Raw genomic sequence first — 111969 nt, forward strand, 5'->3', positions numbered from 1 at the left:
TGGCTCAACTGCTTCCGCCGCCTAGTGGTCGACTACGAGCACCTGCCCGAAAGCCACGCCGCCTGGATTCTCTGGGCCAACATCACGCTCTGCCTAAATCGAATCACCTAATTCCCCAACACGCTCTTAAACAAAATAGATATTGATATTTCAAAAGTAAAAGGCGAAGACTCAAGCTGGCCTAACAAAGTAAGTCTCCTGCAACTCTTTTACACTTCTAAAGAATACATAGCAACAGGAATTACCAATCAAGTTGGAGTTAGTGAATGGGGAAGATTCCTTTATAACACTATTTGTCCTAGGCTTCAAGTATACGAGCTAGTTCAAGATGAAAAAGTCACAGGGGTTACATGGAGGCGTTATACTCTTACTACTAAAGGAAAGCGTTTTTTAGCAGACCTAGAGAAACGCTTGGTTCTTCAAAAGCAAGAAAATGCCAAAAATAAATCAACAAAAAAAAACCAAAGTAATGAACTATAATTTAGCTCTTCCGTGAAAGCCGCCGCTATACTGCCACTCCAGTAATCCAAAACTCACAACAAAAAACGCCCCGGCACTCACCGGGGCGTTTTGCATATACCAGCAGTCGTCAGGCTCCCCCTCTCCTTTTCGGAGAGGGGGCCGGGGGGTGAGGCCCCGCTACCGCACCACCCACCGACCTTCCCCGTCCACCTGCTCCAGCACCACCAGCAGATACGGCGCATCCTCCGCGCCCAGCTTGCTGTAATCGGCCAATTGCTGGTCCGTCTTGTGCTTCACCACCACGCCCTGCCCCGGCGCGGGCGCGGCCGTGCTGGTCATAGCCGTGTAGTAGCGCAGGGTCAGGCCCTTGCCGCTGCGGTTGCCCAGCGTCGGCTGGGGCAGGCCCGCTTCGCGGCGGTCGTACACCAGCGTAGGCTTCCGGAACTGCGCCACGCCTCGGTACTCGGCCGTGCGGCGGGCGGCCGTTTTCACAATGCGGCGCGCCGCCTCGTACTGCGCCACCAGTTCGGGCCGGGTCAGGCGCTGGGCCGCCACCAGCGGGTCCAGCTGCTCGGTGAGCACCGCCGTAGCCTCGTCAATCAGCCCTTCCAGCGCGTCGGTGGCGCTGCTGGTGCCGGTGGTTACCTGCCGGGCCGCCCCCTGCGTCTCGGCCAGCCGCTGAATGTCGGCCTGCAGCCCCGCGTGCACCTGCGCGTCGTAGCCCGCCTCCACCAGCTCCTCGGGGCCGAGCGTAGCCACCGCCGCCAGCACGCGCCGCAGGTACGCCAGCAGCTCCGCGTCCTTGCCCAGCCCTTTCTTGCTCAGGGGCTGCTTCAGCTCCCCGCGCAAAGCCGCATCGTCGGTGAGGGCCACCACCAGCAGGCGCATCACCTCGCCGCGCTGCGCGGCTGCGGCCTTCAGGGCCTTACGTTCCTCGGTGATGCCCGTGGTGCCGTGATCCTGCGCCTGCGCGGCAGCTCCGATACGGTCCACCACCTCCGCCAGCTGCAACCGCCCGACGTTGATGCGTTTGATAGCTGCCAATGGCGCCCCGGCTTCGGCAAAGAAGCGCAGCACACTCTGAAACATGGTCAGCTGGTTTTGTTGATAAGTTTTCATGCTAAACGAGATGATAATAGAATGATTAAGCTTTCGACTTGAAAAAGCTCAACAATATATCAATCCCGCTTACGCCCAACAACATCCCTGGTCCACTTTTTTCGTCCAGCACCCGCGTAGTGCCACACTACCATGTCGCCGCCCTCAGCTACCGCCTCGCCGCCCTCAACTACCGCCTCGCCGACACCAACTACCGCCTCGCCGACACCAACTACCGCCTCGCCGACACCAACTACCGCCTCGCCGCGTGCAACTACCATGTCGCCGCGCGCAACTACCACCTTTCCGACATCAGCTACCAGCTCACCGCCTTCAACTACCGCTTCGCCGCCGCTATCTACCGCTATTCCCATCTGCCACTGACAACCTAGCTAGCGCGAGTGCCGCCCCGCGGCACCCGTGCCCAGCCCCGACGGCCCCTCCCCACCAAAACGTTTTGCATCTACCAACAATCGTCCGGCTCCCCCTCTCCTTTTCATGTCGCGCATCAAGCGAGGGAAGAGGGCCGGGGGGTGAGGCGAACGTGAGGCCCCCATTGCACCCCAAAGCCGGATTCCCGACTTTCGCCGCGCCTTCCCCCATCACCCCGCCGATGCGCCCCTACCACCTGCTCCTGCCGCTGCTGCTCAACCCCGCCGCCGCCCACGCCAAAGACCTGAAAAGCATCGAGCAGGACCTGCTCCGCGACCTGAAGCGCATCCACTACTGGGCCGACTACGACGGCGACGCGCCCAACCTCAACCCCGAAGACTCCCTCGTCCAGGCCAACGAGCGGTTTGGCCGCAAGCTGCTCTACTACACCGCCACCGAGCCCGCCACCCTCCACGCCGAGTTCCGCCAGCTCCAGGCCGAGCGCCTCACCATCGCCACCGCCCCCAACGGCCAGCTGCGCATCTACTCCTGGGACACCGAAACCGGCGGCACCATGCACTTCTTCGACAACGTCTTCCAGTACCAAACCGGCTCGCGCGTCGCCTCCCAGCGCCTGCCCGCCCCCACCGACGGCCAAGCCGACGCGCAGGCCTCCTACTCCGAGATTTTCACCGTGCAGAAAGGCCCCCAGACCTACTACCTGGGCTATTCCAACGCCATCTATTCCTCCTCCGACTGCTACCAGCAGGTCAAGGTCTTCACCATCGACGCCGGCCAGCTCAACCCCGACGCCTGCCTCATCCGCACCCCCTCCGGCCTGAAAAACACCCTCGGCTTCTCCTTCGACTTCTTCTCCGTCGTCGACCGCCCCGAGCGCCCCGTCCGCCTCATCACCTACGACCCCGCCACCCAAATCCTGCAGATTCCCGTCGTCTGGGACAAAGGCAAAGTCACCAGCAAGCGCATCAGCTACCGCTTCAACGGCCAGGAGTTCGGGAAAGTCAAGTAACACAAGCCTACGGCGAGAGTAAGGCCAGAACTATTAGGAATAAAGCTAAAGCTAGTCCCCCTCCTCAGCTGAGGAGGGGCTAGGGGTGGTTGACCTGACAGCAGAACATCCAACCCAGCCCGTCATGTCGAGCGCAGCCGAGACATCTCGCGTGCCGACGTCAGGTAATACAGCAGCTTCCTAAAGGGTGTAGCGACGCATACCTGCGTCTCGTCGTCCGCGCCGCTGGGCTATTCATGTATGCGCCAACCGTTCGTGAATCCGCTACAACTTCCTAGTTCTAGCCCTTCAACCACCCCCAACCCCTCCTCATCTGAGGAGGGGAGCTAGCCTTAGAATCCAGCCCCAAAGCACTCAGTGCTTCCTGACCGCAACGCCACCAGGCTCACAACCACCGCCCCACGAAGTTTCCCGCCTTCAGTAATCGTCAGGCTCCCCCTCTCCTTTTCATGTCGCGCATCAAGCGAGGGAAGGGGGCCGGGGGGTGAGGCGAACGTGAAGCACCCATTCGCCGAAGAAACCGCCCCGATAGCCGATAATTCTGCGCCCTTCAGCGGCAGTTTCGCCCCCACGCAGCAGCTACGAACGAGGCTGGCACCCAGCTTGCAATTGGGCAGACAAGCGGTTGGATGCTCCACCGCCCCACTTCTTACCTCGTCTCACCCCACCTTCGCTTGCCATGAAAGCCTCCCTGTTTTCCTTCGTTGCCGCCCTGGGCCTGCTCGCTTCCTCCGCTTCGTTTGCCGCCGCCCCCGCCGCCAACCCCTACAAAGACCGCCACGAAATGAGCCGCTACGAGCGGGAACGAGCCGAACGCGCCCGCCGCGAAGCCGCCGAACGCCAGCGCCGCTACGAGCTGGAACGCCAACGCCAGCTCGAAGCCCAGCGCCGCGCCGAGCAGCAGCGCGCCGCCGAGCGGGCCCGCTACTCAGCCCAGCACCGCAACGACCGTCACGACGACCATGACCGGCGCGACGACCACGGCCGCCACGACGGCTACCGTCGCTAAGCCCCTCGCGCCCCAAACGCAAACATGCCCCCGGCCTACCGACCGGGGGCTTGTTTGCGTTTGTACCAGCCGCTTGCTTGGATCAGCTTAGTAGAGCCGGCAAGCCACAAGGCCACCGACTCGCGGAACAGCCCGCTACCGGCGCCCTACCGCTTTACTGGCTTTGGTCTTCGGTGCCACGGCCGGGGCCACCACGGCCGCCAGCTCCTGCTTCAGCAGCTGCTCCAGGTCCGTCACCCGGTCCTGGCTGATGGTCTCGTTCACCATCAGCACGATGCCCACCTGCTCGGCCGGGTAGAGCGCGCAGCGGGCGTTGAAGCCGGTGGAGTGCCCGTTGTGGAAGATGCGCCGCTGCCCTTCCGGGTCTGTGTCGAGCATCCAGCCCAGCCCGATGCGGTTTTCGAAGGCCGGTTGGTGCGCCAGGCGCACAGCCGGCTCCTTTTCGGCCAGGTTGGCCTGCGCGTAGGTCAGCAGGTCGGCCGGCGTCGAGGTCAGGTTCGAGCCGCCCCAGTAACCGGTGTAGTTGGCGTGGTGCTCGGGCTTGCCGTTTTCATAGCCTATGGCGTAGCGCTGCTGCTCGGCCGCCGTCAGCACCCGCTTGGTGTCCTTCAGCCCGAAGCGCGTCTGCACGTAGCGCGTGACGAGTTGCTCGTAGGGCTGCTGGTAGGCGCGCTCCAGCAGCAGTTGCAGCAGCAGGATGCCCTGGTTGTTGTAACGGTAGGTTTTGCCCGGCTCGCTGGCCAGCTTGAAGGTATGCAGGTGATGCAGCAGCGAGTCGGCCGTGAACTGGTTGTAATGGGCGATGCGCTCCGGCAGGCTGAGCGCGTCCAGTTTGGCCTGCGTTTCTTTCGGGGGGTTGTAGGCCCGGCCCGGCAGGCCCGAGGTGTGCGTGGCCAGGTCGACAAGCCGTACCGGCCGCCCCTCGTAAGCCAGGTTGGGGTACTCGCCGGGCAGGTACTTGCGGATGTCATCGTTGAGCTGCACCTTCTTATCGAGCACGGCCTGGGCCAGCAGCGTCGTCACAAAGGTTTTGGCCACCGAGCCGATGTCGTAGAAGGTGCGCGCAGTAGGCAGGCGGCCCGTGCCCTTCTCCACCTCGCCGTAATTGTAGAAGTACTGCTTGCCCTGCCAGTACACCCCGATGGACAGCCCCGCGGCTTCGGGGTGTTGCAGGTAAAGCGTGGCGGCGCGGTCCACGGCCCGGTCCAGGGCGGTCTGGCGGCGGTTGTCGGTGGGCAGCGGCGTGGCCCGGGCGTTGGGCTGCGCGATGAAGTCGGAAATGAAGTAGTCGTCGATGACGCCCGGCGCCGACGACACCAGACTCACGCGCAGGTTTTGCCGCTCGCCGCGCCAGGCGTACTCCTTCCGCGTTTTGCGGGCGGGCAAGGCGCTGCTGCTCACGATGCGGCCGGTTTTGGCCTGCTGCCGGGCCAGAAATGCGGCCATGCTGCCGGCCGCCTCCACCTTCCGGAGCGCCGGGCTGCCGTAGGCTTCGATGGCCTTGAAGTCGCCGCGGTTGAACTGCGCTACCAGCGTGTCGTTGAATTGCGCGTAGGACGCAAAACGGGGCGCCTGCGCCCATGCGCTGGCCATCGGTAGCATAGTGGCGCCCATCAGGGCCAGGCCTGATAATGAATACTTAATCATGAGAACAATGGTTAAAAATGGATAGTGGCGGCAAGAAAGGCAAAAACAGCGGCTATAGGTGCGGTCCGTAACAGAAATGACCGTTTTTAGCCCTATTGCCCACCAGCTCTGGTGCAGCACCGAACCGAAAATCAGCGCCGCCAAGCCCCTATCCCGCTTTGCGGGCCCTGCAGCGCCGAGCCGTCACGGGCAAAAGCACCCAAACGCGGCTCTTGACTCGCCCGTAAGCACTGACAGAAACCGTTGCTGCTCACCCACATACTACCACACCTATGAAAGTCTGGCTTACCGCGGCTGCCTTCTCCCTGCTCCTGCTTGCGCGGCCCGCCGCGGCTCAAGACCTCGGCGGCGCCCTCGACCTACCCATGCTCGGCCGCGACTTGGCCATGAGCGCCGCCATCCGCGCCGACGCCGAGCGCCGCGCCAAGGAAATGGGCGTGACGCTCGACGCCTCGAAGACCAGCAGCAAAACCACGGCGGCCACCAAAGCCGCCAGCAGCAACGTCCGCTTCACCTACACGCCCAACCACAACCTGCGCCAGCAGACCGTCAACAATTTTGCCGGGCGCCTGCAGGGCAACAGCCCCGCCCTGGCGCAGGCCCTGCGCGCCAGCTTCGGCCCCGGCGGCCAGGCCGACTACTCCCGGCTGTACACCGCCGGCCTGAAGGGCTCGGGTTTCCAGGACAACGACGCGGCGTCGGCCCTAGCCTCCTTTATGGAAGTGGCCTACGTGGTCGTCAACAACGTGCAGGACACCAAGAGCATCACCCCGGCCGTCGACCGCGGCCTGCGCCAGCAGATGGCCGGCCTGCTCAGCCAGCACCCGGCCGCCAAGAGCCCCACGCAGCTGGCGCAGCTCGGCGAAGAGCTGAAGCTGCAGACCGTCATCCTGATGTCGGGCTGGCAGGAAAGCCAGCAAACCGGCAAATCCGCCGCCTACCACAGCTCCATCAGCCAGAGCTTCAACAAGCAGTTTGGCCTCGACCTCACCCAGGTCCGCCTCACCGAAAAAGGCTTCGTACCGAAGTAAGCCCGGCGCAGCCCTACCGAACGTCAGCCGATAGCCCGCTCGTCAGGCAGGCGCATTTCCCTTTTCGGGCAAGGAGCCGGGGTTAGGCGCAGGAGGCATAACGCCGGCACGACCGACTGCGCTCCGCCCGGCAACCTCCTCGCCCTTCCGCCGGTATCAGCAGGCAGGACCCGGCACGCCGCCCCGTCGTCCCCGGTACCCACTCCCCTGCCGAACGACATGGAACCCACTCCCGCCGCCCCGGCGCGGCCTACTTACTGGCTTACCCGCTTCGTTATTCTGCGCCTGCTGGGCCTGCTCTACGCCGTGGCCTTTCTGGTCGCCATCAATCAGGTAGTGCCCCTGATCGGCGCCCACGGCCTGCTGCCCCTCGATTTGTATCTGGGGCAAGTGGCCGAGGCGCTGGGCTCCCGCGGAGCGGGCTTTGCGCGGCTGCCGTCCCTGTTCTGGCTGGCCCATTCCGATGGGGCGCTGCTCACGGCTGCCTGGCTGGGCTTCGTGCTGGCCTGCGTGGTGGTGGCGGGCTTCGCCAACATGCCCATCATGGCCGCGCTCTGGCTGCTGTACATGTCTTTCGTGCACGTGGGCCAGGAGTGGTACGGCTACGGCTGGGAAATTCAGCTGCTCGAAACCGGCTTCCTGGCCATCTTCCTCTGCGCCCCGCTCGACGCCCGCCCTTTCCCGCGCTACGCGCCGCCCCTGCCCATTCTGGTGCTGCTGCGCTGGCTGGTAGTTCGCATCATGCTCGGGGCGGGCCTCATCAAGGTGCGCGGCGACGAAATCTGGCGCAACAGCACGGCCCTTTACTACCACTTCGAAACCCAGCCCATTCCGGGGCCGCTGAGCCGCTGGTTTCACTTCCTCCCGCGCGGCGTACTTCAGCTCGGGGTGTGGTTCAACTGGCTGGCCGAGCTGGTGGCGCCGCTGTTTGCCTTTGGCCCGCGGCTGGCCCGGCACCTGGCCGGTACCGTCATGGTGCTCTTCCAGCTCAACATCATCCTGAGCGGCAACCTGTCCTTCCTCAACTGGCTCACCATTGTGCCCGCCCTCGCCTGCTTCGACGACGGCTTCTGGGCCCGGCTGCTGCCCCGCGCCCTGGTGCAGCGCGCCTGCGCGGCCGCCGCGCAGGCCGAGGAACCGCGCCGCCCTCTGCGCGCCGTGGTGTGGGGCGTGACGGCGGTGCTGGCCCTGCTCAGCGTGCAGCCGGCCCTGAACCTGGTGTCGCCCGGCCAGATCATGAATACGTCCTTCGACCCGCTCGACCTGGTGAACACCTACGGCGCCTTCGGCACGGTGGGCCAGCAGCGCTACAACGTGGTATTCGAAGGCACCCAGGATTCCACTCCCTCCGATAATGCCACCTGGCGCGCTTACCCCTACAAGGGTCTGCCCGTGGCCCTGGACCGCCGCCCGCCCCAGGTAGCCCCCTACCAGCTCCGCCTCGACTGGCAAATGTGGTTTGCCGCCATGGCCTCGCCCGCCGACTATCCCTGGACGCTCAACCTCACCTGGAAGCTGCTGCACAACGACCCCGCCACCCTCAGCCTCTTCGCCCAAAACCCCTTCCCCGACCGCCCGCCGCGCTACGTGCGGGCCATACGCTACCGCTACTGGTACGCCGCACCCGGCAACCCGCAGGGCCAGTACTGGCAGCGCGAGAAAGTGGACGAATGGCTGCCACCCATGTCGGCCCACAACCCGCAGCTCATCCAGATCCTGCAAAGCTCCGGATGGCTCGCCCCCACCGATACCCTCAGACACGGTAGTCGCTAAGATTCCAAAATGAAAAACGCCCCGGCATTCACCGAGGCGTTCTGAATATCAATAGTCTAAAAACCAAAGTCATCAGGCTCCCCCTCTCCTTTTTCGGAGAGGGGGCCGGGGGGTGAGGCAAACGTGAGGCGCCACGTCAGGGCGTTCCATTACGGCATGCCGTTACCGCCGGCGGCCCCGTACACCTGGCCCGTGGCGTAGCTGGCCAGCGGGTCGGCCAGCTGCACGTAGATGGAGGCCAGCTCGGCCGGCTGCCCGGGCCGCTTCATGGGGGTGTCGCCGCCGAACTTCACGAGCTTTTCCTGCGTGGCGCCGCCGCTCACCTGCAAAGGCGTCCAGATGGGCCCAGGCGCCACGCCGTTGACGCGGATGCCCTTCGGGGCGAGCTGCTTGGCCAAGGAGCGCACGTAATTGGTGGTAGCGGCTTTGGTCTGGGCGTAGTCGTAGAGGTTTTCCGAGGGGTCGGTGGCCTGCTCCGAGGTGGTGCCGATGATGGCCGAGCCCGGCTTCAGGTGGGGCAGCGCGGCCTTGATAATCCAGAACGGCGCGTAGATGTTGGTCTTCATCGTCGCGTCGAAATCCTCGGTGGTCAGCTCCAGAATGGAGGCCCGCTGCTGCTGCCGGGCCGCGTTGCTGACCAGAATATCCAGCCCGCCGAGCTGTCGCACAGCCTCATCCACCAGCTTTTTGCAGAAGGCTTCGTCGCGGATGTCGCCGGGAATGGCCACGCCCTTGCGGCCTTCCTTCTTGATGAGGGCAATGACCTCCTGGGCGTCGGCCTCTTCGGCCGGCAGGTAGTTGATGGCCACGTCGGCGCCTTCGCGGGCGTAGGCAATGGCGGCGGCGCGGCCCATACCCGAGTCGCCGCCCGTAATCAGGGCCTTGCGCCCCTTCAGCCGGCCCGAGCCCTTGTAGCTCTGCTCGCCGTGGTCGGGCCGCGGCTCCATCTTGCTGGCCAGCCCCGGCCACGGCTGCGACTGGCTCTTAAACGGAGGCTTTGGGTAGGCCGTGGTGGGGTCCTTCAGCGGGTCTGCGGACGATTCGGCGGTGTAACCCGTGCCTTCGGCCCCGAACACGGGGCCGGCGGCGGCTACGGCCAGGCTGGCGCCTAAGCCGCTGATAACCTGGCGGCGGCTGAACTTGGTTTCTTCTTTCATAGTCCGAGGAGCTGATGTGGTAGGAATGAGGTGACCGACGAAATGGCCTAGCCCACAAGTAAAGCCGCCGAGCGCGGCGGCCTATTCAGCTACGAGCCGGCCAGCCAGGTCGTTGTCTGGCGTCCCCTTGCTCACCCCCGGTTCAGCAGCCGGAAGGCCAGCCCGGGGGCTAGCCGCGCCAGCTTCTCCAGCACCGCCGACTGCCCGACGCGAATCACCGGCCGGCCCGCCGCCAGGGCCCGCAGCAGCTTGCGCGCGTACACGTCCGGCGCCATTTTGGGAATGTCTGGCTGGTTTTCGTTGAAGCGGGTGGCTACCGTGGGCGGCAGGGCTTCCACCACCTCGATGCGGCTGCCGCGCAGCTGCTGGCGCAAGCTCATGGCGAAAAAGTGCGCCGCCGCCTTGGACGCGCAGTACCCCCCAAACGCGGCAATTGGCACGTACGCCAGCCCCGACGTGATAAACAACACCCGCGGCCGGGCGCTGGCTTCCAGCAGCGGCAGCGCCAGCTTGGTCAGCCGGATGGGCGCCAGGTAATTGGTGTCGATTTCAGCCTTCAGGGCCGCCATCAGCGCGGCCTCGGGCTGGGCGCGCACGTCTACCGGGCCGCCTACGCCGGCGTTGTGAATCAGCAGATCGATGCGGCCGTAGTCGCGGGCCACGGCCGCCAGGGCGGCGGCAAGTTGGGCGGGGTCGGTCACGTCGGCGCGCAGGCTCACCACGGCCGGCAGCGACGCCCGCAGCGCGGCGCTGCTAGCCGGGTTGCGGTCGAGGGACACGACGGTGTTGGCCGGGCTCAGGGCCGCCGCCAGGGCCCAGCCGATGCCGGTGGCCCCGCCGGTAATCACGACGAGTTGGTCTTGCATGGTCATCCGTGAAACGCAGAAAAGGAATGCGCCAAAGGTGACCGGCCGGGCCCACTAAAAACTTATCATTTGGCAACTTCACGGCCGGTCCGCACCAGCCGCCGCAGCCGGCTCAGGGAGGTAGGTGTGATGCCCAGGTACGAGGCAAGGTACTTCTGCGGAATGCGGCGCAGCAGGGTTGGGTCGTTCAGCAGCGCGGCGTAGCGCTGCTCCGCCGTTTGCGCCTGAAAAGCCACCAGCCGGTCAATCATAAACACGATGGTTTCCTCGCATAGCCGGCGGTACAGTTCGGCCCAGCGCGGCTGCTGCCGGCACAGAGTTTCGAAGGTAGCCTTGCTCACCCACAGGTATTCCGTCGGCTCAATGGCCTCCACGCTGAAGTTGGCCGGGCGCTGGCTGATAAAGCTTTGCGTATCGGAGCCGATGCCGCCGGCCGGGCTAAACCACACGCTCACGTCCACGCCCTGCGGCGCGTAGCAGAAGCGCAGGCAGCCACGCGTCACGAAGACGAAGCGCGCGCACACCTCGCCCTGACGCGACAGCAGCGCGTGCCGCGCCACCGCCCCCGGCCTAAACAGTGCCAGCGCCGCCCGCAGGCCCGCGTCGTCCTCGTCCCAGGCCACGTACCGCCGGACAAAGCCGGCTAAAGCCCGGCACGCTTCTTCGGTGCTCAGGGGTGGGAGTTTTCGGGTCATCAGTCGCCAAGATAGGATAACCGGCCACGCCGACGCCGCGGGCGGAGTAGCCCAGGCCCCCGCGCCCGGCCAAGGTCCGGCGCCGCTGGGTTGTTCTGGCTACGGTCGTACCAGCGGCGCCAAGCGCCGCGTGACTCCATAAGCCTGGCCCCGCGCTTATGGCCCCGCAAGACGCGAAAACGCCCCGGCAGCCGTCTGCTGTCGGGGCGCTAGAAAGAAGGCCAGTCGCTGCGGAAGGTACCACACCTGAAACCTCCCTATGTTGCCGCATCTTGGCGACCAGCCTCGGTTTCTTAAACGCCGCGCCCCGCCCCAAAGTGGCGCCATAACTACGGGTTTGGGGCCGCGGAAAGCGCGGGTTCTGCATTCCGTAGCTTTCCCGCGGCCGGTCCATGTGCCCGGCGCAGTCAGGGTTTGTGCGGAGTAGTCAGTCGGCAAGGCCAAGCCGCAGTGCGGCAATTGCCCAGCCGAAAATCCGGATTTCCTACTACCTTATTGCACTATAGCATTAGTAGATTTGACTTGTAACTTCGAAGTGCCCGTCCGGCCCACCGTGGATGATACACCAGGTCTTTGCTCGCCCTTCACTTCTCAGCTCATGAAAACGACCCACGCCCTTGCTAATCCGACCGCGCAACCCAAGTCCCCGTTGCTGCCCGTCGATCTGGACACCGTCGAGGCCAATCAGCTGGCTCGTATGCTGCTGCCCCAGGCGACTCACCCACGTCTGCTCATCGACTGCGCCCGGCTGAAAAGCCTGCGCACCCTCGGCGTGAGCCACGTGGTGTCGCAGCTGCTGGTGCTGCACCAGGGCGGCGCCGAAATCTGGCTTGCCAACGTCACGCCCCTGCTGGGCCGCTGCCTCGGGCTGCTGCGCCTGGGGCAGCTATTTCACCTGGCCTGAGCAAGCTGCCTGCCGGTCCACCCCATCCGGCACGGGCGGTGCTTACGTATAGCGCAAGGCTGGTCGCGGTGGTGGCCGGCCTTGCTTTTTTGTTTTCGCACCGCATGGAAAAGTCCGCCCGTGAAGGCATCATTGCCGAAGTAACCGCCCTGCTCGAGCAGGGCAACGCCCACGTCACCTTTGAGGACGCCACGACCAACGTGCCGGCCGAGTTGCTGAACAAATCCGTCGGCGACCTGCCCTACACGCTCTGGCAGCTGGTCGAGCACGTGCGTATCGCGCAGTGGGACATCGTGGAGTTCAGCCTCGACGCGCAGCACCAGTCGCCCGAGTGGCCCGCCGGCTACTGGCCCGCCGCCGACGACCAAGGCGACGCCGCGCGCTGGCAGGCAGCCCGGCAGCAAATCAAGGCCGACCGAGCCCGCTTCCTGGCTCACCTGCGCGACCCGGCTCAGGACCTGCTTCGGCCCCTGCCGCACGGCTCCGGCCAGACGCTGCTGCGCGAAGCCCTGCTCATCGGCGACCATACGGCCTACCACACCGGCCAGATCATTCTGGTGCGGCGCCTGCTCGGCAACTGGGACTAAGCCCAACGTTGTCAACGGGACTCAGCCCGCGCAAACGCCTTAGTCCCTGACGCGGCTTTTTGCGTGGAGTCCGTTGCGGGCCGTTGCCTGCGCCCCGACGGCAAACGCACCCGACCCTGTATCTTTCGTCTTCGATACGGATTTTTGCCCCATTCGCGCCGTCGGGCTATTGGTTATGCACCTGCTTTACGAAACTGTGCCCCTGTCCATCTCCTTCGACCACGACCAGCAGTGGTTGTATGTGGAATGGAAGGGCAACCACACCGCCGAATCGGCGCGGCGCGGGGGTGAGCTGGTGCTGCGCTACCTGCGCGACTATGCCTGCGCCAAGATGCTCAACGACAACAGCCAGGTGACCAGCGAATGGGAAGCCGGGGCCCGCTGGGTAGGCCGCGACTACTACCAGCAGCTGGCCGGCCAGGGCATCCGCTACGTGGCCTGGATCTGCCCGCCCAACTGGGGGGCGCGCAAGTCCATGGAAACGGCCATGATGTTTGTCACCGCGCCGGTGGTGGTCCTCTTCGATGACCTCGCCTCGGCCTACGCCTGGCTGGCCCGCCAGCAGTAATCCGCCTACCCGGCGCCGGCCCAGCGGCCCTAACCCGCTAAATAGATGCGGAACGTAGTGCCCTGGCCCACTTCGCTGTCTACTTCTACCCGGCCGCCGGCCTGGTGCACCAGCCGGTTGACGAGGTACAGGCCCATGCCCGAGCCCACTACATCGGGGTGAAAGCGGCGGAACAGCTGAAACAGCTCCCCGCCGTGGCGCTCCAGGTCGATGCCGCGGCCGTTATCCTGCACGCTGAGCAGCACTTCGCCGGCCACGCGGCTGGTGCGCACGTGCACGCGCGGGCTGCGGCCGGGCATAGCGTACTTGATGGCGTTGCTGAGCAGGTTGTAGAGCAGGCTGTGCAGTCCGGGCCGGGCAATGCACAAGGTGGGTACCTCGGTGAAATCCAGCGAAAAAGCCGCGTCGTACTCGCCCAGGCGCTGCTGCAGGCTACGAATGATTTCCTCCGTAAAGGGCTGCAACTCTACCACCTCCAGGGGCACCTGCTCCAGCTTGCGCTGCAGCTGCACCACTTCCGTCAGGCCGGCAATGGTGTCCAGAATCTGCCCCAACGCTTCCTCAAACATGCCCACCATGGCCGGGGCTTCGGGGTCGGGGAAGCTGGCGCCGTGCTTCAGTTCGGCAAAGAGCCCGGCCATGTTGTTGATGGGCTGCTTCAAGTCGTGCGAGGCCGTGTACACGAAGCTGTCCAGGTCGGCATTGATGCGGGTGAGCTGCTCGTTTTTGGCCTGCAGCTGCTCGTTGGCCCGCGCCAGCTGCGCGCCTTGCTCTTCGGCCTGCACCTTGGCCCGCAGCAGTTCCTGCTCGTACTTGCGCCGCTCGGTGATGTCGAACAGCGTGCAGCGCACCACCAGCGGCTGCCCGTCGGTGTCGCGCACCAGCCGGGCGCTCAGCAGCACGGGCAGGGTATCGCCGTTTTTGCGCCGCAGCGAATAGCTCAGCTCGCGCACCTGGTCGCGCAGCAGCAGCAGCGGGGCGCAGTGCGTTTCGTAGTGCAGGCGCCCGCCCATGGTAAAGAGCTGCTGCAGGCAGCGGTGGGCCACCAGCTCCTCGCGGGAGTAGCCTAGCCAATCGAGTAGGGTTTGGTTGAGTTTGACCAGGGTGCCATCGGGCAGGCAAGAGCAGTAGCCGCAGGGCGCGTACTCGTAAAGGTCTTCCAGGTTTTCCTGGGTCAGACGCAGGTCCAGCTCCGGCAGCGACTCCTCGTTCATCATAGTACCGGGACGGGCGCGGGCACGCGCAAAAAGTGGTCGATGGCCGCGATGGTGGCCTGCGGCGCACTCAGGTGCGGGCAGTGGCCGGAAGTATCCAGGATGACCAGCTCGCTGTGGGGCAGGTGCCGATGCATGTACTGGCCCACCGTCACGGGCGCGATGACGTCGTGGGAACACTGCAGGATGAGCGTGGGCGTGGGCACGCCCGGCAGGTCGGCACGGTTGTCGGACAGGAAGGTGACGCGGGCAAAGTGCCGGGCAATGGCCGGATCGGTGCGGCAGAAGCTGTCGTTGAGCTCGGCCGCCAGCTCGGGCCGCTCGCGGTGGCCCATGATGACGGGCGTGATGTGCCCCGACCAGCCGAGGTAGTTGCTGTCGAGGGCTTCAAGCAGCTCGTCGATGTCGGCCCGCTCGAAGCCACCGACGTAGTCTCGGTCGTTGATGTAGCGCGGCGAAGGCCCTACCAGCACCAGCCGGGCAAACCGCGCCGGTTCGCGAATAGCAGCCAACACCCCGATCATGGCACTGACGGAATGCCCCACCAGCACCACGTCGTGCAGGGCGAGGGCGTGGAGCACCTCCAGCAAATCATCGGCGTGGGCGCTGAGCGAGCTGTAGCGCTCCGGGTCGTAGGCCGCCAGCTCGGAGCCGCCGGCCCCCACCAAATCCAGCAGCACCACGCGGTAGCGCGCCTCGAAGGCCGGGGCCACCAGGCGCCACATGCGCTGGTCGCAGCCGAAGCCGTGCACGAACACCATAGCCTGGCGGCCAGCTCCGGACACGGTCACGTTGTTGCGCTTCAGGACGGAGAGGCAAGCGGGGCTGCTCATGGCTCGGGAGCTGGATTGTAGGCAGTGAAAGTGGCTGGTTCTGACGGGCCGCAATGACTAAAGGTAGTGGTTATGGCCCGTTGATGATACTTTACTGCCGCCGGGTTTTCCCGAGGCCCCACGGTGGTCTGCTGGTTTCTCCGGCCCGCCCTACTGCCCCACTCCTTGCAGCAGAGCCGGGGCCGGTTGCCGGTTTGCACAGGAAAAAACCGGGCATTCCCGTTCACCGGCCATGACATGTGCCTGAGCTACCAGGCTTTAGTTCGGCAGCCCTTTCGCCACCAGCTAAATGGGAGTTTAGCGCAGGCGCTCTGGCTCATTTATTGCGCCACTTCGTGTATCGTCAGCAAGTTCAATATCCTCGTATGCCGCATCAGCTTTACGCCTTTTTCCGATTCCTTTCTGTCATCATTGCGCTCTGTGCCAGCTTATCGGCGGTAGCACAGCGCCAGCCACCCACCCGGCAATGGGACGTGGTCCTGAACCCCAGCAACATTAATCCCTTCAACGTCGGCGTCGTATTTGCAGGCTGCGTGGCGCTAAGTGACGGGAGCTACGTATTGGGGGCTTCCATCGACAACCCTAACCTGTTCGCCAACCGCAATTCCGATTTCTGGCTTGTCAAAGTCGACCGCACCGGCGCGGTGGTTTGGGACCACTCCTACGGCGGCAACGGGGCCGATTGGATGGGAAGTTTGGTGGCGACGGCCGATGGGGGCTTTTTGCTCGGCGGAACTTCCCAGTCCGGTGTTTCCGGCGACCGAACGCAGCCCAACTCCGACCCGGCCCTGGCCACCTCCGATTACTGGATTATCAAGGTGGATAGCCACGGCCGTAAGCAGTGGGACCGGGCCTACGGCGGCCCGCGCGACGAAAGCCTCGCCTGCATCCTGCCCACGGCCGAGGGGGGATATTTGCTGGGCGGCAGTTCCCAAACCGGCGTTGCAGGCGACCGAACCCAGCCCAGCCGCGGCGACTACGATGCCTGGCTCGTCAAGATAGACGCTCAGGGCCGCTTTCAGTGGGACCGGGCCTACGGTGGCGCGGGCAAGGACTACTTAAAGAAACTACTGGCTACGCCCGACGGCGGCTTGTTGCTTACCGGCAACTCGACTTCTGACGTATCCGGGGAAAAAAGTGAGCCAGGCCAAGGCCGCAACGATTACTGGGTAGTAAAGCTGGATCGGAACTACAACAAACAGTGGGACCGGACTTTGGGCGGCCGATTGGATGATGTGTCGGTGTCCGCGGTCATCAGTACCGACAGCTGTTACGTGGTTGGGGGCCGTTCCTGGTCTGGCACTTCGTCTGACAAAACCCAAGACGGATTGGGCGATGCTGACCTTTGGCTGGTGAAGCTAAGCCCGACGGGCGTAAAGCTGTGGGACCGGACGTACGGCGGCCCCAACGCGGATAATTTTGGCAGTTTGCACACAACGCTCGACGGCGGTTTTATGGTCAGCGGCGACATCAACCCGCGTTTGCCCGGCACGCCCCAGCCTCCGGACGTTGGTTTTCTTGATTACTGGCTGCTGAAGCTGGATGCGAACGGGCAGCAGCAGTGGGACCGTCGCTATGGCGGCAATGGGGCTGACACTGATGGGTTCAGTTGCGTAGGGCCCGATGGCAGCTATTTGCTCTACGGCACTTCCGCGCTGGGCACTGCTTCCGGCGACCATCAGGCGCCCCCCGGCGGCCGCTTTTCCATTGACGGCTGGTTGCTCAAGCTCATGCCTCCGGATCCGGCCGTCTACATCCAGGCCGATTCGTTGGTGTGCCTGAACGGACAGCTGCGGCTACAGGCGTTGTCCCAGCCTGCGGCAGCTACGTACCGGTGGAGCACGGGCGCCACCACCTCTTCCATCCTCGTCGCGCAGCCAGGCACGTACAGCGTCACGGCCACTTTCGCCGATGGCCGCACCAGCACCGCACGGTGGCAGGTGCAGGCGCTGGCCGCCCAGCCGAGCATTGGAGGCGATACGCTGCTGTGCCCCGGCGCGCGCGGCCGGCTTACGGCCGTTGCGCCCGGCGCCCGCGCCTACCGCTGGAATACCGGTGCCACCACCGCCAGCATCGACGTCAGCCAGCCGGGCCTGTATTCCGTCACCGCGGTGTACAGCAGCGGCTGCCAGGTGACGCGGCAGCAGCGCGTGCGGGTGCGAGCCGTCAGTACGCTCTCGCCCTTCACCCTCGGCCCCGATACCATGCTCTGCCAAGGCACAACCCTGGTATTGCAGGCGCCGGCCGGCCCGGGTTACAGCTACCTGTGGTCGGATGGCTCGACGGGTGCCACCCTGCGGGTGACGCAGCCGGGCACCTACTCGGTCGGCGTGGCCACGGCGTGCGCGGCGGTACAAGCCAGCCGCCAGGTCTTTTTCAGCCCTTGCCTGAACGTGCCCAACGTCATTACCCCCAACCACGACCGACAGAACGACTACTTTGTAGTTCAGGGCCTGAGCGGGGTTTGGCAGCTTGAAGTGTACAGCCGCTGGGGGCAGCTGGTATACCGCAGCAATGCCTACGCCAATGATTGGGGCGATGCGGCGGCTGCGGGCACCTACTACTACGTGCTGCGGCAGCCCGCCACCGGCACTCTGCACAAGGGCTGGGTGGAAGTGATTCGCTAGGGCCTGTGTGCCCGGGCGGCGTTGCTATTGATCGGTTCCTGCTCCAGCCCGGCACTTGCTTGGTGCGTGGGTAGCTGACCTGAACACGGATACCAATTTGGGCTTTTAAGCCGACTCCTGCACTGCGGGGGCCGGCTTTGTTTTGGCCAGCTCGGCCAGCGGGGCGTACGTCAGCACATAGGCCGGGGGCACGTTCAGGAGCACGTGCTCCTGCTGCAGCGGCCGGAAAAACCGCTCGAACAGCTTTTGGTTGCGCAGCAAGTACTGAAACAGCACCAGCTGGCCGGCGGGCAGCAGCACCTCGCGGGTGTGCGCCAAGATGCGCCAGCCCTGCCGCCGCGGCAGCGACGAAAACGGCAGCCCGCAGACGACATAATCCACCTGCTCGATGCCCAGCGGCCGCAGGTACTCGGCGGTTTTGTCGGCCGAGCCGTGGACGATGTGCACGTTGGGCTGCCCGCTGTAACGCTCCTGCAGCAGCTTGCAGAAACGCCGGTTCACCTCGATCAGCACGATGTGGGTATCGGCGCGGCGGTGCTGCAGCAGGGCGTCGGTGAAGACGCCGGTGCCGGGCCCGTACTCCACGATGCAGCGGGCCCGGGCAAAATCAATGGGTGCTATAACCTGCTCCGTCAGCTCGCGCGAGCTGGGAATCATGGACCCCACCACGGCGGGGTTGCGGAAAAACTCACCGAGAAACGACATCGGAAATCAGGGTAAAACGGGTGGAACCAGCCTGCGGCAGCTGCGGGTAATACGGCACTTGGCCCCAACTGGTGCAGCCTTGCCAGCGCGCCGCTACAATGCCCAGGCCCTCAACGCATGGCGTAATCCCTCCTGCCGGTGCTGATCCTTCGCGGTGGTGCGCGGTCTTCTGCCGCGGCATGCCTGCGTACCTTTGCCGGGCTTATGCTTTGCTTTACTGCCCCCTTTTTCAAGCTTGCTCCCCCCTGAGTACTGGCCCGCTTGCCGTGCCTCGCACCTTTCTGCCGGAAGGGTGCGGCTTTTCTTTTGCCTTTACTCAGCTTCCGCATGTTTGCCCTTCAACCCTACCTCGCGCAGTACAAACTCAACGTCAAGAACGAAGTATTGGCCGGCCTGACCACTGCTTTGGCGCTGGTGCCGGAGGTGGTGGCCTTTGCCCTGCTGGCTCACATCAGCCCGCTGGTGGGCATTGGCTCGGCCTTCGTCATCTGCCTTATCACCAGCATCTTCGGCGGGCGCCCGGGCATGATTTCCGGCGCGGCCGGTTCGGTAGCCGTCGTTATCGTGAGTCTGGTGGTGCAGCATGGGCCGGAATACCTGTTTGCCGCCGTGCTGCTGATGGGCCTGATTCAGATAGTCATCGGGCTGCTGCGCTTCGGCAAGTTTATCCGGCTGGTGCCGCAGCCGGTGGTTTACGGCTTCGTCAACGGCCTGGCCCTCATCATCTTCATGGCCCAGCTGGAGCAGTTTAAGGTGCACGACGCGGCCGGCGCGGAGCATTGGCTCACGGGCGCCCCGCTCGGGCTGATGCTGTGCTTGGTGGCCCTGACCATGGCCATCGTGTACCTGCTGCCCAAGCTCACCAAGGCCGTGCCGGCGTCGCTGGTGGCCATCATCGTTACCTCCGCGCTGGTCATTCTGGGCGGGCTCGAAACGAAGGCCGTGGGCGACATTGCCTCCATCAAAGGCGGCCTGCCGCAGTGGCACCTGCCACAGGTGTCCTTGACGTGGGGCACGCTGGCGCTGGTGTTTCCCTACGCCCTCATCATGGCCCTGGTGGGCCTCACCGAAAGCCTGCTCACCCTTACGGTGGTGGATGAAATGACCGGTACCCGCGGCCGCGGCAACCAGGATTGCGTGGCGCAAGGCCTGGCCAACGTGGCCTCGGGCCTGACGGGCGGCATGGGCGGCTGCGCCATGATTGGGCAGACGATGGTCAACCTGGAGTCGCGGGGGCGCGGGCGCTTGTCGGGCGTGGTGGCCGCGGCGGCCCTGGCCCTGTTCGTGGTGGCGGGTTCCTCCCTCATCGAGCGGCTGCCGCTGGCGGCGCTGGTGGGCGTGATGTTTATGGTCGTCATCGGCACCTTTGAGTGGGCCAGCCTGCGCATCCTGCGCCGCATGCCGCTCACCGACGTGCTGGTGATGGTGCTGGTGACTTTGGTCACGGCCGTGTCGCAGAACCTGGCGCTGGCCGTGCTGCTGGGCGTGGTGGTGTCGGCCCTGGCCTTTGCCTGGGAAAACGCCAAGCGCATCCGGGCCCGCAAGTACGTGGACGTGGCCGGCGTCAAGCACTACGAAATCTACGGGCCGCTCTTCTTCGGCTCGGCGCAGGCCTTCGGTGAGAAGTTCGACGTAGCCGCCGACCCGGCCGAGGTCATCGTTGACTTCCGCGAAAGCCGCGTGGCCGATATGTCGGGCCTCGACGCGCTGCACAAGCTCACGGAGCGTTACCAGCGCCTGGGCAAAACCCTGCGCCTGCGCCACCTCAGCCCCGATTGCCGCCAATTGCTGCGCAACGCCGGCGCGCTGGTCGAAGTGAACATCGTGGACGACCCCGAGTACCGCGTAGCCACCGACGACGCGGGTCAGCTTAATTGAAGCACAAGGAAAGCCGCTGAAACCAGCTCCTCTCCTCCGCTGAGGATGTCTGACAGTTCCAGAACGTCCTGCTGAGCCCAAAACGACTTTTCAGACACAGCCTAATTCCAGCTTTTCAACCACCCCTAGCCCCTCCTCAGCTGAGGAGGGGAACTAGCTTCTAGCTCTAGCCTTCCGCTTAATCAACTCTCCGGCCTCCCCCTTTACGCTGCACTTAGCGCGGCTGGGCGGCGCAGCAGCTGACGCATGAGCACCAGATATAGGCCGCCTGACAGCAGAAAGCCCACAAACCAGGCGTAGCTGTATACGCCGGCCAGCCAGGGCCACACCGAGCCGGCCGGGACGGCCCCCACGGCTTGCAGAAAGCCGGGCACGTTGGGCAGAATGCCGATAATCAGCGCCCACATGGCCCGCGGGTTGATGCCGTTGCGGTAAGCGTAGCGACCTTCGTAGCGGTAGAGGTCGGGTAGGTCGAGCTGCTGGCGACGCAGCAGGTAATAGTCGGCTATCATGATGCCGCCGATGGGCCCGAGCAAGGCCGAATAACCTACCAGCCACGTAAAAATGTAGCCCGAAGGATCGGCAATGAGCTTCCAGGGGAAGATCAGCAGGCCAATGACGCCGGTGATGTAGCCGCCGGTAGTGAAGCTGATTTTGCGAGGCGCGAGGTTGGCAAAGTCGTTGGCCGGGCTCACGATGTTGGCCGCAATGTTGGTGGCCAGCGTGCTCAGGGCCACGGCCAGCATGGCCACGCTCACCAGCACCTTGCTTTCGAAGCGCCCGGCCAGCACCACCGGGTCCCAGATGGTTTGGCCGTAGATGACGAAGGTGGCCGAAGTGACGACCACGCCCACAAAGGAGAACATCGTCATGGACGCGGGCAGGCCCAGGGCCTGGCCCAGCACTTGCGCCCGTTGGCTCACGGCGTAGCGGGTAAAGTCGGGGATGTTTAGCGAGAGCGTGGCCCAGAAGCCCACCATGCCCGTCAGGGCCGGGAAGAAGTACGCCCAGAACTCGGCCGACGAAGCAAATTTGGCCGGCTGCGCCAGAATCGGCCCCAGCCCGTGCCCGGCCGAAATGGCCCAGGCCAGCAAGGCCAGCGCCGCCACGGGCAGAAAAAACGCCTTGAACACCAGTAGCTTCTTGATGCTGTCGACGCCGAGGTACACCACGTACATATTCAGCGCCCAGAACAGCAGGAATACCAGCGCCGGCCCCGTAGCCAGCCCCCACGCGGCCGGAAACACCGGCGGCAACGTGCCCAGGGCCGGCACCCAGAGCACCGCCATCTGGTAGAGGGCGTAGCCGCCGATCCACGTCTGAATGCCAAACCAGCCGCAGGCAATGACGGCGCGCAGCAGCGCGGGCACATTGGCCCCGCGCACCCCAAAACTGGCGCGCGCAAACACCGGAAACGGAATGCCATACTTGGCGCCGGCGTGCCCGTTGAGCAGCATCGGCACCAGCACCACCGTGTTGCCGAGGAAGATGGTGAGCAGAGCCTGCCACCAGTTCATACCGCCTTCGATAAGTGAGGAGGCCAGCATGTAAGTGGGAATGCACAGGCTCATGCTCACCCACAGCGCGGCGTAATTCGCCGTGCTCCAGGTGCGGCCCGCGGCCGGAATGGGCGCCAGATCGTCGCTGATCAGCCCGCTGCTCACCGGCTCGGCCGTGGTGGGTTGGGTAATAGTCGGATTCATGCGGGTGCGCTGCCAAGGGGTTTCACCTTAAATAAAGCACTTTCCGCATGTATTTAACAGCCAGCGGGTTCTTTGTTTCAGGGCCGCCTAATCCACTTTGTCTTGTGTTACGTAATTATTCCGTGGCCTGTGTGCTTTGCGCAGCTCCTTGGCTTGATAAGCAGGCACCGGCCACAACGACCTTTTTGCGCCGCGATTTTTTCACCCGCTGCCGTCGAATTACCGACGAGCTATATATTAGGGGTCATGTCTACGTCTTCCACCCGCCGCCAACGCCCGCGGCGCATGTACACCGCCAAGTACCGCGCCCGCCCCAACACCAACCGCCTCTTGTGGGCGGTGGTAGCCCTGCTGGCGGTGGGGTTTGCCGTGCTGATTGGGCGCTGGGGCTGGTAGCGCAGCCGCCCAGGATGTGCATAAACAAACGGCCCGCCTGGTCGTCTACCAAGCGGGCCGTTAAAAGGAGAGCTGCTGCCACATACAGTACCACACCTGACACTGTACGAGTTGCCGCATCTTGGCAGCAGCTTCAGTAGTCTTTAACGGGGCCGGAGCTGGGCAGGTGACGCGAAAACTACGGCTTTTGCCCTGCGCGATGCGCGGATTTTGCCCTCGGTATTTATACTCAACAGCTACGCGGTTCGCGTTTACGCTGCCGAAGCAGACCTGCCGATTAGCGCCGGGCAGCAGTTTACCCTAAATCAGGATATTCACCCGCTTGTCCCTGCACCTGCCTGGGCCCAACACCGCGTGTACCCGGGCAGCTAGAGTGGGCGATACGCCGTACTCCGGCTACGAGCTGTCGTTCCACGTGAATTACCTGCCTGAGCAGTGGGGCCCACTGAATTAGCAGCCGGCTGATCTTAATAAATTTCCTGCTCCAGTTCGGCCTCGGTAAAGGGCTGCGCGGGGAGTTGCCCGTCGAACAGGTCTCTGGCAAACTCATTGGCCCGGCGCAGCGCCTGGTCGTAGTCGGCCTGCCCTGCGCCAACAGTCCGCGCCAGCACATTGGTCCATACGGCGAAGGTGCGCACGGCGTCGCTGCCATTCCCAGCCAGCTCCAGTAAGTAGTGCGGGTCTTGAATAGGCTCAAGGAAAGTATTGTGAATGAAGCACCGGGCCAGGTGTAGGAAATGGCTGTACACATCCGCCGGGGGCGCAGGTGGCAGCAGTGCCAGCAGTTCCGCCTCGCGTTGCGGGTCGTAACGCCGGTACCGCGCCAGCAAGTACTCCGTAGCGAGTGTGTCGGGCTGAGGAAGGTGGCGCCGCAGGCCTTCGGCAAACAAGGCAAAGACGTGGTCCAGGTGCTCCCGTTCACGCAGCAACTGCTCCACGTAGGGCGGCTCGGCGTCGATGAGGTTCCGGTGCACCGTGCCCTTGCAGAGGTAGTACACGAAGAACTGAATCTGCTCAGCCAGCTCAGGTGAGAAGCTCATCCGGCCACGTTCGTAACCTGCCCGGCCTGGGAGCCTTGCCGAAAGCGCGCCAGGTAGGGCGCCGTGCGGCTCCCCTTGGCCTTGGCCACTTCGGCTGGCGGTCCTTGGGCCACTACCTGCCCGCCTTCGTCGCCGGCACCGGGGCCCATGTCGATAACCCAGTCCGAACTGGCTACCACGCGCATGTCGTGCTCCACCAGCACTACCGTGTTGCCGGCCTCCACCAGCGCTGCCAGCTGCGCGAGCAGCTTTTCCACGTCGGCGGGGTGCAGGCCGGTGGTGGGCTCATCGAGCACGTAGAGCGTGTTGCCGCGGCCCAGGCGCTGTAGCTCGGTGGCCAGCTTGATGCGTTGCGCCTCCCCGCCCGACAACTCCGTAGCTGGCTGACCCAGGCGCAGGTAGCCCAGGCCCACTTCGCGCAGCACGGTGAGGGCGCGGTGCACCGTGGGGTCGTCGGCAAAGAATTCCCAGGCGGCATCCACGGTGAGGCCCAGGACCTCGGCAATGTTCTTGTCGCGGTAGCGGATTTCGAGCGTCTTGGCATTGTAGCGGGCGCCGTGGCACACCGGGCAGGGCGCGTACACGCTCGGCAGGAACAGCAGCTCCACCATCACAAAACCCTCACCCTGGCAGTTTTCGCAGCGGCCCTTGGCCACGTTGAAGGAGAAGCGGCCAGCATCGTAGCGGCGCTGCCGGGCCTGGGGCGTGGCCGCGAACAGCTTGCGCACGTGGTCGAACAAACCGGTGTAGGTGGCCATGTTGGAGCGCGGCGTGCGGCCGATGGGCTTCTGATCCACGCGCACCAGGCGCTTGATGCTTTCCAGCCCCGCCACGATGCGGCCGCCCGTGGGCAGCGGAACGCGGCGCGCCAACGGGTCGGCGTCGGTTTCTTCTTCGGGCTCCACTTCCTGGCCCAGGCACTCAGCCACCAGTTCCACCAGCACCTGGCTGACCAGGCTGGATTTGCCCGAGCCCGACACGCCCGTCACGGTGGTCATCACGCCCAGCGGGAAGGCCACGTCGAGGTTGCTGAGGTTGTTACGGGTCACGCCGGCCAGCCGTAGCCAGCCAGCCGGCGTGCGCGGTGCCGCCACAGCAGCCGCCTCCTGCCGAAACAGGTAACGGCGCGTTTGGGAATCCTCAACCTGCTCCAGGCCCGCGGGCGGACCGCTGTAGAGGATTTCGCCGCCCTTTTCGCCGGCGGCCGGACCCACGTCCACCAGCCAGTCGGCCTGGCGCACCACGTCGAGGTTGTGCTCCACCACGAAGAGCGAGTTGCCGGCTTGCCGTAGGCTTTTCAGGGCTTTCAGCAGGGCTTCGGTATCGGAAGGATGCAGGCCGGCCGAGGGCTCATCGAGCACGTACACTACGCCGAACAAATTGGAATACAACTGGGTAGCCAGGCGCAGGCGCTGTAGCTCGCCGGGCGAGAGCGTGGGCGTACTGCGCTCCAGGGCGAGGTAGCCCAGGCCCAGATCGAGGAGCACGGAGAGGCGGGCGCACAGGTCCTCGGCAATGCGCTGCGCTACAATGGCCTGCTCGGGGTGCTCGGCGTCGTGCTTGCGGCGCCCCTTGGCGGTGCCCTCAGCGAAGGGCCGCAGCAGGGCGGCCACGCGCTTGAGCGGCAGGGCGGCCATGTCGGCAATGTCGCGCCCGGCGAAGGTCACCGACAGCGACTCGGGCCGCAGGCGCTTGCCGTGGCAGGTGGGGCACTCGGTGCTGAGCATGTACTGCAGGGCGCGCTTTTTCATCAGCGGGCTCTGGGTGTTGGCGAAGGTGTGGAGCACGTGGCGCCGTACGCTGGTAAAGGTGCCCATGTAGTTGGGCGGCTCCTTGCGCTTGAGGGCACGCTGCGTTTCGGCGGGCGTGTAGCCGGGGTACACGGGCACCACCGGCTGCTCTTCGGTAAACAGAATCCAGTCGCGCTGCGCCTGCGGCAAGTCCTGCCACGGGATGTCCACGTCGTAGCCCAGCGTGACGAGGATGTCGCGCTGATTCTGCCCGCCCCAGGCCTGCGGCCACGCGGCAATGGCCCGCTCGCGGATGGTGAGCGTGGGGTCGGGCACCATGCTCTGCTCCGTCACTTCGTAGATGCGCCCCAGGCCGTGGCACTGCGGGCAGGCGCCCTCAGCGGTGTTGGAGGAAAAAGCTTCGGCGTAGATGATGCCCTGCCCCGCGGGGTAGTCGCCGGCGCGGGAGTAGAGCATGCGCAGCAGGTTCGACAAGGTAGTGACCGAGCCCACCGAGGAGCGCGTGGTGGGCGTGCCGCGCTGCTGCTGGAGGGCTACCGCGGGCGGTAGCCCGTCGATGCTGTCGACTTCGGGCACGGCCATCTGGTGAAACAAGCGCCGCGCGTACGGCGACACCGACTCCAGGTAGCGGCGCTGGGCCTCGGCGTAGAGCGTGCCGAAGGCCAGCGAGGATTTGCCCGAGCCCGACACGCCAGTAAACACCACCAAGGCGTCGCGCGGAATGTCCACGCTGACGTCTTTGAGGTTGTGCTCCCGGGCGCCGCGCACGCGCACGAAGCCATCATTGGAATTGGCAGCGGAAGAAGCAGGAAGAGCGGAGGAGTCGGACATAGCAGCGAGCAAGGAATTGCCCAGTATACGGCACCAAGCGCCCATGCATCCGAAATTCGGCTACCGCCAGCCTGGTTGGAGCACGCAGCACGCTTATTATCCGTCGTTTAGCTGGGTCACTCTAGCTCTGCGGCGGTAGAAGCTACCCGCAGCAGGCATTCCGAGTTGATGCAGTAGCGCAAACCTGCCGGCTCGGGCCCATCGGGAAACACGTGGCCGAGGTGACTGTCGCACACGTTGCAGCGCACCTCGATGCGCTGCATGTGGTGTGAGTCGTCGAAGGCGTATTTGACGATGTTCCTGGCGGCGGGCTGGGTGAAGCTGGGCCAGCCCGATATGGCGTGGTACTTGGTGCCAGCGTCGAACAACACGCTGCCGCAGCCCCGGCACCGGTACTGGCCCGGCTCATACACGCGGCAGTAGGCGTTGCGGTAAGGCGGCTCGGTGCCTTGCTCCCGCATCACGTGGTACTGGGCGGGCGTGAGCAGGGCCCGCCATTCGGCATCGGTTTTCTCCACCCGATGCGGCGGCTCGGGGTTGCTGTACTTGGCGAATTTCAGCACGTCGATCCAGCGAAGCATACGGCTGGTACGCGTAATCAGGCAAGTGGGCTGCGTTTCGCGGTTCGGCGTCACACGTCGTATCCGAAGAGCCGTTAAAGGCACTCTGAACGGTTGTGCTTTATCCGCCTCCTTCGGTTCGACTGCACGGACGACAGATAAAGCAGGATCGATCCAGCGTTTTCAGATACGGCCTGGCGGACCTGATGCCTCCTAAGTGAAGCCGGGGGCCGCTCCATGCGTCAGCAGCGCTAAATTACTAGCGCTTAAGAAGTGGCGGAAGCTACCTGCGCCAGCGCCTGCTCGATGTCGGCAAACAACGGGCGCGCCGCCACCTCGGGCTGCACGCAGCGCCGCTGCAAGGCCCACAGCCCCTCCCCTATGGCCTCGGCGCTGGCGGGAAGCTGGCAATGAGTAAGCAGTTCTTCCAGCAGGCAGCCGAAAGCCCGCACTTCCAACCGCTGCAGCGCGGTGGCCGCGGCCACGTCCGTGGGTTCGTAGAAGCTAGCCGCGCCAAAGTCGCCGAGCAGGCACTCCCCGGCTTCCGTGGTGAGAATATTGTGGGCGTACAGGTCGCCGTGCAGGATGCCCTGCGCGTGCAGGTGCGCTGCCACACCGGCTATGCCCCGAGCAATGCGCAACGCAGCTTCGACGCTGAAGCGCGTATCAGAAGCGTAAACGTCGCGGGTGCAGGTGGCGAAACTGGGCGGCCCGGCCAGGTTACGGAACGCCGGATCGATCAGCGCCAGCACCAGGCCTTCGGCGCCGTTGGGGTGCCCTTCGATTTTGCCCTCCACCCCGATCAGGTTGGGGTGCTGCCCGGCGCTGATGCAGGCGTCCATTTCGCTGCGAGGCAGCCCGTCGCTGGTCACCTGACCCTTGAACAGCTTCACGGCTATGGCGCGGGGCGGGGCATCGGCCGCCTGCCACTGGGCGCGGAAGATGACGCCCGAGGCGCCTTCCCCGAGTTGCTCCTCCAGGGTCAGCTCCGGCCAGTTAATAGCCTGGATGGGATGCCGGGCCACCACGGCCGCTTCGCTGCGGTCGGCGAAGGGGTTGCCGGCGTAGGCCAGCCACGCGAGGCGCGGCAGCTGCAGCAGCCAGGCGGGCAAGGCGGTGAAACGGTTGGCGGCCAGGCGCAGCAGCTCCAGCTGGGTGCAGGCCGCCATCGTTTCGGGTAGCTCCTGGAGCTGGTTGCCGGCCAGCATGAGCTTCTGCAGGTGCTGGCAGCGGCCGATTTCGGGCGGCAGGGCCTGCAGCGCGTTGTCGGTGAGGATGAGCCAGCGCAGCTGCGGCGGCAGCGCGGCCCCGGGCAAGGTATGGATGCGGTTGGCCTTGAAGCCCACCATGCTCAGCGCCGGGCACTGGCCCACGGACTCGGGCACGGCAGTAAACTGATTGTCGGAGCAGAACAGGATGCGCAGCTTGTGCAGGCGGCCCAGATCGGCGGGCAGCGTGCTCAGGGCGTTGCCGGACAGGTTGAGGACTTCGAGCGTATCGGCCAGCTCAAAGATTTCGCGGGGAAATTCGGTCAGACCTTCTGATAAGTTGAGGCGGGTAGCTCCGGCCAGCCGACCGGCGCGCAGTTGTTCGAGCGTGTGCATGGGGGCAAAGGTCGGTACTGCCGCGGCTACGGCCGCGGGCCCGGCGCGGCCGTGCAGTTACCCGGGTTGGGCTTCTGGTCAGTGGTCGAAGAAAATACCTCTGGCCGGGCGGTTTTGGCTATGAGCGGCGGCCTTCGCCAACGGGCCTGCTTGCTTTTTCGGCGGTGCCTCGGCAAAGCCTGTTATCTTGAGCACGCGCGCTCCTTGGCGCCGCTTTCTGCCAATGGCTTTCCGTTCTTCTTTTACTCGTCCGCAGGTGCTGGTCGGCACCCTGCTTTCCCTGGGTCTTTCCTTCGCCGTGCCGTACTCATCCAGCCTTGCCCAAACGGCGCCCGCGGCTTCGGCTGCGGCCGCCACCAATCCGCTGCTGGCGCCCTGGTCGGGCCCCTACGGCGGCATTCCGCCCTTCGACCGCGTGGCCGTCAGCCAGTTCAAGCCGGCGCTGGAAGCAGCCATGGCGCAAAACCTGGCCGAAATTCAGGCCATTGCCACCAACAAAGACGCGCCCACCTTCGACAACACCATTGCGGCCATGGAGCGCGCCGGCCGGCAGCTCGACGAGGTGCAGACGGTGTACGGCATCTGGAGCGGCAACATGAGCACCCCGGAGGTGCAGACGGTGCAGCGCGAAATGGCGCCGCGCCTGGCCGCCTTTGCCGATCAGATTACCCAGAACGAGGCGCTGTTCCGGCGCATCGAGGCGGTGTACAACTCACCCGACAAAAAGAAGCTCACGCCCGAGCAGCAACGCCTGACCTGGCTGTACTACAACAACTTCGTGCGCGCCGGCGCCCGCCTCGACGCCGCGGCCAAGAAGCGCCTGTCGGAAATCAACCAGCAGCTGGCGGGCCTGTTCACGCGCTTCAGCCAGAACGTGCTGGCCGACGAAACCGACTCGGTGCTGGTGCTGAAAGCGCCCGCCGACCTGGGCGGCCTGCCCGCCTCGCTGCGCGCCGATGCCGCCAACGCGGCCACCACGCGCAAGCTGGCGGGGGCCGGGGCCATTCTGAATACCCGCTCTTCCATCGAGCCCTTCCTCACCTACTCCGACCAGCGCAAGCTGCGCGAGAAGGCCTGGCGCATGTTCTACAACCGCGGCGACAACGGCGGCGCCCGCGACAACAACGCCATTATCACCGACATTCTGCAGCTGCGCGCCGAGCGGGCCAAGCTGCTGGGCTACCAGACCCACGCCCACTGGCGCCTCGACAACACCATGGCCAAAACGCCCGAAGCCGCCATGGCCCTGATGGAGGAAGTGTGGAAGCCCGCCGTGGCCCGCGCCAAGGAAGAAGTGGCCGACATGCAGGCCCTGGCCAACAAGGAAGGCGCTAACCTCACCATCGAGCCCTGGGACTACCGCTACTACGCCGAGAAGGTGCGCAAGGCCCGCTACGACCTCGACCAGAACGAGGTGAAGCAGTACCTGCAACTGGAAAAACTGCGCGAAGGCATGTTCTGGGTGGCGGGCGAGTTGTTCAACTTCGCGTTTACGCCCGTCACCAACGTGCCCGTGTACCACCCCGACGTGCGCGTGTGGGAGGTGAAGGACAAGACCTCGGGCAAGCACATCGGCCTGTGGTATTTCGATCCGTACGCGCGTCCCGGCAAGCGCTCCGGCGCCTGGATGAACGCCTACCGCAAGCAGGCCCGCCTCGACGGCGAGGTAACGACCATCGTGTCAAACAACTCCAACTTCGTAAAGGGCAAGGACGGCGAGCCGGTGCTCATTTCCTGGACCGACGCTACTACCCTCTTCCACGAGTTCGGCCACGCCCTGCACGGCTTGTCGTCGAACGTGACTTACCCCTCGCTCTCGGGCACTTCAGTGGTGCGCGACTACGTGGAATTCCCCTCCCAGCTGCTCGAAAACTGGCTGCCCACGCCGCAGGTGCTCCAGCGCTTTGCCCTGCACTACCAGACGGGTAAGCCCATTCCGCAGGCCCTGGTCGACCGCATCGAGAAGGCCTCCACGTTCAACCAGGGCTTCGAAACCACCGAGTTTCTGGGCAGCGCCCTCATCGACATGAAGCTGCACCTGGCCGGCAGCCAGAAGATTGACGCCGATAAATTTGAGCGCGAAACCCTGGCTCAGCTCGGCATGCCGCGCGAAATCGTGATGCGCCACCGCACGCCGCAGTTCTCGCACGTGTTTGCCAGCGACGGGTACTCGGCCGGTTACTACAGCTACCTGTGGTCGGTGGTGCTGGCCTCTGATGCCTACAGCGCCTTCACCGAAGCCGGCGGCGCCTACGACAAAGCCGTGGCCCGGCGCCTGACCCAGAACGTCTTCTCGGTGGGCAACACCATCGACCCGGCCGAGGGCTACCGCCGCTTCCGCGGCCGTGACCCGAAAATCGACGCGCTGATGCGTGAGCGAGGCTTTCCGGTGAAAAGCGCTAGTGCCCCAAAGTCGGCCGACAAGAAAGCGGCGCCCAAAAAAAAGAGCTAAGCCGGCAACGACTCCGGTTACACAAGCACCGCCTCCTCAACACCAGTTGGGGAGGCGGTGCTGCTTATACGGGTGTATTTGGCGAATACAGGGAATAAGTTGTACCTTATTCGTATTCAGCGCCCGTCCACCCCTCGGGGCTCTGCTCACCTTTTGCTGCCAAAAGCTATGCAGAACATCCTCGTTCCCACCGATTTCTCGCCCGAAGCCCACAACGCGTTTGAAGTAGCGCTGCAGGTGGCGCACCGCACGGGCGGGCACATTACGCTGCTGCACGTGGTGAGTGTGCCCGGTTCGTCCGGCGTGGTATCGACGGGCAGCGGCACCGCCGGAGGCGGCGGGCTGGCCGACGTATTCATGCTGAAGCTGCTGCAGGTCACCAAGCAACGCATGCTGGAGTGGATGGTGGAGGCCTACCGCGACATGCCCGACGTGCCGGTGGAGGATCTAGTGCAAACCGGCCCCGTCGACGAGGCCATTCTGGAGGTCATCCGCTCCCGCCACATCGATCTGCTGGTGGTGGGCTCGCACGAGCAGACGCCCGGCACGCACTTCTTCGCCGATTCCGGCGCCGAGCGGCTGGTGCGCCTCTCACCCTGCCCGGTGCTCACCGTGAAGCATCCCGCCCACGACTTCGAAGTGCGCCACCTGGTGTTTGCCTCCGACTTTACGGCCGAAGCCGACCGCGCCGTGCCCAGCCTGCAGCGCCTGCGCGCCGCCTTCCCCGATGCCCTGCTGCACCTGCTCGACGTGGAGCCGAGCGTGGACCGTCACCAAGCCGCCCTGGACCGCATCCACGACTTTGCCCGCCGGCACCAACTCGGCCCCTACGAGCCCGACGTGTTCGACGCGCCCAAGGTCAGTGCGGGCATTCCGCGCTTTGCCGAGCAGGCCCACGCCGATTTGGTGGTAATGCTCACCCACGGCCGCACCGGCTTGCGGCACTTCCTGCAGGGCAGCATCGCCGAAAACGTGGCCGTGCACGCCGCTGCCCCTGTGCTGACGCTGCACCCGCAGGACTACTGATACTTCCTAGAAACCGACGCGGCCCCGCTCACACCTTTGCAAGGTGTGAGCGGGGCCGCGTCGGTTTCTAGCCGCTAATCAGGAGCTGCACGAGAGCGTAGCGCAACCGGGCTTTTCGCGGGCCCACTCGGGGGGCTTGGCCGCCAGCTCATCGTGTTCGGGCTGTTCGGCAAAGGGCGTTTTCAGCACCTGCATCAGCCGGTTCAGGAAGGTCAGGTCACCGGCTTCGGCACCCTCAATGGCCTGCGCGGCGAGGTAGTTGCGCAGCACGTACTTGGGGTTGACGGCGAGCATAGTCTGCCGAATGATGCCGGCCGGCGTCGGCTCCTGGCGCAGGCGCTGGGCGTAGCGCCGCAGCCAGGTCAGCAGCGGCTCGTGCGCGTCCGCCTCGGTGGTGTACGAGACGTCGGCCAGCAGCTCCTGCAGGGTAGCTTCTTCGCGGTCGGCGGCGTCCTTCAGGGACGGCACGGCGTGCGCGAGCTGCCGGAAGAAGCGGGTCATATCGGCCTGGGCAGCGGTCAGGGCCGCGTCGAGGTCGGTGAGCAGGGCTTGGTCGTCTTCCCGCGGGGCGGGGCCGGCGGTCAGGCCCAGTTTCTGCCGCAGGCGCATGTGGTAGGTTTTGGAATACGTGGCGGCGTATAGGTCCAGGCCCGGGCGCAGCTCCTGCACGTCGGCCACCAGCGGAATCAGGGCCTGGGCCAGCATCATGAGGTTCCACATGCCCACGCGCGGCTGCTGCCCAAAGGCGTAGCGGTGGGTGGCAAAGTCGGTGGTGTTGGGCGTCCAGTCCGGCTCGTAGGGCTCCAGCCAGCCGTAGGGGCCGTAGTCGATGGTCAGCCCGAGGATGGACATGTTGTCCGTGTTCAGCACGCCGTGCACGAAGCCCACCGTCATCCAGTGCGCCACCAGCACGGCCGTACGGCGGCACACTTCCTCAAACCAGCGCACATACACCGCCGGCGACGGTTCGCCCAGCTCGGGGTAGTGCCGCCGGATGACGTAGTCGGCCAGGGCGCGCAGGTTGTCGATTTCGCCGTTGGCGGTGAAGATCTGGAAGCTGCCGAAGCGCACGAAGGTGGGCGCCACGCGGGCCACCACGGCGCCGGGCTCGGGCTGCGGATTGCCGTTGTAGAACATGTCGCGCACCACCTGCTCGCCCGTGGCCACCAGGCTCAGGGCGCGGGTAGTGGGCACGCCGAGGTAGTGCATGGCCTCGGAGCACAAAAACTCGCGCAAGGAGGAGCGCAGCACCGCCCGGCCATCGGCGCGGCGCGAGTACGGGGTGAGGCCGGCGCCCTTCAGTTGAATCTCCCAGCGGGTGCCGTCGGTAGCGGCCAGCTCGCCGAGGGAAATAGCGCGGCCGTCGCCGAGCTGCCCGGCCCAGCTGCCGAACTGGTGCCCGCCGTAGCGCGCGGCAAAAGGCTGCATGGTGGGTGCCAGGCGGTTGCCGGCTAGCACGTCCACGGCAGGGCCGCGCTCGGCGGGCCGAGCCAGGCCCAGCAGGGCGGCCAGCTCATCGGACCAGGCCAGCAGATGCGGGTCGTGCACGGGCGTGGGCGTTACGCGGGAATAGGCATAGCCGGGCACCTGGCGCGGACGGTTGTCGCCGGCCGGTTCGCCGCGCAGCTCCTCCACGAAGGAGTTGTGGAAGGTAGCTTGGTCGATGGATGAGGAAGCAAGGGTCATGAAAAAACAGGGCTAGGACGCGGGTGGGCGGCTATACACAACCTTCCAGCTTCGGAGCAAGTTTCCGATTCGCCAAGTACGCAGGGTACGCACCAGTTTGCTGAGTGGCGCGCAGCACGAAAACCCTCAACGGCTTAGGCCAAAAAATGTGCCCACTGCGGCCAACCTATGGTCCAGCTAAATCCGTATTTATTCCTAAAAAATATTGGTTATAATACCGAGCAAAAGCAATCCACCCTTGGGCAACTTGCTTGAACCGGACACCGATGACGCGTACTAGCAACCTTGCCGCGCTGGTCTCCTAGTTTCCACTTTTCGTTTGTCGCTATGGCCAACCCCTCTCCTTCGGCCTCGAACCGGGGCAAACGCGGGCGCCGCCCTACCAAGACCGCCGCTGCCCCTGCGCCCCTTGCGCGGCCTTCGGCCGGCCCCGTGCCCACCGCCCCGGGCAGCCAGTGGTGCACCCTGCGCGTGTACGCCGAGGCCGATGGCCCGGTAGCGGCCCTGGTGCTGGTCACGCATCAGCGCCGCGGCACGGAGGTCTGGGAAATGGATTTGCCCTACGTGCTGTGGCAGTCGATGGGCACGCGGGCGGCGGCCGCGCTGGTGGCCCGGTTTTACCGCATGCGCTACCCGGCCACGGTGCGCCAGCTGGGCCTGCGCCTGGTGCGCAGCACCATTGCGGCCTATCTGCAGCTGCACACGCGGGAGTGCCCTCATTGTTTCTAGCCCTTCTCTTTTCCCGTTGCGGCCCCAGGCCCGAAGCGGTTCATCTCGCCCATGAGCGATACTGTTTCCTACTCCATTCAGGCCAGCGCAGCCCCGGTCACGGCTATGGTGCGCGTGCGCATCATGTGCCGACAGCCCAGCACCACGCACCGCTGGAACCTGGAGCTGCCCCGCGTTCTGTGGACCTCTATGGGCACGCACGAGGCCGCCGTGTTCGTCACGGAACGTTACTTCGACGCGTACCCGGCCGAGCGCGCCTTCAACGTGCAGGACCACATTGCTGAAGCGGTGGCCACTTCGCTGCGCGACGCCAGCGCGTATTTCACCGATTAGCGCGGCGGTTTACCGCACGCGGGCTCCGTATCGGCGCGGGCCAAAATCCCGCGTTTTTCGGCCTGTAAACCCGTAAAAATGCGGGAGCCGGCTGCTTGGTTTCGGCGTTTAGAAGTCATCGGAAATGGCTTTCGATTTCATCCGCACCCGTCTACTTTCCTCGTCCGAAATACCATGGTAACCGCTTCTCCGAGCGCGGCCGTGCAACTGCACCTCGTGCCCGCCGGCCGCCGCCTCGATTTTCCCGTTGCGCCGGGCCAATACGCCTACGTGTTCCGCCGCGCGCCCCACGAGCCATGGCAGTGCGTGGCCCACAACGCCTGCAGCCCTTACCTCGACCGTAGCCCGGCCAACGGCGTAATCGAGTATATGGTGCACTACCGCGACGCGGCGGGCACGCTCGTCACCACTACCGCAGTGGTCCGGGCCAATCCGGCCTTACTACCGGTCCGCATTGACACTACCTCCCTGTAAACCAACGTTTCCATCAGCTTTTGTGACTACTCGAGCAGCTGTCCGACGGCGCTAAACCACGTAACCTCGACAATAACTTTTGCCTTCGGCGGGGGGTAGACTTAGCTCAACCCAAACCCTAATTCCCGCCATGGCTACTTACAATCAGCACCACGACGATGACCGCGAATACCGCGGCAACGGCAACGAGAACTATGGTTTCGAGAACCGCGACCAGAACCGCCGCGGCTACGACCAAAACCGCAACTCCCAGCAGCAATACGGCGGCCGCAACAGCCAGCAGGACGAAAACACCCGCGGCGTGAGTGGCCGCTACGGCTACAGCAGCGACTCGTCGTCATCGGACCGCGACGAGAACCGCAACAGCTACGGCGGCAACTCGGGCCGCTACGGCATGGACTCCGACCGCAACCGCTCCGGCAATATGAACCGGGGCAACAACGACTACGGCCAAGGCAGCAGCTACAGCCAGAACAACTACGGGCAAAACAGCTACGGCCGCAATCGGCAGGACGATTCGTCGTACGGCAGCGACTGGTCGCGCACGTCGTCGGCGTACGGTGGCGAGCGGTCTGGCTACGGGCAGCAACCTTACTCCAGCGGCTCGGACCCGCGCAGCTACGGCCGCGAAAATCAGTCCGCCTCGCAACGCTCTGAGCGCGGCTCCTACGACCGGTACGATTCGGACGCGCGCGGCATGCGCAACAACTACGGCTCGGGCAACTCGGAAATGAACCGGGGCAGCATGAGCAACCGCGACATGGGCTACGGCGGCAATATGAACCGCGGCGGCATGAACCAGCAGGACATGGGCCGCGGCAGCATGGGTCGCTCGGATGACAACGGCCAGAACTATTACGACCAGGACGAAAACAGCCGCTACCGCACCAACCGCGGCCGCTACGACCAGCAAGACCAGGACCACGGCCAGCACCACCGCGGTTTTATTGACCGCATCAGCGACTGGTTCAGCGGCGACGATGACCGCAACGACCGTAATGGCTACCGCTAAGCCCTAACGGCCTTGCGCTTGCACTTACTGCCTAAAAAAGCCCCGGCGTGCCGGGGCTTTTTTGTCTTCCGCTACTTCAGGCCGCTGCTGCTTTACTGTAGTGATGCGCTGCCGAGGCTAGCATTTCTCAAATCTGAAAAGCCAACCAGTCAGGTGCCGGCCGGGGCGAGCAGGGGCAGTACCCGTTCGCGCCAGAGCTGCAGGTGGTGCGCTTCGTGGCCGGACAGCATGTAACTGAGGGCGCGCACGCTCACGGGCATGCCGCTGGCTACGCCGAGGCGCTCAAAAGCTTCCGGCGTAAACGACTCCAGCAACGCCAGCGTGGCGGCTCGTTGGGCATCGTACTCACGCAACAGATCCGCCAGCGGGCGGGCGTCAGCGTCGCTGTTGGCGGTGAAGGCGTCCTGCTCGAAGCCCGGCAGCGGGTGCTTTTCGCCGCGGGCAATACACAGGGCACGGTAGGCAAACACCCGCTCCGTATCAACGATGTGCACCAGGGTTTCCTTGATGCTCCACTTGCCGGGGGCGTAGCGCAGCAGCGCTTGTTCCTCGCTGAGGTGGCCGAGCAGGGCGTGCAGTTCGGCTTGCTGCGCGCGTAGCTGCTGCACCGGGTCGTGGCCGGCGGGAATCTGCTGGATGTACCGGTCGTAGTAGGCGCCGTACTCAGTGGCGGCGGGGCGAGTGGTGCGGAAGTTCATGCAACGAATGTAAAAAAGCGCGCGTGAGAACGAACTAAGCCTGCCACTACCGGGGCGCCATTTTTCCTCAGGACCACCGACTGCCCACCGTTTGTTATCCGTTGCTTATCCTTGCTTTAGCTAGCCGCGGCAGCTTCGCCAACCGCGCCACGGCCTGCGCGTAAACTCCTATCCATCACTGCCGCTATGCGAATCACGCCCTTACTTCTACTTGCTGCTGCCTGGCTGGGAGCCAGCTGCGAAAAAAGCTCGCCGCCTCCGCCCAAAGAACAAGAGCCAGCAGCTGTGCTGGTTTTTTACAAGACGGCGGGCTTTCAGCACACGTCCATTCCTGCGGGCATCCAGGCCATCAAGGAACTGGGCCTGGAGCACGGCGTGCAGGTAGAGGCCACGGCCGATGCGGGCCGGTTTACGCCCGATAAGCTAAGCGGTTACCGGGCTGTCGTGTTCCTCAGCACCACGCTCGACGTGCTCGATGCCAACCAGCAAACAGCCTTCGAGCAGTACATCCGCAGCGGCCGGGGTTTTGTGGGCGTGCACGCGGCCACCGATACCGAATACGACTGGCCCTGGTACAACGGCCTCGTGGGGGCGTACTTCAACGGGCACCCCGCCATTCAGCCGGCTACCGTGCGCGTGGCCGACCGCTCCCACCCCGCCAGCACCACCGTGCCCAGCCCCTGGCAGCGCACCGATGAGTGGTACAATTTCCGCAGCCTCGCCCCCGACCTGCACGTGCTCCTGACCCTGGACGAAACCACCTACACCGGCGGAACGCACGGCGCCAACCACCCTATTGCCTGGTACCACAGCTACGACGGCGGCCGGGCCTTTTACACTGCCCTCGGCCACACCGAGGAAAGCTACGCCGAGCCTGCCTTCCGCCAGCATTTGTGGGGCGGCATTCAGTACGCCATCGGGCAATAAAGGCCGCGGCGCTGATACGCGTGCCAGAACGTGGTTTCCCGGTGGAACAAGTTGCCCACGGAGTAATGGTTGTATGGCGTTAACGTCGTACAGCCACTTTGTTTGGGCGCAACTGGCAGAGAGAAATGAGCCTCGGAGTACGCCAACGTCTCCTTTCGACGCTCCGAGGCTGTTATCTTGCTAAGGCTATGAACCGCTTCGACCGCATTACCGCCCTGCTCATCCAGCTCCAGGCCAAGCGCGTGGTAAAAGGCAGCGAACTGGCCGAACGCTTCGGCGTAAGCCTGCGCACCATTTACCGCGACCTGCGCACCCTGGAAGAAGCCGGCGTCCCGCTCTGCGGCGAGGCCGGCTTCGGCTACTCGCTAGCCGAGGGCTACCGCCTGCCCCCGGTGATGTTTACCCGCGAAGAAGCCACGGCCTTGCTCACCGCCGAAAAGCTGGCCACCCAGCTCACCGACGCGCATACGGCCCAGCTCAGCAAGGCGGCTATGGACAAGCTGCGCGCCGTACTCCGCCGCCCCGACCGCGACTACGTGGAGGCTCTTAGCTCCCGCATCCGCATCCTGAGTCCGCGCCGCCATCAGCCGGCCGCGCCCGAGCCGCCGGCTGCCAATACCCACCAAGTGCTGCTCGACGCCATTGCCCAGCAGCGGGTGGTGCGCCTCGATTACCGCGCCGGCTACCAGGGCACGCCCACGCAGCGCGACGTGGAGCCCATCGGCGTATACTTCGGGCAGTACTGGCACGTGGTGGCTTACTGCCGCCTGCGCCAGGAGTTCCGCGACTTCCGCCTCGACCGCATCGTGGGGCTGCGGCTGCTCGACGAGGCATTTGAGACCCGGCCCGACACGCTGCAATCCTACTGGCAGGCGCAGGCCCAGCGCCGCCAGACGGTGGCCGTGGTGGTGCACTTTGCCCCCGCGGCCCTGCCGCACGTGCACGAAAACAAGCACTATTTCGGCTGGGCCCACGAGGAGCCGCAGCCCGATGGCTGGGTAGAAATGACGCTGCTACCCGGTTGCCTGGAGCGCATGAGCCGCTGGTTGCTGATCTTCGCCGGGCAGGTGCGAATCGTGGCGCCTGCGGAGCTGCGGCAGCGCGTGAGCGAGCTGGCGCGGGAGGCCCAGCACTTTTTTTGCGCCGAAGCGGAAGTCTGCTGACATAGGGCTGTCACTGGGTGGGCCGAAGTTTGGGTATCGTTTCACCCAAACCCTAACTAAGCCCATGGAAGCCACGCTGGTAGCCGCCCCCGCCCAAGTATTTCTGCCCGAGCTCGACTACGAAGTCAGCCTCACCCGCCGCGTGCTGGAGCGCGCCCCGGCCGCCAAGTTTGACTGGCAGCCCCACGCCAAGTCCATGACCCTGGGGCAGCTAGCCCAGCACACGGCCGACCTGGTAGGCTGGATCAAGGACACCTTCGATACCACCGTCATCGACTTCGCCACCTACACCGGCCCCGCACCCACGCCAGTGCGCACCAGCGCCGAGCTGCTGGACTACCTGGCCGTGCGCGGCGAGGCGGCCCGCGCCACGCTGCAGGAAGCCTCCGCCGACGACTTTGAGGAGCTCTGGACCATGCGCAACGGCGACGAAATCATCATTCGCCAGAGCCGCGCCGCCGTCACGCGCCACCTCATCAGCCACATGATTCACCACCGCGGCCAGCTGATGGTGTACCTGCGCCTGCTCGACGTGCCGGTGCCCGCCATTTACGGCCCATCGGCTGATGAACAAGGCAAGTAGCCTCTTGAACGGGAAATAAGAGCCGTGCTTGAAGGCAGATTCCCCGGATTCGTCGAGTAAAACAGCAGAACGTCATTCCGAGCGCAGCCGAGGAATGACGTTCTGCTGTTTTACTCGACGTTCACTCGCTGGCTTGCCCGGCGTCTCTCCGCGGCGCTTGGGCGGTACTCAGAATGGCGTTGCGCGTGTATGCAGCTGTTCTTACTGATGCCAGTCTTCGGGCTCGATATGCACGAGCACGTCGTACACGGCGGGCAGCTGGGCAATGACGGCGTCCTTCACGGCGTGGGCCACGGCGTGGCCTTCTCGCACGCTCAGGTCGCCGTCGACGAGTACGTGCAGGTCGACGAAGTACTCGAAGCCCATTTTGCGCACCATGCACTTTTCGGTGCCCAGCACGCCGGGCACCGCGCGGGCTACCCGGGCCACGTCTTCAGGCCAGGTACCGGCGGGGGCTTCGTCCATGATTTCGCCCAGGGCCGGGCGGAAAATGTGGTAGGCGTTGTAGCAGATGATGAGCGAAGCGCCGATGGCCGCCCAGTCGTCGGCGCTTTCGTAGCCGGGCCCGCCGATAATGGCAATGCTGATGCCCACAAAGGCCGTGAGTGAGGTAATGGCGTCGCTGCGGTGGTGCCACGCATCGGCCTTCACGGCGCCGCTGCCCACTTCCTCGCCTACCTGGTCGATGTGGCGAAACAGCCACTCCTTCACGATGACCACGCCGGCCAGCACCAGCAGGGTGAAGGGGGAAGGTATTTTATGGGGCTTCAGAATGTGGCCCACGCTCTGCCAGACGATGACGCCGGCCGCCACCACCAAGGCCCCGGCCACCAGCAGGGAAGCCAGCGGCTCGGCCTTGCCGTGCCCGTAGGGGTGGTTTTCGTCGGGCTCCCGGGCGGCGGTGCGCAGGCCCAGCCACACAAACAACGAGGTGAAGATGTCGGAGGCCGACTCGATGGCGTCGGCAATGAGGGCGTACGAATGCCCGAGCACGCCCGCCGCCCCTTTCACCATGGCCAGCAGCAGATTGGCGCCCACGCCGACCATGGTGCTGCGCTGCCCGCGCTGGACCCGCTCGGCGGTGGCTCGTACCGAAGCGCCGGAGGAAGTGGTGTTCTGCTGCATAACGGGCGGGTAAGCTGCGGCGGCCGCACCGAACGCGGCACCGAGCCCACAAAATTAGGCGTTGGTTGGGTAAGCGGCTATACGACCTTGGCGCGGAAGCGGCTCAACCGGCTACGGGCCTTGCGCCGATGAGTTCCGGCCCGCCGCTCCGCCCTAAGCTAGTCGCGCACGCGCAGCCGGCCCAACACCCGGGCGGGACCAAAAAATTCCGGTGCTAGCGGGCCAGCGCCCACTTGATGCGGGTGTAGGCCACGCGGAAGCCATTTTTCTCGGCGTTGCGCTGCGACTGGCTGCCCGGCGCAGCCCCCATCATGGCCAGGCGGCAGCCCTGCGCGGCGGCATAGAGCAGGCGCGCCGCCAGCAGCGCCGATTGGGCGCCGCGTCGCCGGCCCTCGGGCACCGTGCTGGCGCTGGCCAGCAGGGCCACGTCGTCGTGGATAAACAGCCCGCCTGCGGCAATGGGCTGCCCATCCAGCTCGGCCAGAAAGGAGTGCGAACCAACGCTATGCGCCATGGCACTGCCGAAACCGACAATAAAATCAAACAACCCAGGCATTTCGGTGCTCCAGCCCGCGGCTCCAATGCGCGCCCACTGCTCGACCTCCCCGGGCCAATGAGGCGGGTGCGCAGCGGCGTCGGCTCGGCGGCTTCCGGCGCTTCCGACGCGGGCACCAAGGCTTGGTAGAGCACCGTTGTAAATTCGATGGGCTTGTAGCCGCGCTCCGTGAGCAGCGGCCACAGCGCCGCGTCGGCCAGTGGGCTGACCTCGTGCATCGTAGGGGCCTGCCGGCTCGTAAAAAACGCTTCGATATGGTCCAAATCGGCGGGCGTAACAGCGGAGAGGCCGAGGCCAAAGGTTTGGGTCAGCGGCGACTCCGGCCCGTCGAACAGAACGTACGCACCCGCTATTTCCTGCCAAACGGCACCGTGGGCCGGTTGCAGGCGGGCCCGCGCCTCCACGCTGGCGGCGTTGCTGCGGCCCTCGGCTCGCTCCAGCTTACAGGCCAAATCATAATCGGCAAAAGGCGTAACTAGCGGCGGCATGAGTGGTTTAGCGAAGAGAAGGCCCGGCACGCGGGCAGCGGCAAAATACGGCCCGAGGCTGCCGCGCAAGCAAGACGCTGCTTTTTTCGGCTTGCGGAAGGTGATACTTGCCCCGCGCGGCGATTAATCCATAGACCGTAAGCTCGTATGAACCTCGTCGCACCCACCCCACCGGCCGCACGGCCCGCCGACGCCGCGGCCCTCCGGCAGGCCCTGCTCACCGACCGCACCGGCACGCTCACCCGCCTCTACCAGCGCACCTTCCCCATGGTGCGGCGCTACGTGCTGGCCCACGGCGGCACTCCTGCCGACGCTCAGGATGTATTTCACGACGCGCTCATCGTGCTCTACGAAAAGGCCGTGGCCGATACGCTCACGCTGACGGCTGCGCCCAGCACTTTCCTGGTGGCCATCAGCCGCAACCTGTGGCGGCGCGAGCTACAACGCCGCGGTCAGGCCCCGCTCACGGAGCTTACCGATGAGCAGGCCGAGCACCTGCCCGCCGAACCCGAGGCGCCGGCCGAAGCAGCGGAATCGGTGTTGGCGTACGTGGCCCGGCTGGGCGAGCGGTGCCAGAGCATTCTGCTGTCGTTTTACTACTTCCGCCAGCCGCTGGAGCAGATTGCGGCCGCGCACCAGTACCGCAGCGTGCGCTCGGCCACGGTGCAGAAGTTTAAGTGCCTGGAGCGCCTGCGCCAAGCCGTGCGCACGGCCTGGGCCGAAACCGCCGACGTCCTAACCCGCTGATGCCATGCGCCCCGAACTGACGCGCCTGGCGCGCATCGAGCAGCACCTGCTCCAGCCAAATCCACCCTCCCCTGCGGAATCGGCCGCTTGGCAAACCGAGTGCCTGCTCGACCCTGAACTGCAAGCTGACGCCGAAGCGCAACAGCAGCTGTACCAAGGGCTGCAACTGGCCGGTCGCCGCCAGCTCCGCCGCGAGCTGCAGGGCATTCACCACCGGCTCTACGGCCCCGGCGCGGCCGGCTGGCTACATGCGGCCACCCATGGCCTGCGCAGTCTGTTGCGGCGCTCGTTCGGCCGCGTCAGAGAATAGGCCTCTAGCCTCTTCTACTTTCCGGATTTCTGCCCTGGCAGCGCGGTTTTTGCCCGCCGCCGGCTACTGCATTGTCTTTCTCCAACCTCTTCTTTCCCATGTCATCCACCACCGAATTCCGCCGCTTCGCCGTCGGACACCAGGGCCTGAGCGGCCTGCGCGTCGAGCAGTACCTGCACCACGTCGAAGGCCTGGCCCGGCCGTACGTGCAGAATATGACGCGCTCCGTTATCGAGGAACGGCCCACGCGCTTCGCCGAAATCGATGTGTTTTCGCGCCTGATCATGGACCGCATCGTGTTCCTGGGGCAGGCCGTCGACGACAACATTGCCAACATCATCGTGGCTCAGCTGCTGTTCCTGGAGTCGGTAGACGCGCAGAAGGACATTCTGCTTTACATCAACTCCCCCGGCGGGTCGGTGTACGCCGGCCTCGGCATCTACGACACGATGCAGTACATCCGGCCCGATGTATCCACCATCTGTACCGGCTTGGCTGCCTCCATGGGGGCTTTTCTGCTGACCGGCGGGGCCATCGGCAAACGCTCGGCCCTGCCCCACGCCCGCGTGATGATTCACCAGCCCTCGGGCGGCGTGCAGGGGCCGTCGGCGGATATTGAGATTACCGCCCGGGAAGTGGTGAAGCTGCGCCAGGAGCTCTACAGCATCTACGCCGAGCGCACGGGCAAAACCTATCAGCAGATCCACGACGACTCGGACCGCGACTACTGGATGCGCGCCGACGAAGCCAAGGAATACGGCATCATTGACGAAGTGCTGCAGCGCACTTAGCGCTGGCCGACAAGTGGCACAGACTGAAACAGGCCGTCATGTCGAATAGGCACTTAGCATTGGCCGAACTACGAGCTGTCTTTTTACCAAATGACGGGCGTCTCCTGGCTGGGGCAACTCCGCTCAGCTCGTGGTCAGGTGCTGACGGTGAGTTTCGCCGAAACGGCGCAGCTCGTGCAGCAGCGGCAGCACGGTGTGGCCGTAGGGCGTGAGGGCGTAGCGCGTGGCTACGGGGCGGGTATCCAGGATTTCGCGCGCCACCAGGCCGTTGAGCTCCAGGGCCCGCAGGTGCTCGGCCAAGGCTTTGGGCGTGATGCAGTCGAGGTGGGCTTCTAGCTCGGAAAAGCGCAGCGGCTGCCCGCACAGGCAGTGAATGATGGGCATGCGCCACCGGCCGCACACGACGGCCAGCGCATCCCAGATGGGGCGCAACTCCTGAGAATTGAGGGTCGACATTGGGCTATACAAAGGGAAAGTAGCTCTCCAAAACACCAGCGCGCGGCGGGGCCGCGGGCGCTAGGTTTGCAAAGCCGGCTGCGGAGGAAAAAGTTTGCCCGCGGCGGGCTATACAAACCTACTTTTTTCCTACCCATGCCTTCCGACTTTCCTTACGACGTGCTCATCATCGGCGGCAGCGCCGCCGGCCTGAGCGCCGCCACCACCCTCGGCCGCGCCCGGCGCCGAGTGCTGGTGCTCGACGCTGGCCAGCCCTGCAACCGCCCCGCGCCCCACTCCCACGGCTTCCTTACCCGCGACGGCATGCCGCCCGCGCAGCTCACGGCCGTGGCGCGCGAGCAGCTCGGCACGTATCCCACCGTCGTGCTGCAGGCCGGCATAGCCGTGCGGGCCGAAGCCCACGCGAGCGGCTACCGGGTTACAACGGCCGAAGGCGCGACTTACGCAGCCCGCAAGCTGCTGCTGGCCACGGGCCTGCACGACGAGTTGCCGCTCATTCCGGGCTTTGCCGAGTGCTGGGGCCGCTCGGTGCTGCACTGCCCGTACTGCCACGGCTACGAGGTGCACAGCCAGCCGCTGGGCGTGCTCGGCAACGGCGACGCGGGCTTTGAATTTGCCCGTCTGATTCACCAGTGGAGCCCCGATGTGCGGCTGTTTACCAACGGGCCCACCACGCTCACTGCGGAGCAAACCGCCCTGCTCACGGTCCACGGCATCGAGGTAATTGAAGCGCGGATAACCGCCATTGCGCACGAAGCGGGGCAGCTGCACCACGTGGAGCTTGCTGCTGGTAGCCGGGTGCCATTGCGGGCCCTGTTTGCGCGGGTGCCGTTTCGCCAGTCCTCCGACCTGGGTGCCCGGCTGGGCTGCGAACTGACTGAAACCGGCCTGCTGCGCTGCGACGAGTTCGGGCGCACCACCGTGCCGGGCGTGTACGCGGCCGGCGACAACAGCTCCCCGTTACGCCAGCTGATGGCGGCCGCGGCCAGCGGCATGAAGGCCGGCGCCTTTATCAACCACGACCTTATTGCAGCGGACTTTTAGCCCCGAAGCAAGCAGGCCCGCGGACGCATTTCCTGGTTATCGGCAGCGGCCTGTGCGGTATTTGGACAAATCGACAGAATGCCTTACCCCTCAAGCAAAAGCGGGCATAAGGGACTTGGGCAACCCCGTAAAATACCAGACAGTGGTTCGGCCAACCACATCCTGCCCCGGCCCGGGCCGTAAGTAGCGGCGCGGGCGCAGTTGTCGGCGCCGCGTCCTCTTAGTATGCCCGAAGCATCTTCCCTTATCATTATCGGCGCCGGCGTGGCGGGCTTGCTCGCTGCCCGCGACCTGGCCCGCGCCGGCCGCCGCGTCGTCGTCCTCGAAGCCCGCGACCGGGTGGGCGGCCGCATCCATACGCTGCAGCCGGCGGGGTTTTCGGCCCCCATAGAAGCCGGCGCCGAGTTTATTCACGGCGAGGCGCCCATCAGTCAGGCTTTGCTCCGGGAGGCCGGTGTGCCTTGGCACGATACCGGCGGGCAGGCCTACGAAGTGCAGCGCGGCCACGTGCAAGAGTCGGAAGAATCTATCGACGACATGCCGCGGCTGATGGAGCAACTGCAGGCCTTGCAGCAGGACCTGTCGCTGGCCGATTTCCTGGCCCTCCACTTCCCTGCCGACACCGACGCGGAGCTGCGCGAACAGGTGACGCGCATGGCCGAAGGCTACGACGCGGCTGATCCGCAGCGCGCCAGCACCCTGGCCCTGCGCGACGAATGGGCCGCCGGCGGCGCCGAAGATTCGCCGCGTCCGCAGGGCGGCTACCGCCACCTGGTGGAGCACCTGCGGCAGCAGGCCGAAGCTGCGGGCGCCACCATCGAGCTGGCGGCCGCCGTGCGGTGCCTGCGGTGGCAGCCCGGGCAGGTAACGGCCGAGTGCGCCGGCGGCCGGCAGTACCAGGCCGCGCAGGCGCTGATTACGGTGCCGTTGGGCGTGCTGCAGGCGGCCGAAACCGAGCCGGGCCACCTGCGCTTCGAGCCGGAGCTGCCCGCGCAACGGGCCGCGGCGGCGCAGCTCGGGTTCGGCGCGGTGGTGAAAGTGCTGCTGGAGTTCGATGCCCCGTTCTGGACCGAGCAGTCGGCGCCAGGCCATTCGCTGCCGGAGCTGGGCTTCCTGTTCTCCGACGCCCCCATCCCGACCTGGTGGAGTCAGCTGCCCGACGAGCGGCCTATACTAACTGGCTGGTTGGGCGGCCCGCCCGCGGCCGCGCACCGTACGGCTTCCGCCGAGGCCTTGGAGCAGTTGGCGCTGGAGTCGCTGGGGTATGTGCTGGGCACCACGCCCGAGTACCTGCGCACCCGCCTGCGCGGCGCGCACGTGGCCAACTGGGCCGCCGACGAGCGGGCCCGTGGCGCCTATGCCTACGTCACCGTCGACACGCACCGGGCCCTGCCGGTGCTCAGCGCCCCCGTGGCCGACACGCTGTACTTCGCCGGCGAAGGCATCTATCAGGGCCCGGCCATGGGCACGGTGGAAGCGGCCCTGCACAGCGCCACCCGCGCCGTGCACTTGCTGCTGCCTTAGAGCTGATTTTTCCCGGTTGGTGCTGCTCAGGGCCGCTCCGACCGTTCCGACACCAGCGCCCTAAGCTCCCGCACGCCCTCCGAAGCCCCCTGGCAGTAGCCGCTTGCAGCGGACCGGGGCTCGTGGGGCGTTGCTTTTGGGAGCCGGCCGCCGCGCGGCGCCCGTGCTTTAGGTTTGGACAAGCCCGGCAAACCTCGCACCTTTGCCGTCTTGGTTTTTCCTTTTTCCGCCTTTATGTTCTCGATTCGCCGTCGTTCCCGCCGTGGGCTTTTGGCTGCTGCTCTGCTCGTTACCGCTCCTTCGCTGCTGATGGCCTGGGGTACCTGGGGCCACCAGCGCGTCAACCGCGCCGCCGTGCTGGCCCTGCCGCCCGCCATGCGTACGTTCTTTTACAACCACATCGATTTCGTGGTGACGGAGGCTGTCATTCCCGACTCGCGCAAGTACGTGCTCAACGACCGGGCCGAAGGGCCGCGCCACTACGTGGATCTGGAAAACTACAGCGAGGACCTGAATTCCATCCCGCGCACCTCGGCCGATGCGTACACCAAGTACGACGCAGCCCAGCTGGACAAGGAAGGCCGCCTGCCCTGGTACGTGCAGGACCTGATGACCAAGCTAACCGCGGCCATGAAAAAGCAGCACAAGGACGAAATCCTCTTCGTAGCGGCCGACCTCGGCCACTACCTCGGCGACGCTACCCAGCCGCTGCACACCTCCGCCAACCACGACGGCCAGAAAACCGGCCAGAAGGGCGTGCACGCCTTCTACGAGTCGCAGCTGGTGGAGCAATTCGGCCACACCTACAACTTCAAGCTCACCGAGCCGAAGCTGATTGAGGACCCGACGGCCGAAATCTGGCGCCTGGTGCTGCAGAGCCACGCCGCCGCCGATACGCTGCTGGCCGCGGAAAAGCAGCTGGCCGCCGCCACCCCCGCCGACCAGGTGCTGGAAGCCAGCAATGGGCAGCCGCGCAAGAACATCTTCAACAGCACCTACCGCACCCAGACCTACACGGCCGCTTACCACCAGAAGCTGAACCGCATGGTGGAGCGCCAGCTGCGCACCGCCGCTCAGGCCACGGCCAACTTCTGGTACACGGCCTGGGTCAACGCCGGCAAGCCCGACCTCTCGAAGCTCGACACGCAGTACACCACCAAGAGCAACGAAAAGAACCTGAAGGCCGAGCTGAAGCTGCTGGAAAAAGGCAAGCTGGTGGACTTCTCCTCGTTCACGGAGTTTCCGCAGGGCAAGTAGTCCGCCGTCCTGCTAAAAACTGAAAAGCCCGGCCGCAGTTGATTGCGACCGGGCTTTTTGCTGGCTGCTCAGCAGCGGGCTACCTGTTAATCAGCAACTGTCTATAACGATTACCCCATTCCTGATAGTGCGCATCGAGGTGCTGGCTGAAGTGCTCGGCCAGCGGCAGCAGCCGTTGATAAATAGGCTCAAAATCCACGCCTTCTATGCGCCGGAAAGGCCGTAGCGGCGTCAGGTCCATTATGATACCCAGGGCCGCAGATTGAACCTGCTCGTTTTCATCATCGAGCAACCGTAGCAAAGCCGCCAGGGCTGGTTCGGTGGCTACGCTCATCTGGTGGTTACGGCCCAGAGCAAATGCGGCCATCAGCCTTTCCCGCCACTCCGGTGCCTCCGTAGCGGCCAGCAGGTGCGGCAGCGCGGTTTCGCCTACGATGTTCAGCCCCCAAATGGCGCGGTCGGCGACAGGGCTGTTTGCATCCAGCAACCGCTCCATCAGCAAGGGCGCCAGCTGCGCCGCATGGGCCTGCATCAGCGTGGAGTAGTGCTTCACCAGCGCGGTCAGGGCAAAAAAGCGGATATGGTCGTTGACATCCGGAATGCGAGCAACCAGCTCTGGAAAAAAAGCGGGCCGCGCGTCGTGTTCGGCCAGGTAGCGCACTGCCCGCAACTGTTCTTCTTTGCTCTCACTAGCCAAGTGGGCCTGGATTTCTTCGTCTTGCATAAGTCACCGTATTGGCTGCAAGTAAGCGCTTTACCCATGAAAACGAACGGGTCGGCTCCGCTCAGGAGCCGGCCCGTTCCGGGGTCAAACCAAACTTGCTTCGCGGGCCGCTTACAGTAGCTCCACGCCCGTGCCCATCAGTTCCGCGCGCACGGCTTCGGGCCAGATGCTCACTTGCACTTCGCCGATGTGCGTCTTGCGCAGCATGAACATGGTCACGCGCGACTGACCAATGCCGCCGCCGATGCTCTCCGTGAGCTGTCCTTCGAGCAGCATTTTGTGGAAGGCCAGCTCGGCGCGCTCAGGGCAGCCGCGCAGGGCCAGCTGCTTGTCCAGGGCCGTCTTGTCGACCCGAATGCCCATCGAGGACACCTCAAAGGCCGATTGCAGGCCCGGGTGCCAAAGCACGATGTCGCCGTTGAGGCCGCGGCGGCCAGCTTCGGTTTCGGTGCTCCAGTCATCATAGTCGGGGGCGCGGCCGTCGTGGATTTCGCCGTGACTCAGCTCGCCACCGATGCCGATGATGAATACGGCGCCGTATTCCTTGGCTGCTTCGGTTTCGCGCTGCTTCACCGTGAGCGTGGGGTAGCGCTGCAGCAGCTCCTCGGCGTGGATGAAGGTGATTTGCTCGGGCAGCACCGGCGTGATTTCCGGGTACTCCTCGGCCACGCGCAGCTCGGTGGTGCGCAGCGCGTCGTAGATTTTGCCGACGGTTTCTGTCAGGAACGGAATGGTGCGCTGCTCGGGCAGGATGTGCTTTTCCCAGTCCCACTGATCCACGTAGATCGAGTGAATGGGCGAATAATCCTCATCGGGGCGCAGGGCGCGCATGTCGGTGAGGATGCCGCGGCCCGCGGGAATACCCAGCTCACGGAGGCGCAGGCGTTTCCACTTGGCCAGCGAGTGCACCACCACGGCGCGCTGCTCCTGCAGGGCCTTGATGGGAAACGACACGGGGCGCTCCACGCCGTTCAGGTCGTCGTTGATGCCGGTGCCATCGAGCACGGCGATGGGCGACGACACTTTGGTGAGCTGCAGCTGACGCGCAAGCTCCTTGGCGAAGGTGTCCTTCACGAAGCTGATGGCTTCCTCGGTTTTGAGCAGCTCCGTGGAGCTCAGGGTGTGGGCGGAGGCGGTGGCCGTTTCCATAGTTATTTGGGTTTTTATGTGTGTGAAAGTGTGTTTTCGGTTTGGATTTCCTGAAGTATTGGCAAGGCTCCGCCCGGCCGAAAAAACGGGCTGTTTTTTCGGAATCAGGAAACCTTGAAATGCTCGTGGAAGGGCGAAAAAAAAGCCTTCCGTTTTCGGAAGGCTTACAAAATCAATTACTGATTCAGTGTCTGTCAATCAGACCAATAGCCTTCCATGTCGGAATAGATTATTATTCCGATTCTGGTTATTGAGGCTGTTGGCGAACTGACGCATGAGGCTGCTTTAGGGGCGTTTCGAGGGCTAAAATAAGAGCCTGAGTTTAAGCTGCAAAAATATTTATCAAATAATTTTTCCAAGTTCGGCAGTTCTCGCACGCGTGGGATATATCGTCACGTTGCAGGCCTGCCCTGCCCGAGCCAACATACCCGGGTTTGGTGCTTGGCGGCCTGGGGCCTTCCTTTGCAGCGCGAAAAAGCCGTAGCTCGACCGGAACAGCCCGCCTGCTCCCTCGTACACCTACCGCTCCCTTCTGTGCCCCCGTTGCCCGTGCGCCAAGCCATTGCCATTCTGCTTCTCTGTTCGCTGTCGGTGCACTGCGCCGGGCGCTTGGGCATTGTGGCCAGCTGGTGGCTCAACCGCGACTACGTGGCCCGCGTGCTCTGCATCAACCGCGACAAGCCGCAGATGCACTGCAACGGCAAGTGCCACCTGCGCAAACAGCTGCGCGCGGCCGACGCCCGCGAAGCCAAGCAGCAGCCCGGCCCCAGCAAGCAGGCGTTTCAGGAAATCGTGCTGGCCTGCCCGGTCCTGGAGCCCGTAGCGCTGCCAGCGCCAGCGTGGTACGCGGGGGCGGCGCCGCGCTACGCAGCTCTGTGCGTGCCCCAGTACGCCTGGGACCGGCCCGGGCCGGAGTACCCGCCCGCGGAGGGCTGATTGATTCCCGTTTTTCGGAATTCGGCGAACTGCCTGGTTCGGCGCGCGGCTTTCGTTAGGGCCCTGCGCGGCGGCAGCTTGCCTTCAATCAGCCTGTAAATCAGTGAAGAAAGCTTTACCGCTGTTGCTGGCCCTTGTGGGGGCGGGGCAGGCAGCCTGGGCGCAGCGTAGCCTCTCGGGGCGCGTGTTCGACGCCACGACCAAAGAACCCCTCATTGGCGCTACCGTGCGCACGGCCGACGGCCAGCTGGGCACCGCCACCAACGGCACCGGGCAGTTTACCCTTGCCACCACTGCTTCGCAGCTGGTAGTGACGGCCGTGGGCTACCAGCCGCAAACCTTAGCGGTACCCACCGACGGCACCGCCCTGCGCGTGGCGCTGGCCCCGGCCGTGCAGGATTTGCAGACGGTGGTGGTGACGGCCTCGCGCGAGGCGCAGCTGCGCACCGAGGCCCCGGTGGCCATCAGCAAACTCTCCCCAACCGTCATTCAGGACACCAAGCCGACCTTGCTGGTGGAGCTCATCAACAAGGTGCCGGGCGTGGTGATGCTCAACTACGGCAACGAGCAGCACGCCATGGGCATTCGGCAGCCCTTCGGCACCAATGCCTACTTTCTGTACCTGGAAGACGGCGTACCGCTGCGGCCCATGGGCGTGTTCAACCACAACGCCCTGCTGGAGACAAACCCGCTGGCCATCAACTCCATCGAAGTAGTGAAAGGCCCGGCTTCGTCGCTGTACGGGCCGGAGGCCGTGGGCGGGGCCGTGAACGTGCTGACCAAGCGCCCGACCAGCGTGCCCACGGCCAGCCTGGGCGTGCAGGGCGACCAGTACGGCTACCGCCGGGTGCAGTTCGGCGGCGGGGGCATGGTTACGCCGAAGCTCGGGGCTTACGTGAGCGGCTACGTGGCGCGGCAGCGCGACTCCTGGCTAGCCTCGTCGGATTACAATAAGCAGTCGGTGAACGGGCGGGTGGGATATGCCCTGACCGAGCGCACCCGGCTGACGGCCGCCGCCTCGTACAACAACTACGACTCGCAGACCAGCAGCAGCATCGACAGCGTGGCCTACTACCGGCGTGAGTACTCGTCGACCTCGGACTTCACTTACCGCAAAACCTACGCGCTGCGGGCCCGCCTCACGGCCGAGCAGCAGTGGAACGCGCAGAATGTCAGCACGCTTACAGCTTACTTCCGCGACAACAGCGTGGGCCAGAACCCGAGCTACGGCATCCGCTGGAACCCGACGCCCTCGGCCACGAACGACCCCAGCAAGGCCAAGGGCGAGGTCAACGTCAATGCCTTCCGCAGCTACGGCCTGCTGGCCCAGCACAGCGTGCGGTTCGCTTGGCTGAACTCGCACTTACTCGGCGGGGCCAGCTTCGACTACTCCCCTACCCGCTACGACGCCCACCAGATAGACCTGGCGGCCCAGCTGCGGCCGGGCGGAAAATCGGTGGCGCAGTATACCGTGCTGGCCGACCGGCCCGACTTGCCCATTGCCGATTACGACACGGATCTGCGCAACGCGGCCGTGTACGCGCAGTTCGACCTGCATCCCATCGGCGCCCTGCCGCAGCTGCAGCTCACGCTGGGCGGCCGCTTCGACCGGCTGGCCTTCGATTACCACAACTACCTGGACGAGTCGGTGGGCGCGAAGGTGTACCAGCAGGCCACCCCGAAAGCGGGCCTGACCTATGACCTGGGCAAGGGCCGCGGCGTGTATGCCAACTACTCGCAGGGCTTTTCGCCGCCCGGCCTCACGTCCATCTTCCGCAAGCGGCCCGGCACCGGTGTCACTACGGGCGGCGTGAGCGTGCCGGCCGATTTCTACTACAACCTGCGGCCGGCGCGCTTCTACAACAAGGAAGTGGGCGGCTGGGTGTCGTTGCTCGCGGGCAAGGTGTACCTCGACGTGGCCCTGTACCAGCTGGACGGCCGCAACGAGCTGCTGAGCATCCGCCAGCCCGACAACTCTACCGACTACCAGAGCGCCGGCAAAACCCTGCACCGCGGCGTGGAATACGGCCTCACGTACCGCCCGACGCCGGAGCTGCTGTTTCGCTTCGGGGGCACCAACGCTGTGCACCGTTTCGAGGAGTTCGTGCTGAGTACCAAGGCCTCCGACGCCGTGCAAAACGCCAACGGCAAGCAGATGCCGCAGGCTCCGTACTGGGTGGCCAATACCGAACTGACCTACAAGCCGCAGTGGCTCCCCGGCCTGCGCGTGGCGGCTGAGTACCAACGCATCAGTGCCTGGTATCAGGACCAGATCAACCAGGTGCGCTACGACGACCGGGGCCTGTTCGGGGCCCGCGGAGTCAGCGTGCTGAATATGCGCACCGGCTACAGCTGGCGCGAAACCGTGGAGGTCTTCGTGAACGTGCTCAACGTGACCAACGAGCTGTACGCCACCGCCGCCACCCGCGGCAACAACGCCACCGACCGCAGCACTTACACGCCCGGCGCGCCCCGCACCGTGAGCGTGGGCCTGCAGTACAACTTCATTGGTAAAAAGTAGCTCCAAATGCTAGAACTAGCTCCCCTCCTCAGCTGAGGAAGGGTTGGGGGTGGTTGAAAAACAGAGCTAAAAGGCTAGAAAATTTAGTTCTGGAAGTTGTACAACGATTCATCAACCACCCCTGGCCCCTCCTCAGCTGAGGAGGGGGACTACCTCTAGCCTTAGCTCTACTTCCTCTGCTCCCGCCCTCTTTTCGCTTCCATGCCAACCATCGAACAAACCATACCCCACCGCCCCATTCGCCAGGCCGTGCAGCGCCGCATGTACCGCTGGCACCGGCTGCTGGGCCTTGTCACCGTCATCCCCGTCATCATCTGGACGCTCAGCGGCCTTTCGCACCCGCTGATGAGCAACTGGCTGCGGCCCAAAATTGCCAAGGAGACCTTGCCGCCTACGCCGGCCTTCCGTCCTGCCGTTCCTTTGCAACAGGTGCTGCAAAACCACCAAATCAGTCACCTGCGCAACGTGCGGCTGGTGCGCTTCGAGGGCCAGCCGGCTTACCAGCTGCTCCTGGAAGCGCCCACAGCCGTGCCGCGCTACTTCAGCGCCCGCACCGGCACTGAGCTGGGCCCGGACGCCGACCGCCGATTTGCCGAACGGCTGGCGCGTTACTTCACCCAGGACTCCACGAGCCGCGTAACGTCGGCGGAGCGGCTAACGGGCTTCACCCAAGACTACCCGTTCGTCAACCGCCTGCTGCCGGTCTGGAAAATCACCTTCGCGGCCCCCAACGGCCTGACGGTGTACGTGGAGACGATGCCGGCCCGGCTGGCCACCTTCAACAACCCGACGCGTGCCGCCTTCCTGCGCATGTTCAGCCTGCTGCACACCTGGTCGTGGCTGGAGCTGATCGGCAACAACACGGTGCGCGTGCTGGTGATGGTAACGCTGCTAACCGTCATCATGGTGTCCACGCTCAGCGGGCTGATCATCTACGGCTTTATGTGGCGCCGCTTCCGCCAGCCGCGCAAGGCCAGCGACCAAATAGGGTGGCTGCGCAAAAACCACCGAGTGGTCGGTCTAGCCGTGTCGCTGGTGACGCTGACTTTCGCCTTCAGCGGCGCCTGGCACGCCCTGCGCAAGCTGGAGCCCGACGAGCGGCTGCGCTACCAGCACGCACCGGCCGTGGCCGCCCGGCAGCTCGGCGTCGATGTGACGCAGCTGCCGCTGAACTGGGAACAGGTGCAAAACGTGGCGCTAGCCGAACTCAACGGGCAGGCCTACTACCAGGTATTTCAGCTGCCCGCCGACGAAAAAAGCCCCGCCAGCGGGCCAAAGGGCAAGGCCGGCAACAGCACCGGGCAGCCCGTGGAAGCCGTACGGGCGGCGACCGTCACGTATTACAGCGCGGCCACCGGCGAGCCACTCGCGGAAGGCAGCACGCAGTACGCGCAGTTCCTGGCCAACAGCTTCCTCGGCGAAACTGCCGACCAACTACCCGCCATCGAGCAGACCGCGCTAATTGACCATTTCGAGGGTGAGTACGGCTTCATCAACAAGCGCCTGCCAGTGATGAAAGTGGCCTACGCCACGCCCAGCCAGACCACGCTGTACGTGGAACCTGCCACCGGCCGCTTGGCCGCCCGCGTCGACAACGCGGACCGCTACGAAGGGCTGAGTTTTGCTTTTCTGCACAAGTACCACGGCGTGGGCACGCTGGGCAAGAACATCCGCGACGCGGTGACCATGCTCTCGGCGGCCGGTGTGCTGGCTGTGTCGCTGCTGGGCCTGTGGCTGTTTGCGAAAGTAAAATAGCTTGGTTGCTGTCCTCAGCTAAGGCTAGCTCCCCTCCTCAGCTGAGGAGGGGTTGGGGGTGGTTGAAAGACTAGGGCTAAAAGGCTAATGCTAAACGATGTTCAACGATTGGTCAACCACCCCTAGCCCCTCCTCAGCTGAGGAGGGGAACTAGCTCTAGTCTTAGATTTTAGTCCAGAGGACTTAGCAGCGGGATTTTGTCCGGGAGTATATATGCAAAAAAGCCGCTTCCCGAGGCCAGAAAGCGGCTTTTGCTATTTAGCAACGGGGTGACGCTAGCCTTTCTTGGCAGCTTCGTAGCGCTTACCGGCTTCCGACCAGTTCACCACGTTCCAGAAGGCGGCCACGTAATCGGGGCGCTTGTTCTGGTACTTGAGGTAGTAGGCGTGCTCCCATACATCGAGGCCGATGATGGGCGTGCCGCGCTGTACACCGGGCAAATCCATCAGCGGGTTGTCCTGGTTGGGGGTGCTGGTAATGGCCAGCTTGCCGGCTTTCGGGTCGTGAATCAGCCAGGCCCAGCCGGAACCGAAGCGGCCGGTGGCGGCTTTGGTGAATTCCTCCTTGAATTTGTCGAAGGAGCCGAAGTCTTTGGTGATGGCCGCGGCCAGCTCGCCGGTGGGCGGCCCGCCGCCCCTCTGGGCCAGCAGCTGCCAGAAAAACGAGTGATTCCAGTGGCCGCCAGCGTTATTGCGGATGGCATCGGGCTGCTTGCTGGCGGAGGCCAGGAGCTGCGCCAGGCTCAGCTTTTCCTCCGGCTTGCCGCTCACCGCCTCGTTCAGTTTCGAGACGTAGGTTTTGTGGTGCGCATCGTGGTGAATCTCCATCGTCTTGGCGTCGATGTGGGGCTCCAGCGCATTGAAGGCGTAAGGCAGCGGCGGCAGGGTGAAGGGGCCGTCCGCGATGGGCGTGGCGCGGGCTTCGCGCAGCAGGCGTTCTTCGTGGGCGGCCGCCAGCACGGCGGGGCTTACCAGGGCGCCGACCACGGCCAGCACGCCGTTTTTCAGAAAATCTCGCTTCAGCATGGGTGAAATGTGAACTAGGGAGATGGAAAGAGCCGAGCGGGCAAATACGGGATAAAACCCGATATCCGCGCCTACTGCGCCGCGGGCGGCGTGGCCTCGTCTTCCTGCTCGGGCGGGGTATGGCCCAGCTCCGTCACCACGTCGCGCACGGCGGGGCTGAGGTAGTCGGGCACTTTCTCGGGGTCGAGCAGGCGCAACAGGCGCAGGTACTTGGCCCGGCCTTCCTCCAGCATGTAGGGCGGCACTTCGTACACGAACAGCTGGTGCGGGGGCAGTTTCTGCACGCCCACGAGGATAAAGCGGTCGGCATGCAGCGCATCGGTGTAGAAAGCGGCCTGCCGGTCGTAGTCGTAGCCGGAGCATTGGGCCACAAAGTGCTGGAAGTCGCGGGCCAGCGTGGTCTTGAAGTCGACGACGGTGTAGGGCTGGCCGGGCACGTCGACGACAAGGTCGGCGCGCAGCTTGCACATGGTGTTGGTCAGAGGCTCGGTGAAGATACAGCTGGGCTCGGCCACGCCCTGATCGAGCATCTGGCGCAGGTCGTCGCGCATGCGCACGCCTTCCACCAGCCACCACACCAGCGTGTCGTTGACGGCGGGGTAACTGGGCACGTACTGCTCGGGCTCGAGCAGGGCGGTGTGGAAGGCGGTGCCGAAGCTCAGCGCCCCCGACGAGCTACCCGATTCACGGCGCGGCCGGCCGTTGAGCGCGTCGCGCAGCTTCGAGAGGTCGGAGTTGGCAATGGCCGGCAGGGCGCGGTAATCGTCGTAGGTGAGGCGCAGCAGATCGGGCCGGCGCCACGGGGCAGGCGGTGTTGTTTCGGACATAGCGTTGTGCAATGTACTACGGCGGCGCCAGCCGGGTTGTGCGGGCGGGGTATTTGCGTGAGCGGCGACCGAGAAAATCTGTTGCCTAGCAGCTCCTTACCAGCCTGCTAGTACTCGGTGAATGCGGCGGTAAAATCTCCCTGCTCATCGGCGCAACGGATGAGAGTGAGTTTCCAGGGCTTCCGGATTGCTAGCCACAAACATCCGGCTGGCCTTCTCGAACTCCGGGCGGCGGCAGCTCTTCGATTGACCGCAGGAAGCTTTTGATGAGCGCCGCAAAGCGTGCGGGCTGGTCTAGGTGCAGCGTGTGGCCGGCGTCCTGAATCTGCTCGGTCCGCAACATTGCATTGAGGTGCTGTAGCTCTTCGGCCACCGCCGCCGAAACCACGCCTTTATCCCCAAATACGAGCAGGCCTGGAATGGCAATTTCACGCACGAGCTGCTTGTACTCGGGATTCGGGGGCGTGAGCACGTCGAAGGCACTCATGCTGGTTTGCAGGCGGGCCCGCGCGAATAGCACCAGCGTTTCCTCTGACCGGTTGGGATGTCGGCGCCGCGCTTCCGCCACCACTTCTTCCAACGATTTGGCAAGCATCTTCCGGTGCTGATCCGCCACGTCACTATCGCGCACCTCGCGCTGAACTTTGGGGCTTAGAAAGGTAGGATCAGCCAAGATCAGGCCCCGAAGCAGGCAGGATTTGCGACTTGCCACCACGGCCGCCGTCATGCCGCCCATGGAGTGCCCAAGCAAAAAGGGCGGCGGAAGCTCCAGGGCATGAATCAAGCCGGCAATGTCGCTTGCATGGTCTTCGTACCGGTAGCCATAGTCGGGCACACTCGATTGGCCGTGCCCCCGCGCATCCGGCATGACGACGTCGTACTCCGGCTCCAGCGCCTGGGCCAGCCCGCTCCAGCATAGCCCATTGGTCATCAGCCCGTGCAGCAAAATCACGGGCGGTTTGTCTGCGCCGGTTCTGGTATAGTGAATCCTGATTCCGTTGGCCTCACAGACGGCGCTGGTCCAGTTCGTCATTTCCGCTGAGCGTGCAGTTTCTGGGTCTGCCTTCAAGTTGCTGCTTTTTATCTGCACTCACGGCCCTCGAATACGGCCGTCCGCGGCGCGCCGGAGTTCGGCCGAATCGCGCAACTTTGTGGCTTTGTTTCCCGAAAACTCCCTTTCCCACGGGTCGGGCTCGGTTCTTTGGTACGGCCCGACGTTCCCCACTTCTTCTTGATATGATTCAGCTTATTGGTTTGGCGGGAAAACGAGGCAGCGGCAAAGACACTGTTGCCCGCCTCGTGCAGCAGTTGCAGCCCGGCCGCAGCTGGGAAGTCCGCTCCTTTGGCGACGCCATCAAGGGCGTGTGCGCCGTGCTCAGCGGCGAATCCCCTGCGCCTTACTACACGCAGCCCGGCAAAGCCAAACTGATTCCCACCTATGGCCTTACGCGTGGCGAGCTGCTGCAGCAAGTCGGCGCCGCCCTGCGCGCTTGGCGCGGCCCCATCTGGATTGAGGCGCTGATGGCAGGCTTGCCCACCGACCATCCCGTCATCGTGGCCGACCTGCGCTTTCCCGACGAAGCCGATGCCATCCGGGCGCGCGGCGGCGTGGTGTGGCGCGTGGAGGGCGACCCGCTCCGCCAGCGCGGCGACGGCACCCGCGACGACGCGCACCCCAGCGAAACCGCGCTGGACGATTACGCCAATTACGATGCGGTACTGCACAACACCGGCTCTTTGGCCGAGCTAAAGGCGCAGGTGCAGCAACTGCTGTCTGATAAATAACCTCAGCGCAAAAAGCAACAGCGGCCCGGCGAGTAAATTCGCCGGGCCGCTGTTGCTTTCAGATTCCCAGGGCCAACCATTTGCAAGCGCAGCTACTCGAAGTACTGCGCCGATTCGTCCTCTGGGTTAGTTGAGATGTCGAGGATGGCGTAGATGGGGCAGTACCCCAAGGCACCGGTCAGCAGGAGCGCGCCGCCCAGCAGGTACAGCAGCACGTCAACGGCAAAGCTCACCTCAAAGGGCAACGCAGCTAGGACTATCATTACCAGCCCCAGTACTCCCCGCACGATGCGGTCCGACTTTCCTAGATTCTTGTGCATGACGGTATCAGGCTTTGAGGTGAAACACTTACAGTAATTTACTGATTTATTTCGCATTATATATCAATCATTTACAATAAACCCACGAAGCTTACCTCAGACCCGCGAAACGCAGAAACGGCAGCTGCGCTCCGTACCGCGTGGTGACTTCGGTACCGGGCGCGGCTGCCGTTTATTAGTAGTGCCGCTGGAGTGGTGCTCCTACCCTTCCGGGTCAATCTTCCTGTCCTCGCTGTTGGCCGCGGGGCCATCGTTGGCGCTGGTGGAGTCGCGGCTGACGGCGGTGCCGCCAGCCGAACCTTCCGAGCCACTTTGGCTTTGCTGGTTGTTCTGGCCGTTGCCGCAGGCGCTCAGCAGCGCCAAGACCACTACGGCGGGCAATAAGATCAAGCGTTTCATAACGTGAGGGGTAAAGGTAAAACCTGGAGAAATGCGCCAGGCGCAGCTTTATTTACGCCGGCAGCGGGGGCTTGTTTATCGTTCAGCTGCTGCCAAGCTCAAGCCCCATTAACATATAAAAAACACAAAATCAATTATTTATCCCGCATATAATTATTTTCCAAACTGCCGCACGTTGTAAGTAAAGCTCAGCAGAAAGTAGCGCGCGAGTACCTTGCTGCGCACGTCTTCCAGGTAGGTATCGGTGACGTTGCGCACCACGCTGCGGTTTTGCTTGAGCAGGTCATAGGCCTGCAGCTTTAGCTCGCCCTGCTTGTTCTTGAATAGCTGCCGGGCCAGGGCTACGTTCCACAGGGCCACGCCCTGGTTGTAGCCCGCCGCGCGGCCGGCGTAGCGCGTCAGCCACAGGTCGCTGCTGACCACCCAACGGCCCGGTAGCTGGTAGTACAGGTCGGCTTCCAGCGTGTGCGTCCAGTACGCGGTGTTTTGCTGGGGCAGCAGGGCGTAGTGCGCGTCCTGGTAGGTGGTATTGGCGGAGAGGCCGAATTCCAGCTGGTCGTTGAAAGCGGTGTTCACGCCCAGGCCCTGGCCCAGGCTCCAGTTGCGGGCCTCGTTCCACTGCTCGTTCACCAGGCTGCGGCTGCGGGTGAGGTTGGCGTTGGTGGTCAGGTTCAGGTTCAGCTTGTGCCAGCCCAAGCGCTGGCCCAGCGAGAGGAAGCCGTTGAGCGTGCGGTAACCGTCGGCGTTGACGGGGCGGGTGGTTTGCACGCCGCGGGCGTCAAAGGTGGTCGAGGACACGATGCGGTTCTGCACCTCGTTGGCGCTGAGCATGCCGAACACGCTGCGGTTATTCACGGCGCTGAACTGCTGGTAGGTGGCCGAGAGCGTGTGATAGTACTCGGGGCGCAGCGCGGGGTTGCCCAGGCGCACGCTCAGCGGGTTGGTGTTGTCGGCTACGGGTTGCAGCTGGGTGGCGGTGGGCGCCTGCAGGCGGGTGCGGTAGTTCAGGCGCAGGGTGCGGCTGCGCGAGCCGTTCCAGGTAAACATGCCGTTGGGCAGCAGTGTGCGGTAGCGGCGCGCGAGGCTGGTGTCAGCGCTTTGGTTGTCCACGCCGAGGGTGGACTGCTGGGCGTCGAGGCCGAGGGCGTAGCCGTAGCGTAGGCGGCGCGTTTGCCAGGTCAGGCCGGCGCGCTGGGTCTGGAAGCGGCTGCTGAAGCGGTTGCTCAAGGCGGCGTTGGCCAAGTCGTAGCCAGCAGTGCCCTCGTCGAAATCGGCTACCTCGCGGGCGGCGCGGCTGCGGCTGTCGGCGGCGTTGTAGTGGAATTCCAGCTTCTGCTGCAGGCTCAACGGCTCCACGTAGGCCAGGTTCAGTGCCTGGGTGCGGGCCGGGTAGTCCTGGCCGATACGCTGGTTGAGGCCGGTGGTACGCACGGTGCCGTCGGCGGCGAAGAAGGTGTTATCGGCCTGGTTGAAGGCGGTGCCGTCCTGGTTGTTGAGCACCGCGCTCAGGTTGGCCGAGAGCGTGCGGCCGGGCTTGGCAAACTTGCGCATCAGCAGCAGGCTACCGTTGCCCCAGAGGTTATCGGCCGAGGCCTCGTAGCGGCTCAGGCTCTGGTTGAGCAGGCGCCCATTCACGGCCGACTGCTGGGCGCTGGTGCGCAGCTGGTCGGTGCTCTGCCACCACAGCGCGGGCGTAAAGCGCAGTGAGGTGAGCGAGTCGAGCTTGTAGTCGAGGCGGAAGTTGAGGCGCTGGCTGAGCGTGCGGGTGCGGGCCGCGGCTTGCTGGTCGGTGACGAGCGGTGGGGTGGCCTCGCCGGTGCCGGAGGCAGCGCCCACCACGTTTTCGCGGCGGCTGAGCTGCTCGGTCCGCTGGGTGCTGCGCGAGGCCAGGTAGCTGGTGGCCACCTCGGCGCGCTTGCCCCAGGCGTCGCGGTAGTTCAGCCCGCCGGCCAAGGATTCGGTGATGCCGTTGGGCTGGTTGTTGCCGCCGCTGCCCAGGCTGCTCCCGCCGCCCCGGCCGCCCTGCATCACCATCACGGGGCCACCGCCGCCCGGCCCGCCCACGCCGCCGAAACCGCCGGGCAGGCTGCCGGTATTGGCGCTGGGGCCGTTGCTCAGGTCACTGGCCGCAGGGCCACCATTGTCGCTGAAGCCTTGCTGGTTCAGGTTATTAGCTTGGCCCAGGGCTGAAATCTGCCGGCCGTTGTTGAAGCGGTTCAGGCCCAGCTGCGCGCGGTAGCGCCCGTCGGTACCGGCGCCGAGGGATTCAGTGCCGAAGTAGCCCTTGCGCTTGTCGCGCTTGGTGACGAGGTTGATGGTTTTCTGCTGCTGGCCGTCGTCGATGCCCGAAAAGGCGGCCTGGTCGCTCTGTTGGTTGTAGAGCTGCACCTGGTCGATGATGTTGGCCGGCAGGTTGCGGGTGGCCATCTTGGGGTCGTCGCCAAAGAAGGGCTTGCCGTCGACGAGCACGCGCTGCACCGTCTGGCCCTGGGCGCGGATGGTGCCGTCGCGGTCGACCTGCACGCCGGGCAGCTTCTTGAGCAGGGATTCTACGGCGGCGTTGGGCTGGGTTTTGAAGGCGCGGGCGTTGAAGGCCAGCGTATCGCCCTGCACCGACACCGGGGCGCGCTCCTGCTGCACCACCACTTCGCCCAGCGTCTGGGCCACGGGCCGCAGGCGCAGCGTGCCGAGCTCGGCCGTGGGCGCCGCGGCCGTCAGGCTGACGGGCAGCAGCTTGCTTTTGTAGCCCAGAAAGGTCAGCAGCAGAAAGTAGCGGCCCGGCGCCACGTTGCGCAGCGTGAAGCGGCCGTCGCCGTCGGTGATAGTGAAGGTCAGGTACGAGGAGTCGCGGGCCGCCAGCAGCGACACCGAGGCCTCGCGCAGCTCTTTGCCGCTCAGCGAATCGGCCACGGCGCCCAGGATCTGGCCGTTGCCGCCGCTGCGCGTGGGGGCCGCGGGTTGCTGGGCCTGGGCGGTCAGCACCCCGACGCCGAGCAAAACGAGAATGAGTAACAGGTAGCGCATAAGTTGGGCAAACCTCACCCCTGGCCCCTCCCCGCGGGAGCGGCCCAAAACCAGCCTTTCACTTCACTCCGGGCGTCGCGGCCCGCGCTGATTTTTGGGGCCCTTCCATGCCAGGAAAGGGCCAGGTGGTAAGGCCGTTTTAGTTGGTGGCGCCGCGGCCTTCGAAGTTTTCCATCATGCGCTGGCGGAAGTCGGCCCGGGCTTTTTCGCGCAGGTCCTGCAGCTGGGCGGCCGTCACTACCTGAGCCTGGGCCGTGGGGCGCACGTCGGCCTCCTGCACGGGAGCTTTCAGGTCGACTTTCGAGGCCCGAAACTGCTCCTGCGAGCCTTCCACGGCCAGCACCACGCCCTTATCGGGCATCAACTCCTTGATGGGCGAGTAGGTGAAGGGCAACTCAGTGGTCACCCACACGGTGTAGGTTTCCTTGCGGTAGGGCACGGTGGCTTTGCGGCAGGTGTAGCCGGCAATTTTCTTGGTCTGATCCGTCCACTGCCAGCCTTCGGCCTTGGCGAAGGGCACGTCGCTGCGGTACTCGGTGGTTTGGTTGTCCTTTTTCAGGGCTACCACGGTGGCGTAGGTGCGCTCCTTCTGGTTGAGGTAGACGGCTTCCTCGAAAGGCCGGCCGAGGTTGGTGGTCTGCGGAGCGCGCATACCGGCCCCGCCTTCACCGCCAGCTACGGTCACGCGCATCATCGCGCCGCTGTTGCTTTCCTGGGCTTCCTTGCCGTAGTCGCCGGCGAAGGTGAGCGTCTGCCCGAAGGTGCGTACGTCGGGCACGTCGGCCGGCCATTCGGGGGAGCCGGGGCGCACCTGCTGACCGTTGACGATGATGCGCAGCTGGTTGGGGTCGATGCGGCGCGAGCCTTCGTAGCTGATGCGGCCGGCAGTCTGCGCGTGCAGGTGCTGCACCACGCTCAGGCCGGTGATGAGCAACAGAACCAGGAATAAGGTGGTCAGGAGGGCTTTCATGGCGGGCTTGGAAAGTTGGGCGTTAATTGATGGTCACAAAGCACCGCCAATGGCATGTAAAGCACTGTTATCTTGTGTTAAACAGTGTTAACGGCCGCATCAGGCCGCAATCGGGGTCGTATTTTCGTCGGCACAACGTCTCCCTTTCCGCCGCCTATGAAACGCCGCATCCGCATCATCTTCTGGCTTATGGCGGCCTGTATTCTGGGCATCAACGGCTTTCAGGCGTACTGGCTCTACAACACCTATGAGCTGACCAACGCCCAATTCAGCCGCACCACCAACGAGGCCCTGCAGGCCGTGGTGCTGCGGCAGCAGGCAGTGGCCCTGCGCCGGCAGTTTGCCCAGGCCGGCTACCCTAAGTTTCGGATTCAAATCAACGGCGACACGCTGGTCCGCACCGGGCCAGCCACCGAAGAAGATTCGGCGGACCGCGTGGTGATTGTGCCCAAAACCAACTCGCCTGATGCTCTGGACGCGTCCAAATCCGGCATTGAGCGCATCATCATCCGCAACCACCGGCCCGACACCGCTCGGAGGAGCCGCCTGAGTCTGGGGCTGCGCCGGCACAACGGCGGCAAGCCACCCGAAGTAGACCTGCGGCAGCTGGCGGCCGATTACCGCGCCGAGTTGCGCCGCCGCGACACCGAAGGCGACTTTGTGCTGGATACCGTGAATATGCTGCGCCCCACCGCCGGCCACGGCCCCGAGCTGGATGCGCCGGCCTCGTATAGCCTTCGAACCCAACCCGTACGCCTGCTCGCCCTGGATTTCGACGGCGAGTGGCAGGTGCAGGCGGCGTTTCGGCCGCCCACGTTCTACATTTTGCGGCGCATGGGCGGGCTGCTGACCGGTTCGGTGCTGCTGCTGGGCCTCACCACCGGCTGCTTCGTGCTGATGCTGAACACCATCCTGCGCCAAAAGAAGCTGGCCGACGTCAAGAACGACTTCATCAACAACATGACCCACGAGCTGAAGACCCCGCTGGCCACGGTGTCGGCGGCGGTGGAAGCCATGCAGCACTTCGGCGCCCTCAACGACCCGCAAAAGGCGCAGACCTACCTGAGCATCTCGCGCAACGAGCTGCAGCGCCTCTCCGACCTGGTGGAGAAGGTGCTCAACATCGCCGTGGAGGAGCGGCAGGCCCTGCAAATCAACCCCGAGCCGGTGCGCCCCGCCGAGCTGGTGCAGGAGCTGGTGCAGCGTCACCAGCTCAAGGCCGCCAAGCCGGTGCATTTTGAGGTGGATGTGGCTGAGGATGGCGCCGTGCCGCTGGACCGCCTGCACGTGGGCAACGTCATCAACAACCTCATCGACAATGCCATCAAGTACTCACGCGAGCAGGTGACCATTGCCATTCGCGGCCGCCGCGACGAAACCGGCTGGCGTCTCACCGTGCAGGACGACGGCATCGGTATTCCCAGGAGCTACCAGGAGGCCATCTTCGACCGGTTTTTCCGCGTGCCCACCGGCGACCTGCACCCCGTCAAGGGCTTTGGCCTGGGCCTGTACTACGTGCGGCAGGTGGTGGAGCGCCACGGCGGACACATCGCTGTGCGCAGCGAGCCAAACCGCGGCAGCGAATTCAGTTTGTGGCTGCCGGCTTAAATTAAAATTGGGTTTAGTAGAACGTCATGTCGAGCGCAGCCGAGACATCTCGCGTGCTGAGGTTGGCAGCGGAAAAGGACGTCATGCTTCGGCAAGCTCAGCATGACAATACTATCCGGCGAGATACCTCGGCTGCGCTCGACATGACGACCTTAAAGTTTCCTCTACCACTTCCAGATCCGAATTCCTTCCCCATGCCTTCCATCCTCCTCGTCGAAGACGAACCGGCCCTGGCCATGATTGTGAAAGACAGCCTGGAAGTGCGCGGCTTCGAGGTGCGCTACGCCGCCGACGGGCAGGAGGGCCTGGCGCTGTTTCGCCAGCAGTGCCCCGACATCGTGGTGGCCGACGTGATGATGCCCAAGCTGGACGGTTTTTCGCTGGCCGAGCAGATCCGGCGCGACAACCCCGCGGTGCCCATCATCTTCCTCACGGCCCGCGGGCAGCCCGCCGACGTGGTGCGCGGCTTTGAGCTGGGCGGCAATGACTACCTGAAGAAGCCCTTCAGCATGGACGAGCTGATTGTGCGCATTCGGGCCCGGCTGGGCCAGGCGGCGCCGGCGGCCGCCCCTGCCGGCGTCCTCAGCATCGGCCAGTACCGCTTCGACCACCCCAAGCAGCGCCTGCACCGGCAGGGCCGCGAGGAGCAACTCACCCACCGCGAAGCCGAGCTGCTCAAGTGCCTCTACGACCAGCGCAACCAGGTACTGGAACGCGCCACGGTGCTGCGGGAGCTGTGGGGCGACGACAACTTTTTCAACGGCCGCAGCCTCGACGTGTTTATCACGCGCCTGCGCCGCTACCTCAAGGACGACCCCCAGGTGCAGATTGTGAACGTGCGCGGCATCGGCTACAAGCTGATGCTGTAGGGTTGAGGCATTGGTCTGCTCCGAAGCCTCTAGCCGCAGGCCGTACCCTTCCAAAGTGGCAACGACGACTTGCCGTTTTGAAAGCCCAGGATGACAGGCAAACGGCACGCCATAATTTTATCCACTCATTATCAACGCAGTAAAGCACTAACACTACTCTGATACTGATTCGGCCCGCAGGTTGACTTGCGGAACCGCACGCGCCGGGCTCAACCGGGTTGGTTGGCAGCGGCGCGGCTGATTAGCGCCGATGAAAACCTTGCTGCTTCTGGGACTAGCCGCCCTGTCCCCAACCCTGCTGGCCGCCCAAACCACCGCCGACTCTGCCGCCACAACGGCGACAAAGCCGCTGACGGGGTACGGCTTCGTGGATGGCTACTACGGCTACGACTTCACCGGCCAGAGCCAGACGCGGCCGGGCTTTTTGTACTCGCACAGCCGCGCCAACGAGTTTGCCCTCAACAACGTCGTGCTGGGCCTGCGCTACCAGGACGAGCGGGTGCGCGGGGCCGTGGCGCTGCACACGGGGACCTACGTGGAAGCCAACTACGCCGCCGAGCCCGCGGTGCTCCGGCACGTGTACGAAGCTTACGCCGGCTTCCGGCCCTTCCACAAGGCCTGGCTGGATGTGGGCATCTTCTCTTCCCACATCGGCTTCGAGTCGGCCCTGAGCAAGGACAACTGGACGCTCACGCGCTCCATCATGGCCGAAAACTCGCCCTACTACGAAAGCGGCGCCCGCCTCAGCTACGAGGTCGGACCTAAGCTGACGCTGACCGGGCTGGTGCTCAACGGCTGGCAGAACCTGCGCGAGACCAACCGCGCCAAAGCCCTGGGCTGGCAACTGCAGTGGAAGCCCACCGACAAGCTCCTGCTCAACTCCAGCAGCTTCTACGGCAACGAGCAGCCCCGCGACTCCGCCCGGCGCCGCCGCTACTTCCACGACTTGTACCTCAGCTACGCCGCCACCGACCGGCTCAGCCTCGCCGCCGTCTTCGACGTGGGCGCGCAGCAACGTTCGGCGGGCCAGCGCGGCACCGATACCTGGTACGCGGGCACCGCCTTGGCCCGCTACCAGTTCAGCCCGAAGTGGGCGGCTGCGGCCCGCTATGAGTTCTACCGGGCCGAGCGGGGCGTCGTCATCCGCAGTCTTTCGCCCTTACCTACCGACGCCGATTTTCGCGTCGGCGGTGGCTCGGTGAACGTAGATTACGCCCCCGCCGCCAACGTGCTGGTGCGCGTGGAAGGGCGGGTGCTGCGCAGCCCCAACCGGCCGTTTGCCAACGACGCCGAGCAGCCCACCACCCGATACGCCAACGTTACCAGCAGCGTCGCGCTGAGTTTTTAAGCCAGCGGCATTGCCCCGTTGCCGCGCTGTAGGCGGCTTGGGCGTCTGCCCCGAGCTGCGTAGTTTTGAAGAAGTAGCCGCTACTGCCCGGCGCCTTTTACCGGGTCCGGGCCCGTCTTTTTATCCGATGCACTCTTATACCCCCGGCCTGCACGTGCTGGCCACGTTCACCGCGTCCCCGGCCCCGCTGACGGATGCGGCGGCCTGCCAGGCGTTTTTCGATGAGCAAATCAGCCAGCACGGCCTCAGCAAAGTAGGCGAAGCCTACCACAGCTTCCCCGGCAGCGGCGGCTTCACGGCGGTGGTGGCCCTCACCGAGTCGCACCTGAGCATCCACACCTGGCCGGAGTACGGCCTGGCCACCTTCGACGTGTTTCTCTCCAATTACCGTCGCGACAACTCGGCCACCGTCCGGCAGCTGTACGCGGCCACTCTGGCCTTCTTCGGAGGCCGCGAGCAGAGCCTAACGGAAGTGCGCCGATGAGCGAAACCGCTACGCTACCCACCGCCAATTCGGCCGAGCTGGAATGCCCACAGTGCCAGCACCGCATCACGTACTACGACGTCGAGAACAGCACGCACTACGCCTGTCCGCAGTGCCACTCGTACTTCGAGTACGAAGACCCCAAGCCGCCGCGCCTCCTCGGCAAGTTCCAGGCCGGGCCCGAATTCCAGCCTCAGCTCATTCCGCTGGGCGCCACCGGCCTGATGCCCGACGGCCAGACCTACCGGGTGGTAGGCTACTCGGCGCGCGCCGAAGCCGCCTCCCGCGCCTACCACTGGGGCGAGTACGTGCTGTTTTGCCCGCCGGCCACCTACGCGCAGCTGGCCGTGTACGACTTCCATTGGTCGTTTATCCGCCCTACCAAGCAGCTCTACAAGGTTCAATTCCCGACCTCCCGCAGTGCTTACGTGGCCGTGGGCGACCAGGACTACCGCATTTACAACAAGTACTCGCCCGTGGTCTGGTACGCCGTGGGCGAGTTCGACTACGACATCCGGGAGGATGAAAAGCTGGAGGTAACCGAGCACATCGACCCTCCCTACATGCTGGTCGAGGAAAAGGCCAAGGGGGACGCACACGCCTCCTGGTACCTGGCCGAGTACATGACGCGCAAGCAGGTGGCCACGGCGTTCAATCTGCCCGCGGGCACGCTGCCGCCGCCCAACGGCACCGGGGCCATCGAGCCCGCGCCCGGCGAGGATACGTGGCAGCCCCTGCTCTACATCAGCTTCGGGCTGGCGCTGGTAGCCATCGTGCTGCAGATACTGCTTAGTTCGGTGTATTCGCCGAACACGTTGCTGCAATACAACTTCGCCACGGAGCAGAACCTGGCGGCCAAGGATGTACTGGGCCAAAGCCAGGTACTCGTCACGCCTTCATTTACGGTGAATGGCCCCACGGCCCTGTACTTCGACATGCACGTGGGACTGGACAACCAGTGGCTGGAGCTGCCGGTGAGCATGGTGAACGAGCAAACCGGCCAGGGCTACGAATTCACCAAGACCTTCGAGTACTACCACGGCTACGAGGGCGGGGAAAGCTGGAGCGAGGGCAGCATGAACGCCGACGCGACCCTGGCGCAAGTGCCGGCCGGGCGCTACCACCTGAATCTTTATCCGCAGTCCGAAAACACCACGAGCCTATCCGGCCAGCTCAGCGTGACCGAGCACCCGGTGTTGCAGTCCAACCTGCTGCTGCTGATAGCCCTGCTGCTGGTCTTCCCCGTCTTGCAGTTCATCCGCCGCGGCTACCACGAAAGCAGCCGCTGGACCAACAGCGACTACGGCCCCCAGGAAAACGACAACGAATAAGCCCGCCTTATGGAAACCTTACTCGCCTTTGCCCGTCGCCACTGGTTTTACTCGCTGCTCGTGCTGCTGGGCTTCGGTACCTTCATCTGGGCCAACCTGACGGGCCGCCGCCTGCTCGGTGACGACAACGAATCGACGGAAAACATCAACGGCACCCGCAGCCACTCCGGCGGCCGCTCCGGCCACGGCGTCTACTACCACAAATAAGGCTGTGAGTTGAGGAGGGTAAGAGTTTAGGAGTTGTCGGCCCAAAACCGCTCCCTGTTACCCTTTAATCACTCATACCCTCCTACCCTCTTAACCTTCCCTTATGGAATACCTCAACTTCAAGCTCATCATCGCCTCGGTCTTGTATTCGGTGCTGGGCATCCTGATTCTGGTGGTCAGCTTCATCATCTTCGACAAGCTGACGCCCAAGACCCTGTGGAAGGAAATCATCGACGAGCACAACACAGCCCTGGCCATCGTGGCAGCCGCGTTTATGCTCGCGGTGGCGTTGATTATCAGTTCGGCAATTCATGGCTAACCAACCGGTGCTCCCGTCGGCCCGGCGCCGGACCGGCGAGGACCACCTGCCGGCCCTGCTGCTGGGCTCGGTGTTCGTCATTGCCACCTGCGGGCTGATTTACGAGCTGATTGCGGGCACGCTGGCCAGCTACCTGCTCGGCGACTCAGTCACGCAGTTTTCCACCATCATCGGGGCCTACCTGTTTTCCATGGGCATCGGCTCGTGGCTGTCGCGCTTTCTCGACGCGCCCCTGCTGAAGTGGTTTATCCGGCTGGAAATTCTGGTGGGGCTGGTGGGCGGCTTGTCGGCTCCGCTGCTGTTCGTGCTCTTCGAGTACGTCACTTCCTTCCGCCTGATTCTCTACACGCTCGTCGGGCTGACGGGCATCCTGGTGGGGCTGGAAATTCCGCTGCTGATGCGCATTCTGGAAAACCGCTTCGAGTTCAAGGAGCTGGTTTCGCGCGTGTTCACCTTTGACTACATCGGGGCGCTGCTGGCCTCGCTGATTTTTCCGCTGGTGCTGGTGCCCCAGCTCGGGCTGATTCGCACTTCGCTGTTTTTCGGGGCCTTGAACGTAGCCGTGGCCGGGCTGCTGCTCTACCGCTTCGGCGAGACGCGCCCCTACCGCCGCGGCTTCACGGCCGTGGTGGGCGTGGCCCTGCTCGTGCTGGCGGTGGGCTTCGCCTACGCCGAGCGCATTCAGGTGTACACCGAAACCATGGCCTTCCAGGACCAGGTGATATACAGCAAGAGCACGCCCTACCAGCGCATCGTGCTGACGAAGAACCAGCGCGAACTGCGCCTGTTTCTCAACGGCAACCTGCAGTTCAGCTCGGCCGACGAATACCGCTACCACGAGGCGCTGGTGCACCCGGCCATGCAGGCCCTGCCCCACGCCCGGCGCGTGCTGGTGCTCGGCGGCGGTGATGGGCTGGCCGTGCGCGAGCTGCTGAAGTACCCGCAGCTGCAGCAGATCCGGCTGGTGGACCTGGACGCGGGCATGACCCAGCTGTTTCAGCACAACGAGCAGCTGCTGGCCCTGAACCAACGCTCCCTGCTCAACCCCAAAGTGCAGGTCATCAACGGCGACGCCTACCGCTGGGTGCGCGCGGACACCACCCGCTACGACCTGCTGGTGGTGGACTTCCCCGACCCTTCCAACTACAGCATCGGTAAGCTCTACAGCGCCGCTTTTTACCAGGAGCTGGACCACTTGCTCGCGCCCGGCGGGCTGATGGTGGTGCAGAGCACCTCGCCCTACGTGGCGCGCAAGTCGTTCTGGTGCATTAGCCACACGCTGCAGGCGGCGGGTTTCCACACCATTCCGTACCACCTCTACGTGCCTTCTTTCGGCGAATGGGGCTACGTGCTGGCCGGCCGCAACGGCCACTGGCGCGGCGACGCAGGCCCGCTGCCACAGGGGCTGCGCTACATCACGCCGCAGTCCATCCGGCAGATGCTGGTATTTCCGCCCGATATGGCCGAGCTGCCCACCGACATCAACCAGCTCAACAACCAAGCGCTGGTGCGCTACTTCGAGGAGGACTGGGGGCCCTACACGCACTGAGCCGCATGATTAAGCAAGATGCCCCCGGAGCCGCGGCTTTCTCGCCCGGCCGACGCGACTTTGTGGCCCGCACGGCCCTGGGCGCGGCGGGTTTGCTGCTGAGCCCGGCGCTGCTGGATAGCTGCGCGCCGGCGGCCTCGCACGCCCACATTCAGGGCGGTATGCGCGGGGCTAATTTTTCGGTGGGCCACCTGCTGCGCGACCCCACGAAGCTACCCGCCCCCAGCCGCACGGTGCAGACCGATGTGCTCATCATCGGTGGGGGCGTAAGCGGACTAGCGGCCAAGCGCTGGCTGGCGCGCCACGGCCGCCGCGAGGTGCTGCTGGTGGAGCTGGAAGCCGCGGTGGGCGGCAACGCAGCCGGCGGGCGCAACGGCGTGTCGGCCTACCCGTGGGGCGCGCACTACCTGCCCGTGCCCGACGTGCGCAACCGCGAGCTGCTGGAGTTTCTGCAGGAGGCCGGCACCATCACCGGCTTCGCCCCCGACGGGCTGCCCATCTACAGCGAATACCACCTCTGCCACGACCCGGAGGAGCGCCTGCTCATCCACGGCCACTGGCAGAGCGGGCTGGTGCCCGAGCTAGGCGTGCCGGCCGCCGACCGGGAGCAGATCAGCCGCTTTTTCGGGCTGATCGATGAGCTGCGCCAGGCTCAGGGCGCAGACGGCCGCGACGCCTTTGCCATTCCGCTGGATAAGTCCTCCGCTGACCCGCGGTTTCGGCAGCTCGACGCGTTGTCCTTTGCCGACTACCTCGACCGGGAAGGCTATACCTCGCCCTACCTGCGCTGGTACCTCGATTACGGCTGCAAGGACGACTACGGCGCCACCGCGGCGCGCGTGTCGGCCTGGGCCGGGCTGCACTACTTTGCCAGCCGCAAGGGCCGCGCCCACAACGCCACCCACGCCGACGTGCTGACCTGGCCGGAAGGCAACGGATTTCTGGTGGAACACCTGCGCCGCCAGGCCCCCGACAACATCCACTCCGGTCAGCTGGCCTACGACCTGCGCGAGACGCCCGCCGGTGTATCGGTGCTGACTTACGACGTGGCCACGCGCCAGACTACCCGCATCGAGGCGCGGCAGGTGCTGCTGGCCACGCCCTACTTCGTGACGCGCCGCCTGCTGGCCCAGGTGCCCGACGCACCCACGCTCAGACCGGCGCCCTACCACGCGCCCTGGGTTATTGCCAACCTCACCGTGGACGGGCTGCCGCAGGGCCCGGGCCAGCCCCTAAGCTGGGACAACGTGCAGTACGGTAGCGCCGCGGTGGGCTACATCGACGCCAACCACCAGGACCTCGGCCTCCAGCCCGGGCCGCGCGTGATGACCTACTACTGCCCGCTCGCTCACACCGACCCCGACGCGGCCCGGCGCGAAGCTTACCAAACCAGCTACGAGCAGTGGCTGCAGCGCATTCTGGCCGAGCTGGAAACTGCGCACCCCGGCATCACGCCCCGCGTGCAGCAGGCCGAAGTGTGGGTGTGGGGCCACGGCATGGTGGCGCCCACGCCGGGCTACGTGTGGGGCGGCTCCCGCGCAACGGCCCGCCAGCCGCTGCGCCACAAGCTCTTCTTCGCCCACACCGACCTGAGCGGCATTTCTCTGTTCGAGGAAGCCTTTTACCAGGGCATCCGGGCAGCCACCGAAATGCTCCTGCCCGCGTGAAACAGCCCTGGATCCGCTCCGCCTGGTTCGACGGCCTGCTGGTGCTGGCCCCGCCGTTCGTGTCGCTGCTGGTGGTAATGCTGCTGCCGGCGGCCTTCCGTAGCACCCCGCAGATGCCCCTGCTCGGCTGGGTGGCGCTGGTGCTCTTCATCGACGTGGCGCACGTGTACAGCACCTTGTTTCGTACCTACCTCGACCCGGTGCGGCGGCGGCGGCAGGCCCGGCTGTACTGGCTGGTGCCGCTAGGCTGCTACGCGGCCGGCGTGGCCTTGCACCACGTCAGCGGGCTGCTGTTCTGGCGGGTGCTGGCCTACCTGGCCGTGTTTCATTTCGTGCGCCAGCAGTACGGCTTCCTACGCCTGTACGCCCGCCACGAAAGCGCTCAGCCCCACCGCTGGCTGGATACGGCCGTGATTTACGGCGCTACGCTCTACCCGCTGCTCTACTGGCACTTATCCGCGCCGCGCAACTTCAACTGGTTTGTCGACGGCGACTTCGTGCAGACGGACTGGCCGCTGGGCCGCCTGCTGGCCACCGCGGCGTTTGCCGCGCTGCTGCTGGCTTATGCGGCCAAGGAATTGCGGCAGTGGCTCGGGGCGCACCGCTTCAATCTGCCGCGCAACCTGCTGGTGCTCGGTACGGCCGTGTCGTGGTACTTCGGCATCGTGTACTTCAACGGCGACCTGGCTTTCACGCTGCTCAACGTGGTGTCGCACGGCATTCCGTACCTGGCGCTGGTGTGGGCCAGCGGGCACGAGCCGCAGCCGGGCCAAACCAGCACGCGCCGCGGCGTGTGGGCCGGGCGCTACGGGCTGGTGCTGTTTCTGGGGCTGATTCTGACGTTGGCTTACCTGGAAGAAGGCGTGTGGGACGGGCTGGTATGGCGGGAGCACGGCGGCGTGTTCGGCTGGTTTCAGCACCTGCCGCGCGTAGCCGATGCCGCCCTGCTGGCCTGGCTGGTGCCGCTGCTGGCCCTGCCGCAGGCCACGCACTACGTGCTCGACGGCTTTATCTGGCGCCGCCCGCAGGCGGCACCGCGGGCGGCCGCTGCTCCTGCCGGGACGCGGGCTTTCGAAGCCGCCTGAGAGCAGGAAACTACAGGTCAGCCGGGCGGCGGGCGGTGCTTATGTTAGGTGCACCAACGCATTCTTTTCCCGCTCCCGCCATGTCCATCCTGCCCACCCGCTGGCTGTGCGGCCTGCTCCTGCTCTGGAGCAGCGTCGCGGCGGCCCAGGCCGTGCCTACCAAGCAGACACAGTACCTTTCGGGCCGCGACAATGCGCGCACCGCCACCTGGGATTTTTACTGCACCGGCGGCCGGCAAAGCGGGTACTGGACCACCATTCAGGTGCCTTCGTGCTGGGAGCAGCAGGGCTTCGGGAGCTACAACTACGGCCGCGACTACAAAACCTACGGCAAGAACTTCCGCTTCGCCGACGAGCAGGGCCGCTACAAGCACCCGTTCACCGTGCCCGCTGATTGGCAGGACAAGCAGGTGTTTATCGTCTTCGAAGGCTCGATGACCGATACCGAGGTGAAGATAAACGGCCAAGCGGCCGGGCCCATTCACCAGGGCGCTTTCTACGAGTTCCGCTACGACATCACCGACAAGCTACGGCCCGCGGGCCAGCCCAACCTGCTGGAAGTCACCGTGAGCAAGATGTCGGCCGACGCCTCCGTGAATAACGCCGAGCGGCTGGCCGATTACTGGGTGTTCGGCGGCATTTTCCGGCCGGTGAAGCTGGAGGCGTTTCCGCGGCAGCACATTGCCCGCACCGCCATCGATGCCCGGGCCGACGGCCGCTTCGCCATGCACGTGTTTACGCGCGGCCTGCGGCAGCCCAGCGAGGTGCAGGCCGATATACTAGACGCCGCGGGCAAGGTGGTGGGCACTGCGCGCGGCGCGGCTCAGCCCGGCGACACGCTCGTTCGGCTCAGCACCACTGTAGCCCGGCCGCGGCAGTGGACTTCGGAAACGCCGACCCTGTACCAGGCCCGCGTGCGGCTGCTGGCCGGCGGGCAGCCGCTCTACGAAACAACGGAGAATTTCGGCTTCCGCACCATCGAAATCCGGCGCGGCCGGGGCATTTTCGTCAACGGCACGCAGGTGAAGCTCAAGGGCATCAACCGCCACAGCTGGTGGCCCGAAACCGGCCGCACCCTCAACGACGCCATCCAGCTGCAGGACGTGCGCCTGATCAAGGAGATGAACATGAACGCGGTGCGCATGTCGCACTACCCGCCCGACGCGCGCTTCCTGAAACTCTGCGACTCCTTGGGCCTGTACGTGCTCGACGAGCTGGCCGGCTGGCAGAAGGCGTACTCCACCAAAGCCGGTGCGCCGCTGGTGCGCGAAATGGTGCAGCGCGACTGTAACCACCCCAGCATCCTGTTCTGGAGCAACGGCAACGAGGGCGGCACCAACAAGGAGCTAGACGATGATTATGCCCTCTACGACCTGTCGAGGCGGCCCGTCATCCATGCCCACCACCGCCCCGGCAACCAGCACAACGGCATCGACACGAACCACTACGAGAACTACTACAGCACCCGGAAAATCCTCGCCGACTCGCTGATCTATATGCCCACCGAATTCCTGCACGCCCAGGACGACGGCGGGGCGGCCGTGGGCATGGCCGATTTCTGGGAGCTGCACTGGAAGTCGGCCCGCTCGGGCGGCGGCTTCATCTGGGCGTTGGTGGATGAAGGCGTCGTACGCACCGATCAGCGCGGCATCATCGACGTGAACGGGGTGAATGCGCCCGACGGCGTGGTGGGCCCGCACCGCGAAAAGGAAGGCAGCTTCTACGCCCTGCGCGAAATCTTCTCCCCCGTACACATCCGCCAGACGGCGCTGCCCGCCAAGTTTAAGGGCGTCATCGAGGTGGAAAACCGCTACCACTTCCTCAACCTCTCGCAGTGCTTTTTCCAGTGGGAGCTGGTGAACTACCGCAAGCCCGGCGAGGCCTTCGGCGGCTACGTCACGCAGCAGCGCGGCCGTGCCAGCAGTCCGAACGTGGCGCCGCTGGCCACCGGCCGGCTGAAGCTGGCGCTGCCCAAGGACTGGCAACGCTACGACGCGCTGCTGCTCTCGGCCTTCGACCCGCAAAAGAACCTGGTGTACAAATGGAGCTGGCCGACGGGCGCCCCGAGCAAGCTCCTCGACGGCATCGTGGCGCTGCAGGACAAACAAGCCGCCGTGGAAGCCACCGAAACCGACTCCACGCTGACGCTGAAAGCCGGGGGCATCAGCGTTAGCTGGAACAAGCAAAATGGCCGCCTCACCGGGCTGAAGGGCAACAACGGCGACAGGCTGAGCTTCGGGGGCGGGCCGGTACTGGTAAGCGGCTCCGCGGCCTTTACCGGCCTGAAGCGCCACACCGAACCGGACGGCGAAGTCATCGAAGCTGCGTACAGCGGCGACCTGAAAGCGGTGCGCTGGAAGATGTACGGCTCGGGCTGGCTGCAGCTCGATTACGAATACACTGCCACTGGCGACTTGCCCTTCGCCGGGCTGAGCTTCAGCTACCCCGAAAACTACGTGCTCGGCGCCAAGTGGCTGGGTAAGGGCCCCTACCGCGTCTGGAAAAACCGCCTGCAGGGCGTGACGCTGAACGTGTGGGAAAACGCTTACAACAACACCCAGACCGGCGCCGCGCCGTGGATTTACCCCGAATTCAAAGGCTACTTCGCCGACCTCAGCTGGCTGGAGATGAACACGGTAGAGGGTAAGTTCCTCGTCGCCTCGCCCGACCCCGGCCTGTACGTGCGCCTGTTCGATTTCTACGGCCTCTCCGGCGTGAAGCCCTTTCCAGCGTTGCCCGTCGGCAACCTTTCCTTTCTGGATGCCATTCCGCCCCTGGGCACCAAGCTGGCCCTGAACATCGACGCGGACACCAAAAACCTGGGCCCGCAAAGCGAGCTAAACTACCTGAGCGGCACCAGGAAGCGCACGCTTTACTTCTTCTTCGGCCTGCCCAAGATGAGCGGTGCACCCCAGCCCTACACCGCCCCGGCCAAGGACGACTTGTTCTAAGCAGTCAGGTGGGGTGGCTCCCCGGCTGTCATTGCAAGCGAAGCGAAGCAACCGCAGGAAGGCGTAGCCAATCGGTCCTCTAGTAGCACCGACGACGCAATACCTACTCACCGAAAACAGCATCGCCCGAAACTGCAGACGCTAGTTTCGGGCGGTGCTCATTTTTATGGTTGGCACACTGTACAGGACCGATTGGCTACGCCTTCCTGCGGTTGCTTCGCTTCGCTCGCAATGACAAGCGGTGCTGCCGTTGCTACTTCAGCTTCTCGGCCGGCTTGGGGTTCTGCATGTAGCCGGCGGGCACTTTCGGCGCCACGGCAATGCTGTTGAGCTGGCGGCCGTCCTTGCCGTCGGAGCGGTTGGCGGCGAGCAGGATGCTGCCGTAGCGGCGGTAGTCGCTCCACTGACGGCGGAAAGCCGGCGCGGGGTCGGCGGCGTTCTTGAAGTAGGCCCACTCCTCGATGAGGTAGGTACGGGGATTGACGAGCAGCTCGTAGCGGTTGTTGGGCGTCACGCCTACGTTTTCGAAGGTCATCTGCAGCAGCCGGGCCGGGGCGCCCTGCATGGTCTTGGCCTCGCCCTTGTAGGTGAGCGTCACGCCCGAGTCCTTGAGCTTGTAGGGCATGATGAGCCACCACGAGTTGTTGGCCCACATGGCGTACATGTTGGTGAGCAGCTTCTTGCCGTCCTCGGTTTCGCTGATGTCCTGCCCGGCTTTGTAGGCTTTGCCGGTGCGCGTGTTCAAGTTGCCGGTCAGCACCAGGTCGCCCTTCTGCCAGCGGAAGTCGTTGGTTTGCTTGTCCCACACCTGGTACTGCTCGCCGAAAAACTCCCAGCCGATAAAGCGGGCTTTCTGCCAGGCGTCGTAGCCGCCCATAGCCTGCATTACGCTGTCGGCCAGAGCCACGGCGCGGGCATCGGAGCCGGAGGTATTGAAGCCCGACCCGGCAGGGTACGCAACGACTTTACCGAGCTTGGCCTGGGCATGCGCCACGCCCGGCAGCAGCAAGGCTGCGGCGGCACTGGCCAGACCTAAGTGGATAAGCGAGGAAAACGGGCGATGGGTACTCGGGTGCGGCATAACAGAGGCAGTGAGGACGGGAAACTAACGCGGGTACGCAAAAGCTACAATAAAGTCGGGCATAGGTTAGCACGACCCAGCATTTATACCCTTAGCGCCCTCCGCTTGCACGTCACTCCGAGCCGGCGGAGACGTACTCCTCCGGCTCGGAGTGCCGGATTGACGCTTTAATGCGGTTCCCCGCAAGGTTCAGTGCCGCTACCGAAGCGCTGGGGCACACCCGAATCAACCCTGTATGCTCTGGCGCCTACTGCTCGTCTTACTTTTTGCCCGCTGCCATTTCCATTTCGATGCTGGCCATGATGAACGGCCCCACGCCCTTAAAGTCGTTCTGCTTGATGGGCTCCGAGAGGTAGTACTCGTAGCTGCCGTCGCGGTAGGGGTTGCCGCCCAGGCCGCCCACGCTCACCGTGCCGTTCAGGGCCACTGCCCCGTCGGGCTGCGTTTCCACGAACTTCTGCAGCACGCCCTGGTAGCCTTTCCGGGCTACGGCGGCGTACTGTTTGTCGAGGTACCCGAGGCGCACGCCTTTCTGCAGGGCGTACACGAACATGCAGGTGCCCGAGGTTTCGATGTAGTTGCCCTGGCGGTTAGCCTGGTCCGTTACCTGCCACCAGCCGCCGGTGGCGGGGTCCTGGTACTTGGCCAGCACCGGCGCCAGGCGCTGCAAATTCCTGATGAGCTGCGGGCGCTGCGGGTGGTCTTTGGGGAAGTAATCGAGCACGTCCACGAGGGCCATGGCGTACCAGCCCATGCCGCGGCTCCAGAAGTTAGGCGACAAGCCGGTTTCCTTGTTGGCCCACTTCTCGGTTTTGGCCTCGTCCCAGCCGTGGTAGAGCAGCCCGGTTTTGGGGTCGACCATGTGCTTTTCCACCAGCGCAAACTGCAACGCAATGTGGTCGAAATCCTTGGGCTGGTTGAATAGCCTGGCGTACTCGGCCGAGAACGGCTCGGCCATGTACAGGCCGTCGAGCCACATCTGGTTCGGGTAGCGCTTCTTGTGCCAGTAGCCGCCTTCCGAAGTGTGCGGCTGGTTTTGCAGCTGCTGGTGCAGCGTTTCGGCGGCTTTGCGGTACAGCTCGCGGCGCGGCAGCTGGGGCTGCTGGTACAGCGTGAGCAGCACCCGCCCGGCGTTGATGTTGTCGAGGTTGTAGTCCTCCATTTTGAAGTAGCGGATGCTCGCCTCGGCGCCGATGGAGAGGTCCATGGTTTTGACCACGTAGTCGAGGTATTTCCGCTCGCCGGTGCGCTGCCAGGTGCGCTCCAGGGCCTTTAGCATCAGCCCGTGCTCGTAGCCCCAGCGGGCGGCGCGGTTGCGCTCCGGCGGCACCGAATCGGGGTACAGGCGCATAAACGAATCGGCCATGCGCTGCGACCAGGGCCGAGCCACGGCCGCCACCGGTTTGGCCGATGCGGCGGCGGTTTTGGCCGGCGTGCCACCCTTCGTTTTGATTTTTACTTTGCTTTGGGCCGAGGCCAGCGGGCCGGTGAGCAGCAAGGCTAGCAACACCGGAAGTGGGTAAGTACGCATAGGAAAAACTGCGGGGGCTCAAAGGAGAAAAACTCGGTCAGCAAGTTTACTGACTACGAGCAACAGTGCCGTCATGTGCTGTCATGCCCGGCTAAGTGAGCAAGTACTAAGCTCTATTACTTGATTTAGCTCGTCAGGGCACCCGTCGTAGGTTAGTAAAGCTGTTGACCAGTCGCCTACTACACATCGGGTCGGCAGGCTACTTTTTGGTTACCGCCACGGCTTTTTTCTTCACGCCGGCGCCGTATTCCACTGCCAGCTTGGCCTTGCTCACATCGGTGTTGCGCAGGTGCACGTTTTTGGCCTTGTCGGCGCCCGACACGCGTAGCAGCGCGGTGGCACCGGGGGCATACTTGATGCCGTCGAGGGTGATATTCTGGCTGTTGTGCACTTCCATCACCGGATCGGTATTGGTGGTGAGCAGGGTCACGTTGCGAAGGCTGATGCGGTCGGCTTCGATGCACACGAGGCCTTTATCCGCTTGCAGCACGGCGTTTTCGAGGCTGATGTCCTCAATGGCGCGCTCGGGCAGGCCACGTACCATCAGGGCGGTGCGGGCCCCGTTGCAGGTCACGTTGCGCATCGAAATCTTACGAAAAGCCGGCGTGCCCTCCCCTACCGGCTGGGCCGGCGACTCGGGCCGCTCCTTCGAGCCGGCCAACTGCGGCGTGGGGTCTTTGATCATGTAGTACATGTCGAACAGGATGGCCTCGGCCGGAATGTCCTTCATGTCCACGTTCTCGATGAAGATGTTCTCTACCACCCCGCCACGGCCGCGCGTGGTCTTGAAGCGCAGGCCGATGTCGGTGCCGATGAAGGTGAGGTTCTGGGCCCAGATGTTGCGCGCCCCGCCAGACATTTCGCTCCCGATGACAAAGCCGCCGTGGGCGCGGTACACGGTGCAGTTGCGCACCAGAATGTTTTCGGTGGGCATAGCGCGCTGCCGCCCCTGCTCATTCCGCCCCGACTTGATGCAGATGGCGTCGTCGCCCACGCTGAACGTGCAGTTTTCCACCAGGCCGCGGTTGATGGATTCCAGGTCGAGCGCGTCGGTGTTGGGCGTGTAGGGTCCGTTGAGCACCGTCACGCCGCGCACCACCACATCCTGGCTCATCATTGGGTGCAGCGTCCAGGCCGGGGAGTTCTGAAAGGTCACGCCCTCCAGCAGGATACGCTGGCAGTGGTCGAGCACCAGAAAATCGGGCCGCAGGTAGTCTTTAACGTCCTCAAAGTCCTGGATTTCGTGCTTTTCCTCGGTAATCACGCCGGCTTCCTTCACCGTGGTGCCCTTCAGCGACTGCGCCGAGGGGTACCACCGGTCCTGCTTCTCGTTCAGCACGCCGCCGGAGGCCACCAGCTCCTTCCACTCGCTGCTGATAGTGCGGCCTTTCTGCACCATCCACCAGGCTTCGCCGGCTCCGTCGAGGATGCCCTGGCCGGTAATGGCCACGTTCTGCAGGTTCTGCCCGTAGATCAGGGCCTGATTGCGCACGGCCGCCAGCCCTTCCCAGTTGGTTTTGACGAGCCGGTAATCGGCGCGGTTATTCGAGAATTGCAGCAAAGCGCCGCGGGCCACGCTCAGGTTCACGTTGGAGCGCATCTGTAGCCCGGCCGTGCGCCAGTGCCCGCGCGGCACCAGCACCACGCCCCCACCGGCCTGGCTGCACGCGTCGATGGCCTGCTGAATGGCCTGGGTGCTGGGGGTTAGGCCATCGGGCACGGCGCCGTACTTGGTAATGGCGAAGGTATCCTTGCGGAATTCGGTGATATTGATCCGGGGCAGGTTCGGGGTGAACGACTGGGCCGCGGCGGCAAGGCTATTCAGGGTCAGCAGACCGAGTATGGGCAGGTATTTCATGAGGCAGAGTAGGTGCTACGGGTAAAGCTAGCTCCGCTTCTCCGATGAGGAGGGCAGTTCACCGTTTGGCTAAGGCATGGGCTGGAGGCCCTCCCACTTCACGTTCCAGCCCTGCGGGATGCCGGGGTTCTTCGCGGGGCTGCCGTCGTAGCCGGCGCACATCAGCGCCACGGCGGCCAGCACGCCGCCGTTGCCGGGCAGGTAAATGCGCAACCGCTCGTCCTGAAAGTTGTGGCCGTTGGGCAGGTAAGTATTGGTTTTGATGGGCATTAGCAGCGCGTCCACGGCTTTATCGGGAAGGCCCAGGCGGGTGGCCGTCATCGAGGTCATGGGGAAGTCCCAGCCCCAGGTAGCTTTCCAGGTCCAGTCGCGCCAGACGAGGTCGAAGGTGCGACGCATGGTGGCCGCGTCCTGCTGGCCGGTGGCCGGCATCATGCCCAGCGCGCCGAGCACCGAGGGGTGGTCGGTCTTGAATTCGGGGTTGGTGTAGGAGTCGGGGGCGCTTTCGGTGGCCAGGTACACGCCGCCGGCCTCGGGCAGCCTGGAAAGCTTCTGCAGCACCTGCGCGTACTTCGGATTGGGTGCTACACCGGCGCGCTGGCGCCATTGCTGGGCCGTGGTCAGGGCCCAGTGCCAGTACACCAGCTCGTAGGTGGGATTGAAGGTTTCTTCGGCCTTGAACCGTTCCTGAGCCGGGATGAGGCCCTTGCCGAGAATGTAGCGGCCCTTTTCCTGCTCGTAGAAAGGGTACGAGGCCATGAAATCGGCCGTGGCGAAGACCAGCTCCTGGTACTTCTGCTGGGCTTCGGGGTGATTGTCGCGGCGCACCAGCTCGGCCAGGTAAATGAAGTGCGGCTGCTGCCAGATCAGAAACGCACCCACCGACGAGGGCGCCTCGCGACCCTGGTTGTCGGTCATCTTCTGCCAGCGCAGGCCCTCGAAGCCCTGGCGCTGGGCAATGGCGCGGGCCCCGGCCACGATTTCCGGGCGTAGGTACCAGTCGAGGCTCTTTTGCAGCAGCTCGGAGCGGCCCCACAGCGCGTAGTGCATGGCGTGCCAGTAGTGCATTTCCAGGTGGGGCTTGCCAAACCAGCTGTTGTACACCAGCCCGGTTTCCTGGGGCGGGTACTGCCCTGTCTCCTGGCTGCGGATCAGGTACTGCGACAGCACAACGCGGCGCTCCAGCTCCCGGGCACGCGGGTCGGCGGTGGCCCCGAAGTCGACAGCGCCGCCGCTGAGCCAGAAGCTTTTCCAGCCTGCGACGCTGCTTTCCTGGGTGTCGGCGAAGGATGGCACCCCGGCGAGTGTCGGCTCTTTCGTCCCGGTTCGGGTAGCCGGCTGGGCAAACCTGGCGCTGACTTCCAGCACGTCCCGCTTGCCGGCGGGCGTCAGCACGAACTCGTGCGGCCGCGCACCGGCGGCCAGCCGAGCCTTTCCGTTCCAGCCGAAATCCACCCAGTACTGATCAGCATCCAGTTGATGCCGCACGGAAGCGGAATTGCCGCTTTGCGCCTCGATTGTCGACTGGTGCTTGTCCGCGTGCTGGTAGTTCACGCCCACGTCGGCCCACTCGGCCGTTGGGTACGGGAAGCGCAAAAATACTTGGAGGCGCTGCTGCTTCACCAGAGCCGAGCGCACCTGCACGGCCACCGCATCCTGCTCGTGGTGGCCTACTGTCACCACATCCACCGGCGTGCCTTCCAGCGCGAAGTGGCTGCGGATTTCGCCGGTCCACGGGTTCAGTTCCTGGCGCAGGTCCTTCAGGTCTTTGATGCCGGCGCGGGAGCCGTCTTTTTTGAGCAGGACGAAGCCCAGGTTGCCCAGTTGCAGCCGGTGCGGATTGGCCCGCAGAAAGTCAACGGCCTGCTTGTTGCGCTCGGGCGTTTTCACCTGCACGGTGTAGGAAATCTTGCGCCCGTTCAGCTCGTACTGGCGCTGGGCCTCCTCCACCCGGTAGCCCTCTTTGTTCGGGAAGCTGTGCCAGCCCCACTCCGACTGCGTGCCCAGCGGCACACCCTTCTGGTAGTACTCCGGAAACGACTGCAGCCCCGTCACGTCGACAGTTATGGCAAAAGCCCCGTTGCCCACGTTCAGCGAAGCCAGTGAATCGGTACGGGTGTTCAGCACCTTGTGGCGCTCCACCACAGCCCGGCGGTTGATGGCCTGGGCCCGGGCATCGGTGGCTGGCAGGGCGGCCAGGCCGACTACCGTCAGTAAAAGGAATCGGGTGTTGGGCATGTTGGGGTGGTGGAGTGGCAGGTTTCACGGCTGCGTCAAGCCACGGCGGCGCTCGGCATAGCGGGCTAAGGGGCGGGTTACGGCCGCCTCAGCGTCACGCTCATCAGACCGATAACCACGTCGTTGGCGAGGGCGCGCACGGTGAGGCTGTGGAGTTTTTTCTGCGGGTCGAGGGGCAGATCCAGCACCGTGACCGCGCCGCCGTCGATGGCGCGGGTGCTGAAGCCCTTGATGCTGCTGTACTGGTCGAACTGGCCGCCGCGCACCACTTGACCGGTTTTCAGGTGCACCCGCGGCGGGTGCGGCGCACCGGTGCGGAAGGCCAGGCCGTCGTCGAGGTAGTCCTGCTCGATGGGCCACCACGAGTCGGGGTTGCGCAGCGCGAGGCGGGCCGTGCTGCCGTCGGTATAGCGCACCACGACTTCGCCGTTGTCGAGCTGGCTCTGCATGGGGTTGGTGGAGCCGGCCATGAGCAGGTAGGCGTGCGAGGCGCGGCCCTTGAGCGGCACGGTGGCCTGCTCCGGGTAGTTGTTCCACTGCGAGACGAAGAGCACGTTTTTGGCGCCCGCCGCCCCGGGCGTGCGCAGCGGCACGCCCATTGGCAGCACGATTTCACCCGCCGCGCCGGCCTGCCGGCGCAGGCCGGAGTCGTCGATGGCCGCTGCCGTGAGCGGGTAGCACCAGTTGCCGATGCCCTGGGTGGGCAGCTGCAGCGTAGGGCCCACCGGCCGCGGCGAGACGTACTTGCCCGTCTGAAAGATGTTGGTGACCTGATCGTTGAAGTAGCGCGTCAGGTTGATTGGACTCCACTGCGCATCGGCCGCCGCAGGGCTGCTCCAGGTAATCAGCTGCTGGGTGGCGGCGTCGGTAGGGGTGCGGCGCAGGGTTACGGCATTGTGGCCCGGCACCAGGGCGCTGGCCGGCACCACCAGCTCCGCCGACAAGCCGCGCGGCGGGATGGCCGGCACCGACCACGTTTGCCCCGCCCGCTCCACTCCCACTGCCGCCGTGGGCAAGGACGAGTTGTTGCGCACGCGCAGGCGCAGGCTGCCGTCGGGCTGCTCCAGGCAGGAGGCTATTTCCAGGGCGGGCTTTCGCTCCAGGGGCAGCGGCGCCCACCACGTCAGGCTTCCCTGCCGCAGCTGCACAAAGGCCGTGCGGCTGCCGGGCGTCTCCTTCAGGCCCGCGTCGAGGATGTTGCCTTTGATAGTCGGGTTTTCAAGCGCCTGCTGCGGGTCGAACACCTTGGTCATGACGGCCCGGGAGGCCACCACTTTTATGGCGCCCCCGGCGCCCGGCACCACCTGCGCCCCGCCCGGCACCGGCCCCAGCCAGTTGATTTCCACGCGGTAGTGCGCCGCCGGCTCGGCCTGCACTTCAATGCCCGGCTGCCCCACGGCGTCGTCCCGGTTGGTCCAGCGGGCCGGCCGGCCGTTTACCGTCAGGCTTTGCACGTGCTCGGCCAGGGCGGGCAGCTGCAGCCGCAGCGCCAGGCGTTTCGGCAACCGCGGCGTCAGCTGGTACACCTCGCGCTGACCCTGGCGGCGGAAACGAAACGTTATGTCGGGCACTATCAGGGCCGCCGAATCCCAGGCGGCGGGCAGGCCGGGGCGCACCAGCAGGGTGTCGTGCAGAGCATCGGGCTGGATGCCGAACAAGCCTTCGACCAGAGAGCGGGCGGCCACGCCGATGGGGTCGGCGAAGTCGCGGTACAGCTCGCCGCGATGGGCGTCGTAGAAGCTGATTTGCTGAAAGTTGCCGGGGCTGCTGCCCAGGTACATGCTTTCGAGCAGCGCGCTTTTCCAGAGCCCAAAGGCATCGGCAGCACGGCCGGCCCGCCAGTAAGCCAGCGAGGCGTGCAGATTTTCGGCCAGCACCACGTTGTTCAGCGACCAGTCGTAGGGCTGCCAGTTGGTGGTCGAGAGCAAATAATAGCCGCCCTCCAGCAGGCCCGCGGCGCGCACCGGAATATGGGGCAGCTGGGTATCCACGTAGCGCAGGGCCTGGTAGGCCTGAAAGGCATCGGGCACTTCCGAGTCGATGGCGTGGTAAATGGTCCACAAGCCGGCGGCAGGATGCAGTTTTTTTCGGCCCAGCGCGTCCTGAAATTCGGCATACCAGCCCTGCTCGGGCAGCCACAGCCGCGTGTTCAGCGCCTGCCGGATCTTGGTGGCTTCCTGCCGGTAGGGCGCCGGGTTCTGCCCAATGAGCGCGGCCAGCTCGGCGGCCATCTTGTGGGCCAGGTAGTTGTAGGCCGAAGAATGCGTGACACCGCCACCGCTGTACTGCAGCGCGTCGGAGGCCCAAATGGCGGCGTAGGCGTCGTAGAGCCCGTCGCCGTCGGGGTCGAAGTTGCGCTTTTCCCAGGCCAAGTGCCGCTGCAGCAGCGGCCACATTTCGCGGGCAAAAGCCAGGTCGCCGGTCCAGCGCAGGTGGCGCAGCAGCTCGTCGATGAACACCAGGTTCATGTCGTAGTGGTGGGCGCGGAAGTCGCCGTCGGGGTTGCGGCTGATGTAGCCTGCCGAGTACACGCTGGTGCCCAGCTTTTCCTGCGAGCGGGCCAGGTTCAGGGCCGTGTCCATCACCACCGGCCCGGTTTGCGGCTGCGTCAGCTGCGACTGGGCGTAGGCCCGAAAGTGCATCTGCGCCCGCTCGTGCCAGCCCAGCGGGTCGGCGGCGTAGGGCCCGCGCCAGCCGTTGAGGCGCATGCGCCAGGCTACCGCGCCGTGCAGGTACGAGGGCGCCTCCCAGATGGCATCGGCCGCCACGCTCAAGGCCCCGCCCAGGGTATTCAGGTACGCATCCGGCGTGCTCACCTGCACGCGGCTGGCTAGCTGCTGCCGGGCGGCTTCGGCCTGCGCAAAGGCCTTCGGCAGGTCGGGGTAGCGCAGTGCCGAAACTTTGGCGCCGGCCTCGGCTGGCTTCTGCACGGCGAAGTACAGCACCTCGCCCGGCTTAGCCCCTACCCGGCCCGCCAGCACCGGCGCGACGCTCGATGGAGCCGCGGCCCAGCACTCCGCGGGCGTCTGCTGCCGGGCGGCGTCGCCTACGTGCGTGGCGGCAGTAACCGGGGCCACGCCCAGCAGCTGCGGCCGCCCCGACGGAGCCGGGTCATTTTTGGGCGGCTGACCAAACGTGAGTACAAACGCATTGCCGCGCAGCTGAAACTCGTTGCCTGCGCAGTACTCAGGCTTCAGGTAAAAGCTCGATTCGGGGTCGGCGCCGATGTCGCCGTCGCGGCTGAATTTCTTGCCCGTGGCGCCGCCGAAGGCCCACACCACCTGCACTTGCTGCGGGGCCACGTGCTCAAACTCGACCTTTATCACCATGCCTTCCGCGTCGACCAGGGCCAGCACCGTCAGGCGCAACTGCCCCTGCGGACCCAGCAAGGGGTCCTGAATGCGGTAGAGCATGGTGCCCGGCCGGTAGCGCGCCTCGATGCTGTCGGCCTTGATGAGCCACTTGCTGCGGCCACCGGCTACCAAGCCAAACTTCAAATTGCCGCCCATACCGGGCAGGTACAGGGCAAACTCGGGCAGGTCGCCGGCCTCCACGCGGAAGGCGGTGTGGGTGCCGTACAGCGCCCGGGTAAAGCGCCGGTTGCCGTTGCGGATGACAAAATCGGTGCCGGCGGGGCGGTAGCGCAACGCGCGCGGCTGCTGGTGCCGAAGTGGCTGACCAGATGGTGCCTGAGCCACGGCGGGCCGGGCCAGCAAGGCAGCAGCCCAAGCCAGCAAGCCAAGGCGCCAGCAGCGAGCAAACAAGCGGGTGGTGCGCAGGATGAGCAAATCGTTTTCGCCCGGGGCTGGGCCGTGGGATGGTGAGCGGTAAGGTAGGAAGCCCGGCTTTCGGCTGCGCGGGCAGCGAAAAACCGGGCTTACCAGGACAGCAGTCAGCGGGCCATGCTAGTACCCCGGGTTCTGGGCATACAGGCCCGGGGTGGCGCTCAGCTCGCTCTGCGGCACGGGGTAGATGATGTAGTTGGGCACCACCTGCTGGATCTTGCCGCCCGGGTTTTCGCGCGCAATCCAGTCGTTCATCACCGTCAGCACAAGGCCCGTGCGCACCAGATCGTGCCAGCGCAGGCCCTCGGCGGCAAACTCGCGGCGGCGCTCCTCCATCAGCTGCGGCAGCGTGATGCTGGTGAGAGCCGACAGCCCGGCGCGGGCGCGCACCTGGTTCACCAGGGCCGCGGCGTCGCCGGCCGAGCCGCCGCTACGCAACAGGGCTTCGGCTTTGAGCAGCAGCACGTCGGCGTAGCGCATGGTGATGAAGTTGATGGGCCAGTCGGTGCCGCCGGTGCCGCGGCCGGCGGCGCTGATGTACTTCTTGAACAGCGAGCGGTTTTCCGTGAAGGCGGGGTTGGTGGTGGTGTAGCCTGTCTGGATGGCGAAGGCTTTGCGCGGGTCGTTGGCGGCGTAGGAGGTCAGCAGGTCGGTCGAAACGGGCTTGATTTCGATGCCGCGCGAGTCGAACGGAATGCCCAGCGAGGTGAAGTAGCCGGGGGGCACCAGCAGCCCAGGGTGCGTAGCGCCGTTGCCCACGATGTACTGCACGTCGAAGAGTACCTCGGCGTTGTTTTCGTTGGCGTAGGAGAAGACGTTGCCGTAGGCGCTCGGGGCCGAGCCGGTGGCCGTAATCAGCGCGTAGCGGGCCGTGCCGCGAGCGTTGATGATGTCGTCGAGCAGGGTGATGGCGGCGGCGTAGTCGTTGGTAGCCAGGCCCGGGCCCGCGATGTTGTACGTGGGGCCCGAGCGCGTGAGGTACACCAGTGCCAGCAGGCCCTTGGCCGCGCCGGTGGAGGCCCGACCCACGTTGGCGCCGGTGTAGGTGGTGGCCAGGTTGGTGGTGGCAAAGGTCAGGTCTGCGATGATCAGCTCGTAGACCTGGGCCACGGGCGCCCGCCCGATTTTGGCTACTTCCTCGGGGCCCACGGCGCGCTCAATCAGCGGCACCGCCCCGAAGGTGCGCACCAGGTCGAAGTAGTGAAAGGCGCGCAGGAACCGGGCTTCGGCCTCGTAGCGCTTGCGCAGCGTCTCGTTCAGCACGGCGCCGCCGCGCTCGTTCAGCTGGTCCAGAAACAGGTTGGCCCGGTAGATGGCGTTGTAGTCCTGGGCCCACGTGTCGCTCACGTAGGGGTTGATGGCCAGCGTGGAGTTGAAGTTGTTGATCGGGTCCCAGTCGCGCACGCCCTGGCTGCTCACGCCGTAAATGTTGTCGGAACGAATTTCGGAGAGGACGAGCAGGCGGTCGGGGTAGCCGCGCAGCTGGCTGTACACGGCGGTCAGGGCCTGGTCGAAATCGGTGGCCGTCTGGTAGAAGTCCGGCACCGAGCCGTTGGACAGCGGGTTCTGGTCCAGGTCTTTCTCGCAGCTGCCCAGGCTCAGCAGCGCGGCGGCCAGCAAGAAGGTATATAGCTTTTTCATGGCTTGGCGGGAGGAAGAAAGGAAGAGTTTAGGAGCGCGACGCGGGCGGAGCTACGAAGCTTTTGCGTCTCGCTGCTCTGTACTCACATCTACTAAAAAGTGGCGTTCAGGCCCAGAATCAGGGTTTTGGCCAGCGGCAGCCCGCCGTAGTCCACGCCCGAGGTGAAGGTGCTGCCGTTGTCGGTATTCACCGCGTCGGGGTTGTAGCCGCCGTAGTACTTGTCGTGGCCGAACCAGTTTTCCGCCGTCACATAGATGCGCATGCCCTGCGCCACTTTCTTCGGCACCAGCAGGCCCAGGTCGTAGCCCAGCGTGATGTTGCGCACGCGGTAGTAGTCGGAGGAGTACAGCCAGTCGGAGTTTTTGAGGAAGCCGAAGTTGGCGTACACCTTGCCCTTTTCGCCGTTGCCGGGGTCTTCGGGGCTGCGCCACCGCTCGCGCGAGTGGCCGAGGGCGTTTTCGAGGTAGCTCACCGAGGTGCGGTCGATGGCGCGGCCCAGCAGCGAGTAGATGGAGCCGCCGTTCTGCCCCTGAATGAGCACGCTCAGGTCGAAGCCCTTGTACTTGAAGGTGTTGGTGATGCCCCAGGTGTACTTTGGGTTGGGCTGACCCAGAATCTGCCGGTCGTTCGTGTCGATTTTACCGTCGCCGTTGTAGTCCTCGTAGCGCGGGTCGCCGGCTTTCTGGTTGCCAAACAGGGCCGCGCCGCCGTCGATGTCGGCCTGCGACAGAATGCCCGTTTGCTTCACCACGTAGATGGAGTACATGGGCTGGCCCACTTGCAGAATGCTGTTGGGCTCGTTGGCCACCGACGTTACCTCAATGGGGGCGTCGCCCGGGCCCAGGTGCTTCACCTCGTTCTCGTTGTGGGAGAAGTTGACGGAGGTATTCCACACGAAGGCGTTGTTCAGGTTGTGGGTGGTCAGCTCCACTTCCCAGCCGCGGTTCTCCACTTCGCCGATGTTCACCAGGTTGGTGGGAAAGCCCGAGGCCGTGTTGATGGGCACGTTCAGCAGCAGGTCCTTGCTGGTTTTGGTGTAGTAGTCGAAGGTGGCGTAGATGCGGTTCTTCAGCAGGCCCACGTCGAGGCCGAAGTCGAGGGTGCGGTTCCGCTCCCACTTCAGCAGGTCGTTGGGGGCACGGTTCGGGGCCTGGCCGGTGGCCAGCGAGCCGCTGCTGCCCCCGAAGGCGTAGTTGTAGAAGCCCAGCGTCTGCTTGCTGTTGTAGTCGCCGATGCTGTTGTTGCCCGAGAAGCCGATGCTGGCGCGCAGCTTCAGGTCGCTAAGGGCGGGCACGGCGGCCATGAAGTTTTCCTGCGAGATGCGCCAGCCCACCGAGGCGGCCGGGAAGATGCCGAACTGGTACTGCGAGCCGAAGCGCGACGAGCCGTCGCGGCGGATGCTGGTGCTCAGCAGGTACTTGCTCAGGTAGCTGTACTGCAGGCGGCCGAAGTAGGAAATCAGCACGCTCCGGCTCTCAGTCGTGTTGTTGGAGCCCGTGCCGGTGATGTTGGTGGCCGCGTTCAGGGTGGTCACCGTGTTGTTGATGAAGCCGCCCGAGGCCGCCAGGCGCACGTTGTCAATTTTGGCCGTGTTGTAGGAGTAGCCGGCCAGCAGCGTAAAGTCGTGCTTATCGGCCAGGGTCTTGCTGTAGGTCAGCGTATTTTCGTTGACGAAGGTCTGCCGGCGGTAGCCGCTGTACGAGCCCGAGGCCAGCGAGGTGGGCAGGTTGCGCGCGGGCGGCGTGTAGGACTTGCCCTCCACGTCGTTGTTGTCCAGGTTCAGCGTGGTGCGGAAGCGCAGGTCGCGCACCAGTTCCAACTCGGCGTACAGGGTGCTGAGCGTGCGAAACGAGGTGGTGCGCCCGATGGAGTTTTCCAGCTGCTTCACCGGGCTCGACGTGGAGACGCCCCAGCGGTAGGGGTCGTACTTGCCGTAGCCCGTGGAGACGCCGGCCGTGTCCTCCACCACCGGCGCCATCGACACGAGCTGGTGCAGGCGGTTGTCCTTGCCTTCCACGCCGGGGTCGTCGGTGACGGAGTAGGTCGGGTTCACATTCAGGCCGAATTTGAGGCGGTTGCTGGCCTTCACTTCCACGTTGGCGCGGGCCGAATACCGCTTGTAATCCAGCCCCTTGATGAAGCCCATTTGATTGGTGTAGTTGCCCGACACGTAGTAGTTCACGTTGTCGGTGGCGCCGCTGGCGGCCACCTGGTAGCTCTGCGTGCCGCCGGTGCGGAAGGCTTCGTCCTGCCAGTCGATGTACTGCAGGCCCGGGTGCCCGGGCAGGGCCCACCGCGGGTCCTTCATGATGTTGGTGTTGACGACCCCGGCCGCAATGGGCGTTGTGGGGTTGTCCTGGTTGTAAATCGTGCGCCGGGTGTTGTTGTCCTGCGAGGCCAGGTGCGGCGGGCCGTTAGGCTTCTGGGTGGCCACCCAGTTGGCATCGATCCACTCCGAGGCGCGCTCCACCCATTCGTCGCCGCTGAGTAAGTCCAGCTTCTTGGCGGGGCGGCTCACGCCCACGTAGGTGTTGAAGCTGATCTGCGGCTTGCCCGTTTTGCCGCGCTTGGTGGTGATGATAACCACCCCGTTGGCGGCACGCGAGCCGTAGATGGCGGCCGCGGCCGCGTCCTTCAGCACCTGAATGGACTCGATGTCGTTGGGGTTGAGGTTGTCGAGCGGGCTGCCGTTGGCGTAGCGTCCGCCGCCATTCTGCGAGGCGTTGTCCAAGGGAAAGCCGTCGAGGACGTAGAGCGGCTCGTTGCCGGCCGAGATGGAGCCCGCGCCGCGCACCTGCACGCTCAGGCCGCGGCCCGGCACACCGGTATTTTGCTGCACGCGCACGCCGGCCATCTGGCCCACCAGCGCCTGATCCACGCGCGTCAGCGGCCGCTCCTCCACCTTGCTCACGTCGAAGGTGGCAATAGCCCCGGTCACGTCGGCTTTCTTCTGCGTGCCGTAGCCCACCACCACCACTTCCTCCAGCGCCTTGGTGTCTTCCAGCAGCGTTACGGTAAAGGTTTCGGCGCCCGAAAACTTGCGCTCCACCGTCTGGAAGCCCACGAAGCTGAACACCAGCGTTCCGCTCGTTTCGGGCACCGACAGGGCAAAGCTACCGTCGGGGCCGGTGGTGGCGCCGCGCGCCGTGCCTTTCAGCGCCACGGTCACCCCCGGCAGGGCCTCGCCCTTGTTGGAGACGACCTTACCCGACAGCTGCCATTCGGCCGGGGAAGCTTCCGTGGCCTGCGCCCGCAGGGGCAGCAGGCCCGGCGCGGCCAGCAGCAGCAGCGACAGCGCTGCCGTGGGCCGGTACCGTAGCCATGCGTAGTTTTTGTTCATGGTTGTGAGGGAAGTAGAGTGGGAAACTGCGTCTGGAATCGAAAGCCAAACTATTTGCCCACCTCACCCAAACTGTCCTGTAGAGTGCTGTTTGGTGAGTGAGTACTCACAATATTTTACAACTGCTATACTAAGTCCAGTCCTACCTACCCCATTTCACCATATCGCAACTAGCCCAACCAGCTGATTAGCTGCTGATTTCACCCGTCGTTTGCAGTAGAAAAGTCGTGCGGTTACCTTTTTTTCGGTGCCCTGTGCCTGGCTACAGGTGAGTACCCGAAGGGCAGCTGTAGCGGCTTGGCGAACATTGGTGTAGTTCAGCCGAGGCAGGTACCTAACGCGCCGTCCGGCTATGTCACCACCAACGGTATACTGCCATGCTGCACCTGCGTTTCTGGGCCCTTCTGGTCCTGCTCCTGCTCACCCACACGGCCTCGCGCCCGGCCCGGCGGCCCACGCTCTACCTCATCGGCGACTCCACCGTGCGCAACGGCGCGGGCAAAGGCGCCGACCGGATGTGGGGCTGGGGCAGCTTCCTGGCCGAGCACTTCGACACCACGCGTATTCGCATCAGCAACCAGGCCATCGGCGGGCGCAGCAGCCGCACCTTCCTCACCGAGGGCCGCTGGGGCAACATCCTGCACACCCTGCAGCCCGGCGACTACGTGCTGATGCAGTTCGGCCACAACGACGGCGGCCCCGTCAACGACACGCTGCGCGCCCGCGGCACGCTCAAGGGCATCGGCCCCGAAACGGAGGACATCCGCAACCTGCTCACCCAGCAGGCCGAAACGGTGCATACCTACGGCTGGTATATGCGACGCTACGTGGCCGACACCAAGGCCCGGGGCGCCACGCCCATTGTGTGCTCGTTGGTGCCGCGCAACGTGTGGCAAGGCGGCCGGGTGCAGCGCAACGCCGCCGATTACGCCGGCTGGGCGGCCGCCGTGGCCAAAAGCGAAAACGCCTACTTCATCGACCTGAACGAGCGGGTGGCCCGGCAGTACGATGCCCTCGGCGACGAGCAACAGCTCAAGGCCACCTACTTCGTGCAGGACCACACCAACGAGGCCGGCGCCCGCCTGAACGCGGCCACCGTGGTGCAGGGCATCAGGGACCTGAAAAAATGCCCGCTGCGCAAGTACCTGCGCTGACCTGCCTACCCGCCGCAAATGCAAACGGGGGCAGCCGCTTGGCCGCCCCCGTTTGGTTCACTTCACTTGGGGTTGTCGCAGGTTCATCCAATCATAGGCGCAGTTCGAGTAGGGCAAAAGGCGCAACGCGTCCGGGGACGGTAGCTGCGCAGGTCGGTTTCGGGCTATGGTCGCCGGGCGGCTGCGGTGGCTGCACGGCTAGGCGATATTTGCGAAGTTTTTTTACGGCATCCCAACGGCATTTGCCCTAAGTTCATACCCATCAATTACATCTTCCATCCTCTGTCCTTCAGGCCCTTTCAGGTTGCGTTAGGCCCAGGCTTCGGCTTAAATGCAACGGGCGGCCACAAGGCCGCCCGTTGCACTTCACTCACTTAGGACTAATGGAACGAGGTACTATATACGGATGACTGCCGTCCGGAGCTTAGCGTTGCACGGCTACCGCGTCGGCCGAGTTGGAGTTGCTGGTTTGAGAATTGGCCGGAGCCGTGGTTTTGGCCTCCTGCGTGGGTTTTTCCGAACCCAGATAATTGCCGTAGCCCACAATAACGGTGGAGAAAACCACTGCCAGAATGCCAATGGCCACGGTGCGCATGGTGGGCCGGTTGGCGCCGCGCCACTCGTGCAGGTAGAGGCCCCACAAGGAGCTGAACGTGATGATGAAAGCCATGTGCAGCGTCCAGCCCGAAAAACGGTAGTCGCCGAGCTGGGTGTCGCCCATGCCGTAGAAGAAGAACTGCAGGTACCACGTCAGGCCGGCCAGGGCGCAGAAGAAGATGTTGCGCGCCACCGGGGCTGTCACGTTGGTGTAGTCCGAGAAGGTTTTGTTCTTGAAGTTCAGGTAGAGGCACCAGAGGCCGTTGGTGGTCAGGCCGCCGAGCAGCACCACCACCAGGATGGCGTTGTTTTTATAGAGCGGGTCGGTGCCGTGCTGCACCGCAAGGTCGGCAATGCCCTGGCCCGCGTCGAGGCCGAAGGACATGCAGGCCGACATCACGCCCGAAAACACGGCCACCAGCAGCCCCTTGCGCAGGTCAAATTCAGCAATGGACGCCTGCTTCTGCTCGGTCGACAAAGACTTCTCCTTCATCATACCAGCCACCCCGCAAATCAGAATACCCGCCACGCACACCGCCAGGCCAATCAGAATCATGCGGCCCGAGGGTGTGCCCAGCAGCTGGGCAAACTCACTTTTCCAGAGTGGGGGTACCACCGTGCCAAACACCGCGCACAAACCCAGCGTGACGGCCATGCCCAGCGAGAGGCCCAGGTAGCGCATGGCCAGCCCGAACGTGAGCCCGCCGAAGCCCCACATCACGCCCCAGAAGTACACCCAGGCCAGATCGGAGCCCGAGGCCTGGCCCAGCACCTGGAACAGATCCGACACGGTAGCCAGGCCGAGCACGATGGGCGCCACCAGCCACGACACGATACCGCCGACCAGCCAGTAGCTTTCCCAGGCCCAGCCCTTCACTTTCTTGTAGGGCAGGTAGAAGCTGCCCGAGGCAAAGCCTCCCAATGCGTGCAGAATGACTCCCCAGAGGACGGCCATAACGGGTGGTGAATTTGGTGGGTGTGGGGCAAAGCTGCCCTTTAAAATAGCCCAAACTCTCCTGCTCCCTCCTGACTCCGAGTAAATGCTTACTCACTGGGGCTAACCTACTAGCCCTCGGCCCGATATTTTTCACCTTGAGCAGGAGAGTGCAGGATGTGAGCGGCGCAGGCAAGGACGTACTTTGTCTCAAAGCTAATTCCCTTACCCTTTCTCCGCGACATTCAACCAAGGCGCACTATGGAAAAAACGCTCACCTTCCAGCACGTCAGCTACCTGTGGGACGAGGCCAAGGCCGCCCAGCTGGCCGGCGACGAAGTAGCCCTGTTCCTGTACCGCTCGAACCTGCTCGGTGCCGACCTGCGCCTGACCAATTACGCCGGCGGCAATACTTCCTGCAAAATCACTGAAACCGACCCCGTCACCGGCCAGCCGGTGGAAGTAATGTGGGTGAAAGGCTCGGGCGGCGACATCGGCACGCTGACCAAGGCCGGCTGCGCCAACCTCTACGTCGACAAGCTGCACGCCCTGAAGCAGCGCTACCGCGGCCTGCAGTTCGAGGACGAGATGGTAGCCCTGTTCGACCACTGCCTGTTCGACCCCAAGTGCGCCGCGCCCAGCATCGATACCCCGCTGCACGGCCTGCTGCCCTTCAAACACATCGACCACCTGCACCCCGATGCGCTGATTGCCATTGCGGCCAGCAAGGACGGCGAGCAGATCATGAAGGAAATCTGGGGCGACACCATGGCCTGGCTGCCCTGGCAGCGCCCCGGCTTCGACCTCGGCCTGAAACTGGAGGAAACGGTGAAGAACAACCCCGGCCTGCGCGGCGTCATCCTCGGCGGCCACGGCCTCTTCACCTGGGGCGACACCAGCTACGACTCCTATATCAATACGCTGGAGGTTATCGAGCAGGCTGCCGCCTACCTCGAAGAAAACTACGGCAAGCGTCGGCCCGTGTTCGGCGGCGTGAAGCAGGAGCAAACCCTGGACGCCGCCCAGCGCCGCCAGCAGGCCGCCGCCGTGATGCCCACCCTGCGCGGGCTGGCCTCGGGCCACCGCCGCATGCTCGGCCACTACACGGATGATTCGCGGGTGCTGGAGTTCGTGAATTCCAACGACCTGGAGCGCCTCGCGCGCCTGGGCACCTCCTGCCCCGACCACTTCCTGCGCACCAAAATCCGCCCGCTGGTGCTCGATCCGGCGCAGATGCACCAGCCGCTGCCGGCGGTGAAGGAGTACCTACAGGAGCAGTTTGAGGCCTACCGCCAGGACTACACCGCCTACTACGAGCGCAGCAAGCACGCCAACTCGCCCGCCCGCCGCGACCCGAACCCGGTGGTGATTCTGTGGCCCGGCGTGGGCATGTTCACCTTCGCCAAAGACAAACAGACCGCCCGCGTAGCTGCCGAGTTCTACACCAACGCCATCAACGTGATGCGCGGGGCCGAAGCCGTATCGGAATACCAAGGCCTGCCTGAGCAGGAAGCCTTCGACATCGAGTACTGGCTGCTGGAAGAAGCCAAGCTGCAGCGCATGCCCAAGCCCAAGAGCCTATCGGGCCAGGTGGCCTACGTGACGGGCGGCACCGGCGGCATCGGCAAGGCTATCTGCGAAATCCTGCTGCAAAACGGCGCCTGCGTGGTAGCTACCGACCGCGACCGGCTGGAAGAAACCCAAACCGAGCTGCGCAAACAGTACGGCAAGGACAATGCCCTCACCGCCGGCATCGACGTAACCAGCGCCGAGAGCATTGCCGAGTCGCTGCGCCAATCGGTGCTGCAGTTCGGCGGCGTGGATATCGTGGTGAACTGCGCCGGTTTGTCGATCAGCAAGCCGCTGAGCGAGACGACGCAAGCCGACTGGGACATCCTGAACGACGTGCTGGTGAAAGGCCAGTTCCTGGTGACCCAGCAGGCCGTGGAAATCCAGCGCCAGCAGGGCCTGGGCGGCGACGTGGTGAACATTGCCAGCAAAAACGGCCTCGTAGCCGGCCCCAACAACGTGGCCTACGGCACGGCTAAAGCTGCTCAGCTGCATATGTCGCGCCTGCTCGCGGCTGAGCTGGGCCCCGACAAAATCCGCGTCAACACCGTGAACCCCGACGCCGTGCTGCGCGGCTCCAAGATCTGGGAAGGCGACTGGGCCGCTGGCCGCGCCAAGGCCTACGGCGTGTCGGTGGAAGACCTGCCGGCGCACTACGCCAAGCGCACCTTGCTGGGCGAGGAAGTGCTGGCCGAGGACATTGCCAAGGCGGTGCTCGTGTTCGTGGATGGCTCGCTGGCCAAGTCCACGGGCAACGTACTGAACGTGGACGGCGGCGTGGCTATGGCCTTCGTGCGCTAATTCGCAACTTTCTGTCCGAAAATAAATAAGCCGGCCCGCAAGGCCGGCTTATTTATTTGATTTCCAATTGCTCAAACGTCGGCACAAATAAATACCTCTATTCATTTCGTCTATAAAGGCAATTCATTGGGAACGTTCCCGATATCGATTGCACAACTATTCCCACCGCGACCTTCCCCATTTGCGCCGAATTCGTTAAGTTTTGACTGTCAAAAATCCTCCTCCCACCCCAGTTCTGCGGCTTATGGTTTTGCACCTTACCCGAACGCTGCCAGGTTGCTGTTGGCGCAGCGCGTGGGCAGTAGCCCGGGTCGCCGGGCTGGGCTCTCACCTTTTGCGTCCGCGCTTCCGGCATGTATAAGCTGCAGTTTAAGCCCTTTGACAAGACTCCGAAGTACAAGCAGATTGTGCAGTCGGTCATTACCGACATTGAGCGCGGGGTACTGAAGCGCGAAGACCAACTGCCCTCCATCAGCGAGTTGAGCGCCGAGTATTACCTAGCCCGCGACACCGTCGAGAAGGCCTACCGCGAGTTGCGGGCCCGCGGCTTCATTACCTCGGTGCAGGGCAAGGGCTACTACGTGCAGGCCACCGACGCGAGCAAGCTCAAAATCCTGCTCGTATTCAATAAATTAAGCTCGTATAAGAAAATTATTTATTACGCTTTTCTAAATGCCCTGGGAAGCCGCGCGTCGGTGGATTTACAAATTCACCATTACAGCGCGAGTCTATTTCAGGATATTATGGAAAAGAATATGGGCAAATACAATTATTACGTGGTCATGCCGCATTTCACCCAGGATCTGGACAAGGCTGATTACAAAGCCATTCTGAACTCCATTCCGGCCGGGGAGCTGGTGCTACTCGACAAGGAAATTCCGGACTTGAAACACCCTTGCCTGACGGTATACCAGGATTTCGACAAGGACATTTTCGGGGCGCTGGAGGGCGTGACGGACCTGCTGGCCAAGTACCACAAGCTGGTGCTGGTGCTGCCGAGCGTGGGCAACAACTACCCGGTGGAAATTGCCTGGGGCTTCCGCACCTTCTGCGCCAAGCACGGCAAGGAGTTTTCCATCAAGGAAAACGCCATGAACGAGGTGCTGGAGCCCGGCACAGCCTACGTGGTGGTGGAAACCACCGACCTGGCCGAGCTGATCAAGAAAGTGCGGCAGACGCCCTACCTGCTGGGCCGTGAAATCGGCATTCTGTCCTTCAACACCAGCACCCTGAAGGAGCTGCTGGGCATTACCGTCATTTCCACCGACTTCGAGGCCATGGGCCAGACGGCCGCCGAGCTGCTGCTGCAAGGCCGGCGCGAAAAGGTAAAAAACCCCTTCTACACCATCCGGCGCGGGTCGTTGTAATTCCCAAAGAACCCAACGAATTATCTGGCACGTCATGCTGCGCCCCGTCGCAGCATGACGTTCTTGTGTTAGAAGCACAGCCGTGTACCCGGCGCTTGTTCTTCTATCCTTTTCCCCGCTTGCAGGAGAGTTCAGAACAGTTTCGGTTAGGGTCGGGAGTACTTTGCTTAAGCTTAGCCATGTCCCACCCACCGGGGCGGTAACCGCTCACTCAGCGCCCGCGCCGTTGCCATCCCTCCGCGACTATGATCGACGCCCAACGCCTTCACGACCTCAACCACGCCAAACAGGCCGAACACGAGCTGCGCCTCGGGTTTCTGCGCGACCTATTGGGCCGCCGCGGCCTCGATGTGCAGGACGTCATCCGGAAGCTGGTGCAGTTTCAGGTAGCCATTCCGAGCTGGGCCCTGGGCACCGGCGGCACGCGCTTCGGGCGCTACCCGCTGGGCGGCGAGCCGCGCAACCTGGAAGAGAAGATTCAGGACATTGGCCTGCTCAACCAGCTCAACGGCTCCTCCAACTCGATTTCCCTGCACATTCCCTGGGACATTCCTACGGACGTGGCCGCCATCGAGCAGCAGCTCGCGGAGCAGAAGCTGGTGATTGACTCGGTCAACTCCAACACCTTCCAGGACCAGAAAGACCAGGCCTACTCCTACAAGTTTGGCTCCCTGTGCCACACCGAGCAGGGTGTGCGCGAGCAGGCCATTCAGCACAACATCGAGTGCGTGCGCTACGGCGAGCAGCTCGGCGCCAAGACGCACACCGTGTGGCTGGCCGACGGCTCGAACTTCCCCGGGCAGCAGCACTTCCGCCGCGCCTATCAGCGCACGCAGGAGTCGCTGGCGGCCATCTACGAGGCGCTGCCCTCCGACTGGACCATGCTCATCGAGTACAAGCCCTACGAGCCGCACTTCTACTCCATGATCATCCCCGACTGGGGTACCTCCTACTCGCTGTGCCAGCAACTGGGTAAGCAGGCGCAGGTGCTGGTGGATCTGGGCCACCACCTGCCCAATACCAACATCGAGCAGATCGTGGGCCGTTTGCTGCACTTCGGGCGCCTCGGCGGCTTCCACTTCAACGGCTCCATGTACGGCGACGACGACCTGACGACGGGCAGCATGAAGCCCTTCCAGCTCTTCCTGATCTTCAACGAGCTAGTGGACGGCGCCCAGGACCAGGCAGTCAGCAACCCCGCCGTGGCCTACATGATTGACGCCAGCCACAACACCAAGGACCCGCTGGAAGACCTGCTGCAGTCGGTCGACAACATCCTCGGCGCCTACGCCAAGGCCCTGCTGGTAGACCGCGCCCAGTTGAGCGAGCTGCAACAAAATAACGACGTGGTGCGGGCCGAGGAGCTGCTGCGCGACGCTTTCCTGACCGACGTACGCCCGCTCGTGCAGGACGCCTACCTGCAGGCCGGCGGTGCCCTTGACCCGATTTCGGCCTACCGCGCGGCGGCGGTGCGCGAGCAACTCATCCAGCAACGCGGCAAGCTCAGCCTGTCGACCGGCCTGTAAGCCAACTTGTATGAAAAAGACCATTTATGCCGTCTTCGACGTGGGCAAGACCAACAAGAAGGTCATCCTCTTCGACGAAGACCGGCAGATAATAGAAGAAAAGCAGCACGTGTGCGTGGATACCGTCGATGACGATGGCTTTCCGTGCGAGAGCCTGGCCCGCCTGACGCAGTGGGTGCAGGACCACTGGCACGGGCTGCGCACCAACTCGCGCTTCTCGGTGAAGGGGGTGAATTTCACTTCCTACGGGGCCAGCTTCGTGCACCTGGGGGCCAACGGGCAACCCGTGCTGCCGCTCTACAACTACCTCAAGCCCCTGCCCGAACAGTGGCTGGAGCGCTTTTACCAGGAGCTGGGCCAGTCGAAGGAAGAATTTGCGGCCGCTACCTGCTCGCCGCAGCTGGGCATGCTCAACTCGGGCCTGCAGCTGTACTGGCTGAAGCACGCCAAGCCGCAGCAGTTTTCGCGCATTCGCACGTCGCTGCACCTGCCGCAGTACCTCTCCTACCTCATCACCGGCGAAGCCTTCAGCGACTACACCTCCGTGGGCTGCCACACCGGCCTCTGGGACTACGCCAAGGGCCAGTACCACGACTGGGTGTACCGCGAGGGCATCGACGACAAGCTGGCCCCGCTGACGCAGGACTCCGTGGCTGGCGTGGTCGACGGCATCCTGGTGGGCGTGGGCCTGCACGACTCCTCTGCGGCCGTGCTGCCTTACCTGCTGGAGTGCCAGGAGCCGTTTTTGCTCGTCTCGACGGGTACCTGGGCGGTGGTGCTCAACCCCTTCAACGACCAGCCGCTCACGCCCGAGCTGCTGCGCCGCGACTGCCTGAGCTTCCTCTCGCCCAAGGGCCGTATGACCAAGGCCGCGCGCAACTTCTTCGGCCGGGAGCACGACTATCAGGTGCAGCGCATTGCCAATCACTTCCAGGTCAAGCCCGATTTCTACCACAGTTTCGTGCTGGCTCGTCCCTACGACCCAGCCGCCGCGCCGTTCCATCCGTGGTGCATGGCCGGCACCGGCCCCTTCCCCGACGAGCCGGTGACCGAGTGGGAGCTGTCGGGCTTCAAGACGGCCGGCGAGGCCTACCACCAGCTCATCCACGGGCTGATGGACATCCTGACCGAGTCCATCAAACTGGTGTACCAGGACGAGCAGATTATCTACGTCGACGGCGGTTTCGCCCGCAACCCGCTGTTTATGCAGGTGCTGGGCTGGAACTTCCCGCAGGCCGACATCCGCACCCTGGAAGTGCCCCAGGCCACCGCGCTGGGTGCCCTCACGCACCTGGAGCAGGGCGAAGCCTGGACCAAGACGCAGCTGCTGTTTACCTAAACCGCACCGTTGCCAGAAGCCAAGGAGCTAGTTCCCCTCCTCAGTTGAGGAGGCGTTAGGGGTGGTTGACCCATCGTTGAACGACTTCTGGAACTAGCTTCCTGGCTCTAGCTTTCAACCACCCCTAGCCCCTCCTCAGCTGAGGAGGGGAACTAGCTTTAGCTGTCCATGAAAGTAGGCTTGTTTATTCCGTGCTACGTCGATCAGTTTTACCCGCAGGTGGGCATTGCGACCTACCAGTTGCTGGAAAAGCTGGGCGTGCGGGCTGATTTCCCGGTGAAGCAAACCTGCTGCGGCCAGCCCATGGCCAATACCGGCTGCGAGCAGGACGCCAAGCCCGTGTACCGGCACTTCGTCGACACCTTCCAGGGCTACGACTACGTGGTGGCGCCTTCGGGCAGCTGCGTGTACCACGTGCGCAAGCACTACGACGTGGTGGAGCAAACCGGCGCCGTGCAGCACGTACGCCAGGCCACCTATGACTTGTTTGACTTCATCACCTCGGTGCTGGGCGTGACGGAGCTGCCGGGCCGCTTTCCGCACCAGGTAGGCCTGCACCTGAGCTGCCACGGGCAGCGCGGGCTGCACCAGGCCAACGAGTCGGAAATGACGCCAGTGCGCGACGGGCAGCTCAGCCGCCTGCTGCGCAGCCTCGACGGGCTGACGCTGACCGAACTGAGCCGCAACGACGAGTGCTGCGGCTTCGGCGGCACCTTCTGCATCACCGAGGAAGCCGTATCCGCCCGCATGGGTCAGGACCGCGTGCAGGACCACCTGCAACACGGCACTCAGGTACTTACTGGCGGGGATATGTCCTGCCTGATGCACCTGCAAGGCATCGTGCGCCGCCGGCAGCTGCCGATGCGCGTACTGCACGCAGTCGAAATCTTCAACGTGGCCCTACAGCCGTCGGGCACTTCGGTGTCGACGTTTGTGCCACAGTCAACGACGGCCGAACGTGTGTAGCGCGAACTTTCAGTTCGCGTATCTCAGATAGTAATTTTCATTGCCTGCACCCGGAGCTGTTCTGGCAAACGCGAACTGAAAGTTCGCGCTACCTCCAAGCGGTGCGGACGCAAGACCGAGGCCTTTTTGCCCATGAGTCACCCCCAACGAGCTGCCGCCTTTACCAGCGACGCCGAGCGCACCACCTGGCACGACGAGACGCTGTGGTTTGTGCGCCAGAAGCGCGACAAGGCCGTCTACGCTATACCCGAGTTTCAGGAGCTGCGGCAGCTGGCCTCCGACATCAAAGAGCACACCCTCAGCCGCCTCGACGAGTACCTGGAGCAGTTTGAGCAAAACGCCCGCGCCAACGGTGTGCAGGTGCACTGGGCCGCCGACGCCGAGGAACACAACCGCATCGTGCTCGACATCATGCGCGGCGTGGGCGCCACCAGCCTCGTGAAGAGCAAGTCCATGCTCACCGAGGAGTGCCACCTCAATCCGTACCTGATCAAAAACGGCATTGCGGTGGTGGATACCGACCTCGGGGAGCGAATCGTTCAGCTGCGCGAGGAGGCGCCCAGCCACTTGGTGCTGCCGGCCATTCACCTGAAGAAGGAGGACGTGGGCGAGACCTTCCACGTGCACCTGGGCACGCCCAAGGGCGAAAAGGACCCGCAGAATCTCACGGAAGCGGCCCGTCGGCATTTGCGCGAGAAGTTTCTCATCGGGCAGGTGGCCATTACCGGCGTCAATTTCGCCATTGCCGAAACCGGGGCCGTGGTGGTGTGCACCAACGAAGGCAACGCCGACCTGGGCGTGAACCTGGCCCAGGTGCACATTGCCTGCATGGGCATGGAAAAGCTCATTCCGCGCACCGCCGATTTGGGCGTGTTTACCCGCCTGCTGGCCCGCAGCGCCACCGGGCAGCCCGTCACCACTTACACCTCGCACTTTGCCAAACCCGCTGAGGGCCGGCAGATGCACATCGTCATCGTGGACAACGGGCGCACCCGGCAGCTGGGCCGGCCCGACTTCCGCAACTCGCTCAAGTGCATTCGTTGCGGGGCCTGCATGAACACCTGCCCGGTGTACCGGCGCAGCGGCGGCCACAGCTACGACTTCACCGTGCCCGGGCCCATCGGCGCCATTCTCTCGCCCAACATCGACATGCGCCAGCACAGTTCGCTGCCCTTCGCCAGCACGCTCTGCGGCTCCTGCACCGATGTGTGCCCGGTCAAAATCGACATCCACGCCCAGCTCTACAAGTGGCGGCAGATCATTGCCCAGGAGGGCGAATTGCCAGTCTCCAAAAAACTGGGCATGAAGCTACTGAGCAGTGTACTGGCCCGGCCGGCCATCTACCGCTTCGGGGGCAAAATAGCCCGCGAAGGCCTGCGCTTCCTGCCCCACGCCCTCACCCACGCCACTGCCTTCAACCCCTGGGCCAAAGCCCGCGAACTGCCCGAAGCGCCCAAGCAAAGCTTCCGCGACTGGTACCAGCAAACGGTGAAATAGCGAGGTGTGAACTGGTGAGTTGACGTGCCATTTGCGCAAGCCGCGCGGCTCTCGCCACCACCACATCAAACTCACCATCTCACCAATTCACCATCTCACCGAATATGCCCTCCCGCGAATCCATTCTGGCGGCGGTGCGCGCCAACCGCCCCGCCGCTACTCCCCTGCCGCCCGTGGCCGACTTCGCGGGCGAGGCCACGGTGGAGCAGTTCACCCACTGGCTGCACTTCATTGGCGGGCAGGTAATCCGCCTCGCGCCCGCGCAGCCACTGGACCAGGTCGTGCGCCAGCTCTACCCCGATGCCACACGCATCGCCTCGGACCTGATTCCGGCGACTGTGCCGGTCGACCAGCAGACGCCGACCGAGGTGCTAGAAGCCGTGGATGTGGCCGTGCTCCGCGGGGAGTTGGGCGTGGCCGAAAACGGCGCGGTGTGGGTGCCTGAAGTCAACATGCTGCACCGCGCCCTGCCCATGATCAGCCAGCACCTGGCCCTGGTGCTCGACCACCGCAGCATCGTGGCCACCATGCACCAGGCCTACGCGGCCGTGCAGCACACCGGCAATTACGGCGTGTTCATAGCCGGGCCGTCCAAGACGGCGGATATCGAGCAATCCTTGGTTATCGGGGCGCACGGGGCGCGCAGCCTGGTGGTGCTGCTACGCTAGTCCAGCAGGCAGGCACCGAACCAAAACAGGCCGCCCAAAAGCAAACGGCAACTACTGCAGTAGTTGCCGTTTTGCGTCCTGAAGTGCCTCCACAAATACGTCGAAAGGAAGCCCTTTCACCTCGCTCAGGAGGGTTACGTTAAGCTCGCCCTGATCCTGATCCAGCAAAGCCACATACATCCCGTTGATAACGATGTACGCTACCAGCTCTTCGTAGTCGACTGGACTGCCAATGACTATTCGGTACGGTCGATTCATGCTGCAAGGCCAGCGGATTTCAGCGCAACCTAAGCTCCGGAACCTACACCGCGCAAGCAAAACCGCGCTAATCAGCGTTAGCCAGGGCGCGGTCGAGGTGCACGTAGCCGCCATCGACGTGGACAATCTGGCCAGTGGTGTGCGAACTGCGCGGCGAGAGCAGGAAAGCTACCGCGTTGGCAATTTCTTCGGGCGTGGTCATGCGGTTTTCCAGCGGAATCTTGCTGGTGATTTCGCGCAGCTTTTCCTCGGGGTTGGGCAGGGTCTGAATCCAGGTTTCGTACGCCGGGGTCCAGCTTTCGGCCACCACCACGGCGTTGACGCGGATCTGGTACTTGAGCAGCTCCACGGCCCACTCGCGGGTCAGGGCGTTGCGGGCGCCGTTGGCCGCGGCGTAGGCCGAGGTATTGCCCTGCCCGGTTTCGGCGGTTTTGGAGGTGATGTTGACGATGCTGCCCTTGTGCTTTTTCAGTTCCGGCAGCGCGTGGTGGGCCAGCAGGTAGTAGTGCACCACGTTCTTGTGCAGGGAAGCCATGAAGCCCGCGTAGTCGCCGTGCTCCAGCCCTACCCCGTCGTTGACGCCGGCGTTGTTCACGAGCCCGTCGATGCGGCCGAATTGATCGATGACCTGCTGCACGGCCCGCTCGCAGGCCTCGGGGTCGGCCAGCTCGGCGGCTACCTGCCCGGCGCGGCCGCCAGCCGCTTCCACGGCCGCCACGGCCTGCTGGTTGTCGGCTTCGTTGCGGCCGATGATGACGGGAATGGCGCCCTCGGCGGCCAGCACCCGCACGATGCCCTCGCCGATGCCCTTGGCCCCGCCGCTGACGATGATGACTTTGTCCTGAAGCTCCAGATTCATTGGTTGGATTGTCGGATGTAGAGACGCGTACTCGCGTCTCAATCGTTGCTGATGTTATTTAAAGCGCACAGTTCTGGCCTCTCAACGCGGGCTGTTCAACAATAACCGTTCAACGACTAGACGCGACTGCACGTCGCTACAGCCGGTAGAACTGCGCGGCGTTGTCGCCCCAGAAGCGGCGCTGCTCGTCGGCGGAGAAGCCGGCTAGGTACTGCTGCACCAAATCGACTACCTGCCCGTACTGGCCGGCCACCAGGCACACGGGCCAGTCGGAGCCGAACATGACTCGGCTGGGGCCGAAGGCGTCGAATACCACGTCGAGGTAGGGCCGGAAGTCGGCCGGCTGCCAGCCGTGCCAGTCAGCTTCGGTTACCATTCCGGATACCTTGCAGCACACGTTGTCGCGGGCGGCCAGGTTCTGGATGTCGCGCTTCCAGTCGTCGATTTCGCCGCGCTTGATGTAGGGCTTGGCAATGTGGTCGAGCAGGAAGGGCTGATGCGGGTGCGCGGCGGCCAGTTCGGCGGCATACGGCAGCTGATCGGGGAAGATGAGCACGTCGTAGGTGAAGCCGTGGGCTAATAGGGCTCGGATGCCGCGCTGGAAGGCTGGGGTGAGCATCAGGGTGCGGTCGGCTTCGCCCTGCAGGACGTGGCGGAAGCCTTTCAGCTTCGCGAACTGGCTGTAATGCGCCAGCCGCTCGGCCACGTTCTCGGCGCGCAGATCCACCCAGCCCACCACGCCGCGGATGAAGTCGTGCGCGGCGGCATTAGCCAGCTGAAACTCGTTTTCGGCTTCCGACTGGTCCGACTGCACCACCACGCAGCCGTCGAAGCCGTGCTCTTGCAGCAGCGGCGCCAGGTCTTCGGGCAGAAAGTCGCGCTGGATAACGGCCATGTCGTCCGTTATCCAGGCGTCGCGCTCGGGCTGGTATTGCCAGAAGTGCTGGTGGGCGTCAATTCTGGCCATACGCCTTCACTTGCTGCCGCGAGGTGCCCAGGCCGTCGATGCCCAGCTCCACCACGTCGCCGGGCTGCAGGTACACGGGCGGCTTCATGCCCAGGCCCACGCCTGCCGGGGTACCGGTGGAAATTACGTCGCCGGGCAGCAGGGTCATAAACTGCGAGATGTAGCTGATCAGGTGCGGAATGCGGAAAATCAGCTCGGCGGTGGTGCCGTCTTGCATCATGCGCCCGTTCACGGCCAGCCACAGGCGCAGGTTATCGATGTCGCCCAGCTCGTCGGGCGTGGCTAGCCAGGGGCCGATGGGCGCAAAGGTGTCGCAGCCCTTGCCCTTGTCCCAGGTGCCGCCGCGCTCGATCTGGAATTCGCGTTCCGACACGTCGTTGTGCAGGGCATAACCGGCCACGTACTGCAGGGCGTTGGCTTCTTCCACGTAGGAGGCTTTCTTGCCAATAACCACGGCCAGTTCCACTTCCCAGTCGGTTTTCACCGAGTTCTTGGGGATGATAAGGTCGTCGTTCGGACCCACCACGGCGGTGGTCGACTTCATGAACAGGATGGGCTCGGCGGGCGCGGCGGCGCCGGTTTCGCGGGCGTGGTCGGCGTAGTTCAGGCCCACGCACACGATTTTGCTGGGTCGGGCCACTGGGCAACCCAGGCGCACCTCGTCGGCTACCACGGGCAGCTGGCTCAACTCCGCGTTTTGCAGCAAATCAGCCAGCTGCTGCAAGCCGCCGTGGGTGAAGAACTTCTCGTCGTAGTCGACGAAGTGGGCCGACACGTCGTAGCGCGTGCCGCCGACGATGACGCCGGGTTTTTCCTGGTCGGGCAGACCAAAGCGGATGAGTTTCATAGAGTGGAGTAAGGTTCAGGCCGTCATCCTGAGCAAAGCGAACCGGAAGGTCGACCTAGTCAAGGACCTCCCTCCTATCCTGCTCTGACGGCTAAGTTCTGGGTAAATTACCCTAGGCGCACTAATGGTTAGTGGCTGCGCTTCGACGGCGGTGCGAAGCTGGAGAAAGGTCCTTCGGCTACGCCTCAGGATGACGTCTTTTTGGTTTGGTCAAGCACCTATATCGGGCACCAGACACTAAATATCAGTTATTCAGCTTGATAAACCCGCCGTCGAGCGGGTAGTCGCAGCCGGTGACGAAGCCCGCTTCGTCGGAGCAGAGGTACAGGGCCAGGGCGGCTACTTCCTCGGGCTTGGCCATGCGCCCGATGGGTTGGCTTTTCGACAGTTTCTCGAACATTTCCGCCTCGTGCCCGGCGTAGTTGTTAGCGATGAACCCGTCGACGAAGGGCGTGTGCACGCGGGCCGGCGACACGCTGTTGCAGCGGATGCCGTGGGCCAGGTAGTCGCGGGCCACCGACAGCGTCATGGCGAAGATGGCGCCCTTGCTCATGCTGTAGGCCAGGCGGTCGGAAAGGCCCACGTGGGCGGCAATGCTGGCCAGATTGAGGATGGCGCCCCCGCCCTGCTGCTTCATCCGCGGCACGGCAGCGTGGAGGCAGTTGTAGGCGCCTTTCACGTTTACCTGGTACACGCGGTCGAAATCGGCCTCGGAGGTCGTTTCCACGTTGCCGATGTGGGCAATGCCGGCATTGTTCACGAGGATGTCGACCCGGCCGATGGCCTCGAACACGGCCTGTACCTGCGCCTGCTGGCTCACGTCGGCAGCGTGAATGTGGGCCGCGCCACCGGCCGCGCCGATTTCGTCGGCAGTGGCCTGGCCGGCTTCGGCGCTCAGCTCGATGATGTGCACGGTGGCGCCCTGCTTGGCAAATAGCAGGCTGATGGCGCGCCCGATGCCCGAGCCGCCGCCGGTAATGACGGCCGTCTTGCCGTTTAGGTTGAACATGCTTGCGTAAGGAAGATGGGGAAAGAAGGCGGGAAGAACGGTGAATATGAAGGGCGGCGCGGGCTCATCCTTCTTCATTCCTCATTCTCCCTTGTTATTCAGTGTGCGGCCACCAGCACGTTGGCGGTTTTTACGCGGGCGTTTTTCAGGGCGAAGAGCAGCACTACCAGGAAGCAGGCGCCGGGCACCACGTAGGCCGTTTGGATGGAGCTCAGATCAGACACCCAGCCCATGAGCACCGGGAACATGGCCCCGCCCACGATGCTCATGATGATGAGCGAGGAGCCGGTTTTGGTCTTGGCCCCGAGGCCGCGGATGCCGAGCGAGAAGATGGTCGGGAACATGATGCTCATAAAGAACTCCACGCCCATCAGCGCATACACCGGCAGTGTGCCTTCCAGCGCCACGGCCAGGCCCACCAGCACCACGTTGGCCACGCAGTAAAAGGCCAGCAGCCGCGCCGGCGGCACCACCCGCATCAGCGCCGTGCCGATGAAGCGGCCTACCATGAAGCCGAAGAGCGCGGCCGCCAGAAAATTGGCGGCGGCCTTTTCTTCCACCCCCGCCACGCGCCCGGCAAAACGGATGAAGAAGCTGCTGATGCACACCTGCGCCCCCACGTAAAAGAACTGCGCCAGCACGCCGAACAACAGGTTTTTCTCCTGCCAGATGCTGGTCGTGGCGCCGGCGCTACCCACTGCGTCGTCGTGCTCCACGATATCGGGCAGGCGGGTGAAGTACAGCGCCACGGCTACCAGCAGCACCACCGCCCCGATAATAAGGTAGGGCGCCTGCACAGCACTGGCTTCATGGCTGAGGTACTGGCTCAGCTGCGCCGGCGACATGGCGGCTTCTTCCGCGGCCGAGAGGGAGCGGCCCGACAGGATGAACTGCCCGCCCAGAAACGGCGCCAGCGTGGCCGCCAGCCCGTTAAACGACTGCGCGAAGTTCAGGCGCTGGGTGGCGCCGTCCGGGTCGCCGAGCACGGTTACGTAGGGATTGGCTGCGGTTTCGAGAAACGTCAGCCCGCAGGCGATGATGAAGAGCGCGCCGAGGAAGTAGGCGTAGGTGCGCGTTTCGGCGGCGGGGTAAAACAGGAAGGCGCCGAAGGCAAACAGCAGCAGCCCCACGATGATGCCGCCCTTGTAGCCGTAGCGGTGCATAAACCAGCCGGCGGGCAGGGCCATCAGGAAGTAGGCCACGTAGGAAGCCGAGTCGATGAGGGCCGACTGCGTGTCGGTGAGCTGGCAGGCTTTCTTCAGGTGCGGAATCAGGATGGGGTTCAGGTTCAGCGCGAAGCCCCAGAGAAAAAACAGCGAGGTGATGAGCCCCACCGCGAACAGGTTGCGGGATGGTTTCATGCGAATGCGGCGGGTAAGGTGGTCGGCCGATGTAGATAAAAGGCCGCCCCGGCTGCGCACAACCGGGGCGGGCCTGGTGGATTTAGTACTTCATGCCGGCGCTGTTCTGCACGGCTACGGACTCCTGGTCGTCGGCGGTGATGTTGAGGTTTTTCACGCTCCAGCCCGCTGCGTAGTTGATGACGCCCGCGGTGGCGGCGGTCATGGTGATGTTTTCCAGGCGCATGTTTTCGAGCAGCGAATTGGCCTGGCCTTCGGCCGAAACGGCCGTTTTAGCGTTTTTCACCCGCACGTTGGTGATGGTCACGTCCTTGAAGTGGGGCAGGCCGCGCTCGGCCGGCTCCACCTTGGCCAGCATCTTCTTCCAGTGGTCGGGCAGGGTTTCCTGGGTGTAGCCGGCGGGCAGCGTGGAGTAGCTATAGGCCGGGTTCCAGTTCATGGTCATCAGGATGGCCGTGCCCACGCCGTCCATTTCGATGTCATCGACCACGATGTCCTCCACGGTACCGCCGCGGTTCAGAGCCGATTTGATGCGGATGCCCACCTTGGTGCCCTTCGCCTTGAGCCCGCGGGCAATGACGTGGCGGATGCCGCCCGAGGTTTCGGAGCCGCAGGTAAACAGCCCGTCGCCGGCGCCGGCCACGCAGTTCTGGATGAGGATGTACTCGGCGGGGCGGTTCACGCGCAGGCCGTCCCAGTCGCGGCCGGCCTTGAGGCAGAAGTTGTCGTCGTTGCAGTCGATGTCGCAGTTCTGCACCAGCACGTAGCTGCTGGAGTCGATGTCGATGCCGTCGGTGCTCGGGCCGTGGCCGCCCACGTTGTTGCGGATGACGAGGCCGTCGGCCGTTACGTTCTGGGAGTAGAGCACGTGCACCGTCCAGAAACCGGAGCGCTGCAAGGTGAGGCCCTTCAGGGTCACGTTCGAGGAATTGGCCACGATGAGCAGGCGCGGGCGCTTGGCGTCGTACTCCTTGCGCATGGCCCAGTACTTATCCCAGAAGGGCTTGCCCTGCCCATCGATGGTGCCCTGGCCGGTGATGGCCACGTTGTCCTGGCCCAGCACGTTGATCAGCGCCGCGGGCCACACCATCTCGATGCCGGCCACGCGCGAGGGCATGTCGGGGTAGTCTTTCAGATCCTGGCTGCCGAGCAGGGTCACGCCCTTCGGAATGTCCAGCGTCACGCCTTTCTTCAGGAAGAGGGAGCCCGTCAGGTACTGCCCCGGCGCGAAGGTGACCACGCCGCCCTTCCTGGCAGCCGCGTCGATGGCCTTCTGGATGGCCTGGGTGTTGAGGGTTTTGCCGTCGGCCACGGCTCCGTACTTCGTCGCCTGGAAGACGGTCTTGGTCGCGGGCTGGGTTTTGGCGCCCACCTGCCGGACCCAGTCCGGGTCGGCTGCGGCGGGAGCAGGAGCCGTGTGCAAGCCAAGCCAGGCCAGCAACGGCAGCAGGAGGTGTAGCAGGGAATGCATAAGCGGGACGGGTTGAGGGCGGACGGGGCAGCAGCGCGGAGTAGCCCTGACTGGCGCCCCGCCGCCGGGTCGGACGCTTGGCGGTAGGTGACGCTACCGCTTGGCCCGGGCCCGGCTTAGGGCCGCCAGCCAGGATCATTCCCACGGTGCCAATTTGCGCCTGCCCGGACCGGGCACCCTCCCGCACCCTCCTGCTATCGGCGGTTTTGTGCGCCGCAGGCCGTGGCTTAGTCGGCGTGAAACACCCGCCGCAATTCCTGCACCACGGGCGAGTGGTCGGGGTTGGTGTCCATCAGGTCGGCCATGTAGGCCCACCAGCGCTGCACTACGGGCAGCGTGGGCAGCACGGCGGCCGTGTAGCCGGGCAGGCGCTTCTGCACCGCGAAGAGCCGCCCGCTGGCTTCGTCGAGAAAGATGGAATAGTCGCGGATGCCCGCCTCGTGCAGCGCGGCAGACAGTGCTGGCCAGATGTCGGCGTGCCGACGCTGGTACTCGGCCGCGGCGCCGGGCTTGAGCTGCATGGTAAAGGCTAGGAAGTGTTAACAGTCACGCAGCCAGAGCACGGTAGCGGCGAGGTGGATGAATGCCAGGAAATGCGCATTCAGCTTTTCATAGCGTGTGGCCACGCGCCGGAACTGCTTGAGGCGGCTGAAGAGCCGCTCGACCGGGTGGCGTTGGGCATAGCGTTGCGCGTCGAAGGCGCGGGGGTGGCGGCGCTTGCGCCGGGGT

General features: G+C 64.5%; 92 protein-coding genes. 49 read left to right on the forward strand and 43 right to left on the reverse strand.

All coding sequences use genetic code 11. The features are described from left to right. Positions 1-639 precede the first annotated feature (639 nt). On the reverse strand, positions 640-1581 hold the full coding sequence (locus B0919_RS21505; RefSeq protein ID WP_078014363.1) for a hypothetical protein: 942 nt from the start codon (positions 1579-1581) through the stop codon (positions 640-642). A gap of 119 nt (positions 1582-1700) precedes the next feature. Here B0919_RS21505 and B0919_RS21510 point away from each other — a divergent pair, with 119 nt between their 5' ends. The 3 genes from B0919_RS21510 to B0919_RS21520 all read left to right on the forward strand — a co-directional run bounded on the left by B0919_RS21510 (position 1701) and on the right by B0919_RS21520 (position 3971). Continuing rightward, the gene (locus tag B0919_RS21510; RefSeq protein WP_078014364.1) at positions 1701-1952 is read left to right on the forward strand and encodes a hypothetical protein; all 252 of its coding nucleotides are present in this window, start codon (positions 1701-1703) and stop codon (positions 1950-1952) included. 221 nt (positions 1953-2173) lie between these two features. Beyond that, positions 2174-2962, forward strand: a complete 789-nt coding sequence (locus B0919_RS21515) for a hypothetical protein (RefSeq protein ID WP_078014365.1) — start codon at positions 2174-2176, stop codon at positions 2960-2962. A gap of 679 nt (positions 2963-3641) precedes the next feature. Then, positions 3642-3971: a hypothetical protein gene (locus tag B0919_RS21520; RefSeq protein WP_078014366.1), complete on the forward strand. Its 330-nt coding sequence runs from the start codon at positions 3642-3644 to the stop codon at positions 3969-3971. 135 nt (positions 3972-4106) lie between these two features. On the opposite strand, the gene B0919_RS21525 is transcribed toward B0919_RS21520, so the two are convergent. Beyond that, positions 4107-5618: a serine hydrolase domain-containing protein gene (locus B0919_RS21525; protein ID WP_078014367.1), complete on the reverse strand. Its 1512-nt coding sequence runs from the start codon at positions 5616-5618 to the stop codon at positions 4107-4109. Positions 5619-5890: 272 nt separating this feature from the next. On the opposite strand from B0919_RS21525, the gene B0919_RS21530 reads away from it, so the two are divergent. Both B0919_RS21530 and B0919_RS21535 read left to right on the forward strand, forming a co-directional pair. Then, complete coding sequence (locus B0919_RS21530) at positions 5891-6649, forward strand: DUF6683 family protein (protein WP_078014368.1); 759 nt, start codon at positions 5891-5893, stop codon at positions 6647-6649. A gap of 219 nt (positions 6650-6868) precedes the next feature. After that, positions 6869-8422, forward strand: coding sequence for a lipase maturation factor family protein (locus B0919_RS21535; protein ID WP_078014369.1), 1554 nt, complete (start codon positions 6869-6871; stop codon positions 8420-8422). 149 nt (positions 8423-8571) lie between these two features. On the opposite strand, the gene B0919_RS21540 is transcribed toward B0919_RS21535, so the two are convergent. From B0919_RS21540 to B0919_RS21550, 3 genes are all read right to left on the reverse strand, one after another. Further along, a complete protein-coding gene (locus tag B0919_RS21540) occupies positions 8572-9579 on the reverse strand; it encodes an SDR family oxidoreductase (protein ID WP_078014370.1) in 1008 nt (335 codons plus the stop codon). A 131-nt stretch (positions 9580-9710) separates the two neighbouring features. Further along, positions 9711-10445 (reverse strand): SDR family NAD(P)-dependent oxidoreductase, encoded by a 735-nt coding sequence (locus B0919_RS21545; protein WP_176133170.1) that lies wholly within the window; start codon positions 10443-10445, stop codon positions 9711-9713. Positions 10446-10510: 65 nt separating this feature from the next. Beyond that, positions 10511-11140 carry a Crp/Fnr family transcriptional regulator gene (locus tag B0919_RS21550; RefSeq protein ID WP_139362314.1) on the reverse strand — a complete coding sequence of 210 codons (630 nt, stop codon included), beginning with the start codon at positions 11138-11140 and terminating at the stop codon, positions 10511-10513. A gap of 598 nt (positions 11141-11738) precedes the next feature. Between B0919_RS21550 and B0919_RS21555 the strand changes: the two genes are divergently transcribed. The 3 genes from B0919_RS21555 (at position 11739) to B0919_RS21565 (ending at position 13199) form a co-directional block, all read left to right on the forward strand. Continuing rightward, the gene (locus B0919_RS21555) at positions 11739-12044 is read left to right on the forward strand and encodes a hypothetical protein (RefSeq protein ID WP_139362315.1); all 306 of its coding nucleotides are present in this window, start codon (positions 11739-11741) and stop codon (positions 12042-12044) included. 104 nt (positions 12045-12148) lie between these two features. Further along, on the forward strand, positions 12149-12631 hold the full coding sequence (locus B0919_RS21560; RefSeq protein ID WP_078014374.1) for a DinB family protein: 483 nt from the start codon (positions 12149-12151) through the stop codon (positions 12629-12631). 175 nt (positions 12632-12806) lie between these two features. Further along, positions 12807-13199: an STAS/SEC14 domain-containing protein gene (locus B0919_RS21565; protein WP_078014375.1), complete on the forward strand. Its 393-nt coding sequence runs from the start codon at positions 12807-12809 to the stop codon at positions 13197-13199. A 29-nt stretch (positions 13200-13228) separates the two neighbouring features. Here the strand turns inward: B0919_RS21565 and B0919_RS21570 are convergent, their stop codons facing one another. Together B0919_RS21570 and B0919_RS21575 are read right to left on the reverse strand one after the other, a co-directional pair. Further along, positions 13229-14416, reverse strand: coding sequence for a PAS domain-containing sensor histidine kinase (locus B0919_RS21570; RefSeq protein WP_078014376.1), 1188 nt, complete (start codon positions 14414-14416; stop codon positions 13229-13231). Next, positions 14413-15246 carry an alpha/beta fold hydrolase gene (locus B0919_RS21575; protein ID WP_078014377.1) on the reverse strand — a complete coding sequence of 278 codons (834 nt, stop codon included), beginning with the start codon at positions 15244-15246 and terminating at the stop codon, positions 14413-14415. Before B0919_RS21575 ends, B0919_RS21570 begins: the two co-directional genes overlap by 4 nt. A gap of 365 nt (positions 15247-15611) precedes the next feature. On the opposite strand from B0919_RS21575, the gene B0919_RS21580 reads away from it, so the two are divergent. Next, on the forward strand, positions 15612-17873 hold the full coding sequence (locus B0919_RS21580) for a gliding motility-associated C-terminal domain-containing protein (RefSeq protein WP_078014378.1): 2262 nt from the start codon (positions 15612-15614) through the stop codon (positions 17871-17873). Between the two features lie 105 nt (positions 17874-17978). Here the strand turns inward: B0919_RS21580 and B0919_RS21585 are convergent, their stop codons facing one another. Continuing rightward, positions 17979-18578, reverse strand: coding sequence for a class I SAM-dependent methyltransferase (locus B0919_RS21585; protein WP_078014379.1), 600 nt, complete (start codon positions 18576-18578; stop codon positions 17979-17981). Positions 18579-18905: 327 nt separating this feature from the next. Between B0919_RS21585 and B0919_RS21590 the strand changes: the two genes are divergently transcribed. Then, the gene (locus tag B0919_RS21590) at positions 18906-20456 is read left to right on the forward strand and encodes a SulP family inorganic anion transporter (RefSeq protein ID WP_078014380.1); all 1551 of its coding nucleotides are present in this window, start codon (positions 18906-18908) and stop codon (positions 20454-20456) included. A gap of 203 nt (positions 20457-20659) precedes the next feature. On the opposite strand, the gene B0919_RS21595 is transcribed toward B0919_RS21590, so the two are convergent. Further along, the gene (locus tag B0919_RS21595; protein ID WP_078014381.1) at positions 20660-22159 is read right to left on the reverse strand and encodes an NCS1 family nucleobase:cation symporter-1; all 1500 of its coding nucleotides are present in this window, start codon (positions 22157-22159) and stop codon (positions 20660-20662) included. A gap of 246 nt (positions 22160-22405) precedes the next feature. Here B0919_RS21595 and B0919_RS25435 point away from each other — a divergent pair, with 246 nt between their 5' ends. Further along, complete coding sequence (locus tag B0919_RS25435; protein WP_176133171.1) at positions 22406-22555, forward strand: hypothetical protein; 150 nt, start codon at positions 22406-22408, stop codon at positions 22553-22555. Between the two features lie 467 nt (positions 22556-23022). On the opposite strand, the gene B0919_RS21600 is transcribed toward B0919_RS25435, so the two are convergent. The 4 genes from B0919_RS21600 to B0919_RS21615 all read right to left on the reverse strand — a co-directional run bounded on the left by B0919_RS21600 (position 23023) and on the right by B0919_RS21615 (position 28341). Further along, entirely contained in the window at positions 23023-23595 is a 573-nt protein-coding gene (locus tag B0919_RS21600; RefSeq protein ID WP_078014382.1) for a hypothetical protein, read from the reverse strand. Beyond that, positions 23592-26177 (reverse strand): excinuclease ABC subunit UvrA, encoded by a 2586-nt coding sequence (gene uvrA / locus B0919_RS21605; RefSeq protein ID WP_078014383.1) that lies wholly within the window; start codon positions 26175-26177, stop codon positions 23592-23594. Before uvrA ends, B0919_RS21600 begins: the two co-directional genes overlap by 4 nt. Before the next feature lie 116 nt (positions 26178-26293). Beyond that, positions 26294-26758, reverse strand: a complete 465-nt coding sequence (msrB, locus tag B0919_RS21610) for a peptide-methionine (R)-S-oxide reductase MsrB (RefSeq protein ID WP_078014448.1) — start codon at positions 26756-26758, stop codon at positions 26294-26296. A 245-nt stretch (positions 26759-27003) separates the two neighbouring features. Continuing rightward, the gene (locus B0919_RS21615) at positions 27004-28341 is read right to left on the reverse strand and encodes a leucine-rich repeat-containing protein kinase family protein (RefSeq protein WP_078014384.1); all 1338 of its coding nucleotides are present in this window, start codon (positions 28339-28341) and stop codon (positions 27004-27006) included. A gap of 223 nt (positions 28342-28564) precedes the next feature. Between B0919_RS21615 and B0919_RS21620 the strand changes: the two genes are divergently transcribed. Together B0919_RS21620 and B0919_RS21625 are read left to right on the forward strand one after the other, a co-directional pair. Continuing rightward, positions 28565-30793 (forward strand): M3 family metallopeptidase, encoded by a 2229-nt coding sequence (locus B0919_RS21620; protein ID WP_078014385.1) that lies wholly within the window; start codon positions 28565-28567, stop codon positions 30791-30793. A gap of 168 nt (positions 30794-30961) precedes the next feature. Next, positions 30962-31819: a universal stress protein gene (locus B0919_RS21625; RefSeq protein WP_078014386.1), complete on the forward strand. Its 858-nt coding sequence runs from the start codon at positions 30962-30964 to the stop codon at positions 31817-31819. Positions 31820-31897: 78 nt separating this feature from the next. Here B0919_RS21625 and B0919_RS21630 read toward each other — a convergent pair whose 3' ends face one another. After that, a complete protein-coding gene (locus B0919_RS21630; RefSeq protein ID WP_078014387.1) occupies positions 31898-33505 on the reverse strand; it encodes a protein adenylyltransferase SelO in 1608 nt (535 codons plus the stop codon). 327 nt (positions 33506-33832) lie between these two features. Between B0919_RS21630 and B0919_RS21635 the strand changes: the two genes are divergently transcribed. The 4 genes from B0919_RS21635 (at position 33833) to B0919_RS21650 (ending at position 36053) form a co-directional block, all read left to right on the forward strand. Next, complete coding sequence (locus B0919_RS21635) at positions 33833-34234, forward strand: hypothetical protein (protein ID WP_078014388.1); 402 nt, start codon at positions 33833-33835, stop codon at positions 34232-34234. Between the two features lie 51 nt (positions 34235-34285). Next, a complete protein-coding gene (locus B0919_RS21640; protein ID WP_078014389.1) occupies positions 34286-34567 on the forward strand; it encodes a hypothetical protein in 282 nt (93 codons plus the stop codon). A gap of 174 nt (positions 34568-34741) precedes the next feature. Further along, on the forward strand, positions 34742-35041 hold the full coding sequence (locus B0919_RS21645) for a hypothetical protein (RefSeq protein WP_078014390.1): 300 nt from the start codon (positions 34742-34744) through the stop codon (positions 35039-35041). A gap of 130 nt (positions 35042-35171) precedes the next feature. Next, positions 35172-36053, forward strand: a complete 882-nt coding sequence (locus B0919_RS21650; protein ID WP_078014391.1) for a hypothetical protein — start codon at positions 35172-35174, stop codon at positions 36051-36053. Between the two features lie 149 nt (positions 36054-36202). On the opposite strand, the gene B0919_RS21655 is transcribed toward B0919_RS21650, so the two are convergent. Further along, positions 36203-36751 carry a DinB family protein gene (locus tag B0919_RS21655; RefSeq protein WP_078014392.1) on the reverse strand — a complete coding sequence of 183 codons (549 nt, stop codon included), beginning with the start codon at positions 36749-36751 and terminating at the stop codon, positions 36203-36205. Positions 36752-37036: 285 nt separating this feature from the next. On the opposite strand from B0919_RS21655, the gene B0919_RS21660 reads away from it, so the two are divergent. The 3 genes from B0919_RS21660 to B0919_RS21670 all read left to right on the forward strand — a co-directional run bounded on the left by B0919_RS21660 (position 37037) and on the right by B0919_RS21670 (position 39424). Next, positions 37037-37678 carry a ThuA domain-containing protein gene (locus B0919_RS21660; protein ID WP_254846641.1) on the forward strand — a complete coding sequence of 214 codons (642 nt, stop codon included), beginning with the start codon at positions 37037-37039 and terminating at the stop codon, positions 37676-37678. Between the two features lie 188 nt (positions 37679-37866). Further along, positions 37867-38841, forward strand: coding sequence for a helix-turn-helix transcriptional regulator (locus tag B0919_RS21665; RefSeq protein WP_078014394.1), 975 nt, complete (start codon positions 37867-37869; stop codon positions 38839-38841). Between the two features lie 64 nt (positions 38842-38905). Then, positions 38906-39424 carry a DinB family protein gene (locus B0919_RS21670; protein ID WP_078014395.1) on the forward strand — a complete coding sequence of 173 codons (519 nt, stop codon included), beginning with the start codon at positions 38906-38908 and terminating at the stop codon, positions 39422-39424. Between the two features lie 201 nt (positions 39425-39625). Here B0919_RS21670 and B0919_RS21675 read toward each other — a convergent pair whose 3' ends face one another. Together B0919_RS21675 and B0919_RS25530 are read right to left on the reverse strand one after the other, a co-directional pair. Next, on the reverse strand, positions 39626-40549 hold the full coding sequence (locus B0919_RS21675; protein ID WP_078014396.1) for a cation diffusion facilitator family transporter: 924 nt from the start codon (positions 40547-40549) through the stop codon (positions 39626-39628). Between the two features lie 214 nt (positions 40550-40763). Next, positions 40764-41063, reverse strand: a complete 300-nt coding sequence (locus B0919_RS25530; protein ID WP_217701060.1) for a GNAT family N-acetyltransferase — start codon at positions 41061-41063, stop codon at positions 40764-40766. Positions 41064-41740: 677 nt separating this feature from the next. On the opposite strand from B0919_RS25530, the gene B0919_RS21685 reads away from it, so the two are divergent. The 3 genes from B0919_RS21685 (at position 41741) to B0919_RS21695 (ending at position 43441) form a co-directional block, all read left to right on the forward strand. Then, the gene (locus tag B0919_RS21685) at positions 41741-42340 is read left to right on the forward strand and encodes an RNA polymerase sigma factor (protein ID WP_078014397.1); all 600 of its coding nucleotides are present in this window, start codon (positions 41741-41743) and stop codon (positions 42338-42340) included. A 4-nt stretch (positions 42341-42344) separates the two neighbouring features. Further along, the gene (locus tag B0919_RS21690; RefSeq protein ID WP_078014398.1) at positions 42345-42650 is read left to right on the forward strand and encodes a hypothetical protein; all 306 of its coding nucleotides are present in this window, start codon (positions 42345-42347) and stop codon (positions 42648-42650) included. Positions 42651-42748: 98 nt separating this feature from the next. Continuing rightward, complete coding sequence (locus B0919_RS21695; RefSeq protein ID WP_078014449.1) at positions 42749-43441, forward strand: ATP-dependent Clp protease proteolytic subunit; 693 nt, start codon at positions 42749-42751, stop codon at positions 43439-43441. A 123-nt stretch (positions 43442-43564) separates the two neighbouring features. Here B0919_RS21695 and B0919_RS21700 read toward each other — a convergent pair whose 3' ends face one another. Next, positions 43565-43897, reverse strand: coding sequence for a winged helix-turn-helix transcriptional regulator (locus B0919_RS21700; RefSeq protein ID WP_078014399.1), 333 nt, complete (start codon positions 43895-43897; stop codon positions 43565-43567). Positions 43898-44032: 135 nt separating this feature from the next. On the opposite strand from B0919_RS21700, the gene B0919_RS21705 reads away from it, so the two are divergent. The 3 genes from B0919_RS21705 to B0919_RS21715 all read left to right on the forward strand — a co-directional run bounded on the left by B0919_RS21705 (position 44033) and on the right by B0919_RS21715 (position 47722). After that, complete coding sequence (locus tag B0919_RS21705) at positions 44033-44941, forward strand: NAD(P)/FAD-dependent oxidoreductase (RefSeq protein ID WP_078014400.1); 909 nt, start codon at positions 44033-44035, stop codon at positions 44939-44941. A gap of 225 nt (positions 44942-45166) precedes the next feature. Then, positions 45167-46465, forward strand: a complete 1299-nt coding sequence (locus B0919_RS21710; RefSeq protein ID WP_078014401.1) for a flavin monoamine oxidase family protein — start codon at positions 45167-45169, stop codon at positions 46463-46465. Between the two features lie 270 nt (positions 46466-46735). Continuing rightward, on the forward strand, positions 46736-47722 hold the full coding sequence (locus B0919_RS21715) for a zinc dependent phospholipase C family protein (protein ID WP_217701061.1): 987 nt from the start codon (positions 46736-46738) through the stop codon (positions 47720-47722). 79 nt (positions 47723-47801) lie between these two features. Here B0919_RS21715 and B0919_RS21720 read toward each other — a convergent pair whose 3' ends face one another. Both B0919_RS21720 and asnA read right to left on the reverse strand, forming a co-directional pair. After that, positions 47802-48383, reverse strand: a complete 582-nt coding sequence (locus B0919_RS21720; protein WP_176133172.1) for a HEAT repeat domain-containing protein — start codon at positions 48381-48383, stop codon at positions 47802-47804. 174 nt (positions 48384-48557) lie between these two features. Then, positions 48558-49595: an aspartate--ammonia ligase gene (gene asnA, locus B0919_RS21725; RefSeq protein WP_078014404.1), complete on the reverse strand. Its 1038-nt coding sequence runs from the start codon at positions 49593-49595 to the stop codon at positions 48558-48560. Between the two features lie 534 nt (positions 49596-50129). On the opposite strand from asnA, the gene B0919_RS21730 reads away from it, so the two are divergent. The 3 genes from B0919_RS21730 to B0919_RS21740 all read left to right on the forward strand — a co-directional run bounded on the left by B0919_RS21730 (position 50130) and on the right by B0919_RS21740 (position 54807). After that, a complete protein-coding gene (locus B0919_RS21730; RefSeq protein ID WP_139362316.1) occupies positions 50130-50531 on the forward strand; it encodes a hypothetical protein in 402 nt (133 codons plus the stop codon). A gap of 103 nt (positions 50532-50634) precedes the next feature. After that, a complete protein-coding gene (locus B0919_RS21735; RefSeq protein WP_078014406.1) occupies positions 50635-53052 on the forward strand; it encodes a TonB-dependent receptor in 2418 nt (805 codons plus the stop codon). Between the two features lie 201 nt (positions 53053-53253). Next, positions 53254-54807 carry a PepSY-associated TM helix domain-containing protein gene (locus B0919_RS21740; protein WP_078014407.1) on the forward strand — a complete coding sequence of 518 codons (1554 nt, stop codon included), beginning with the start codon at positions 53254-53256 and terminating at the stop codon, positions 54805-54807. A gap of 275 nt (positions 54808-55082) precedes the next feature. On the opposite strand, the gene B0919_RS21745 is transcribed toward B0919_RS21740, so the two are convergent. From B0919_RS21745 to B0919_RS21755, 3 genes are all read right to left on the reverse strand, one after another. Beyond that, positions 55083-55832, reverse strand: a complete 750-nt coding sequence (locus tag B0919_RS21745) for a superoxide dismutase (protein WP_078014408.1) — start codon at positions 55830-55832, stop codon at positions 55083-55085. 71 nt (positions 55833-55903) lie between these two features. Next, entirely contained in the window at positions 55904-56659 is a 756-nt protein-coding gene (locus B0919_RS21750) for a PD-(D/E)XK nuclease-like domain-containing protein (RefSeq protein ID WP_078014409.1), read from the reverse strand. Between the two features lie 190 nt (positions 56660-56849). After that, positions 56850-57692, reverse strand: a complete 843-nt coding sequence (locus B0919_RS21755) for an alpha/beta fold hydrolase (protein ID WP_078014410.1) — start codon at positions 57690-57692, stop codon at positions 56850-56852. A gap of 203 nt (positions 57693-57895) precedes the next feature. Here B0919_RS21755 and B0919_RS21760 point away from each other — a divergent pair, with 203 nt between their 5' ends. Next, positions 57896-58444 carry a hypothetical protein gene (locus B0919_RS21760; protein WP_078014411.1) on the forward strand — a complete coding sequence of 183 codons (549 nt, stop codon included), beginning with the start codon at positions 57896-57898 and terminating at the stop codon, positions 58442-58444. Positions 58445-58536: 92 nt separating this feature from the next. On the opposite strand, the gene B0919_RS21765 is transcribed toward B0919_RS21760, so the two are convergent. From B0919_RS21765 to B0919_RS21780, 4 genes are all read right to left on the reverse strand, one after another. Next, on the reverse strand, positions 58537-58764 hold the full coding sequence (locus B0919_RS21765) for a DUF2892 domain-containing protein (protein WP_176133173.1): 228 nt from the start codon (positions 58762-58764) through the stop codon (positions 58537-58539). A gap of 201 nt (positions 58765-58965) precedes the next feature. Next, on the reverse strand, positions 58966-59163 hold the full coding sequence (locus tag B0919_RS21770; protein WP_078014413.1) for a hypothetical protein: 198 nt from the start codon (positions 59161-59163) through the stop codon (positions 58966-58968). A gap of 153 nt (positions 59164-59316) precedes the next feature. After that, positions 59317-62187, reverse strand: coding sequence for an outer membrane beta-barrel family protein (locus tag B0919_RS21775; RefSeq protein WP_078014414.1), 2871 nt, complete (start codon positions 62185-62187; stop codon positions 59317-59319). A 139-nt stretch (positions 62188-62326) separates the two neighbouring features. After that, complete coding sequence (locus tag B0919_RS21780; RefSeq protein ID WP_078014415.1) at positions 62327-63157, reverse strand: GLPGLI family protein; 831 nt, start codon at positions 63155-63157, stop codon at positions 62327-62329. 156 nt (positions 63158-63313) lie between these two features. Here B0919_RS21780 and B0919_RS21785 point away from each other — a divergent pair, with 156 nt between their 5' ends. From B0919_RS21785 to B0919_RS21835, 11 genes are all read left to right on the forward strand, one after another. Further along, positions 63314-64765: a sensor histidine kinase gene (locus tag B0919_RS21785; protein WP_078014416.1), complete on the forward strand. Its 1452-nt coding sequence runs from the start codon at positions 63314-63316 to the stop codon at positions 64763-64765. 194 nt (positions 64766-64959) lie between these two features. Beyond that, positions 64960-65634, forward strand: a complete 675-nt coding sequence (locus tag B0919_RS21790) for a response regulator transcription factor (protein WP_078014417.1) — start codon at positions 64960-64962, stop codon at positions 65632-65634. A 250-nt stretch (positions 65635-65884) separates the two neighbouring features. Continuing rightward, positions 65885-66982, forward strand: a complete 1098-nt coding sequence (locus B0919_RS21795) for a porin (RefSeq protein WP_078014418.1) — start codon at positions 65885-65887, stop codon at positions 66980-66982. A 127-nt stretch (positions 66983-67109) separates the two neighbouring features. Continuing rightward, a complete protein-coding gene (locus B0919_RS21800) occupies positions 67110-67466 on the forward strand; it encodes an S-adenosylmethionine decarboxylase family protein (protein WP_078014419.1) in 357 nt (118 codons plus the stop codon). Further along, positions 67463-68797 carry a DUF4178 domain-containing protein gene (locus B0919_RS21805; protein ID WP_078014420.1) on the forward strand — a complete coding sequence of 445 codons (1335 nt, stop codon included), beginning with the start codon at positions 67463-67465 and terminating at the stop codon, positions 68795-68797. Before B0919_RS21800 ends, B0919_RS21805 begins: the two co-directional genes overlap by 4 nt. A 9-nt stretch (positions 68798-68806) precedes the next feature. Further along, positions 68807-69004 (forward strand): hypothetical protein, encoded by a 198-nt coding sequence (locus B0919_RS21810; protein ID WP_078014421.1) that lies wholly within the window; start codon positions 68807-68809, stop codon positions 69002-69004. A 103-nt stretch (positions 69005-69107) separates the two neighbouring features. Beyond that, complete coding sequence (locus B0919_RS21815; protein WP_078014422.1) at positions 69108-69323, forward strand: DUF350 domain-containing protein; 216 nt, start codon at positions 69108-69110, stop codon at positions 69321-69323. Next, complete coding sequence (locus tag B0919_RS21820; protein ID WP_078014423.1) at positions 69316-70872, forward strand: polyamine aminopropyltransferase; 1557 nt, start codon at positions 69316-69318, stop codon at positions 70870-70872. The genes B0919_RS21815 and B0919_RS21820 overlap by 8 nt, the downstream gene beginning before the upstream one ends. A 5-nt stretch (positions 70873-70877) precedes the next feature. Continuing rightward, complete coding sequence (locus tag B0919_RS21825; protein WP_078014424.1) at positions 70878-72539, forward strand: FAD-dependent oxidoreductase; 1662 nt, start codon at positions 70878-70880, stop codon at positions 72537-72539. After that, the gene (locus B0919_RS21830; protein WP_078014425.1) at positions 72536-73624 is read left to right on the forward strand and encodes a hypothetical protein; all 1089 of its coding nucleotides are present in this window, start codon (positions 72536-72538) and stop codon (positions 73622-73624) included. The genes B0919_RS21825 and B0919_RS21830 overlap by 4 nt, the downstream gene beginning before the upstream one ends. Before the next feature lie 80 nt (positions 73625-73704). Next, on the forward strand, positions 73705-76575 hold the full coding sequence (locus tag B0919_RS21835; RefSeq protein WP_078014426.1) for a glycoside hydrolase family 2 protein: 2871 nt from the start codon (positions 73705-73707) through the stop codon (positions 76573-76575). 253 nt (positions 76576-76828) lie between these two features. On the opposite strand, the gene B0919_RS21840 is transcribed toward B0919_RS21835, so the two are convergent. From B0919_RS21840 to B0919_RS21870, 7 genes are all read right to left on the reverse strand, one after another. Further along, a complete protein-coding gene (locus tag B0919_RS21840; protein ID WP_139362317.1) occupies positions 76829-77656 on the reverse strand; it encodes a DUF6503 family protein in 828 nt (275 codons plus the stop codon). Positions 77657-77915: 259 nt separating this feature from the next. Further along, on the reverse strand, positions 77916-79187 hold the full coding sequence (locus tag B0919_RS21845; RefSeq protein ID WP_317043904.1) for a glycoside hydrolase family 88 protein: 1272 nt from the start codon (positions 79185-79187) through the stop codon (positions 77916-77918). A gap of 199 nt (positions 79188-79386) precedes the next feature. Next, positions 79387-81045 (reverse strand): glycoside hydrolase family 28 protein, encoded by a 1659-nt coding sequence (locus B0919_RS21850; protein WP_078014428.1) that lies wholly within the window; start codon positions 81043-81045, stop codon positions 79387-79389. A gap of 69 nt (positions 81046-81114) precedes the next feature. Further along, on the reverse strand, positions 81115-83283 hold the full coding sequence (locus tag B0919_RS21855) for a hypothetical protein (protein WP_078014429.1): 2169 nt from the start codon (positions 83281-83283) through the stop codon (positions 81115-81117). Positions 83284-83360: 77 nt separating this feature from the next. Beyond that, on the reverse strand, positions 83361-87047 hold the full coding sequence (locus B0919_RS21860; protein ID WP_078014451.1) for a DUF4450 domain-containing protein: 3687 nt from the start codon (positions 87045-87047) through the stop codon (positions 83361-83363). Between the two features lie 141 nt (positions 87048-87188). After that, positions 87189-88709, reverse strand: coding sequence for a RagB/SusD family nutrient uptake outer membrane protein (locus B0919_RS21865; RefSeq protein WP_078014430.1), 1521 nt, complete (start codon positions 88707-88709; stop codon positions 87189-87191). 92 nt (positions 88710-88801) lie between these two features. Then, complete coding sequence (locus B0919_RS21870) at positions 88802-92050, reverse strand: SusC/RagA family TonB-linked outer membrane protein (RefSeq protein ID WP_139362318.1); 3249 nt, start codon at positions 92048-92050, stop codon at positions 88802-88804. 377 nt (positions 92051-92427) lie between these two features. Here B0919_RS21870 and B0919_RS21875 point away from each other — a divergent pair, with 377 nt between their 5' ends. Next, on the forward strand, positions 92428-93204 hold the full coding sequence (locus B0919_RS21875) for a rhamnogalacturonan acetylesterase (RefSeq protein WP_078014431.1): 777 nt from the start codon (positions 92428-92430) through the stop codon (positions 93202-93204). A gap of 424 nt (positions 93205-93628) precedes the next feature. On the opposite strand, the gene rhaT is transcribed toward B0919_RS21875, so the two are convergent. Continuing rightward, positions 93629-94756: an L-rhamnose/proton symporter RhaT gene (rhaT, locus tag B0919_RS21880; RefSeq protein WP_078014432.1), complete on the reverse strand. Its 1128-nt coding sequence runs from the start codon at positions 94754-94756 to the stop codon at positions 93629-93631. 240 nt (positions 94757-94996) lie between these two features. Between rhaT and B0919_RS21885 the strand changes: the two genes are divergently transcribed. From B0919_RS21885 to B0919_RS21915, 7 genes are all read left to right on the forward strand, one after another. Further along, positions 94997-97105 (forward strand): bifunctional aldolase/short-chain dehydrogenase, encoded by a 2109-nt coding sequence (locus tag B0919_RS21885; protein WP_078014433.1) that lies wholly within the window; start codon positions 94997-94999, stop codon positions 97103-97105. Between the two features lie 353 nt (positions 97106-97458). Continuing rightward, positions 97459-98472, forward strand: a complete 1014-nt coding sequence (locus B0919_RS21890; RefSeq protein ID WP_078014434.1) for a GntR family transcriptional regulator — start codon at positions 97459-97461, stop codon at positions 98470-98472. A gap of 245 nt (positions 98473-98717) precedes the next feature. After that, the gene (locus B0919_RS21895; protein WP_078014435.1) at positions 98718-99998 is read left to right on the forward strand and encodes a TIM barrel protein; all 1281 of its coding nucleotides are present in this window, start codon (positions 98718-98720) and stop codon (positions 99996-99998) included. A 10-nt stretch (positions 99999-100008) separates the two neighbouring features. Beyond that, a complete protein-coding gene (locus tag B0919_RS21900) occupies positions 100009-101337 on the forward strand; it encodes an FGGY-family carbohydrate kinase (protein ID WP_078014436.1) in 1329 nt (442 codons plus the stop codon). A 168-nt stretch (positions 101338-101505) separates the two neighbouring features. Next, positions 101506-102303 (forward strand): (Fe-S)-binding protein, encoded by a 798-nt coding sequence (locus B0919_RS21905; protein ID WP_078014437.1) that lies wholly within the window; start codon positions 101506-101508, stop codon positions 102301-102303. 132 nt (positions 102304-102435) lie between these two features. After that, positions 102436-103800, forward strand: a complete 1365-nt coding sequence (locus B0919_RS21910; protein ID WP_078014438.1) for a lactate utilization protein B — start codon at positions 102436-102438, stop codon at positions 103798-103800. A gap of 104 nt (positions 103801-103904) precedes the next feature. Beyond that, positions 103905-104468, forward strand: coding sequence for a lactate utilization protein C (locus B0919_RS21915; protein ID WP_078014439.1), 564 nt, complete (start codon positions 103905-103907; stop codon positions 104466-104468). A 325-nt stretch (positions 104469-104793) separates the two neighbouring features. On the opposite strand, the gene B0919_RS21925 is transcribed toward B0919_RS21915, so the two are convergent. From B0919_RS21925 to B0919_RS21960, 8 genes are all read right to left on the reverse strand, one after another. Next, positions 104794-105585: an SDR family oxidoreductase gene (locus tag B0919_RS21925; protein ID WP_078014441.1), complete on the reverse strand. Its 792-nt coding sequence runs from the start codon at positions 105583-105585 to the stop codon at positions 104794-104796. Between the two features lie 136 nt (positions 105586-105721). Further along, positions 105722-106552 (reverse strand): amidohydrolase family protein, encoded by an 831-nt coding sequence (locus tag B0919_RS21930; RefSeq protein ID WP_078014442.1) that lies wholly within the window; start codon positions 106550-106552, stop codon positions 105722-105724. Continuing rightward, positions 106539-107399, reverse strand: coding sequence for a fumarylacetoacetate hydrolase family protein (locus tag B0919_RS21935; protein ID WP_078014443.1), 861 nt, complete (start codon positions 107397-107399; stop codon positions 106539-106541). The genes B0919_RS21930 and B0919_RS21935 overlap by 14 nt, the downstream gene beginning before the upstream one ends. A gap of 244 nt (positions 107400-107643) precedes the next feature. Beyond that, positions 107644-108408 carry an SDR family NAD(P)-dependent oxidoreductase gene (locus B0919_RS21940; RefSeq protein ID WP_078014444.1) on the reverse strand — a complete coding sequence of 255 codons (765 nt, stop codon included), beginning with the start codon at positions 108406-108408 and terminating at the stop codon, positions 107644-107646. Positions 108409-108506: 98 nt separating this feature from the next. Next, positions 108507-109769, reverse strand: coding sequence for an L-fucose:H+ symporter permease (gene fucP / locus B0919_RS21945; RefSeq protein WP_078014445.1), 1263 nt, complete (start codon positions 109767-109769; stop codon positions 108507-108509). 82 nt (positions 109770-109851) lie between these two features. Further along, complete coding sequence (locus B0919_RS21950) at positions 109852-111240, reverse strand: glycoside hydrolase family 28 protein (RefSeq protein ID WP_078014446.1); 1389 nt, start codon at positions 111238-111240, stop codon at positions 109852-109854. Positions 111241-111467: 227 nt separating this feature from the next. Continuing rightward, positions 111468-111761: an L-rhamnose mutarotase gene (locus B0919_RS21955; RefSeq protein WP_078014447.1), complete on the reverse strand. Its 294-nt coding sequence runs from the start codon at positions 111759-111761 to the stop codon at positions 111468-111470. 18 nt (positions 111762-111779) lie between these two features. Continuing rightward, positions 111780-111969: transposase (locus tag B0919_RS21960; protein ID WP_139361981.1), on the reverse strand; the 190-nt coding region annotated here is incomplete at its 5' end.

Source organism: Hymenobacter sp. CRA2, from assembly GCF_002007105.1.
Classification (GTDB): Bacteria; Bacteroidota; Bacteroidia; order Cytophagales; family Hymenobacteraceae; genus Solirubrum.

Bases quoted from the DNA above. Each gene is read 5' to 3' on its own strand.
- B0919_RS21775 (WP_078014414.1), bottom strand. From the start codon at position 62,187: ATGCGCTACCTGTTACTCATTCTCGTTTTGCTCGGCGTCGGGGTGCTG.
- B0919_RS21780 (WP_078014415.1), bottom strand. From the start codon at position 63,157: ATGAAAGCCCTCCTGACCACCTTATTCCTGGTTCTGTTGCTCATCACC.
- B0919_RS21855 (WP_078014429.1), bottom strand. From the start codon at position 83,283: ATGCCCAACACCCGATTCCTTTTACTGACGGTAGTCGGCCTGGCCGCC.
- B0919_RS21505 (WP_078014363.1), bottom strand. From the start codon at position 1,581: ATGAAAACTTATCAACAAAACCAGCTGACCATGTTTCAGAGTGTGCTG.
- B0919_RS21555 (WP_139362315.1), top strand. From the start codon at position 11,739: ATGAAAACGACCCACGCCCTTGCTAATCCGACCGCGCAACCCAAGTCC.
- B0919_RS21810 (WP_078014421.1), top strand. From the start codon at position 68,807: ATGGAAACCTTACTCGCCTTTGCCCGTCGCCACTGGTTTTACTCGCTG.
- B0919_RS21710 (WP_078014401.1), top strand. From the start codon at position 45,167: ATGCCCGAAGCATCTTCCCTTATCATTATCGGCGCCGGCGTGGCGGGC.
- B0919_RS21755 (WP_078014410.1), bottom strand. From the start codon at position 57,692: ATGACGAACTGGACCAGCGCCGTCTGTGAGGCCAACGGAATCAGGATT.
- B0919_RS21545 (WP_176133170.1), bottom strand. From the start codon at position 10,445: ATGCAAGACCAACTCGTCGTGATTACCGGCGGGGCCACCGGCATCGGC.
- B0919_RS21690 (WP_078014398.1), top strand. From the start codon at position 42,345: ATGCGCCCCGAACTGACGCGCCTGGCGCGCATCGAGCAGCACCTGCTC.
- B0919_RS21675 (WP_078014396.1), bottom strand. From the start codon at position 40,549: ATGCAGCAGAACACCACTTCCTCCGGCGCTTCGGTACGAGCCACCGCC.
- B0919_RS21940 (WP_078014444.1), bottom strand. From the start codon at position 108,408: ATGTTCAACCTAAACGGCAAGACGGCCGTCATTACCGGCGGCGGCTCG.
- B0919_RS21930 (WP_078014442.1), bottom strand. From the start codon at position 106,552: ATGGCCAGAATTGACGCCCACCAGCACTTCTGGCAATACCAGCCCGAG.
- fucP (WP_078014445.1), bottom strand. From the start codon at position 109,769: ATGAAACCATCCCGCAACCTGTTCGCGGTGGGGCTCATCACCTCGCTG.
- B0919_RS21850 (WP_078014428.1), bottom strand. From the start codon at position 81,045: ATGAAATACCTGCCCATACTCGGTCTGCTGACCCTGAATAGCCTTGCC.
- B0919_RS21765 (WP_176133173.1), bottom strand. From the start codon at position 58,764: ATGCACAAGAATCTAGGAAAGTCGGACCGCATCGTGCGGGGAGTACTG.
- B0919_RS21935 (WP_078014443.1), bottom strand. From the start codon at position 107,399: ATGAAACTCATCCGCTTTGGTCTGCCCGACCAGGAAAAACCCGGCGTC.
- B0919_RS21630 (WP_078014387.1), bottom strand. From the start codon at position 33,505: ATGACCCTTGCTTCCTCATCCATCGACCAAGCTACCTTCCACAACTCC.
- B0919_RS21890 (WP_078014434.1), top strand. From the start codon at position 97,459: ATGTATAAGCTGCAGTTTAAGCCCTTTGACAAGACTCCGAAGTACAAG.
- B0919_RS21905 (WP_078014437.1), top strand. From the start codon at position 101,506: ATGAAAGTAGGCTTGTTTATTCCGTGCTACGTCGATCAGTTTTACCCG.
- B0919_RS21615 (WP_078014384.1), bottom strand. From the start codon at position 28,341: ATGCACACGCTCGAACAACTGCGCGCCGGTCGGCTGGCCGGAGCTACC.
- B0919_RS21865 (WP_078014430.1), bottom strand. From the start codon at position 88,709: ATGAAAAAGCTATATACCTTCTTGCTGGCCGCCGCGCTGCTGAGCCTG.
- B0919_RS21875 (WP_078014431.1), top strand. From the start codon at position 92,428: ATGCTGCACCTGCGTTTCTGGGCCCTTCTGGTCCTGCTCCTGCTCACC.
- B0919_RS21525 (WP_078014367.1), bottom strand. From the start codon at position 5,618: ATGATTAAGTATTCATTATCAGGCCTGGCCCTGATGGGCGCCACTATG.
- B0919_RS21595 (WP_078014381.1), bottom strand. From the start codon at position 22,159: ATGAATCCGACTATTACCCAACCCACCACGGCCGAGCCGGTGAGCAGC.
- B0919_RS21870 (WP_139362318.1), bottom strand. From the start codon at position 92,050: ATGAACAAAAACTACGCATGGCTACGGTACCGGCCCACGGCAGCGCTG.
- B0919_RS21835 (WP_078014426.1), top strand. From the start codon at position 73,705: ATGTCCATCCTGCCCACCCGCTGGCTGTGCGGCCTGCTCCTGCTCTGG.
- B0919_RS25435 (WP_176133171.1), top strand. From the start codon at position 22,406: ATGTCTACGTCTTCCACCCGCCGCCAACGCCCGCGGCGCATGTACACC.
- B0919_RS21910 (WP_078014438.1), top strand. From the start codon at position 102,436: ATGAGTCACCCCCAACGAGCTGCCGCCTTTACCAGCGACGCCGAGCGC.
- B0919_RS21540 (WP_078014370.1), bottom strand. From the start codon at position 9,579: ATGAAAGAAGAAACCAAGTTCAGCCGCCGCCAGGTTATCAGCGGCTTA.
- B0919_RS21900 (WP_078014436.1), top strand. From the start codon at position 100,009: ATGAAAAAGACCATTTATGCCGTCTTCGACGTGGGCAAGACCAACAAG.
- B0919_RS21700 (WP_078014399.1), bottom strand. From the start codon at position 43,897: ATGTCGACCCTCAATTCTCAGGAGTTGCGCCCCATCTGGGATGCGCTG.
- B0919_RS21750 (WP_078014409.1), bottom strand. From the start codon at position 56,659: ATGTCCGAAACAACACCGCCTGCCCCGTGGCGCCGGCCCGATCTGCTG.
- B0919_RS21785 (WP_078014416.1), top strand. From the start codon at position 63,314: ATGAAACGCCGCATCCGCATCATCTTCTGGCTTATGGCGGCCTGTATT.
- B0919_RS21640 (WP_078014389.1), top strand. From the start codon at position 34,286: ATGAGCGATACTGTTTCCTACTCCATTCAGGCCAGCGCAGCCCCGGTC.
- B0919_RS21815 (WP_078014422.1), top strand. From the start codon at position 69,108: ATGGAATACCTCAACTTCAAGCTCATCATCGCCTCGGTCTTGTATTCG.
- B0919_RS21925 (WP_078014441.1), bottom strand. From the start codon at position 105,585: ATGAATCTGGAGCTTCAGGACAAAGTCATCATCGTCAGCGGCGGGGCC.
- B0919_RS21885 (WP_078014433.1), top strand. From the start codon at position 94,997: ATGGAAAAAACGCTCACCTTCCAGCACGTCAGCTACCTGTGGGACGAG.
- B0919_RS21840 (WP_139362317.1), bottom strand. From the start codon at position 77,656: ATGCCGCACCCGAGTACCCATCGCCCGTTTTCCTCGCTTATCCACTTA.
- B0919_RS21705 (WP_078014400.1), top strand. From the start codon at position 44,033: ATGCCTTCCGACTTTCCTTACGACGTGCTCATCATCGGCGGCAGCGCC.
- B0919_RS21805 (WP_078014420.1), top strand. From the start codon at position 67,463: ATGAGCGAAACCGCTACGCTACCCACCGCCAATTCGGCCGAGCTGGAA.
- B0919_RS21895 (WP_078014435.1), top strand. From the start codon at position 98,718: ATGATCGACGCCCAACGCCTTCACGACCTCAACCACGCCAAACAGGCC.
- B0919_RS21585 (WP_078014379.1), bottom strand. From the start codon at position 18,578: ATGTCGTTTCTCGGTGAGTTTTTCCGCAACCCCGCCGTGGTGGGGTCC.
- B0919_RS21825 (WP_078014424.1), top strand. From the start codon at position 70,878: ATGATTAAGCAAGATGCCCCCGGAGCCGCGGCTTTCTCGCCCGGCCGA.
- B0919_RS21645 (WP_078014390.1), top strand. From the start codon at position 34,742: ATGGTAACCGCTTCTCCGAGCGCGGCCGTGCAACTGCACCTCGTGCCC.
- B0919_RS21570 (WP_078014376.1), bottom strand. From the start codon at position 14,416: ATGATGAACGAGGAGTCGCTGCCGGAGCTGGACCTGCGTCTGACCCAG.
- B0919_RS21665 (WP_078014394.1), top strand. From the start codon at position 37,867: ATGAACCGCTTCGACCGCATTACCGCCCTGCTCATCCAGCTCCAGGCC.
- B0919_RS21580 (WP_078014378.1), top strand. From the start codon at position 15,612: ATGCCGCATCAGCTTTACGCCTTTTTCCGATTCCTTTCTGTCATCATT.
- B0919_RS21695 (WP_078014449.1), top strand. From the start codon at position 42,749: ATGTCATCCACCACCGAATTCCGCCGCTTCGCCGTCGGACACCAGGGC.
- B0919_RS21760 (WP_078014411.1), top strand. From the start codon at position 57,896: ATGATTCAGCTTATTGGTTTGGCGGGAAAACGAGGCAGCGGCAAAGAC.
- B0919_RS21575 (WP_078014377.1), bottom strand. From the start codon at position 15,246: ATGAGCAGCCCCGCTTGCCTCTCCGTCCTGAAGCGCAACAACGTGACC.
- B0919_RS21740 (WP_078014407.1), top strand. From the start codon at position 53,254: ATGCCAACCATCGAACAAACCATACCCCACCGCCCCATTCGCCAGGCC.
- B0919_RS21590 (WP_078014380.1), top strand. From the start codon at position 18,906: ATGTTTGCCCTTCAACCCTACCTCGCGCAGTACAAACTCAACGTCAAG.
- uvrA (WP_078014383.1), bottom strand. From the start codon at position 26,177: ATGTCCGACTCCTCCGCTCTTCCTGCTTCTTCCGCTGCCAATTCCAAT.
- rhaT (WP_078014432.1), bottom strand. From the start codon at position 94,756: ATGGCCGTCCTCTGGGGAGTCATTCTGCACGCATTGGGAGGCTTTGCC.
- B0919_RS21655 (WP_078014392.1), bottom strand. From the start codon at position 36,751: ATGAACTTCCGCACCACTCGCCCCGCCGCCACTGAGTACGGCGCCTAC.
- B0919_RS21685 (WP_078014397.1), top strand. From the start codon at position 41,741: ATGAACCTCGTCGCACCCACCCCACCGGCCGCACGGCCCGCCGACGCC.
- B0919_RS21625 (WP_078014386.1), top strand. From the start codon at position 30,962: ATGCAGAACATCCTCGTTCCCACCGATTTCTCGCCCGAAGCCCACAAC.
- B0919_RS21650 (WP_078014391.1), top strand. From the start codon at position 35,172: ATGGCTACTTACAATCAGCACCACGACGATGACCGCGAATACCGCGGC.
- B0919_RS21530 (WP_078014368.1), top strand. From the start codon at position 5,891: ATGAAAGTCTGGCTTACCGCGGCTGCCTTCTCCCTGCTCCTGCTTGCG.
- B0919_RS21820 (WP_078014423.1), top strand. From the start codon at position 69,316: ATGGCTAACCAACCGGTGCTCCCGTCGGCCCGGCGCCGGACCGGCGAG.
- B0919_RS21845 (WP_317043904.1), bottom strand. From the start codon at position 79,187: ATGCGTACTTACCCACTTCCGGTGTTGCTAGCCTTGCTGCTCACCGGC.
- B0919_RS21520 (WP_078014366.1), top strand. From the start codon at position 3,642: ATGAAAGCCTCCCTGTTTTCCTTCGTTGCCGCCCTGGGCCTGCTCGCT.
- B0919_RS21915 (WP_078014439.1), top strand. From the start codon at position 103,905: ATGCCCTCCCGCGAATCCATTCTGGCGGCGGTGCGCGCCAACCGCCCC.
- B0919_RS21535 (WP_078014369.1), top strand. From the start codon at position 6,869: ATGGAACCCACTCCCGCCGCCCCGGCGCGGCCTACTTACTGGCTTACC.
- B0919_RS21770 (WP_078014413.1), bottom strand. From the start codon at position 59,163: ATGAAACGCTTGATCTTATTGCCCGCCGTAGTGGTCTTGGCGCTGCTG.
- B0919_RS21600 (WP_078014382.1), bottom strand. From the start codon at position 23,595: ATGAGCTTCTCACCTGAGCTGGCTGAGCAGATTCAGTTCTTCGTGTAC.
- B0919_RS21515 (WP_078014365.1), top strand. From the start codon at position 2,174: ATGCGCCCCTACCACCTGCTCCTGCCGCTGCTGCTCAACCCCGCCGCC.
- asnA (WP_078014404.1), bottom strand. From the start codon at position 49,595: ATGGAAACGGCCACCGCCTCCGCCCACACCCTGAGCTCCACGGAGCTG.
- B0919_RS21670 (WP_078014395.1), top strand. From the start codon at position 38,906: ATGGAAGCCACGCTGGTAGCCGCCCCCGCCCAAGTATTTCTGCCCGAG.
- B0919_RS21800 (WP_078014419.1), top strand. From the start codon at position 67,110: ATGCACTCTTATACCCCCGGCCTGCACGTGCTGGCCACGTTCACCGCG.
- msrB (WP_078014448.1), bottom strand. From the start codon at position 26,758: ATGCTTCGCTGGATCGACGTGCTGAAATTCGCCAAGTACAGCAACCCC.
- B0919_RS21620 (WP_078014385.1), top strand. From the start codon at position 28,565: ATGGCTTTCCGTTCTTCTTTTACTCGTCCGCAGGTGCTGGTCGGCACC.
- B0919_RS21745 (WP_078014408.1), bottom strand. From the start codon at position 55,832: ATGCTGAAGCGAGATTTTCTGAAAAACGGCGTGCTGGCCGTGGTCGGC.
- B0919_RS21550 (WP_139362314.1), bottom strand. From the start codon at position 11,140: ATGACCCGAAAACTCCCACCCCTGAGCACCGAAGAAGCGTGCCGGGCT.
- B0919_RS21790 (WP_078014417.1), top strand. From the start codon at position 64,960: ATGCCTTCCATCCTCCTCGTCGAAGACGAACCGGCCCTGGCCATGATT.
- B0919_RS25530 (WP_217701060.1), bottom strand. From the start codon at position 41,063: ATGGCGCATAGCGTTGGTTCGCACTCCTTTCTGGCCGAGCTGGATGGG.
- B0919_RS21795 (WP_078014418.1), top strand. From the start codon at position 65,885: ATGAAAACCTTGCTGCTTCTGGGACTAGCCGCCCTGTCCCCAACCCTG.
- B0919_RS21635 (WP_078014388.1), top strand. From the start codon at position 33,833: ATGGCCAACCCCTCTCCTTCGGCCTCGAACCGGGGCAAACGCGGGCGC.
- B0919_RS21955 (WP_078014447.1), bottom strand. From the start codon at position 111,761: ATGCAGCTCAAGCCCGGCGCCGCGGCCGAGTACCAGCGTCGGCACGCC.
- B0919_RS21560 (WP_078014374.1), top strand. From the start codon at position 12,149: ATGGAAAAGTCCGCCCGTGAAGGCATCATTGCCGAAGTAACCGCCCTG.
- B0919_RS21950 (WP_078014446.1), bottom strand. From the start codon at position 111,240: ATGCATTCCCTGCTACACCTCCTGCTGCCGTTGCTGGCCTGGCTTGGC.
- B0919_RS21565 (WP_078014375.1), top strand. From the start codon at position 12,807: ATGCACCTGCTTTACGAAACTGTGCCCCTGTCCATCTCCTTCGACCAC.